We start from the raw sequence: 84,182 nt of genomic DNA, 5'->3' as shown, positions 1-84,182 counted from the left end.
GAGGTGGGGGAATCACCAGATTTTGGGGGGCGGTATTGGGTCGGTATCGCGTCGGTTTTCCGGCGGTGGGGTTTTGGGAGTGAGATGGGATTAATAGGGCGGACGGTGTGTGTGGGACGATTGGGAAGGACGCGTGTCTGATCGGTGCTTGCAGTCTATGCGAATGGCAGCAAGACGCGCTGGGAGCTGGCGTTGCAAAGCTAGGCCCGTGTCCCGACAGCGACCTTTGGTGTAGCCTGCGGTGCAAGCGGGGTAGAAGCCCATCTTGACCGGTGCTGCGTTGTCGATGAATGTCAGCTTTCAGGAAAATTCGGGTTGGGACAATGCGTTCAGAAATTTTTGGGATCAAGTGTTTTGCTGCTGTAGTGATGGCAAGTTGGGCTTGGAGCAGTCCAATGAACGCACAAGGCTTGATAGATGACTTCGGTAACCTTTTTGAACGCTGTCGCCTGTCTGTCGAAACGAATTCGGCATTTGAGAGCGAAGGTCTTCAAAGGCGGCACGTAGCAGAGCGCCATGCACGTGATCGGGGAATGTCTTCAACGCAAGAGGCTTGGATGCTCCCGGCTTCGGAGCTTTACGTTGTGCTGACGAAATGGGTATCTCAAGATGGGACAACCCGGCACCTATGCGATATCAGCCTAGCCGATGAAGAGTACACTCTAAGTGCCGTTGAACAAGCGCTGCTGTTGCGACATTTCCTAGTAACGCAAGTCCAGTTGATCGGTTTTGGAACTCATGAGTTTGACAAGCGGCTTTCTCCCATACCGCCAGTAGTAAATGCTGCCTTCTTGCTGTCAGATAGAAACCCGAATGGGTGCGTAGTAAGTAACAGTTTTGCTTTCTCGCCCGATGGCAGGTTCTTTGCAGCAGGGTCCGGCGAACAAGCGGTCAAACCTTGTGAAGCGGAATAGATATCGCGTTTCCAATATAATCTGCTGAGCCCGAACCGGTCATTTGACCGGAAAGCACAGAGCGGCCGCTCCTTCCGCATCTTACCAGTTCGCGACGCGCGCAGCGAAGGTCGGCTGTCGCAAATTCGCATCGAAAGTCGTGACCGTCCCCGGGCTGAGAGCAGTCAGTTTTCGAAAAGAACCTATGCTCCCTCCCTACCTCTCCACCTGTGCCACGATCCTCAACCCGATCTCTGGGCCGACGAGGTTGGCATAGCCGCTTGCGCCGAAGCTGTGGCGGTTGAGGGTGCCGGTGAGGAGGATTGTGAGGTGGGAGAGGTCCTTGGGGTCGGTCTTGGCTTGGCGGTAGAGGCCGCCGGTGAGGGTGACGGGGTGGGTCACGCCGCGCACGGTCAAGAGGCCGGTGATCTGGGCCTTTTGCAGGGTGCCGGTGATCGCTGTCGAGCGGAAGGTAATGCTGGGATGGCGGGCGGTGTCGAGCAGGTCTGGTCCTTTCATCGCCTCTGTGGCGAAGAAGAAGCCCGCGCGAGTGCCGGTGGCGTCGAGGGTGACGTCGACCCGGCTCGCGCCGAGATTGCCCAGATCAATCCGCATATCCGCCGATGTGATCGGCATTGTGCCACGATTGTTGCCGATGGCGGCGTCATAGGTGAAGCCCACGGTGGAGGTGGCCGTGTCGAGGCGGTAGCGCTCGGGCGCGGCGGCGGCCTGCGTGGCGATGAGGCAGAGGGTGAGGGCGAGGCGTCGGATCATAAGGTAAGATACGCGCGGCGCGGGGCAGTGGATGTCACGTTTGCTTGAGGGCCCATGCGCCGGGGCGGCCAGTGAGGTGCCATTCAGCGGGGGGCGCTGTGCGGGCGCGGCGGCGGGTGAGGTGCCAGCGGTCGGTGCCGGGCGTATGGGCAGGGGCCATGTGCCAGCGGGTTTCCACGCCGGGTGCGCCCCCATCGCTTGGTGTCAGGATCAGACCCAAGGGGCGGTTGTGGCCACGTGCCGCCCCTTCTTCGGCGGCGAGATGCAGGCGGCGCACCGGGGTGAGGGCGGGTGGCTCTGGCAGGTCGGCGACGATGAGCGGGGCCGCGCCGCTGCGCAGCGCCTCTTCCATGCACCACAAGAGATCCTCGCGTCGCTCTGGTGCGACGAAGATCAGGCGCTCTGGCCCGTTCTCGGCCCCGGTGAGGGGGCTGATGCCATCGGGGTTGAGGTGGTCGCGTGCCCATGCGGGGGCAATCCAGAGCACAGGGCCGCGCAGAGCACCGATGAGGAGCATCGCAAAGCTGTGGCGGGCAGGACCGGTGCATTCGTGCAGGCGGGTGAGCGGCAGGTCAAGCGCGCCCAGAAGGCGGAGGGCGGAGCGATGGCTGTCACGGGCGAGAAGTGGAATCGTCATGGAGAGAGAATAGCGTGTTCTCTAAATGTTCTCAATCGGGCTGCGAATAGCATTATACAGATCAGCGTCTGTGTCCCGTGAGGGGGGCAGACGAGAGCTAAGCAAAAGGCTAAGAGTGCTCTAAAGCGCGTCGCGTATGATCAGGTTCTCATCGCCCCGGCTCCCGAACCGGGGCCTTCACGCTGACTTGGCGAGGTCCCGGGTCAGGCCCGGGACGGGTGTGTTTCGATGGAGCGCAACACGCCCTAGTGCAAAATCTCTTCCTCGCGCACGAACATATTGGCCCAGGCGCGTTCGATGAGTTCGGGGGTCATCTGATAGGGGATGCCCTCAAAGTTGCAGATCGAGATCATCTGGTCGATCAGAAAGACCGGCTGATAATTGGCATAGACATTGTCGATCGTGGGGTATTTTTCCTTGATCAGGTAGATCAGTGCGGCTTCGTCGAGCGGCATGCCTTTCTTGCGGGCGACCATGGCGAAAATCTTGAGGAAATCGGATTGGCAGGGGCCGTCGATCTTGATCTTGTAGAAAATCCGGCGCAACGCGGCCTTGTCGAAGATCGAGTTGGGGTGGAAGTTGGTCGAGAAGATCACCAGCGTATCAAACGGAACCTCGAATTTCTCGCCGGATTGCAGGGCGAGAATATCCTTGGCCTCTTCCAAGGGCACGATCCAGCGGTTGACGAGGGCCTGTGGCGGTTCGGCCTGACGGCCAAGGTCGTCGACGATGAAGATGCCGCCGGTGGACTTGAGTTGCAGCGGCGCCTGATAGGTGCGCGCCGTGGGGTTGTAGACGAGATCGAGCATCGACAGGCTGAGTTCGCCGCCGGTGATCACGGTCGGGCGTTCGCAGCGGACATAGCGGGTGTCGAAGGTGCGTTTGCGGCGCAGGCTGCCGGGATCGTCAATCTCGACCTCGGCCTTGGAATGTACGATGGGATCGTAGACGGTGATGACCTGCCCGGAATACTCGATGGCGCGGGGCACGTAAATCTTGTCGCCCATGGCATCGCGGATGCCGTTCGAGATCGAGGATTTGCCGTTGCCGGGCGGGCCATACATCAGGATCGAACGGCCAGCGCTGACGGCGGGGCCAAGGTGATCAAGCAGGGCCTTGGGCAGGATCAGGTGGCCCATGGCATTGGTCAGTTGTTCGCGCGTGACCTGAATATTGCGGATCGACTGGCGTTTGACCTGTTCGCGGTAGACCGAGAGCGGCACCGGCATGGCCCCGAAATATTCCGATTGGCTGAGCGCGTCGAGGGCGCGGGATTTGCCCGCGTCGGTCAGTTGATAGCCCATTTCGCCGCTGGAATTGGCGTTGAGCGTGCCGGTTGCCTCGATCAGCTTTTGCACGCGGGCCATGTCGATCAGCTCTTGCGTGACCGCACGCGGCAAACAGATCGCCTCGGCGATGTCGATGGCGAGATCGAGGTTCTTGCGGAACATGGTCTTGAGCAGGATGTCCCGCATCATCACGACCGGCAACCGCATTTCTTCTAGCCGAGACGGGGGCGGGGGCGGCTGAACGCCGGTGCTGGCCTGCATGTTCATCTGGTCTGCCTGTGCTGGGTCGGACTGCGTTGCCGTCACCGTCGCATCAAAAGGTGCAGAAATTGTGGAGAGTGTCGGGCAGCTCTGGGGCGCTTTGACCCTTTGATTGCGCGCAATCTAGAACCGAAAAAGTCACACAACGTTTTCTGCGAATGCTTTAGGCCCCATAGAGCGCGCCCAAGCCCAGATAGATCGCAAGCGTGCCGCCCAAGGCAAAGCCCATGGGGAACTTTTTGCCCGCGTGCCAGCTCTGCCAGTCAGGGGCAAGGCGGCGCAGGGGGCTATACATGATCGCCCGATGTGTCACAAAAGCCCCGAGCAGGGTGGCGGCAAAGATGAAGGCGAGGGTCGCGGCATCGCCAAGTGCCACAAAAGGGGCGGCCGCAGCGATGAATTTGGCATCCCCCGCGCCCATCAGACGGACAGCGTTCATCGCGATGCCCGCCACCAGCATGACCGCCAGATGCGAGAGCCGCCACGCATAATCCACGAGCGGCAGGGTCATCAGCCCGATCACGAGGAAAATCCCCACCAGCGTCAGAACGGCGGTGTTGGGGATTTTCATCCGGCTCAGATCGCTGAGTGCGACCCAAATGCAGACCGGCAGGACGAAAGGCAGGAACCAGAGGGCCGATTGCGCGGTGATTTCGAGCGACATCGGGTGGTCCTAGCCTGCGACCTTGGTTTCGAGCGCGCGCAGCGAGCGCACGGCATCCTCGAAATGCTGCGGATGGGTTTCGACGGCATCGCGCAAGAGCCCTTCGCCAATCGCGGTATCGCCCTGTTTGATGGCCGACAGGCCAAGCGTATAGAGCAATTGCGCGCGCTCGGTCTGGCTGACCGGAAGCACGGGCAGGGAGTAATTGCGCTGTGCGCCGCGGGCCAGAACGAGGTTGTTCTTGGCGGTGAAGAGTGCCGGGTCTTGGCGCACGGCATCAGTAAAGAGCCGCTCTGCTCCGGGGTAATCGCCGCGCGTCAGCTTGGAATAGCCCCAGTTGTTCATCACGCTGGCGGGTTGGGTCGTGAGGCCAACGGCGATTTCATAGAAACTGTCGGCCTTGGTCCAGTTTTGCTTGCTGTCGGCGACCATTGCCTCGAGCCGGTAGCGTTTGAAGGTTTCATGAGTGGGCGGAATGCTGTCCAGCGCCGTCTTGGCGCGGTCCCATTCGTTGTTGCGGATCAGGGCATCGGCCAGATCGACGCGGTCCTCATCCGTGGCGTCCTTGTGTTCGGTGACGCGGGTCCAGATCGAGACGGCCTCGGTGTTGCGTTTGGCGCGCACGAGAGATTGGCCCAAGCCGCGCAACAGGTCGATACGATCTGGCTTTTCGCCCACGGAGCGCTGGAAATAGGCAACCGCCTCGTTCGGGTCGCTGGCGGTTAGCATCACGTCATTAAGGTTGGTTTCGTCCACGACATTGATGTCTTGGAAAGCGCGGTCTACGTCATTCCCGCTGGACTGCTCACAGGCGGACAGGGCAAACGCCCCTGCCACGCACAGGGAAACAAGAATAGGGTGGCGCATTTGTGCGTCCTTTTACTGCCTCGGCCTCGTCATGGTATCTTGCGGACCAGAAAATCGCCACTGCCCCGCCGTACCAGTTTATAATCTTGCTCTTCCGGTTCACCATAATCGGAATTTTCCGATTTTGCGAGTGCTAAGCGCAAATTGTCGCGGATTGCGTCACTTTCGCCATTGTCGAGGGCGTAGGCGCGGCGCAGCATTTGTTCTGCCTCGGGATACTCGCCCTGTTCGACCAGCACGACCCCGAGGTTGTTCCAGGTTTCGGGGGTGGCGTCGGTCTTTTCGATGGCTTCGCGCAGAAGGCGTTCGGCGGTGCCAAGGCGCCCAAGGGCAAGATTGGCGCTGCCCAAGCCTGCCAGCACATCGGCGGTCAGGCCTTGGGTGACGGCGGCGCGGGTATAGGCCTTGTGCGCAAGTTCGTATTCGCCCGCATCCATCAGGCGATGCCCAACCAGAAGCCCATCTACCGCCTGTCCGCCGGGGGCCACGCCGGGGGCGAAAGGCCCATCATGTTTTGGGGGTGTCAGGCAACCTGCCAGAGCGAGTGTGCCCACCAGAAATACCACCGCCCGCCCTATCATGTCGCTCCGCTCTGTTATTTGCTCATTGCCAGCAGGTCCATGATACCCAGAACTGACGGCCCGACCAGAATGATCAGCAATGGCGGCACTGTAAGCATCATCGTGGCCAATGTCATCTTGGTTGGCAGCTTGTTGGCTTTTTCCTCGGCGCGCATGACGCGTTTGTCACGCATTTCGCCAGCATAGACGCGCAGCGCCTCGCCGATCGAGGTGCCGAAGGTTTGCGACTGAACCAGAACGGTCACAAAGCTGGAAATATCCTGAACGCCGCAGCGTTCGGCCATTTCGCCCAGCACTGACGGCTTGTCGCGGCCAGCCTTGATCTGAAGGGCGACGATTTCGAATTCGTCGGCAAGCGCGGGGTAGGAGGCGCGCATTTCGCTGGCGACGCGGATGATGGATTGGTCCATGGATTGACCGGCCTCGATGCACACGAGCATCATGTCGAGACTGTCCGGGAAGCCGTCCTGAATTTCCTCTTGGCGTTTCTGCTGGCGTTTGGTGACCCAATATTTGGGCATCATGTAGCCGATACCGGCAGGCCCGAGGATATACATCAACGTCTCTTGCGTGCTGGTCTCGGTGCCCGATTTGACCAGGACATAATAGATCACCCCAAGGATCAGCAGGCCAACCCCGAGCGCGAATTGCGCGAAGTGGAAATAGCGCACCGCATCGCGATGCCGATAGCCTGCCTGCATCAGCTTGAGGCGGATCTGGCTGAGTTGCTTGGCATCCTGCGGTTCCAGGAAGGTCGCGTAGCGGTCGAGTTTCTTGTTCTGTACGCCGGCGCGCAGGCTGGTCTTGGTGCCGACCGAAGTGGAACTGCGCTGGTTCTCCTGTTTGAGTTTTTCGAGGGGGTCCTGCTTTTGCCGCAACATCAGGGGGATCGTGAGCAGGATGAGCATCACACCCAGACCACCCACGGCGATCAGAGGGCCAAAGGGACCAAGCGCGCCGGTCAGGACATCGTTGAGAACTGAGAGAATTTGCATGATACGTTCCTCAGACCTTGATGCTTACGAGGGCGCGCATCACGATCAGGTTCAAGACCAGAAAAACGCCGACGACCAGAACAGCGGGGATAAAGAAGGGATGCTCCATCGCCTCGTCGTAGTAATCGGGCTTGAGCAGCTGGATGCCGACCAGCGCGAGCAACGGAAAGGCGGAGAGGAATTTGCCGGACCATTTTGCCTCGGCGGTGATGGCCTTGACCCGGCGGAAAAGGCGAAAACGGGCGCGGATCACCTGGGCCAGACCGGCGAGGATCTCGGCCAGGTTGCCGCCTGATTGCTGCTGAATGGTCACGGCCACGGCGAGAAAGCGCAAATCCTGCATATCGAGCCGTTCCGCCATTTCCTTGAGCGCCTCGCCCATGTCGCGACCATAGGCGGCCTCGTCCGCGATGATGCCGAATTCGGTGGCGAGCGGATCGCCCACCTCGGTGGCGACGATGCCGATGGCCGATGAAAACGGATGGCCGACCCGCAAGGATCGCACCATGAGTTCGATGGCGTCGGGCAATTGTTCCTCGAGCAGCGCCATACGTTTGGATGCTTTCATGCTGATCCAGGTAAAGATGCCGCCCACGCCAATGCCCACAGAGGCAATCGCGCGCACCGGGGCCGCGGTATCCGTGGCGACCGACAGGCCGATGAAGGCCAGAACGCTGAGACCGACCATGAGAAGGATCAGTTGGCGGGGGGTAAAGGCGATGGCGGCCTTTTGGGCCTTATCCGAGAGGATCGCATAGAGCGGGAGCCTGCGCGCCTTGAGATGCTGCTGCATTTCCTTGCGCAGCTTTTCCATCACCTCTTCGCGGTTGCCCGATTTGTCGAGCATTTCGAGCCGCCGGTTGACCCGGTTGTTGAGGCTGATCGAGCGGCCAAAGACGGTGAGATAGATCCCCTCGACCAGAACGAGGACGCCAACGAAGATCAACGCATAGATGATGGGTTCGGCACTGAGGGTCATCTGCGTTACTCCGCTGCGATGGGTTCGTAGATATGGGAGGGCAGATCATAGCCCCAGAGCCGGAAGCGTTCTGAATAGTGTGAGCGCACGCCGGTGGCGGTAAAATGGCCGATGATCTTGTTGTCGGGGGTCAGGCCCACGCGCTGAAAGCGGAAGATTTCCTGCATCGAGATGACATCACCCTCCATGCCGGTGATCTCGGTGATCGAGGTCATCCGGCGCGAGCCGTCCTGAAGGCGGCTGGCCTGCACGATGAGGTTGACGGCGCTGGCGATCTGGCTGCGCACCGCCTTGAGCGGCATTTCGAGCCCAGCCATGGCGACCATGTTTTCCAGACGGCTGATGCCGTCGCGGGGATTGTTGGCGTGGATTGTGGTCATCGACCCGTCATGGCCGGTGTTCATGGCCTGCAACATGTCGATCACCTCTTCACCGCGGGTTTCCCCCACGATGATCCGGTCGGGGCGCATCCGCAGCGCGTTCTTGAGACAGTCGCGGGGGGATACCTCGCCCTTGCCTTCGACGTTGGGCGGGCGGCTTTCCATTCGGCCGACGTGGATCTGTTGCAGTTGCAATTCGGCGGTGTCCTCGATTGTGAGGATGCGTTCATCATTGGCGATGAAAGAGGACAGCGCGTTGAGCGTGGTGGTTTTACCAGAGCCGGTACCGCCGGAGACGATGACGTTGAGGCGGGTGGCGACGGCGGCCTGGAGATAGGCGGCCATTTCCTCGGAAAAGGCCCCGAATTTCACCAGATCGTCGATCCCGAGCTTGTCCTTTTTGAATTTCCGGATGGACACAAGGCTGCCATCCACCGCGACGGGGGGCACCATCGCGTTAAAGCGCGAGCCATCGGCAAGGCGGGCGTCAACATAGGGGTTGGATTCGTCCACGCGCCGACCCACCGCCGACACGATCTTGTCGATGATGCGCAGAAGATGCTTTTCATCCTTGAAGGTGACGTCGCTGAGTTCGAGCTTGCCCGCGCGTTCGATAAAGATCTGATGCGGGCCGTTGACGAGAATGTCGTTGACCGTGTCATCTTTGAGCAGGGTTTCAAGAGGCCCGAGGCCCTTGACCTCGTCATAAAGCTCTTGCGTGAGCTGCATGCGGTCTTCGCGGTTGAGGACGATGCCCTTTTCTTCGAGAATTTCGCCGGCGATAGAGCTGATTTCGCTGCGCAGATCGGATTCTGTGGCCGAGTCGAGTGCGGCGAGATTGAGGTGGTCAAGCATCGCGCGGTGCAATTCGATCTTGATCTCGCTGATCCGATCTTTGCGCTTGCGCTCTTTGTCCACGCCGACGGCCACCGCTGCGACCTTGGGCAAGGGTTTGCGGAAGGACGGTAGGGCTGCGGCATCGACCGGTGCGGTCCGGGGGGCCGGTGCGGGTGTGGTGGAGGCCTTGGGGGCAGCCCGGTCACTGGGCGATTTCTTGTATCGAGAGAACATCTGGTCCTACCTTTGGTTAGGCGGCTTCGGCGTCGCTCTTGCCAAGAGCATGCAAGGAGCTGGCCAATTTGGCGATTTCGCGGCGCAGCGGGTTCTTGGCGGCACTTGAGGCCAGCGGTAGACCGTGATCCGAGCTTTGGCAGACGGCACGCCCGCCATCCGGCAAAAGCAGTTCGATCCGGATTTCGAGGCTTTCGGCCATGCGTTTGACGCGGCTCTTGCCGTTCAAATCAGTGAATTTTGGCGAGCGGTTGAGGCAATAGCGCAGCTTGTCCACGGGCAGATCTTCGGACTGCATGGCCCGTTTGATCCGCAAGGCGTTCTGGGCGGAGCGCATGTCAAGCTCGAGCGTCGCAAAATAGATTTGTGAGGCGTGCAAAACCGCTTCTGTCCACTGGACCAGCGATCCGGGCATGTCGATCACGACGTAATCGAAGTGTTTGCGCGCGAGGCTGAGAAGTTTGTTCACATCCTCGGAAGAAATCATGTCGAGCGGCAGCACATCGGCGGGGGCTGTCAGCACCCAGAGTTTATCCTCAAAGGCGACAAGCGCCTGCCGGAAGATGTCATCATCGAGGGCCTCGGTATCGGACCACATTTCGAATACGACATCGCGGCGCGGAAGATCGAGATATGTCGCGACCGATCCGAACTGCAGGCCGAAATCCAGAAGGCACACGCGCGGCGGGCTGGCTTTTTCGACATTGGCCAGTTCCCATGCGAGATTGACTGCAAGGGTGGTGGCACCGGTCCCGCCTGATAATCCCTGCACCGCAAGGATCACGCCATCGCCAGCGGTTGGATTGGCGAGGGCAGGATGGGTTTGGGCCGCGCTTTGGCTTTGCGGCATGGGCGGGGGCGCGTGGCGCAGCCGGTCGATAGCGGCCTGAAGCTCGCCCTCGGGCAGGGGGTAGGGGACAAATTCATCGGCACCCTGACGCAGCAATTGGTGCAGAGCGGCGGGGCTGACATCCTCGGCGATCAAAATAACCTTGATGCCTTTTTTGCTGGCCAGCGAGATAATCTCACCCAGCATGACGAGATCGTCTTCGTCGGCCTCGTCGATGGCGACGGCCACGAATTCCAAAGTGTTGGCCTCGGGCTGGTTGAAAAAGGCCAGCGCCTCGGCAAAGCCCAAATCGCCCCAGGATTCACCCAAGGCGGCCTCCATATCCTCGATCAGCAGGTCAAAGTTCTGCACGTCGCGGCTGATGGTGCAGGCAACGATCGGGTTGGGATCAGACTGTTTCGCTACACTACTCGTCATTCTCTCGGTCCTGTTCTTGCCGTCGCCCGGCGGTGATCGCCAATACGCGGGCTGGACATGGAAATACGGCCATCCAACCCGGCACCGCATGCGACGGAAACCTTTGGCTAGGATGCAAGATGCGCGGGAATATTGGCGACATTTGGGCCAAAAGATCGTAATTGTGCGGTCTTTAGCGACAAAAAACCCGCCCAAAAGGGGCGGGTTTGAGGTGGTCCGGACAGAGCCGAACAGGGAGAAACCGGTGTTGGCGCGTTATCCGCCAGAGTCGTCGGAGCCAGAGGACGATTCGACATTGAGCAAGGTCGAGCGTGGCACAGCGCTGTTCACGTATTCGCGATAGACGACCTCGGCGTATTTGCCATCCATGATAATCGGATGCGATTGCACAAAGCCCGAGACTTCGGTCACGGTGCGCCGGTTGCGGCGTTCGCGGCCTTGGGTCACGATCAGCGGTTGGGTTTCGCCAAATGATGCCACCGCCTCGAGACGGGCACGGCTTATGCCCTGGCTGGTGAGGAAGGCGACCACTGCCTGCGCGCGGCGCATGCCGAGACTCTTGTTATAGCTGTCGGAGCCAACCGCATCGGTGTGGCCATAGACGCGAAAGCGCACTTCGGGGAATTGACGTATCCACTGGGCCTGTTCGCGCAGGGTATCGCGTGCGCCTGCGTCCAGCTCTGCTGAGTTGAAGGCGAAGTTGACGGTGCTCATCACCTCGCTGGCAAAGCGATTGGCAAGATCGAAGGTATAGCTGCGCTCGCCGGTCATCACGAGGTGGTTGTTCATCACCGCCTCGCCGAAATGGCCATTATCCACATGCGCGCCCGCCTCTCCAAAATAGGATCGGTAGACCGCATCCTGCGAGGTGCAGGCAGTTGCGGCGATCAGCCCGGCGATTGCGAAAACATGTTTCATTGCCCGTTTCCCCCGCTCAATCCATCACATAGCCGTAGGACCCGGTGAAATCCTGCTTGGCAACCTCGCCAACGGGTCCCTTGTCACTCACGCCTCTGGCGACGCGGCCATTGAGGAAGAGATCTTTCTCTGAGGGCAGTTTCACGCGATCCGTGGGCAGGGCCAGTGCCTCGCCCCGGGAGGGTGAGACGAGATGGGCCGATACGATGATCACCAGTTCTGTCTGCGAGCGCTGGTAATCGGCGCTGCGGAAAAGGGCACCGAGAACCGGCACATCGCCCAGCCAAGGCACCTGACCGGCATTGTCGCGGAAATCATCCTGAAGCAGGCCTGCGATGGCAAAGCTTTCACCATCGCGCAGCGCCACAGTGGTTGAGGTGTCGCGGCGGCGGAAGGCAGGGATGGCAAAGCCGTTTGAAACCAAGGAGTTGGCCGTGTCGATGGAAGAAACTGCAGCGGCCATTTCGAGGTTGATAATGCCGTCGTCCACAACGCGCGGCACAAAGTTCAGCTCGACGCCGAAGGGTTTGAATTCGATCGACGTGGTGTCATTGTCCTGAGCCACGGGCACAGGGAATTCGCCACCAGCAAGAAACTTGGCCTCTTGGCCGGAGAGGGCGGTTAGGTTTGGTTCTGCCAAAGTGCGCACAACGCCTTTGGTTTCCAGCGCCTCGAGCAGGATGCCCACCTCGACCGAGCCTACGTCAAAGCCAAAGGCAAAGGCGGCGTTGTTCTCGTTCGTGCCCGGAATAGCCCCGGCAAGAGTGCCCAGCACACCGCCTTGTGTGTTGGTTGTGTTGGTGCCGCCGATCACGCCAACGCTATTGGCCCCGCGTGCGTCGATCGACAGCGAGGATGACAGCGCCTTGGACACGCTGCGTTGCATTTCGGCAAAGCGAACCTTGAGCATGACCTGTTGCTTGCCAGAGACCGACATCAGGTTGGACACGCGTTCAGGCGCATAGCGTTCGGCAAGATCAAGGGCGCGCTGCATGCGCGACGTGCTCGAGACCGTGCCGGAGATGACAATGCCGTCATTCGCGCTGCGAACCTCGATGGGTTCGCCCGGAAGGATCTGTTTCAGGCGTTCCTTGAATTCTTCGATATCGGTGCTGACATGCACGTCGATATTGGTAATGAGCTTGCCCAAGCCATCAAAGAGGCTGAGCGTTGTTCGGCCCGGTGTCTTGCCCAGCACATAGATTGTGCGTTCAGACAGGGTGGAGAAATCAGCAATCGCCGGGTTGGCAATGCTGAGCTCTGCGAAGGGAGAGTCGCTCTCGACCACAACGGCACGGTTCATCGCGACGCTGAGGGCGCTTGAAGTGCCATTGCGCACCACGCGGATGCTTTCCGCTTGTGCAGGTTGCGGCGCATGGCCTGCAACAAGCGCCAGCCCAAGAAGGGCCGCGCAAATATGTCTACGCAATTTCATGTGACCTGCCTTTCCGATCACGCCTCATTTTTCGGGTCTTAGCGCCCGCATTTGATTTACTTTGGGACAGTTCGGAATTTTTTTCAAGAATCAATACAGTTTTGCGTATTTTTCTTAGGAGTGTGTCTAATTTCCTGAACACGAAAAAGGCACCCGTGTGCGGGTGCCTTATCTCGACAATATGCAGCGTGTCAGTTGGTGCAGGGGATCGGGGTTTCGATTACCTCGGCACCCCGCCGGGTGCGGATGGTGCAGGTCTCGGGCAGGGGGGCCTGTTCGATCACCGCTTCGGCGGTGATGCCAAGCAACCTGTGTTGATCCACTTCGATCACCTCGGCCACGGTATCGTCAAGCGCGCCCACAAGCGACAGCGACAGACGCCCGGTCGATTGGGCCTGAGCAAGCGCCGCAACCTGTTGCGGTTTGACGGCGACGGTTACGGTGCGGGCGATGACCGTCTCAGAGGTATCCATGTCGGCCACCTGATCCACGGCAATCAGCTTGACCCCGTTTTCAATAAGTTTGGTCACTTCGCCCATGGAATTGCCTTCGGTGCGCATGTTCCCCGCGCCGACGCTGCCGGTCCAATAGATGTCGATGGTATCGCCGGGCCGAAGAAAGCCCGAAACACCGCTGGTCACATCGACCTTTATGGCAAAGGCGCGCATGCCGCGTTCGAGTTGCGAGGTGATGCCCACCTCGGCACCCGGCTCTGTCACCTTGACGGCCAAGATAGGCTCGTTCATTTCCATCCGCCGCAGGGCGCGGCGCGCGACGGTCTCGCCTTTCGGGAAAAGCTCTTCTGTCGCTTTGAACACGCCTTCGGGCAGGGATGTTTTGGGAAAGGCGGTGAGGCGCACCGCGTCTTTGTCGAGGGCCTCGCCATATTGCAAGGCGCGGGTGGCGACAAAAATGTCAACGGTTTCGATGACGGGGGCGCGTTGCTGACGCTCTGCCTCCAGTTGCCGCTGATATCCGTCGATGTAATTCTTGGCCATGTAGACAGCAAATCCCGCGAGCCCGAGGCCCACGATCAGCACCAATCCGAAAACTGCTCGCATGGGGTTTCCCTTTCATCGCAAGACGTGGTCCGGCATGTAACCGGAGATCAAAGCCTGTGATATCGCGCCATTGTGTCAAAATCAGGGACAAGCGGGGGCGATATAGCGCCATTAAGACGCGCGGGACATGGGTGGGGCAGGCAAGGAAATGGCCACGGATAGAACTTATCCGTGGCCATTTTAATTGAGTGCCCGATCCTGTGTCAGGCTCGGGCGCCTGGATGGTTACTGACCTAGAGTGCCAAGACCGGTCATCGTTGCGTCGGAGAGGTCACCTTCGATTGTGGTGGCCAAGTTGCCGATACCGGTGTTCACGGTCGACACGCCGGCGATGCCGAGACCAACAACTGCTGCGGTCAGCACGACCCAGTCAACCGTTACTGCGCCGTCTTCGTCTTTCGAGAAGTTTTTGAAGAATTTAATCATGGTTTGGTCCCTCCAAAGGATCAGTTGCTTGTGTTGTTACACCCGCTTCGGTTCAGGACCCCCAGTATTTTATGGTCCGTTGCCGTCGTGGTGTGATCCCATATAGCCGGTCAAATCGGGCGGGAATTTGGCGTCACTGGACCAATTTTCGTGCACTCCAAAAATAGTTAGAGAAAAATCTTAAGATACTGAAAGATAACAAAAGAAACTCTGAAAAATTGTTTGAAAAAGGCTTTGAAGCAGGAATTGTGGCGCAAATGTGGGTGGTTCAGGTCATGGTAAGGAACAATGCTGGCGTGAAGCCCGGATATTTGCGATACTGGCGACAATAAATCAGAGGCAGAGCAGCGCCCGCTATGAGATTTTTATACCTTTTGGTGTCTGTTGCGATTCTCGCAGGGGCAGGCCCGCTTGCGGCGCAGGCGCCGCAGCCCTTTGCCGACTTCACTTTTAAGAGGGAAAAGGCGCCCGCACCGGGAACGCGGCGCGGGCCCTTGGTGCAGATTGAGCCTGCGCCGCCCGAACCGCCGCGCGCGGCGGTCGCGAACAAAGAGCCAGAGGCACCCGCCACACCGCGCGGGGCCGCCTATGGCTGGTTCTGGGAGAATGTGCCCGCCGATATCGGCACGGATGGCGCTCTGCGCCTGCGTGCGGCGATGGAGCATCTGGCCAAACCGCCCGCAGGCAAGGGCGTGAGCGCGCCGCGCCTGCAATCGGTGCAAGAGATTGCGCGGGCCGAAGGCGGGCATATTTTGAGCCAGACCATCGGCACGCAGATTTCGCCTGCATTGGTGTTGGCGGTGATCGCGGTTGAATCCTCGGGGCGGACGGCGGCGGTCAGTTCTGCCGGGGCGCAGGGGTTGATGCAGCTTATGCCGGATACAGCACGCCGCTTTGGTGTGACAGATAGCTTGGCACCCGCCGAGAATATTCGCGGCGGGGTGGCCTATCTTGATTGGCTGATGCGCGAGTTCAAAGGCGACGTGGTGCTGGCACTCGCGGGCTATAATGCAGGCGAGAACGCGGTCAAAAAGCATGGCGGTGTCCCGCCCTATACGGAAACCCGCGATTACATTCCCAAGGTTCTGGCCGCCTATGAGGTGGCGCGGGGCCTGTGCAAGACGCAGCCGGAGTTGATCACCGATGCCTGCGCGCTCAATCTTGCCATGAAGTAAGGGCCGGACCCTTGCGGTGCCCGGCCCTTGGATTCTGGGAAACGATCGTCTGGTGACGATGGTTAAGTGATAGGGGTCAATTGACGATGGTCGCCTCGGTTGCGGCGCGCAATTCGTCTTCGGTGACACCTTCGGCCAACTCAACAATCTTCAGACCGCCCTCGACCACATCGAGCACACCCAAGTTCGAGATGATCCGGTTGACCACACCTGTCCCTGTCAGCGGCAGGGTGCAGGATTTGAGCACTTTCGATTCGCCGTGCTTGTTGGTGTGGTCCATGACCACCACCACGCGGCCCACGCCCGCCACAAGATCCATGGCGCCGCCCATCCCCTTGACCAGCTTGCCGGGGATCATCCAGTTGGCGAGATCGCCATTCTCGGCCACTTCCATCGCGCCAAGGATTGCCATGGCAATCTTGCCGCCCCGGATCATGCCAAAGGAGGTGGCGCTGTCGAAATAGCTGGTGTCGGGCAGTTCGGTAATGGTCTGCTTGCCCGCATTGATGAGGTCTGCGTCCTCCGTACCTGCAACGGGGAAGGGCCCCATGCCCAGCATGCCGTTTTCCGATTGCAGCGTGACATGCACGCCCTCGGGAATGAAATTGGGCACCAGCGTGGGAATGCCGATCCCGAGGTTCACATAGGTCCCGTCCTCGAGTTCGAGCGCCGCGCGGGCGGCCATCTGATTGCGATCCCAAGCCATTATGCTGCCCTCACGGTGCGTTGTTCGATACGTTTCTCATGCGTGCCTTGCACCAAGCGGTGAACATAGATGCCCGGCAGGTGGATTTTGTCGGGGTCCAATTCGCCCGGTTGGACGATTTCCTCGACCTCCAGCACGCAGACCTTGCCGCACATGGCGGCAGGCGGGTTGAAGTTGCGCGCCGTCTTGCGGAAGATGGCGTTGCCGGTGGTGTCGGCCTTCCACGCCTTGACGATAGAGAGGTCGGCAAAGATGCCGCGTTCGAGAATATAGGTCTCGCCGTTGAACTCTTTATGTTCCTTGCCCTCGGCCACCTGGGTGCCGACGCCGGTCTTGGTGTAGAAACCCGGAATGCCGCAGCCGCCCGCGCGCATCCGCTCGGCGAGCGTGCCCTGTGGGTTGAATTCCAGCTCAAGCTCGCCGCTCAGATATTGGCGCATGAATTCGGCGTTCTCGCCCACATAAGAGGACATCATTTTGCGCACTTGCCGCGTTTGCAGCAGGATACCGATGCCGAAATCATCCACGCCCGCATTGTTGCTGGCAAAGGTCAGATCCTTGACGCCCGAGTCGCGGATCGCGGCCAAGAGCAATTCGGGAATGCCGCAGAGGCCAAAGCCGCCCGCTGCGATCAGCATGTCATCACGCAAGAGCCCGTCCAGCGCTTCGGCGGCCGAGCCGTAAACCTTGTTCATGTGGAACCTCCTCCAGACAGTGGTTTGCCCCCGTATGCGGCGCAAGCCGGGCACGAGTCAACGCGGCCCGCGTGCCATCGCATCGGAATAGGGATTTCTACGTAGGTGTGGGGGCCGCGCCGGGTTATTTCCCGGCGGCGGCGCGTTTGGCGGGGGCCTTGGCCGCAGCCTTGGTGGTGGTGGCCTTTTTGGGCGCAGCCTTTTTCGCGGCCGGTTTCTTGGCGGTCGTGGCTTTGGCGGCGGTCTTTCGCGCTTTGCCCGGCTTTGTGGCCTTGGCGGCAATCGCGGCGACGGCCATTTCCATGGTCACATCGTCAGGTTCTGTGCCCTTGGGCAGGGTGGCGTTGACCTTGTCCCATTTGATATAGGGGCCGTAGCGCCCTTCGAGGATCTGGATCGGGCCGCCATTCTCGGGGTGTTCGCCCAGATCGCGCAGCGCCTTGGCCGCCGCGCGCCCGCGCCCGCCGGGATTGGCACGTTTGGCGGCCAAGAGTTCGACGGCGCGATTCATGCCGATTTCAAACACGTCGTTGGGGTCTTTGAGATTGGCGTAGACGGGCTTGGCCTCGTCCGGCAGTTGATGCATGAGATAGGGGCCGAAACGCCCGAAATTGGCGGAAATTAACCCGCCCTCGGGGTGTTGGCCCACGTCGCGCGGCAGGCTGAGCAAGGTAAGCGCCTTTTCCAGCGTCATGGCCTCGGCTGTCCAGCCTTTGGGCAGGCTGGCGCGGTCGGGCTTTTTGTTCTCTTCGGTCGCCTCGCCGCGTTGCACATAGGGGCCAAAGCGGCCAGAGCGCAGGGAAATTTCGTTGCCCGCCTCATCTTGACCCAAGATACGGTCGCCATTTTCCCCAGCATCGCCGCCAATCGGGCGGGTGTAGCGGCATTCGGGATAATTGCCGCAGCCGACAAACCCGCCGGAGCGCGAGGTTTTCAGATGCAGCTGACCCGTGCCGCAGAGCGGGCATTGGCGCGGGTCGCTGCCATCCTCACGCGGAGGATAAAGCGTGGGAGAGAGGGCCGCGTCGAGCACATCGAGCACTTCGGTGATGCGCAATTCCGAGGTTTCGGCAATTGCGGCGGAGAAATCGCGCCAGAAGCGGGCGAGGATTTCTTTGTAATCCGCCTCGCCGGCGCTGACGCGATCCAGATCCTCTTCGAGATTGGCGGTGAATTCGTAGCCCACGTATTTGCGGAAGAAGTTGATCAGAAAGATCGTGACAATGCGGCCCTTATCCTCTGGGAAGAGGCGGTTTTGTTCCTTGCGGACATATTCACGGTCCTGAATCGTGGTCAGGACGCTGGCATAGGTCGAGGGGCGGCCGATGCCCAGTTCTTCCATTTTCTTGACCAAGGTCGCCTCGGTGTAGCGGGGCGGCGCTTGGGTAAAGTGTTGCAGGCCAAGAATGGATTCGTTGGGCGAGAGCACGGCGGAGGTTGTTTCGGCCCCATCGCTGGCTCGGGCAAATTCGCTGCGCAGCGACGATTTGGCAAAGGCGGCGGGCTCGCCCTGCATGATCTGGGGCAGGCGGCCATCGTCGTCGTCGCCGGTGGGCACATCATCGCGGCCCTCTTCATAGACCTTTAGAAAGCCCTCGAAGAGCATCACCTGACCGGTGGCGCGCAGGCCGACCTGACCATCATTGCTGCCGATGTCGACGGTGGTGCGCTCCATGCGAGCGGCCTCCATCTGGCAGGCGAGGGTGCGTTTCCAGATGAGATCGTAAAGCTTGCGCTGATCTGCGTCAGAGGTTTTGATATGGCCTGCGTCGCGCGTCATGTCTGTGGGGCGGATACATTCATGCGCCTCTTGGGCGTTCTTGGCCTTGTTTTTGTACATGCGGGGCGATTTCGGCAGATATTCCGGGCCAAACCGATCCTTGATCGCATCGCGCGCGGCCATCACGGCCTCGGGCGCCATGTCGATCCCGTCGGTACGCATATAGGTGATATATCCCGCCTCATAGAGCCGTTGCGCGGCGGACATGCACTGCTTGGCGCCCATGCCGAATTTGCGGCTGGCCTCTTGTTGCAGCGTCGAAGTCATGAAGGGGGCGGAGGGATTGCGGCTGGCCGGTTTCGCTTCGACCGAGGTGACGGTGAGGGCGCGGGAGGTGATGGCCTGCACCGCCATTTCGGCCTGAGTGGCGTTCTCCAGATCGAATTTATCGAGCTTCTTGCCCGCAAGGGAGACCAGCCGCGCCTCATAGTCTTGGCCGCGCGGCGTGGTCAGCAGCGCCTTGACGGACCAGTATTCGCGGGCGGTGAACGCCTCGATTTCCATCTCGCGCTCGACGATGAGGCGCAGGCAGACCGATTGCACACGCCCCGCCGAGCGTGCGCCGGGCAGTTTGCGCCAGAGCACCGGGCTGAGGTTGAAACCCACGAGGTAATCCAGCGCGCGGCGTGCGAGATAAGCCTCGACCAAGGGCGCATCGACCTGACGGGGATTTTTCATCGCCTCGGTGACGGCGGATTTGGTGATGGCGTTGAACACCACGCGGCTAACGGGCGTGTCTTTGTTGATCGCCTTGCGTTTGCGAAGGGTCTCTTCAAGGTGCCAGCTAATGGCCTCGCCTTCGCGGTCGGGGTCGGTGGCGAGGATGAGGGCGTTGTCATCCTTGAGGGCGTCGGCGATGGCCTTGACGTGCTTGCGGCTGTCGGGGCCCACCTCCCAGGTCATGTCAAAGCCGTTCTCGGTATCGACCGATCCATCCTTGGCGGGCAGGTCGCGCACATGGCCATAGCTTGCCAGAACCGTGTAACCGTCGCCCAGATACTTGTTGATCGTCTTGGCTTTGGCGGGCGATTCGACAACGACAACGGGCATGGGCACTCCTTCCGGCTCTGGTCGAGGCTTATGGCGGCGCACCATGTGGGCTGGCAAGGGGAATTGTCAATCTGGCCGCAAGGGTTGCAAGAGCGCGACCTTATGACCCTATGCAGTGTATCGGCTATTGCGCGAGGGCCAGAAGGCCGCCCGGATGCCGTGTGATGCGCCCGTCAAGTTCGAGATCAAGAAGCGCGGGGGCGACCCGGTGGGCCGGGGTGGCCAGATCGCGGATGAGCTGATCCTCGGCCAGAGGAGAGGGCCCGAGACGGTTGAGGATCTGGGCGTGCAGGCCCGCGATGTCGCGGAGTGTGGTCGTGGGGGGCAGGGGCAATTCGGTCTGGGGTGCTGTTGCGATGCTTGCCGCCTGTGGCAGCGCGTCGATCACATCCTCGGCGTTGCGGATCAGGGTGGCCCCGTCGCGGATCAGCATATTGCAGCCGCTGGCGCGGGCATCAATCGGGTGGCCGGGCACGGCCATCACCTCGCGCCCTTGATCGAGCGCGGTGCGGGCGGTGATGAGCGAGCCGGATTTCGCGGCAGCCTCGACCACGACCACCGCCTGCGCCAAGCCGCTGACCAGCCGGTTGCGGCTGGGAAAATGCCGGGCCTGCGGGATAAGGCCGATGGGCTGTTCCGAGAGGCGCAGGCCGGAGGCGAGGATATCGCCCGCGAGTTTGGTATTCTCTGCCGGATAGATGACGTCCACCCCGCCTGCCATGACCGCGATGGTGCCCGCCTCAAGACTGCCCAGATGGGCCGCGGTATCAACGCCACGTGCGAGGCCTGAAACGATCAGATAGCCCCGCGCCGAGAGATCGGCGGCCAGTGATCTGGCCATGCGCGTTCCCAAGGACGAGGCGTTTCGCGCGCCCACAAGGGCGATCATCGGGCGGGCAAGAAGGGCCGCATCGCCCATAACCCAAAGGAGCGGGGGGCAATCGGAGATGTCCTTCAACTGGGTTGGAAAGCCGGGGTCTGCCAAGGTGAGGAGCCGCGCGCCGACTGCGTGGCCTGCGCGCAACTCGGCCTCGGCCACGCCGGGGGGGCAGGGGGTGTAATCGGGCACACCGGCGGCGCGGGCCACCTCGGGCAGGGCGGCAAGCGCCGCCTGAGCGCTGCCATGTTCCGCCAGCAGGCGGTGAAAGGTGGCCGGACCGACCCGGCGAGAGCGCAAGAGGCGAAGCCACGACACCCGGTCATCTTCCGTGGTGGGTGGGAGTGGGGGGTGAGTGGAAGGATGAGTAAGTTTGGGCATCCGTGACCTCGCCTGCTTGCAAGACCATGGATAGCGTGAAGAGGGTTAACGCATGGTAAACCGTGCTTGGGTGAGTCATAGATTTTTGGAAAAAATTACTTAAGTATATGATATTTAATATTGATTATTTTTGGTTTGAGGCTTGGGGCAGGTCGGCAAGGCGTCCGAGGCAGATGGCAGGCAAGGGGCCAAAGGGCGCATGTGTTAAGCGATGGGGCGATGCATTCTGAGAATTAAGAGGTAGAGGCCGCCGCGTTTCAGCGATCCGGCGTCTGCTCTGACTGCCCAACGCTATATTGTGCATCCAACTTTGCGCGGTCTGTGTCGGTCACGGCCCGGTTGCTCACGCTTGTTGCGAAACGTAGGACGTAACCATCCGGGTCCATGATCAAAAACTGACGCCGCGTGTCCATGCAGTCCGTTTTCCAGATGTCGGCTTCGTAGATGGCGATCAATGGCTTCGCGCCGCGAGACAGGACCGTCTCATACAATTTATCGACGTCCGGAACCATGAATTGAAAGTTGACGCCTCGGCCATAGGGGTGATCCATGTGATCTGGTTGCCACGGCACCCAGGTGCCATCCAATTGCCAATGCGCGAGCATGATTTGCGCGCCGTGTAATGTCAGATAGGCGTGGGGGTCGTGCCCTCTTTGTTGGGCGACCTCGAAGCCAAGGATATTGGTGTAAAACTCGAAGGAGACCTCGAAGTCTGAACACCACAACTCGGGCACCAGAGGGTTGATTGCAAATGTCATCCCGTTCTCCGCAGACGCACGCTTGTGTCCAATAGCGTCGTCCCTGACCGCTAGAGGTCAAGTAAAAAGGGGGGACGATACAGGCTGACAATGGCTGTTCATAAGGTGAGGGCGTTTCGCGCCTTGTTCCTCACGCCGCCGACCCCCCTACCGTCAACCCGCCGATCAGCACGGTGGGTTGGCCAACGCCCACGGGCACCCATTGGCCCTGTTTGCCGCAATTTCCCATGCCGGGATCAAGCGTCATGTCATTGCCCAAGCCCCGGATTTGCTGGAGCGCGGTGGCGCCGTCGCCGATGAGGGTGGCCCCTTTGACGGGTGCGCCGATCTTGCCGTCTTTGACGCGGTAGGCCTCGGTGCAGGAAAAGACGAATTTGCCGTTGGTGATATCGACCTGCCCGCCGCCAAAGCCCACGGCATAGATGCCGTCCTTCAACTCGGCCACCAGATCGCCCGGTGTGGCGTCTCCGCCCAGCATATAGGTGTTGGTCATGCGCGGCATGGGCGCGTAGGCATAGCTTTCTCGGCGTCCGTTGCCGGTGGGGGCCACGCCCATCAGGCGGGCATTCTGGCGATCCTGCATATAGCCCACCAGAATGCCATCCTCGATCAGGACATTGCGGGCAGAGGGCGTGCCCTCGTCATCGATGGTGATGCTGCCGCGCCGGTCGGGGAGGGTGCCATCATCCAGAACGGTGACGCCGGGGGACGCGATACGTTGGCCCATGAGACCGGCAAAAGCAGAGGAGCCTTTGCGATTGAAATCGCCTTCAAGCCCGTGGCCGATGGCCTCGTGCAAAAGGATGCCGGGCCAGCCGGGGCCAAGCACAACATCCATGGTGCCTGCGGGTGCCGGTTCGGCACGGAGGTTGACGAGGGCCACGCGCAGCGCCTCTTGGGTCTTGGCCTGCCAGTCGGCGGGATCAAGCAGGCCGTCAAGGCCGACGCGCCCGCCGCCCCCGGCGCTGCCGCTTTCGCGGCGGCCCTCTTGCTCGACGATGATCGAGACATTGACGCGGGTCATGGGGCGAATGTCTTGCAGGTCTTGGCCATCGGGGCGCAGGATCACGACCTCTTGCAGCGAGGCGGCAATCGAGGCTGTGACCTGTACCACGCGGGGATCAAGGTCGCGCGCGAAGGCGTCAATCTCGCGCAGGGTGTCGAGTTTCACCGGGAAACTGGCCCCGGCGATGGGATCGGCATCGGTATAGAGGCGGCGATTCGTAGGCGTGGGCCCGGCTGCCAGGGTGCCCCCGCCTGCGCCGACGGCCAAGCGGGCGGTTTCTACCGCGCGTTTGAGCGCGGCCTCGGTCACTTCGGAGGAATGGGCGTAGCCCGTAACCTCGCCACGCACGGCGCGCAGGCCGAACCCTTCGGAGGCGTCATAGGACGCGGTCTTGACCCGGCCATCGTCGAACATCAGCCCCTCGGCGCGGCGGCGTTCAAAGAAGAGCTCGCCATCGTCGGCCCCATGGGTCGCCTCACGCAGGCGGGACAGGGCGGTGGCACGGTCGAGCAGGGTCTCGAAAGGGCGAAAGGCGGTGTCGGTCATTGGGATTCTCTCTCTGCGGCGCGGTCCGGGGGCGCGTTAATTTGATTTAAATCAAAAAAGCGTCCGTTTGCCGCAATGGTCTTTCTTGTCGTTTCAGGCAGAATATGGTTTTAGACGACACCGAGACAATGGGATTCCGCCGGGCGGCGGGGTGACCTTCGCAAAAAGACATGAACCGCTTTAACCGATCAGGGTGTAAAATGCGACTAACTTCCAGCCTTATGGCGGCCATGACCGCCTTTCTCGCCCTTCCTGCCATGGCTCAAGAAGGGCTTGAGATCGTAGGAAAGCCCGTTGACGGCAAGATGGGCTTTCAGCCGGCGGCAACCGAGCTTGCGCGGGATTTGCAATGGCTGGACGGGATGATCAACGTGATCATCATCGCGATCGTGATCTTTGTGACCGCGTTGCTGGTGATCGTCATGATCCGCTACAACCGCAAGACCAATGCAACACCGGCCAGTTTCACGCATAACTCGCCGATCGAGATTGCCTGGACGATCATTCCCATCGTGATCCTTGTCTTTATCGGGGCCTTCTCTTTGCCGGTGCTGTTCAAGCAGCAGGAAATTCCCGAGGGCGAGATCAACATCAAGGTGACGGGCTATCAGTGGTACTGGGGCTATGAATATACCGACCACGATTTTGCCTTTGACAGCTATATGATCGGCGCCCCGGCGACGGGTGGCGACAACCGCATGACGCCCGAAGTCGAGGCGCAGCTGATCGAGGCCGGTTACAGCAAGGATGAGTTCCTGCTGGCCACCGATACCTCGGTCGTGGTGCCCGTGGGCAAGACCGTTGTCATGACCGTGACCGGCGCAGATGTGATTCACAGCTGGACCATCCCCGCCTTTGGCGTGAAGCAGGATGCGGTGCCGGGGCGTCTGGCGCAGCTTTGGTTCAATGCCGAGAAGGAAGGCGTGTACTTTGGTCAGTGTTCCGAGCTTTGCGGTCAGGCCCATGCCTATATGCCGATCACCGTCAAGGTGGTGAGCGAAGAGGCCTATGCCGAATGGCTGGATGGCGCGATCGAGGAATATGCCGGTACGCCGCGTTCCGTGGATGTGGCGCAGGCCGACTAAAGCAGACCGGGGCGCGCGCAATCTGTCCGCGCCCCAATCATGCCACGTAAGGGGCGCAGCCCTTGCGCCCCTTGGCCGGAGACCGAAATGAGCGATGCGAGCCTGAACACAGCCAGCCCCGTCAGCCGCGCCCAAGAGGGTGAGGCCGGATTTGGCGATTTCTTTGCCCTGCTCAAGCCGCGGGTGATGACGCTGGTGGTGTTTACGGCGCTGGTCGGTCTTTTGGCGGCGCCGGTGGGCGTGCATCCGGTCATCGGTTTTGCGGCGATCCTCTTCATTGCTGTAGGCGGCGGCGCTGCGGGCGCGCTCAATATGTGGTGGGAATCGGATATTGATGCGCTGATGAAGCGCACGCAAAAGCGGCCCATTCCGGCGGGCAAGGTCACGCGGGACGAGGCCTTTGCCTTTGGGATCACACTGGCGGTGATGTCGGTGGTCATGCTGTGGCTGGCGACCAACGCGTTGGCGGCTGGCATCTTGGCCTTTACGATTTTCTTTTACGTGGTCATCTACACCATCGGGCTGAAGCGTTGGACGCCGCAGAATATCGTCATTGGTGGTGCTGCGGGTGCGTTCCCTCCGATGATTGGCTGGGCTGCGGCGACGGGCACGGTGAGCCTTGAATCGGTGCTGATGTTTGCGCTGATTTTCATGTGGACGCCGCCGCATTTCTGGGCGCTGGCACTGTTCATGCGCGGCGATTACGACACGGCGGGCGTGCCGATGCTGACGGTGACGCATGGGCGGCGCGCGACGCGGGTGCATATCCTTGTTTACACGGTGCTCTTGGCGGCGCTGGCGATTGGGGCTGCGTTCACCGGGATCGGCGGGCTGGTGTATCTGGCGGTTGCGGTGGTCTTTAACGCGCTCTTTCTGCGGGACGCGGTTGCGATCTGGCGGCGGGATGAGGATCAGGCGGAGGCCGATAACTACCGCGTCGAAAAGCGGGCGTTCAAGCTGTCGCTCTGGTATCTTTTCGCGCATTTCACGGCCATTCTTGCCGAGGCGGCGCTGGGCGGGTTTGGCTTGGGTGGCTGGTCATGAGCTTTCGCGAGGAACATGAGCTGCACAAGCGCCGGTTTGGCCGCAATCTGGGCCTTGGCCTTGTGCTGGCAGGGTTTGTTGCGCTGGTGTTCGGTATGACGATTGCCAAAGTCTCGGACGATGGATTCGCCGTGCCCAAGATCGAACAGGGGGAGAATTGATGGCGCTTGATCCGAAATTCAAGACCGTGACCCAGACTGTTGGCGTGGTCGTCCTGATGGGCGGGCTCGCTTGGGCGTCGGTGCCGTTCTATGACTGGTTTTGCCGCGTGACTGGCTTTGGCGGGGCGACAGGCGTGTCAGAAGTGGCAAGCGACGATGTTCTGGAGCAAACCGTCAAAGTGCGGTTCGACGCCAGCAAAGAGCGCGATATGCCTTGGGAATTCAAACCCATGGAGCGCCAGATGGAAATTCGCATCGGTGAGACGGGGCTGGCCTTTTACGAGGCCTACAACCCCACTGACCGCGCAGTCGCCGGATCAGCCAGCTATAATGTCACGCCCTATGAGGCGGGTGGCTTTTTCACCAAGATCGACTGTTTCTGTTTTGAACAACAGCTGCTACAGCCGGGTGAGCGGGTTCAGATGCCCGTGACCTTTTACGTCGACCCAGAGATCGTGACCGACCGTGACGCGAAATACGTACATACGATCACGCTGTCCTACACGTTCCACGAAATTGACCTGCCCGAGGAGCAAGCCGCGCTTGAGCAGGGGACCAACAACGATAAAAACCTGAACTGAGCCTTCGACGAGGGATAAGACAAAGATGGCACACGAGAAAAACCACGATTACCACATTCTGCCCCCCTCAATCTGGCCGTTGCTCGGCTCTTTGGCGGGGTTCGTCATGCTCTTTGGGGCGGTCCTGTTCTTTCACGATCATGGGCCTTGGATGCTCTTGGCGGGTCTGGTCGGCGTGCTTTACGTCATGTTCGGCTGGTGGGCCGATGTGGTGAACGAGGGGCAGACCGGCGATCACACCCCGGTCGTGCGGATCGGCCTGCGCTATGGCTTTATCATGTTCATCATGTCCGAAGTGATGTTCTTTGCCGCGTGGTTCTGGAGCTTTTTCAAGCATGCCATGTATCCGATGGGCGAAAACTCTCCGATGGTCGATGGCGTCTGGCCACCTGTCGGGATCGAGACCTTTGATCCTTGGCATCTGCCGCTGATCAACACGCTGATCCTCTTGTGCTCGGGCTGTGCTGCGACATGGGCACACCATGCGCTGGTGCATGAGAACAATCGTCAGGACGTAAAGCGCGGGCTGATGATCGCGATTGCGCTGGGTGCGATCTTTACCGTGTTCCAAGCCTATGAATATAGCCACGCGGCCTTTGGCTTTTCCGGCAATATCTACGGCGCCAACTTCTTTATGGCGACGGGCTTTCACGGGGCGCATGTGGTGATCGGTACGATTTTCCTCTTTGTCTGCCTGATCCGGGTGCAAAAGGGGCATTTCACGCCGCAACAGCACGTGGGCTTTGAAGCGGCCGCTTGGTATTGGCACTTTGTCGATGTGGTCTGGCTGTTCCTGTTCGCCGCGATCTACATCTGGGGCGCGTGACGATCTTTTAAATAAGATCGGTGCCTGCGGCGCGAATATTTGAAGCAAGAAAAAGATGCGGGGGGTTTCCTTTCCCCGCATTTTCCTTTTGAGAGTGAGCCATGCGGAAAAGCGTTCTGATCCCCCTGATCTTTGGCATTGCCGGTGTGGCGGTGCTGATTGGGTTGGGCAAATGGCAGGTCGACCGGCTGGCATGGAAAGAGGGTGTACTGGCGGATATCGCGGCACATATCGCCGCGCCGCCGGTGGGGTTGCCCGACGCCGCAGAGCCAGAGGCAGATCGCTATCTGCCGGTTGAGGTTACGGGGCAGATTGGCGATACGGCGCTGCGGGTGCTGGTCAGTCAAAAGCAGGTGGGCGCGGGATATCGGGTGATTTCCGTTTTGGACACCGGGGCGCGCCGGGTGCTGCTTGACCGGGGGTTCATCAAGGTGAGCGCCGATATTCCGGCTCCACCGGAGGGGATGGTCACGGTTCAGGGCAATCTGCACTGGCCCGACGAGCGGCTGAGTTCCACGCCCGAAAACGATGTGGCGGGCAATATCTGGTTTGCTCGCGACATCGCACAGATGGCTGACGTGCTGGATACAGAGCCGGTTTTGGTGGTGGCGCGCAGGCTGTCGGTGCCGGAGGTGGGCGTGTCGCCCTTGCCGGTAGACACAAGCGGTATTCCCAACGATCACCTGAGTTACGCGATCACATGGTTTTCGCTGGCCGCCATATGGGCCGCGATGAGTGGGGTTTTTATCTGGCGCATGCGGCAGGCAGAGAGAGGCAAGACGTGAAATATATCTCGACACGGGGCTGCGCGCCCACGCTGAGTTTCGAAGAGGCGATGCTGACGGGGTTGGCGCGCGATGGTGGGCTCTATCTGCCCGAGAGCATTCCGGTGATGCGCGCCGAGGATATGCGCGCACTCGAGGGCGTGAGCTATGAGGAGGCGGCGTTTCGAGTGATGCGGCCGTTCATCGGCGATGCCTTTACCGACGAGGAGTTTCGCGGGATCATCGCGCGGGCCTATGCGGGCTTTGGCCATGCGGCGCGGGCGCCGCTCAAGCAATTGGATAGCGGTCATTTCCTGCTGGAGTTGTTCCACGGCCCGACGCTGGCGTTCAAGGATTTCGCCATGCAGCTGATCGGGCAGATGTTCGAGTTCTCGCTCAAGCGCTCTGGCCAACGGGTGAGCATTGTGGGGGCGACCTCCGGCGATACCGGCTCTGCGGCGATTGAGGCGTTTCGGGGTCTGGATGCGGTGGATGTGTTCATCCTCTATCCGCATGGCCGGGTGTCCGAGGTGCAACGGCGGCAGATGACAACGCCGGTTGAGGGCAATGTGCACGCGCTGGCGATTGATGGGCATTTCGACGATGCGCAAGCGCGCGTCAAAGATATGTTCAACGATTTCGAGTTCCGCGACGGCGTGCGTCTGGCGGGTGTGAACAGCATCAACTGGGCGCGGGTTCTGGCGCAGGTGGTGTATTACTTTACCTCGGCTGTCAGTCTTGGTGCGCCGGACCGCAAGGTCAGTTTCACGGTGCCGACGGGGAATTTCGGCGATGTCTTCGCGGGCTATATCGCCAAGCGGATGGGCCTGCCGATTGACCGGCTGGTGGTGGCGACCAATCAGAACGATATTCTGCACCGTTGTCTGAGCACGGGAGAGTATCGCCCCGATGGCGTGGCCCCGTCGATCAGCCCGTCGATGGACATTCAGGTGTCTTCGAATTTCGAGCGCGCGCTCTTCTATGCCTATGGGCAGGATGGGAGCGCCGTGGCGCAGGAGATGGAGGCGTTGAAGGCGGGCGGATTTAGCGTGAGCCAAGGCGCGCTGGAGGCGCTGCGCGAGACCTTCGACAGCGGGCGTTGTAGCGAAGAGGACACCCGCGCCGCTATTCGCGATACATGGGCCGCGAGTGGCGAGTTGCTGTGCCCCCATAGCGCGGTGGGCGTGCATGTGGCCGAGGCAGAGCGGCATGCGGGCGTGCCGATGATCACGCTGGCCACAGCGCATCCTGCGAAATTCCCGGCTGCGGTGGAAGAGGCGAGCGGGATTCACCCCCCCTTGCCCGAGCGTATGGCGGACCTGTATGAGCGGGATGAACGTGTGACGCGGGTTGAGAACGACCTGAGCGCCATTGAAACATTGATCAAGGAACGGATCGCCAATTGAGTGTCCAACTGACCACCCTTCCCAACGGGTTTCGCATCGTCTCGGAACATATGCCCGGCCTGCAATCGGCGGCCATCGGCGTCTGGGTGCTGGCCGGCGCGCGCCATGAAGAGGCCAGCCAGAATGGCATCGCGCATTTTCTGGAGCATATGGCCTTTAAGGGGACCAAGCGGCGTTCGGCCTTGCAGATCGCCGAGGCGATTGAGGATGTGGGCGGCTATATCAACGCCTATACCAGCCGCGAGGTGACGGCCTATTACGTGCGCGTCCTCAAGGAAGATGTGCCGCTGGCTTTGGATGTGGTGTCGGATATTCTGCGTAACCCGGTCTTCGATCCGCGTGAGATCGAGGTTGAACGCGGCGTGATCCTGCAAGAGATCGGTCAGGCGGCGGATACACCGGATGACATCATTTTCGACTGGTTGCAGGAAAAGGCCTATCCCGATCATCCGCTGGGACGCACTATTCTGGGCGCGGAAGAGCGGGTGCGCGGCTTTGACCGGCCCGATCTGGAACGGTTCGTGGATCAATATTACCGGCCCGGTCAGATGGTGCTGTCGGCGGCGGGGGCGGTAGATCACGAGGCACTCGTGCGCATGGCCGAAGGCGTGTTTGGTGACATGATCCCAAGCCATGCGATCGAGCCGCCGGTGGCGCGGTTTGCAGGGGGCGAGACGCGGCATGTCAAGGACCTGGAGCAGGCGCATTTCGCGCTGGCCTTCGAGAGCCCGGATTACGCGCATCCCGATATTTACACCGCGCAAATCTATGCCTCGGCGCTTGGTGGGTCGATGTCGTCGCGGCTGTTTCAAGAGATCCGCGAGCGGCGGGGGCTGTGTTATTCGATCTATGCGCAGGCCGGGGCCTATTCAGATACCGGCATGATGACGATCTATGCAGGCACATCGGGCGAGCAATTGGGTGATCTGGCAGGGATCACCATCGACGAGATGAAGCGTGCCGCCGAAGATATGAGCGCCGCCGAGGTCGAGCGGGCGCGGGCGCAGATGAAGGCCGGATTGCTGATGGGGCTGGAGAGCCCGAGCAACCGGGCCGAACGGCTGGCGCGGATGCTGCAAATCTGGGGACGGGTGCCAACCCTGCCAGAGGTAGTGGAACGCATTGACGCGGTGACGCTTGCGGATGTGCGGCGGCTGGCCGAAAGCACGGTGGCGCAGGCCCCTGCGGCGCTGGCGCTTTATGGTCCGGTGGAACAGGCCCCGACGCTGGCCGCCCTTGATGCGAGGCGCGCTGCCTGATGATGCTTTTGCCGCGCCGCAAGCTCAGGATCGAGACCGAGCGTCTCAGCCTGCGGCAGCCGGTGATCGGCGATTATCGGGACTGGAGCGCGTTGCGGGCGGAGAGTGCGGATTTCCTGACCCCGTGGGAGCCGCTCTGGGCCGTGGATCATCTGGCGCGCAAGGGGTTTTCCAACCGGGTCTGGTGGGCGCAACGCTCGATTTCGAATGGCAGCGCGATGCCGCTTTTTTTGGTGCGGCGCGAGGATCAGGCGTTATTGGGGGCGATCACGCTGGACAATATTCGGCGGGGTCCGGCGCAGGCGGGCACGCTGGGCTATTGGATCGGCCAAGCCTATGCGCGGCAGGGCTATATGCGCGAGGCGATTGCCGGGGTGGTGCACCATGCCTTTGACCGGCTGGACCTAAGCCGAATCGAGGCGGCCTGCCTGCCGGAAAATCAGGCGTCGCGGGCGCTGCTGGAAAAATGCGGCTTCAAATACGAAGGTGTCGCGCAGAGCTATTTGCAGATCAACGGGCGTTGGCGGACGCATGTTCTTTATGCGCAGTTGCGGGCAGACCGGCGCGGGCGCACGGATGTGGGGTGATCCCACGGGTTACTCGCGGAATGCCTTGGCCAGATAATCGGTGAAGGGTTTGACCAGATAAGCCAGCGGTGTGCGGTCGGCGGTGCGGATGAACGCTTCGACCGGCATGCCGGGGATAAGGGTGGTGCCCTCGGGCAAGCGGGCCTGCTCGCCTTCGCTCAGCACGATTTCGGCGCGGTAATAGCTGGCGCGCGTGGCCTCATCCTCGAAGGCATCGGCGGAAATCTGGGTGACGCGCCCAAAAAGTTCTGGCGTGGTGCGTTGATCGAGCGCGGAGAAGCGCAGCGTGACTTCCTGTCCGACAAAGAGTTTATCGACATGGATGCTGTCGACGCGGGCGTTGATCACCAGCGGGCGGTCCTGTGGCACGATGAAGAGCACCGGATCGGCGGGCCGGATGACCGAGCGTTGGGCAAAGACCTGGAGGTTATAGACCACGCCCGAGACCGGCGCGGGGATGTCGAGCCGCCCCATTTGTTCGATCAGGGCGCGGCGTTGTTCGCGCAATTCAAGCTCGCGGAATTGCAGGTCGCGCAGGGTGGTGATCGCCTCTTCGCGCCGGTCTGTGCCCAGTTTGAGAATCGAGATTTCGATTTCGGTGATGCGGCCTTCGGCCTCGGCCTTTTGGGCGGCAAGATCGCCCATGGTGCCGCTGAGCCGCGCCTGTTCGCGTTGCAGCCCGAGCACGCGGGTCGCTTGCGCCAGCCCACGATCCAGCAGCGATTGTTGATCGGTCAGTTCCAGCTCGATCAGTTCAAGCTGGCGGGCAAGGGCCACTTGCTGGGCCTCGATGCCCTCGATCTGGTTGGAAATCTGGCCGCGCCGCTTGTCGAGTTGGTCAATCTCGGCGGCGACGGTCTGGGCGCGGGCCTCGAACAGGGTCTTTTGCCCGGTCATCAGATCGGCGGCGTCGGCGTTCTGCGCTGACAGGTCAATGAGGAGCGGATCGAATTTCAGGGCATCGCGCCCGTCGCGCTCGGCCTCTAGGCGGCCACGGCGAGCCATGAGTTCGGCAAGCTGGTTTTCGATGATCGAGAGTTCGGATTGCAACTCGTTGGGATCAAGCCGGACAAGCACCTGACCGGCGCTGACCTTGTCGCCCTCTTTGATCTCGATGGCGGAAACGACGCCACCGTCGGGGTGTTGGACGACCTGCCGGTTTTGATCCACCTCTATGCGCCCCGGTGCGATGATCGCCCCGGAAATCTGGGTGAAAGCGGCCCATGTCCCAAACCCGCCCACCAGCAGAACAAGGCCGATGAGACCGATGATCAGCGGCTTGCGCGCCGACCATGCGCTATCGTTCGGGGCGCTCATCGCACACCTCCGGGGCCGGTGGACTCGGTGACTTGTTGATGGTTCTGGAGCACATCCTTGAGCACTTTTTCACGCGGGCCAAAGGCGCGCATAACGCCGGCCTCAAGCATCAGCAGCATATCGCATTCCTTGATCGCGGCGGGACGGTGGGCAACCACGATCACGGCCTTGCCTTCGGCCTTGAAGCTGCGGATGGCGAGATTGACCGCTTCGCTGCCTTCGTTGTCGAGATTGGAATTGGGTTCATCCAGCACGAGGATCATGGGATCGCCATACATGGCGCGGGCAAGGCCGATGCGCTGCATCTGCCCGCCCGAGAGCCGCCCTCCGCTGGCGCTGACGCGGGTGTCATAGCCGTTGGGCAGTTTGAGGATCATCTCATGGGCGTCGGCCTTGCGCGCGGCGGCGACGATCTTGGCGGGGTCCGGCTGGGCGGCCAAGCGGGCGATGTTGTCGGCGATGGTGCCGTCAAAGAGCTGCACGCGCTGTGGCAGATAGCCGATCAACTCACCCAGCACATTGGGGGCGTATTGGTCGAGGGTTGCGCCATCGAGGCGGATCTTGCCGCCTGCAGGCCGCCAGACGCCGGTGATGGCGCGGGCGAGGGTGGATTTGCCCGCCCCCGAAGGGCCGATCACGCCCACGGCCTGACCCGGTTCGATCTTGAAGCTGAGTGTTTTGAGCACGGCCTGGCTTTCACCCGGCGGGACCATGGTGAGTTGGCTCACTTCCAGCCGCGCCTTGGGGCGGGGCAGGGGCGTGCGCGGTTGTTCAGGGGGAACAGAGCCGAGGAGTTCCGCCAGGCTTTCCCAGCCTTTGGCGGCGCGTTGCACCAGCGCCCATTGGCCGATGGCCTGCTCGATGGGGGCAAGGGCGCGGCCCATCAGGATCGAGCCTGCGATCATGGCACCGGGCGTCAGTTCTCCGCGCAGCACGAGCCACGCGCCCAGACCCAGCATCGCCGATTGAAGAAGAAGGCGCAGCGCCTTGGTAGAGGTGGTGAAGGTGCCGCCCAGATCAGCGGCCTCGATCGCGGTCGAGAGGGCGCGGCCACGCGCGGCTTGCCAGCGATCAAAGGCCGCGTCGCGCATGCCCATGGCCTGAATCATCTCGGATTCGTTGCGCAATTGTTCGGAAATTGATTCGGCCTGAACGCTTGCGTTATTGGCCTGTCCGGTGGGTTTGCGGGTCACGACCTGATTGATCAGGGTGACAACAACCAAAAGCGCCCCCCCGGCAAGAGCGAGAATGCCAAGCCAAGGGTGAAACACCCAGATCGCGGCCAGAAAGAACGGGGCCCATGGCATGTCGAAAATCGCCAGAAGCACGGGCGATGTCATCAGCCGCTGGATTGATTCCAGATCGCGCAGGCCGGTGGCGGTGTTGGCATCGGGTTGGATGGCCGATTTGCGAATCACCGCGTCGAATACCCGCCGGTCCAAACGCGCCTGAAAGCGCGCGCCGACCCGCCCCATGATGCGGCCACGGGCATAATCGAGCAGACCCATCATCGTATAGAGAAATAAAACCAGCACCGAGAGAGCGATCAGGGTTTCCACCGAGCGGCTGCTGAGGACGCGGTCATAGACCTGCAACATGTAGATTGGGCCGGTCAACATCAGAAGATTGGCGAAAAAGCTGAAGATGCCAACAAACCAGTAGAGACTACGGCTTTCGCGTCGGGCCGCGCGCAATTCTTGGCGGCCCGCTTCCAGTTTCATCTTGTCCAAATCTGTATTCCGTCTTTAGTGTTCAAGTCTTTAAGTGATCCAAAGCAATCCTGTCTTTCCTTACAGGGAATGTCACCATTCTGCCACAGCATTGTGAACATGGGGCGTAGGATGATGGGTTTGTTCGGGCTATAGTTTATGTAAGGCAGAGACTCGTTTAATGACGGATAAACCATTGCAGTTGCCATCTTTCCATATCTCGTCCGGTTCCGCGTTGCGGGTGATCGCCCTTACAGGTGTCGTCGCGCTAAGCGCTTGCGCGCGCCCTGATCCGTCAGAGGCCACGCGCGATGTTTTCGACCCGTATGAGTCGCAAAACCGTGGTGTGCATGAGTTCAACCGAGGGTTTGACCGTTCGCTCGTGCGGCCGGTGGCCAAGGGATATAGTGCGGCCATTCCCGACGATATCGAGACGGTCATCGGGCGGTTCTCGACCAACCTATCGCTGCCGAGTGATATTGTGAACAATGTCTTGCAGCTAAATATGCGTGGGGCGTTTCAGGACACCGCGCGTCTGGTTGTAAACACCACCTTTGGCCTTGGCGGTCTGTTCGATCCGGCCAGCGAAATGGGTATGGCCGCGGGCACCAACACCGACTTCGGCGAAACTTTGCACGTTTGGGGCGCGCGGGAAGGGGCCTATGTAGAACTGCCGGTCTTGGGCCCTTCGACAGAGCGGGATACCTGGGGCATTGCGGTTGATCTTTTCACCAACCCCTTGAGTTACATACTTGAATCGCCGGCTAATCTGGTTGGAACCGGGGCGGGTGTGGCCGCTGGCCTATCCAAGCGCGAGAAGTTCAGCGAGACGATTGACGCCATTCTTTACGAGAGTGCCGACAGCTATGCGCAGTCGCGCTCGATCTTCCTGCAAAACCGACGCTTCAAACTGGGCGGCACGGCTGATAGTGTCTATGACGACCCTTACGGTAGTCTTGAGCCGTCCACACCTTTGGAGGATCCCTATGCTGAGTGACATCACCCGCCGCCATTTCATGACCTCGGGTTTTGCCGTGACCGCGTTGGCTGCCCTGCCCAGCACCGGGTGGGCGCTCGATGATGCGCGCGCGCGGTCGCTGGTGGATGAGGTTGTGGTGAACATCAACCGCGTCATCGCATCGGGTAAGCCGATATCGGGCATGATCGCGGATTTCGAGCGTATTTTCAGCACCTATGCCGATGTGAATATCATTGCGCGGTCTACCCTCGGGGCGGATGCCAACCGGGTATCATCGGCGCAGATGCGTGCCTTTACCGAAGCGTTCCGGGGCTATATCGCGCGGAAATATGGCAAGCGGTTCAATGAATTCGCGGGGGGGCGCATCGAGGTGAACTCGGTCAAGCCGGTGAAATCGTGGCACGAGGTGAAATCCACGGCCTATCTTCGCGGGCAATCGCCGTTCGAGGTAAGTTTCCTCGTGTCAGACCGCTCGGGCAAGGATCTGTTTTTCGATATGATCATCGAGGGCATCAGCCTGCGGCTGAGCGAGCGCACCGAGATTGGCGCGATGCTGGATCGCCGCAATGGCGATGTGAACGCGCTGATTGCGGATCTCAAGCAAGCGGGCTGAGGCGTTTTACATTTTGGTTCGTCGTGAACGGCGCCCTGTTTGGGCGCCGTTTTCAGTTTCCGCCAAAGATGCTGCGCAGGATGTTTTCGATCGGATTGTCGCTGGCCACCGGCGCGCGGCGTTGCTGGTCCTGCGGGGCTGGCGCGGGTGCCGGGGCGGGGCGAGGTTGCGGGCGCAGCATCGGCAGGGGTTTGGGATCAATGCCCTCATGCACGCGCATCATGGTTTCCTGCCAGATTTCAGCCGGAAGACCGCCACCGGTGACGCCGCTGAGCGGGGTGTTGTCGTCGTAGCCCATCCAGACCCCGGCCACATAATCGGCGGTAAAACCCAAAAACCAAGCATCGCGGGCGGCCTGTGTGGTGCCGGTTTTGCCAGCAGCCTCGCGGCCCGGCAGGCGGGCGCGACCGCCGGTGCCACCTTCGATCACCTTGGTCATCATGTAGATGAGTTCCTGCGCGGCACTTTCCTGAATGACGCGCTCGCCGATGCCACCGCCGGTGCCCATCAAGGGCTCGTTCTCGCCCAAGAGCTTCAGTTCGACTAGGCCATAGGGCGTGACAGAGGAGCCGCCGTTGAGAATGCCCGCATAAGCGCCTGTCATTTCCAGAAGCGTGCTTTCAGAGGCCCCAAGCGCCAAGGCCGGGCCTGCGGCCAAATCGCTGTCGATGCCAAAATCGCTGGCCACTTTGCGCACGAGGTCACGCCCGACACTCTCGGAGATTTTGACCGCCGGGATGTTGAGGGATTGCGCGAGCGCCTCGGTCAGCGACACGCGACCTTTGTAGTCGCGGGTGTAGTTTTCCGGGCACCAGCGGCCAGAGCCGGGGATATTGAGGCAGTAGGGTTCGTCCACGACAACTGAATCGTAGCTGTAGCCAAGTTCCACGGCCGTGGCGTAGACGAAGGGCTTGAAGGCTGATCCGGTCTGGCGTTTGGCCTGTGTGGCGCGGTTGAAGGCACCCACCACCTTGGTTTTGCGCCCGCCCACCATGCCACGCACCGCACCATCGGCGGACATGACGACAATCGCGGCCTGCGCCTTGGAACCTTCGCGCACTTTTTCGTCAAAGATATAGGTCAGCGCCTCTTCGGCGGCGGTTTGCACGCGCTGATCCAAAGTGGTGCGGATGATCACGTCTTCGGTGGTGTCGCGGGTGAAAAACTCGGGCCCCGACGCCATGACCCAATCGGCGAAATAGCCGCCTGCCTGCCGTTCGGCGGCCTCGGAGAGTTCGGCAGGGTTGGCGAGGGCCAAGGCCGCCTCTTGATCGCTAAGATAGCCTTGACGGCGCATCAGGCCCACCACGACCGAGGCGCGGTTGCGCGAGCGTTCGAGATTTGCGGTCGGTGCGAGGGTCGAGGGAGCTGTCAAGAGCCCTGCAATCATCGCGCCCTCGGCGGGGTTGAGCGTGGCGGCGGATTTGCCGAAATAGCGTTGGGCTGCGGCCTCGGCCCCATAGGCCCCGCCGCCCAGATAGGCGCGGTTGAGATAGACCGAGAGGATCTGGTTCTTGGTGTATTTTACCTCCATCGCCAGGGCGTAGACCGCCTCGCGGGCTTTGCGCGAGAGCGAGGAGCGGCGACAGTCGGCGATGTACTCGGCCTCACTCTTCCATTCGCTGGCATTATAGGCATTGCCAAAGCAGAGCAGTTTCGCGGTCTGCTGCGTGATGGTCGAGCCGCCGTTGCCCTGCAGCGGGCCGCGCCCCTCGTTCAGGTTGATGCGGATGGCGCTGGCAATACCGATGGGGTCAACGCCGGGATGCAGATAAAATCGGCGGTCCTCGGTGGCGATCACGGCATTCTTGAGATGCGGGCTGACGGTTTCGGCGGTGACGATGCCACCAAACTGATCGCCGCGCCAGGCAAAGACCTCTCCGTCGTGATCCAGCAGGGTGACAGAGCCCTTGGCGCGGCCATCCATCAGGGTCTGGAATTCGGGCAGGCTGGTATAGGTGATGGCCACCATCACGCCCAGGACCACAGTGACCACGGCCGTTACCCGCCAGGTAATCCACCAGAGCACGCCGAATATCCAGCGTAGCAGCCCGCCGACCAACCGCACGACCACGTTATTGGAGCGCGCGCGGGCGCGACGTGGCGTGCTCTTGGCCTTGCGCGCGGGTTTTGGTTTGGACGGCGCCTTGGCGCTGCGCTTGGGGGCCACCAGAGGCGGTTTTTTCGGTCCTGTCGTGCTCATTGCTGCCCTGCTCGGCCTTGTGTGTTTGGGACAGTTTATAATGCGGGATCGCAAAAGTAGAGACCCCGCGCGCGCGGATCGTGATTTCCGATGTGCGTAAAAAATACGCAAATTAATATTTCAGCACAAATTTTAAGCATATGGGGTGAATTTAGGCGGCGGATTCCTGCCTTGACCCTTCCAGACTCTGCCATCTGCGCCTTTTCTGCATGTGCAAACAACGCGCTGAGACACCGCAAACCGAAAGGGGCAGACGTGAAACTCATCATTGCAACGATAAAGCCGTTCAAGCTGGAAGAGGTCCGCGAGGCGCTGACCGACATCGGCGTCCGCGGCATGATGGTGACAGAGATCAAGGGCTTTGGCTCGCAATCCGGCCACACGGAAATCTATCGCGGTGCGGAATACGCCGTGAATTTCGTGCCCAAGATCAAGCTGGAAATCGCGGTTTCTGCCGCGATGGCCGATCAGGTGGTCGAGACCATCACCAAGACCGCCCGCACCGGCAAGATCGGTGACGGCAAGATCTTCGTGCTCGACATCCAGCAAGCCGTGCGCGTGCGCACCGGCGAAACCAACGATGACGCGCTCTGAGCGCGCAGGGGAAAGGATAAACACAATGAATTCCATGCTAAAACTCGGCCTTGCCGCAACGCTGATTGCGCTGCCGCAGATGGGGCTGACCCAAGAGGCGGCGGCTGAGGCCGTGCCCAGCTTTGATGAAATCGGCCCCTATATCATGACGACGCTGCTGTTCTGCATGGCGGGCTTTTTGGTGTTCTTCATGGCGGCGGGTTTTGCCATGCTCGAAGGCGGGCTGGTGCGGTCCAAGAACGTCACGATGCAGATGACCAAGAACATCGTCCTCTATTCCTTTGCAACGATCATGTACTGGCTGGTCGGCTTTAACCTGATGTATCCCGGCGATGGCTGGCTGGTGGCCGGTTGGGTCGGGCCGTTCTTTGCCATGACCGAGCTGGACCCGGTAGGGGTTGCGGCGGCGGATGCGGCGCTTGATTATGCCTCGATCGGTTCTGACTTCTTCTTCCAACTGGTGTTTGTCGCGGCCACAGCGTCGATCGTGTCGGGCGCACTGGCGGAGCGGATCAAGCTTTGGCCTTTCCTTGTGTTTGTCATCGTGCTGACCGGGTTCATGTATCCGATTTCCGGGTCCTGGCAGTGGGGCGGCGGCTGGTTGTCTGAGGCTGGGTTCTCTGACTTTGCTGGCTCGACCGTTGTGCATTCCGTGGGTGGCTGGGCTGCTCTGGCGGGGGCGATCATCCTGGGGCCGCGTCTTGGCAAATATGGCAAAGATGGCAAGGTCACGCCGATGCCGGGTTCGAACCTTGCGCTTGCCACTTTGGGCACATTCATCCTGTGGCTGGGTTGGTTCGGCTTTAACGGTGGTTCGCAATTGGCGATGGGCACCGTGGGCGATGTTTCGGACGTGTCGCGGATCTTTGCCAATACCAATATGGCGGCGGCTGCGGGTTCGATTGCTGCGCTGATCCTGACCCAAGTGCTCTACAAAAAGCCTGACCTGACCATGGTTCTCAACGGCGCATTGGCGGGTCTGGTGTCGATCACCGCAGAGCCGCTTGCACCGAGCCTGTTCGGCGCACTTTGGATCGGGGCTGTCGGCGGTGTGATCGTGGTCTTGGCCGTGCCCATGCTTGACAAGTTCAAGATCGACGATGTGGTTGGTGCCATCCCGGTTCACTTGCTCGCCGGTATCTGGGGCACGCTTGCCGTGGTCTTCTATGGCGAGGCCAGCCTCGGCACGCAGCTTCTGGGGATCTTTGCCTACGGTGCCTTTACCTTTACCGTCAGCATCGTGATCTGGCTGATCATCAAGGGCACCATGGGTCTGCGGGTCGATCAAGAGACCGAGATCAACGGGCTCGACATGGCGGAAATGGGCATGGAAGCCTATCCTGAATTCTCCAAGAGCTGATCCTTCTCCTTCCTGACAGATATTGAGAGAGCTTGCCCGGGCGTTCGCGCCCGGGCTTTTTTTTCTGTGCGGGGTTTGATGCCCTCTCTGGCAGAATCGTGGCGATCTGTGCTAAGTCTAGCGGTATGAATAGCCACAACCCCAAGATACGCGCAGACCGCCCTCAAATTCGTCAGTTGGACGAGGGGGCGATCAATCGCATTGCGGCGGGAGAGGTGGTGGAGCGGCCTGCCTCGGCGGTCAAGGAATTGGTGGAAAACGCGCTTGATGCCGGGGCCACCCGGATTGAAGTGAGCTATGCCGATGGGGGCAAGACGCTGATCCGCGTGAGCGATGATGGCTGTGGCATGACGCCGGATGAGTTGCCACTGGCGCTTGCGCGGCATGCCACGTCCAAGATCGACGGATCGGACCTTTTGAATATTCATTCCTTTGGGTTTCGTGGCGAGGCGTTGCCGTCCTTGGGGGCGGTCGGGCGGCTGACGATTGTGTCGCGTGCGGGTGCAGAGGCGGCAGAGATGACCGTTGCCGGTGGGCAGATGGGGGCGGTCAAACCCGCCGCGTTGAACAGTGGCACGGTGGTGACGCTGCGCGATCTGTTTTACGCCACGCCCGCGCGGCTTAAGTTCATGCGCTCGGACCGGGCAGAGGCGCAGGCGATTGCCGATACGGTCAAGCGGTTGGCGATGGCGGAGCCGTTTGTGGGGTTCACCCTGCGCGATGTGTCTGGCGGGGGCGAAGGGCGGATCGTGTTTCGTGCCGATCCCGAAAGCGGCGATTTGTTTGACGCGCTGCATGGGCGATTGGCGCGGGTTCTGGGGGCGGAGTTCGCCGAAAATGCGCTGAAGATTGATGCCACGCGCGAGGGGCTGCGCCTGACCGGCTATGCCGCGCTGCCCACTTATGCGCGGGGATCAGCCGTGGCGCAGTATCTCTTTGTCAATGGCCGCCCGGTGCGGGACAAGATGCTTTATGGCGCGCTGCGTGCTGCCTATCAGGATGTGCTCAGCCGGGACCGGCACCCGGCCGCGGCGCTGTTTCTGAACTGTGATCCTGTGCTGGTTGATGTGAACGTGCATCCGGCGAAATCCGAGGTGCGGTTTCGCGATCCGGGGCTGGCGCGGGGGCTGATCGTATCGGGGTTGCGGCATGCCTTGGCGGAGGCGGGGCATCGCGCGTCAACCACTGTGGCGGGGGCCACCTTGGGCGCGTTTCGGGCGGAACCGGCGGGGCGCATCTATCAGATGGACCGCCCGTCTCCGCAGGCACGCAGCCTGGCCTATCAGGCACAAGCGCCCGGTTTTGCCGATATGGGCGCGGATTGGAGCGCGCGGGTTGAGAGCGCGCCAGAGCCGGAGGTAGAGGAACAGCCCGCCACGGCGTTGCCGCTTGGGGCCGCGCGGGCGCAGGTGCATGAGAATTACATCATCGCCCAGACCGAGACCGGTATGGTCATTGTCGATCAGCACGCCGCCCATGAGCGTCTGGTGTATGAGCGGCTGAAACGCCAGATGGCCGAGAGCGGGATCGCGGCGCAAGCGCTGCTGATCCCTGAGATTGTCGATCTTTCCGAAGCCGATTGCGTGTTGTTGATGGACCATGCCGAAGAGTTGGCCGGGATGGGGCTGGGGATCGAACCGTTTGGGTCGGGCAGCCTTGCGGTGCGCGAAACCCCAGCCATTCTGGGGCCTGTCAACGCCAAGGCGCTTTTGCGCGATATCTTGGACGAGTTGCAGGATCAGGGCGCAAGCGGCACGTTGAAATTGCGGATCGACGCGATCCTAAGCCGCGTGGCCTGTCATGGCTCGGTCCGGTCAGGTCGCCGGATGAGCGCGGACGAGATGAACGCCCTTTTGCGCGAGATGGAGCGCACGCCGATGTCGGGGCAGTGCAACCACGGGCGGCCGACCTATGTGGAATTGCGGCTATCGGATATTGAACGGCTGTTCGGGCGCACATGATCCAGATTGGCGGTCAGACCTATGCGTTTGACGATCCCGCCGTTCTGGCAGTGGTGATCGGCGCGGCGGTGTTGCTGCTGATCCTTTTGCTGCTCATCCTCGCGCTGCGCGCCGCCAATCGGTCGGCGCGGCTGGCAGAGCCGCTCGCCTATCAGATGGGGCAATTGGGGCAGCGGGTGCAGGGGCTGTCGGATGGGCAGCATCAGCTTGCCGGTGGCCTAAACCATGTGTCCGAGGCGCAGGCGGCGGCGCAATCGCATCTGTTGCAACTGATGGAAAAGCGGTTGGCGCAGGTAAGCCATGCCATGACCGAGAACCTGCAAGGCACCTCGCGGCGCACGGCGCAATCGCTTGGGGAATTGCAGCAGCGCCTGCAAGCCATCGACAAGGCGCAGGACAATATCACCAAGCTGTCGGGTGATGTGCTGTCGTTGCAGGATATCCTGTCAAACAAGCAGACGCGGGGGGCGTTTGGGGAAATCCAGCTCATGGATATTGTCACCAAAGCGCTGCCGTCGGACAGTTACACATTGCAAGCGACGCTGTCGAACGGGCGGCGGGCGGATTGTCTTATTCATCTGCCCAATCCACCGGGGCCAATTTGCATTGACAGTAAATTCCCGTTGGAGGCCTATGAGGCGCTGCGCCGGGCCAAGACAGACGGGGAATTGGCCGAGGCGGCGCGGGGTATGCGCACGGCGGTGCGCAAGCATATCAAGGATATTTCCGAGAAATACATCCTTGAGGGCGAGACCGCCGATGGCGCGCTGATGTTCATGCCCTCTGAGGCGGTCTATGCCGAGTTGCACGCCAATTTCCCCGAGGTGGTGCGCGATGGCTTTGCCGCGCGGGTTTGGATCGTGTCACCCACAACCTGCATGGCCACGCTCAACACCATGCGCGCAATCCTCAAGGATGCGCGAATGCGCGAGCAGGCGGGGGCAATCCGGCGGGAACTAGGCCTTTTGTTCGCGGATGTGGAGCGGTTGGGCGCACGGGTTGAAAACCTGGACCGGCATTTCACTCTGGCGGCCAAGGATGTGGCGGAAATTCGGATTTCGGCGGACAAGGCGGGACGGCGGGCGCGACGGCTGGATAATTTCGATTTCGAGGAACTGGCCCCCGAGACCGATCCGGCCATCGTGCCGCTGGTCAAGGGCAGCTAAGGGGCTTTCGCTCTGGTTCTGCAAGGTGACGTCGCGGCAAACCGTGCTATCTTGCTCAAGACCAAGAGGAGGGCTGCTGATGATCCGACTTGTCTTGTTCGTTTTGATGCTGGCCGCGCCTGCCACCGCGCAGGATCGTAGGCCAAGCCATTGTATTGCGCTTGCCGATGCGACGCCGGGGATGGAATACCTGCACCGGGCCAGTTTTCGCGCACCGCTGCCCGAGTATACCGTGCGGCTGCGCTACATCGCGCATGCGTCCTTTCTCATTCAGGCGGGCGGATACAATGCCGTGACAGATTTCACCGGCTTTATCGGCAGCGCCAATCTGATCCCCGATGTTGTCACGATGAACCACGCGCATGAGACGCATTGGACGGCCTTTCCCGACCCGGCAATTCCGCATGTGCTGCGCGGTTGGGGGGAATATGGCGTGGGGGCCGATCATCACCTTGATCTGGGTGGGCTGGTGGTGCGCAATGTGCCCACCGATATCCGGTCGGGCGGCGGTGTGGAGCAGAATGGCAATTCGATTTTCGTCTTTGAGGCTGAGGGGCTGTGCATCGCCCATCTGGGGCATTTGCATCACGAGCCGTCGGACGATCAATATGCCGCGCTTGGCCGGATGGATGTGGTGATGGCCCCCGTTGATGGCGGGTTTACAATGAATATCGAGAATATGATGAACGTGCTCAGGCGGGTGAAGGCGTCGATCGTGCTGCCGATGCACTGGTTTGGCGATAGCACGCTGGAGCGGTTTCTGGCGGGGATGGAAGGCGAATTTGCAATTTCCCGCCCCGGTGTGAGCGAGATTGAGGTCTCTTTGCGCAGCCTGCCAGACCGGCCCACCATCGTCGTTTTGCGGCCTGCGTGGCTGCGGGATAACGAGTGACGGGCCGGTCGGGCCGCAGCAGACGGTGGCAGGATCTTTTGCTACGCAGTCAGGCGATCAAGATCACTCCTCTGTGGGCGGATTTTGCACCCTGTTGACCACCCAAAAGAAGATACCTGCAAAAACGCCAAGGACACCCCAAGTGATCCCGTTGGCGATGGCAAAGCGCGCGGTTTCGCCAAATGAGACGCCGTCTGAGGACAGATTGATCAGGATGTAGAGGAGCGGAGCTGCAAAAAGGCCGAATCCAGTGCCACCGGCGGCCCCCAGAATGGCCCAAGTCATATAAGAGTTCGTGGTCATGCGCGTTTCCTGTGTCTCGGTTTCGGTTTTCCGCCGTTGGCGGCGTGGTCTAAGTCGACAAACCCGTTCCCGCCGACTCCCGTGAGCGCAAAATGCCTGCACAGGCTGCTGGTTTCATAACGCGCGGGAAGGCCGGGGATTTATCGTGTGTCCTGCCGGTGAAATAAGTCACCGAGACACGATATCAATAATTTAACAGGCACCGGGCCGGTTCAATTTCTACGCATGCGGCGAGAGCTTTGGGTATTCGGCGGCTTTAATGCCAGCCCGCATCAGGCCGGCACGCGCAGCACCCGTGGCACCTTGAATTCGACGTTTTCCTGCGCGGTTTCCACCTGTTCGACGGTCACGTCATAGCGGGCGCGGAAGGCGTCGATGACCTCGTTCACCAGCACTTCGGGGGCAGAGGCCCCGGCGGTGATGCCGATGCTGCGGATACCGCCCAACGCCCGCCAGTCGATGTCGGTGGCGCGTTGCACAAGCTGAGAATAGGCGCAGCCCGCGCGCGCGCCGACCTCGACCAGACGTTTGGAGTTTGACGAATTGGGGGCACCCACGACGAGCATGGCTTCGGCCTTTTCGGCCATGGCCTTGACCGCCTCTTGGCGGTTGGTGGTGGCGTAGCAGATGTCTTCTTTGTGCGGGCCGACAATGGCCGGAAACCGGGCCTGAAGGGCGGCAACCACCTCGGCGGTATCGTCGACCGAAAGGGTGGTTTGGGTGACAAAGGCGAGGCGGTCAGGATCGCGGACGTCGAGCGTGGCCACATCGGCGGGGGTTTCGACCAAGAGCACTTCGCCATCCGGCAATTGCCCCATGGTGCCCACGGTTTCGGGATGGCCCGCGTGGCCGATCATCACGATTTGCAGCCCGTTGTCATGGTGGCGTTCCGCCTCGATATGTACTTTGCTGACCAGCGGGCAGGTGGCATCGACATAGAGCATTTGGCGGGCGGTGGCCTCTGCCGGGACGGATTTGGGCACGCCATGGGCGGAAAAGATCACGGGCCGGTCGGTTGGGCACTCATCCAGTTCTTCGACGAAAACCGCCCCTTTGGCGCGCAGGTCATCGACCACGAATTTATTGTGCACAATCTCGTGGCGCACATAGACCGGCGCCCCCCATTTCGCGAGCGCCATCTCTACGATCTTGATGGCGCGGTCCACACCGGCGCAAAAGCCGCGCGGGGCGGCGAGGTAGAGGGTGAGGGGGGGCTTTGTCATCACGGGTCTCCTGCTTGAGGACAGAGGTAAGGCAGGTGGGCGCTCGCGTAAAGGGCGGGGTGGGAAATAGCGGCGTCGGAGGTGTGGTGGTAGGGAATTACAAGCCGGATCTCTTGTCTATGACTCGCGCGAATAGCACCGAAGGTGCCGCGCGGATCGCTGGGCCGTCTGGCGGCCTAGCGATTTTGAGAGGGCGCGGATCGCTGATGGGTCACACGGATTTTGCTGGCATAAAGTGGCAACCACGACTGTTGCTTCGCTAGTCCCCGGCCAAGCATTCCGCGCGGTCCTGTTCTTGCTGCACGCGACAGTAAAGTCACCGCCCCCTCAGCCCATTGTCTGCGCTGTGATCCAGGCCAACACGATATAGCGCCCGGTTTTGGCAATCGTGACCAGCACGAGAAAGAGCCAGACCGGCGTGCGCAGAACCCCGGCGATCACGGTAAAGGCATCGCCCAGAGGTGCCCAACTGAGCAGCAAGGTCCAGACCCCCCAACGGGCATACCAGCGTTCGGCCCGCGCCATTTGCGCTGCATTGGCGGGAAACCAGCGGCGGTGACGAAACCGCTCGATGCCGCGCCCCATGACATAGTTGACCACGGCCCCCAGCGTGTTGCCGATGCTGGCCACCACGACGAGCGCGGTCAAGGATAGGGTGCCCGCCAGTTGCAGGCCGACAAACACCACTTCGGATTGAAAGGGCAGGATGGTCGCCGCGCCGAATGCAGCCGCGAAAAGCCCGGCCATTTGCGCAAAAACGCCCGGATCACCCATGCTCATGCAGGGGTGATCCGGGCGCTGATGTGGTGCCTAACGGGTAGGTCACTCGGTCTCGGCATAGGCCTCTTGGCGGTCGTTCTGGATGTCGCGCGGCGGTCGGCCGATAACATCCTTGAGATCTGCCAATTCTATGAAATTGTCCGCTTGGCGGCGCAAATCGTCCGAGATCATCGGCGGCTGGCTTCGGATGGTCGAGACCACGGAAACACGCACGCCCTGACGTTGCAGACTTTCGACCAAGGGTCGGAAATCGCCATCGCCGGAGAACAGCACAACATGATCAACACGCGGTGCGAGTTCCATCGCATCCACCGTCAGCTCGATATCCATGTTGCCCTTGACCTTGCGACGGCCTTGGCTGTCAGTGTATTCCTTGGCCGGTTTCGTGACCATGGAATAGCCATTGTAATGCAACCAATCGACCAAAGGGCGGATCGGTGAATACTCGTCATTTTCCAACAGTGCAGTATAGTAAAAAGCGCGCAGCAACTTGCCACGGCGCATGAACTCGGATCTCAGCAACTTGTAGTCGATGTCGAACCCAAGCGCCTTACCGGCGGCATAGAGATTCGATCCGTCTATGAACAAGGCTAAACGCTCGTCCTTGTAAAACATCTTAAATGTCCTTCCGAATGGTCATGTCTTGCCTGGGAGTGTGTGAGTGGTGTGAGTGGTGAAGGCAGGACAGAGTAACAGCGATAATTAGGGGTTTAGAATTCTGCATGCAAGGGCATGTTACGTCAGGATAAGATAGGGGAGCGATGACTTTGGATCAACAATGCTTGATCGCGATGGGTGGAAACTTGCCGTTCGGTGCGTCGCGCCCCGAGGCGACCCTCACCGAGGCCCTTGTGCGATTGCGCGTAGAGGGGGTCGAAATTCTCGGTGTGAGTCGGTTTTTTCGCACACCGGCCTTTCCTGCCGGGGCGGGTCCGGATTTTGTAAATGCGGCGGCGGTGCTGCGTGTTGCGCAAGAGCCAGAGGCGTTGCTTGCGCTTTTGCACCGGGTTGAGGCGGCCTTTGGTCGCAGGCGCGAGACGCGGTGGGGGCAACGGACGCTGGACCTCGACCTGATCGCGGTGGGGGGGCGTGTGCTGCCTGATCTTGCGGGGTTCGAGGCGTGGCAAAGGCTGACGCCCGATGAGCAGCAAAGCCGCGCGCCCGACCAGCTCATCCTGCCGCATCCGCGCCTGCACGAGCGCGCTTTCGTCTTGGTGCCGCTTGCGGATGTCGCCCCCGACTGGGTGCATCCCGTGCTGGGGCGGTCGGTGCAACAGATGCTGAACGACATGCCGCAAGCCGCGCGCGACGAGGTCGAGGCGCTTTGATTCTCTGCTTGTAAATCCCGGTTTGACACCCTAAATACAAGGCTTCTTGAAATCTGCCCTAACCCGTCCCGGAGGTCTGATGGCCCGCGTTACCACAGAAGATTGCGTTGACAAGGTTCCGAACCGTTTTGATCTGGTGATGCTTGCCGCACACCGCGCCCGCGAAATTGCGGCGGGATCGCCTTTGACGGTGGACCGTGACAACGACAAGAACCCCGTTGTGGCACTGCGTGAAATCGCAGAGGAAACGCAGGCGGCGGATGATCTGCGCGAGCGGCTGATCGAGTCGAATCAGACTCAGATCGAAGTCGATGAGCCGGAAGAAGATTCCATGGCCCTGTTGATGGGCGGCGATGTGGACAAGCCTGACACCGACGACATGTCGGAAGAAAAGCTGCTGCGCGCCCTGATGGAAGCACAGGGTCAGGGGTAACTCCGGCCCCTACGGCAAGGCGCGACCCCGATGATCGCCGTTGACGACCTGATCACGCTGGTGCGCCACTATAATCCCCGCACGGACGAGGCATTGATACGCGCGGCCTATGACTTTGGCCGTGCCATGCACGAAGGGCAGTTTCGCCATTCGGGCGAGCCCTATTTTACCCATCCCGTTGCCGTGGCCGCCATCCTGACAGAGCAGCGGCTGGACGATGCGACAATCATCACCGCCCTCTTGCATGACACGATCGAGGATACCAAAGCCTCGTATCAGATCGTGTCAGACAAGTTTGGCCGCGAGGTGGCTGATCTGGTGGATGGCGTCACCAAGTTGACCAATCTGCAACTGTCGAACTCCGAAACCAAGCAGGCCGAGAACTTTCGCAAGCTGTTCATGGCGATGTCCAAGGATTTGCGGGTCATTCTGGTCAAGCTGGCCGACCGTCTGCACAATATGCGCACCATCAAGGCGATGCGCCCTGAGAAACAGGCGCAAAAGGCGCGCGAGACCATGGATATTTATGGTCCGCTGGCGGGGCGCATGGGTATGCAATGGATGCGCGAAGAGCTGGAGGATCTGGCCTTTCGCGTGCTCAACCCCGAGGCACGTGCCAGTATCATCCGCCGCTTTATCACCCTGCAACGCGAGACCGGCGATGTGGTCGAGCGGATCACCGGCGACATGCGGCACGAATTGGACAAGGCGGGCATTGAGGCGGATGTGTTTGGCCGCGCCAAAAAGCCCTATTCGATCTGGCGCAAGATGCAGGAAAAGGAGATGGGGTTTTCGCGGCTGTCGGATATTTACGGCTTTCGCGTGATCACCCGGTCTGAAAATGATTGCTACCGTGCGCTTGGGGCTATTCACCAACGCTGGCGCGCGGTGCCGGGGCGGTTCAAGGATTATATCAGCCAACCAAAATCGAACGGCTATCGGTCGATTCACACCACCGTTTCGGGGCGTGACGGCAAGCGGGTCGAGGTGCAGATCCGCACGCAGGCCATGCATGATGTGGCCGAAACCGGCGTGGCTGCGCATTGGTCCTATCGCGATGGGGTGCGGTCTGAGAATCCCTTTGCCGTCGATCCGGCCAAGTGGATTTCGAGCGTCAGCGAGCAGTTCGACGCCGAGGAGGATCACGAGGATTTTCTCGAAGCGGTCAAGCTCGAGATGTATGCGGACCAAGTGTTCTGCTTTACCCCCAAGGGCGATGTGATCAAACTTCCGCGTGGGGCCACGCCGATTGATTTTGCTTATGCCATTCACACCCGGATTGGTCATGCCTGTGTCGGGGCCAAGGTGGACGGGATGCGCGTGCCGCTCTGGACACGGGTCAAGAATGGCCAATCGGTCGAGGTGATTACCGCCGACGGGCAGACGCCACAGGCGACATGGCTTGATATTGCCACCACCGGCAAGGCCCGCGCCGCCATCCGGCGGGCCCTGCGCGAGTTGGACCGTGATCGCTATATCAAGCTGGGGCGGGAATTGGCGCGTTCGGCGTTCGAGCATGTGGGCAAGAAGGCCACCGACAAAGCCTTGGAGGCTGCGGCGCGCACGTTGCGTCTGCGGGATGCCGATGAGGTGCGCGCGCGGTTGGGCAGTGCCGAGTTGACCGCGCATCAAGTGTTGCATGCCGTTTACCCGGATCTCATGCCTGAGGCGGGCAATGAGGTGACGCGCGACCGCGCGGTGATCGGTCTGGGCGCGGATCAGAGTTTTGAGCGGGCCCGCTGTTGTCAGCCGCTGCCGGGCGAGCGTATCGTGGGCATCACCTATCGCGGGCGGGGCGTGGTGATCCATGCCATCGACTGTGAAACCCTGTCGCAATACGATCAGCAGCCTGACCGTTGGATGGACCTGCATTGGCACACCGGCACGCATCCGGCGGCCTATGATGTGACGCTGGATCTGACCATTGGCAACGATGCCGGGGTTCTGGGGCGGATTTGCACCTTGATCGGCGAGCAGAAGGCCAATATCTCGGACCTGACATTCGTGGACCGGAAACCGGATTTCTATCGTCTTTTGATTGATGTCGAGTTGCGCGATGCCGAGCATTTGCACGGTGTGCTCTCGGCGCTTGATGCGGAAAGCGATGTCGCCGCTGTCGAGCGCTATCGAGATCCGTCCCGCGTGGGGGCGGGCTGACATCAACCCGAGGAGCCGCGCAGGTGGTATTCAGACGTCGTGACAGACGCCCCTGGTGGAAGGTTATTGCTGGGTTTCTCTGGCCCAAGGGCGGGTGGGGGCGTTCAGCTATGTCCGGCATCGCCTGAACCGTTTGCCCGATCCGCCCGACCGCATCGCGCGCGGTATTTTCGCAGGCGTCTTCACGACCTTTACCCCGTTTTATGGTTTTCATTTCATCGTGGCGGCCACGCTGGCGTGGATTTTGCGCGGCAATATTCCGGCGGCCCTGTTGGGCACATTCTTTGGCAATCCGCTCACATATGTGCCCATCGGGGTGGTGTCGCTTCAGACCGGGCACGCGATGCTGGGGCGCAGCACCTTGGCCGAGGATGAGATCAGCCGCTCGCTCGGGGGAAAGTTTCTGGATGCCGGGGATGACCTGAAGAACAACTTTCTGGCAATCTTCATGGATCACAAGGCGGATTGGAGCGGTCTGAAGCTCTTTTATGACGATGTGTTCTTTCCCTATATGATCGGGGGGATTGTGCCGGGGATCGTTACGGCACTTGCGGCCTATTACATCAGCCTGCCGGTGATCACCGCCTATCAGCACCGCCGCAAAGGCGCGCTCAAGGCCAAGTGGGTGGCGATGAAGGAAAAGAAGGCGGCCAAGGAAAAACAGGCGCACAAGGCTGACGAGGCGGGAAAACCGGACTAGGTTACGCCTCGAGTCGCGGATCAATCACGGGAGAAGCCGATGTCGGCAGGAAAGAAGCTACGCCTAGGCGTGAATATCGACCATGTGGCAACGGTGCGGAACGCGCGTGGTGGGGCCTATCCGGATCCCCTGCGCGCGGCGAGGATTGCGCAAGAGGCGGGGGCTGATGGCATCACCGCCCATCTGCGCGAGGATCGGCGGCATATCTCTGATGCGGATATCGACGGGCTGATGGAAGTGCTGACGGTGCCACTCAATTTCGAGATGGCCGCGACCGACGAGATGCAGCGGATTGCCCTGCGCCACAAACCGCATGCCGTCTGCATCGTGCCGGAAAAGCGCGAGGAACGTACCACCGAGGGCGGGCTGGAAGTGGCGCGCGAGGAAAACCGGCTGGCGCATTTCATAGCGCCGCTGCGCGAGGCAGGGTGTCGCGTGTCGATCTTTATCGCCGCTGACAAAAGGCAGATCGAGGCGGCGCATCGCATCGGGGCCGAGGTGATCGAATTGCACACCGGCGCCTATTGCGATGCCCATGCCGAGGGGCATGTCGACGCCCGCGACCGCGAGTTGGAGAGCCTGCGCGAGATGACGGCCTATGCCCATTCTCTGGGGCTAGAGGTGCATGCGGGGCATGGATTGAACTATGAAACGGTAAAGCCGGTCGCGGCCTTTCCCGAGGTGATGGAGCTCAACATCGGGCATTTCCTGATTGGCGAGTCGATCTTTCGCGGATTGGGCCCGGCCATTGCAGAGATGCGTCGGCTGATGGACGAGGCGCGGGGGTGACGGTGCGCGGGGGCGCTCTGTCATGACATTGCGCGCCCTTTTGGCCGTTTTGGCCACGGTTTTGGCATGTCTCGCGCTTTGGCAGCTTGAGGGGCAGCGGCGTGGCGTGGACATCGCGAGCTTCACCGTCTCTGACACGCCGGTGACGCGCTATGCCATGGCCGGTGCGGATGGTCCGGTGGTGGTGGTCGCGCATGGCTTTGCCGGGTCGCGGCAGATGATGCAGGCATATACCCTTGATCTTGCACGGGCGGGATACCGGGTTTGGGCGTTTGATTTCGAGGGGCATGGGCGCAACCGGGTGCCGATGTCGGGCGATGTGAACAGTCTTGACGGCACGACACGGCTTTTGATGGCGCAGACGGGCCGGGTGGTGCGGGCCGCGGTGGCGCAAGAGGCTTGGGCGGGTGAGGTTGCGCTTTTGGGGCATTCCATGGCGACCGATATCATCATCCGCACCGCGCTAGAGGAAGACCGGGTTGGTCCCGTGGTGGCGATATCCGCCTTTTCGCAAGCAGTAACGGAGACCGAGCCGGACACTCTCTTGCTGATCACCGGGGCGTGGGAGGCGGGTTTGCGTGGTTTCGCCCGCGAGGCGGTGGAGATGGTCACGCCCGGCGCGGGGGAGGGCCAGACCGTGCAGGCAGGGGCTGTGACGCGCCGCGCGGTGGTGGCCCCTTTGGCCGAACATGTGGCGGTGCTGCATAGCCGTTTGGGCCGGGCCGAGGCGATTGCATGGCTCGATGCCGCCTATGGGCGCGTGAGCGATGTCGCGGTGCGGGCGACTGGGCCGTGGTTTCTGGCGTTGATGTTCGCGATTGTGGCCCTTGCCGCGCCGCTGGCGCGCCTTTTGCCGCAGCGCGCGCCGCCCGCGCGCAAGGCCATGCGGTCACGGCAATTCGTGTTGGTGGTTCTGGTGCCGGCGCTTTTGGCTCCGCTTTTGGCGGTGCAGGTGGAAACGCGGCTTTTGCCGGTCTTGGTCGCGGATTATCTGGCGTTGCATCTGGCGCTATACGGGGTCTGCCAACTGGCGTTCTTGTGGGTTATGGGGCGACGCCCAGAGGGGCTGCGCCCTGTGGCGGTGCTGGCGCTGCTGGTGTGGGGCTTGGGCGTGTTTGGGTTTGCGCTGGATCGCTATGGTGCAAACTTTTGGCCCACGCCCGAGCGGCTTGCGATCATCATGGCGCTAAGCCTTGGGGCCGTGCCCTTTATGCTGGGGGATGCGGTGCTGGCGCGCGGTGCGCCGCTCTGGCAGAGGCTGGCGTCGCGGGCGGGCTTTATCTTGTCCTTGGCTCTGGCCATTCTACTGGATACGGAGCGGCTGTTTTTTCTGGCGATGATTGCGCCGGTGATCCTGCTCTTTTTCCTGATATACGGGCTGATGGGGCGTTGGGTGGCGGCGCGGGCCGGGGCGACAAGCGTTGGCGTTGCGCTTGGCCTCATCCTTGCTTGGGCGCTTGGCGTCAGTTTTCCGCTGTTTGCACCGGGGGTAACGGGATGATCTTGGGGATTGGCACGGATCTGGCGAATATCGAGCGGATCGCGCGCACGCTGGAGCGGTTTGGCGACAGGTTTCGCAACCGGGTGTTCACCGAGGTGGAACAGGCAAAGGCCGAGCGCCGCGCCGATGTGGCGGGCACCTATGCGAAACGGTGGGCGGCGAAAGAAGCCTGTTCCAAGGCGCTTGGCACGGGGTTGCGCATGGGCATCGCGTGGAAGGATATGGCGGTCACGAACCTGCCCACGGGCCAGCCGGTGATGCAGGTCACGGGCTGGGCCGCGACGCGTCTGGCCGAGATGACGCCACCGGGGCATGAGGCCATCATCCATGTGACCCTGACCGACGATCACCCTTGGGCGCAGGCCTTTGTGGTGATCGAGGCGCGGCCCGTCGCACGGCCTGCTTGACACCTTGGTCCCGGCCCCGCATGTAGCGCCGGAGAGATAGCGGAGGACGCCAAATGGCCGCCACAGGCAAGACATCGAGCTCTATCTGGGAAACTGTGAAAACGGTGTTCTGGGCCCTCGTGATCGCGGGGCTGTTTCGCACGCTCTTTTTTCAGCCGTTCTGGATTCCCTCAGGGTCGATGAAAGATACGTTGCTGATTGGTGATTTTCTCTTTGTGAACAAGATGGCCTATGGCTATTCCTATGCCTCTTGCCCGTCGATCCGGGTGGGCGGGCTGAACATCGACGCGCAAAAGATCTGCGCCTTCATCGACGGTGACAATACCCGCATCTTTGGGTCAGAGCCTGAGCGCGGCGATATCATCGTGTTTCGCCAGCCGACCGATGGCACCGATTTCATCAAGCGGGTTGTCGGCTTGCCGGGGGACCGCATCCAGATGAAAGAGGGCGTGTTGCATATCAACGAGGCTGCCGTCGGGCTGGAACCGGCCGGTGATTTTGTTGAGGAATTCACGCGGCAAGGGCCGCTTGGTATCCGTCCGCGTTGCGAGAATGGCGTGGTGGGCGAAGGGGCGGATTGCCTCAAGTCGCGCCAGATCGAGACGCTGCCCAATGGGCGGTCGCATTCCATCCTGAACATCGGCGACCAGCGGTCTGATAACACGGGCGTCTTTACTGTGCCTGCCGGTCATTATTTCTTTATGGGCGACAACCGCGACAATTCCACTGACTCGCGCTTTCCGCAGGCGGTGGGCGGGGTTGGCTTCGTGCCATTCGAGAACCTGATCGGGCGTGCGAACCGGGTGGTTTTTTCCTCGGCCGGGCGGTCGATGCTGGCGTTCTGGACATGGCGCAGCGACCGTTTCTTCAAGAGGCTTGAGTGAAGCTTTCGGCGGATATCAAGGCGTTTCAGGCGCGGCTAGGGCATGAGTTTACCAATGCCGCGCTGTTGGTGCGGGCGCTGACCCATTCGTCGATGGCGACGCCCAATCGGGATGACAACCAGCGGCTGGAATTTCTGGGCGACCGGGTGTTGGGCCTTGTGATGGCTGAGGCGCTCTTGTCGCAGGATCAAGGGGCCACCGAGGGCCAGCTTGCGCCGCGCTTTAACGCACTGGTGCGCAAAGAGGCCTGCGCCGATGTGGCGCGCGAGATCGACCTTGGCGGAGTTCTCAAGCTGGGCCGTTCCGAGATGCTCTCTGGCGGGCGGCGCAAAGAGGCGCTGTTGGGCGATGCGATGGAGGCGGTGATTGCCGCCGTCTATCTTGATGCCGGGTTTGAAACGGCGCGCGGGGTTGTGCTTCGGCTCTGGGGCGCACGGTTGGGCGCGGTCAAAGAAGACGCGCGCGATGCCAAGACAAGCCTTCAGGAATGGGCGCAGGCGCGTGGATTGCCGCCGCCCGATTATGTTGAACTTGCCCGCAAGGGGCCAGATCACGCGCCGATCTTTACCATTTGCGCGCAGTTGAAAAGCGGCCAGCGTGCCGAGGCGACGGCCGGTTCGAAGCGGCAGGCGGAACAGGCGGCGGCACGCGCGCTTCTGGATCAATTGCAGGCGGAGTGAGCGGGTGCGCGGGCTTGCCTTATTGGCTGTGACGCTGTCCTTGGCGCAGATTGCCAAGGCACAGGAAGCGCCGATAGATGCCTGGACGCTCCGCAAATGCGCGCTTTATGCGCAGGCGACCGAGGATGCCTTGGCCGCGCTTGGCCCAGAGGGGCTAAGCCCGCAATTTCTAGAAGAAAACCGTGCTTTCATCGCCTCGGGCTGTGTTGGGCATGTGCGGATTTGTGCGCAAACGGCGCAGGACTATGCGTTTGCCGATCTTCTGACCATGATGACCATGAACGAGGGCATGGCCAGCACCTTTGTTCCCTTCGGCTGCGACAACTGACGCTCTGCTCTGGTCGCGGGGCGGCAAATCGGCTAGAGCCTGTCAATCACAACAGTCGAGACGCATCCCATGACCACGCGCGCCGGATTTATTGCCCTGATCGGAGAGCCCAATGCGGGCAAATCCACCCTGCTCAACCGCATGGTGGGGGCCAAGGTCAGCATCGTCACACACAAGGTTCAGACCACCCGCGCCCGTATTCGCGGCGTCGCGATGGAGGGGCAGAGCCAGTTGGTATTCGTGGACACGCCCGGCCTGTTCCAGCCGCGCCGCAGGCTGGACCGGGCGATGGTTGCTGCCGCTTGGGGGGGCGCTGCGGATGCCGATGTGGTGATCCTGTTGATCGAGGCGCATCGCGGTGTGACCGAAGGGGTGGAGCGTATCCTTGAAGGGCTGACCGGCATCGCCAAAGGGCGCAAAGTGGCGCTGGCCATCAACAAGATCGACCGGGTGCAAGCACAGGTGCTGCTGGCGCTGACCAAGGACATGAACGAACGCTTTGCCTTTGAAAAGACGTTCTTAATTTCGGCTGAGCGCGGCCATGGAGTAGATGATCTGCGGCAGTGGCTGGCCGGTGAGGTGCCCGAGGGGCCATGGCTTTACCCTGAGGATCAGATCGCTGATCTGCCGATGCGGATGATCGCCGCCGAGATGACGCGCGAAAAGCTGACGCTGCGGCTTCATCAGGAATTGCCCTATCAATTGACCGTCGAAACCGAGAACTGGGAAGAGCGCAAGGATGGCTCTGCCCGGATTGATCAGGTGGTCTATGTGGTGCGCGACGGGCATAAAGGGATCGTTCTGGGCAATAAGGGCGAGACGATCAAGGCCGTCTCGAAAGCCGCGCGCGAGGAGTTGGAAGAGTTTCTTGGCCGTCGTATCCACCTGTTTTTGCAGGTAAAAGTGCGCGAGAACTGGCAAGAGGAATCCGAGCGGTATTCCGAGATGGGCTTGGATTTCAAGGACGGGAACTAGGGGCATGGCCCGGCTGAGCGCGCGGTTTTGGGTAGATGCCTATCTGACGCGGCTCAGGGGGGCGGATATCCCCGCCTTTGTGGTGGCGCATGGCGATGACACGGGGGGGGCTGTTCTGGTCAAGCTCAACACGTTGGATGGAAAAGGTGTTGTTTTTCAACGCTCTATTGATCTGATGAGTGGTGCGCGCGTGTGGATGACCTTGGCCGAGGGCGCAGAGGCCGAGGTGGATGCGGCGATTGCGCGGCAAAGGGGCTATGATCCCGACCTCTGGGTGATCGAGGTGGAGGACCGGGAGGGGCGGCATTTGCTCGATCAGGACGGATTGGGAGGCTGAGGGCCGATGGATTGGCGCGATCAGGGTATTCTTCTGAACCGCCGCCGACATGGGGAAAGCTCTGTAATCATTGAGGTTTTTACGCCAGAGCGGGGGCGGCATGCGGGGGTGGTGCGCGGCGGTGCGTCGCGCAAAATGGCCCCTGTGTTGCAACCGGGCGCGCAACTTGATCTGGAATGGCGCGCGCGGCTAGAGGATCATATCGGCACATTCCGGGTTGAGCCTTTGAAATCAAGGGCTTGGACCATGGGCGACCGGATGGCGCTGGCGGGGTTGAATGCGGTTTGTGCGCTGTTGCTGTTTGTGCTGCCCGAGCGAGAGGCGCATGCGGAGCTATACCGCAAGACATTGATCCTGCTTGATATTCTGGACCAACCCGAGATTTGGACGTTGGCCTATCTCAATTGGGAAATGGCGCTGTTGGAAGAGATGGGCTTTGGTCTTGATCTGCGGCGTTGTGCGGTTTTGGGCGAAAAGGCCAATGATCTCAGTTACATATCGCCAAAAACCGGGCGGGCTGTGTCGCGCGCGGGGGCGGGCGAATGGGCAAACCGGTTGTTGCCGTTGCCGCCCTGCCTGATGGGGCACGGCCCGGCACCGGATGCGGAAATCCTGCAAGGGTTTGAAGTCACAGGACATTTCCTAAAAAACCACTTGGCGCCGCAACTGGGCAATCGGCCCTTGCCCGAGGCACGGGCGCGCTATGTGGCGCGGTTCGCAGCCGAGGTGGCAAAGGGCTGAGCCGCGCGTAAGCTTTGTAAGGTTTGGGCCCAGATTTTGTAAGGTTCCGGGGCCGGTCACATCGCCCCGGCCTCCGAGCCGGGGCCTCCAACCCGCCGTGGCGAGGTCCCGGGTCAAGCCCGGGACGGGTGTGGTCTTGATGGGGCGCAGCACGCCCTAAAGTAGCATCACCCCACGCCGGATGAGATTGAGCCCGGCAATCAGCAGCACCCAGAGCGTGATCTTGCGAAAGGTGGTCTGATCGAACCGGTCCTGAAGGCGAAAGCCGATCCAGATGCCGAGGAGCGCTGGGACGACCATCGCCGCCGAGAGCGGCAGGGTTTCGGCGCGCAACACGCCCGAGCCGATATGTGCGCCAAGCAGCACCAGCGCGCCCAGACCGTAGATCACGCCCTGCACGCGCATCTGTTCGGTTTTCTCGGTGCCGCGCGCGATCAGCATGGCGACGGTGGGCGGGCCCCAGATGCCGGAGAGGCCGCCAAAAAGACCGGCGAGCGCCCCCATGCCCGCCTCGCCCTTGATCCCCGGTTCCGGGGGCAGGCGCAAACCGCGTCCCAGCAGGGTCGAGGCGGCGTAGAGTGTGATCAACGGGCCGATAAAGAGCAGCATCACCGAGGGCGGCAGCACCGGCACCAGTTGCGCCGCGCAAACCATGACCAGACCGCCCGCAATGAGGAACACCCGGAAATGCGCAATCGAGGCGATGGCGGCGCGCGTGCCTTGGCGCAGAGCCTGCCAGAGGTTTGTGGCCAATGTTGGCAATATCAGCCCGGCCAGTGCCAATTCGGGGGGCATCATCGTGCTGAGCCCTGCGATCATTACCGTGGGCATGGCAAAGCCCACCACGCCCTTGACCATGCCCGCGCAGAGCGCCACGGTAAAGGCCATGGCCCAACCCCAAAGCGGATTCCAGAGTGGGCTTATGTCGAAAAATGCGTCCATTTCGCCTCTTATCATGGCGTTTGGGCGGCTGACCATGGCGATAGCGCTGCGCTGCAAAAAATCAACGCGCAATTTTAGATCAAAACCCTGCGACAAAAAGCATAATAGTTGCGCTGCACCTGCATAATGGATAAAAGGCACGAGATTAGGAAAAGGATGCGATTCATGGCACATGACGGACAGGATCTGGCGATGGCACAACCGATCATTCTGGGCGATTTGCTGGCCCTGACCGGCGTGGCGCTGGCGCCCGCCGAGGCGCTGTTAGAGCGGGCCACGGGCGCTGTTCGCGCGCTGGTGACGGTGGATGGCCGGGTTTCGGGGGCTGCGATTGAGGCCAATCAGACCGCGGCGCATGGGTTGGCGTGGCTTGCGACCTATGTCGAGGCGCTGCGCCAGATGCAGCTTTGGGCGGTGCGGCTGGACGAAAAGGGCGAGTTTGGCGAGGTCGAGCAACTGATCCTGCAAATCGCCTTTGGCGAATATCTGAGCCAGATCGCAGGCGGCATCCAGATGAATCAGGGCGAAATGGTGCGCCTTCAGGATCTGGGCCTTGGCCCGGATGATGCGCATCTGTTGATGGACCCCGCCGCCACGATGCTGATGCAGGCGGGCAATACCCAAGTGGCGCGCAGCCGGTTGGTCGAGCTGATGCAAGAGCGGTCGGCAGAGATCACGGTGGGGCGCAGTGGCCTTGAGGAAGAGCTGGAGATGATCCGCGCGCAATTCCGGCGGTTCTCGGTCGAGAAAGTCGAGCCGCATGCGCATGAGTGGCACCTCAAGGATGAGCTTATCCCGATGGAGATCATCGAGGAACTGGCGGAAATGGGTGTGTTTGGCCTGACCATTCCCGAGGAATTCGGTGGTTTCGGCCTGAGCAAGGCGTCGATGGTGGTGGTTTCGGAAGAGTTGAGCCGGGGCTATATCGGGGTTGGGTCCCTTGGCACCCGGTCTGAGATTGCTGCCGAATTGATCCTTTGTGGCGGCACGGAGGAGCAAAAGGCCCATTGGCTGCCAAAGCTCGCCAGTGCCGAAATCCTGCCGACGGCCGTGTTCACGGAACCCAACACCGGATCGGATCTGGGCAGTCTGCGCACCCGTGCTGTCAAGGATGAGAATGGCGATTGGAAGGTGACGGGCAACAAGACCTGGATCACCCACGCCGCGCGCACCCATGTGATGACGCTGCTGGCGCGCACCGTGCCCGACACCACCGATCACCGGGGGCTGTCGATGTTTCTGGCCGAGAAAACCCCCGGCACCGATGAGGCCCCGTTCCCGACACCCGGCATGACCGGCGGTGAGATCGAGGTTTTGGGCTATCGCGGCATGAAGGAATACGAACTGGGATTCGATAATTTCCATGTGAAGGGCGAGAACCTGCTGGGCGGCGAAGAGGGCAAGGGATTCAAGCAGTTGATGGAGACGTTTGAATCTGCGCGCATTCAGACTGCCGCCCGCGCCGTAGGTGTGGCGCAATCGGCGCTGGATGTGGCGATGAAATACGCGCAGGACCGCAAGCAGTTTGGCCGCGCGCTGATCGAGTTTCCGCGTGTGTCGGGCAAGCTTGCGATGATGGCGGTCGAGATCATGGTGGCGCGGCAACTGACCTATTTCTCGGCGTGGGAAAAGGATCACGGGCGGCGGTGCGATCTTGAGGCGGGGATGGCTAAACTGTTGGGTGCGCGCGTGGCCTGGGCCGCCGCCGACAACGGGTTGCAGATCCATGGCGGCAATGGCTTTGCGCTGGAATACACGATCAGCCGGATTCTCTGTGATGCGCGTATTCTCAATATCTTTGAGGGCGCGGCAGAGATTCAGGCGCAGGTGATCGCGCGGCGGTTGTTGGGGTGAGAATAAGCCGGGGTTCGCGTGAGTGAGCCCCGGCCCTGTCAATCCGGCTGAAAGATGGCACCCGCGCGCAGGGCCTTGAGCGTGCGCCAGAGCAGGCCCGCGATGATCACGCAGAGGGCCGCCAAGAGGGCGAGGCCGATCAGCCGATGCGCGGCAGAGCCGCTTTCACGTGCATAGGTGAAACTGGCGATGGTCACGCCTGCCATGGGAAAGCTGAGCGCCCAGAAGGCCAAGGAGAATTGCAATTTCAAGAGCTTGGGCAATTGTACCGCGACGATGAGCGTAAAAAGATAGGCGCAATTGAGCAGCACATGGGCAAAGGGATCGACGCCGCCCACCAGTTCCACCCAAGCAAGAAACCCGACCGAAGGCGGGGCGATCAGGATCACCAGCGAGGGTTGCAGGCGTTCGGGCAGGGGATCGTGAAAGATCAGCCGGTTCATCACCAGTGTCAGCAGGACGATCCAGAAGACGAGACCGACGCTGGTGAAGAACCAGCTTATTTCCGGGTAGCCAAGGGGCACGCCCGCGATTGCCACGATCACATTGCCCACCGCCGGGATGAACCATGCCGGTGAGAGGTGCCCGTGTTGGAACGCGCGCGCGCTGATCCAGCCACTGACCACGGCGAGGGTCAGGATCAGCTGCATCGGCACGGCGATGAGCCATAGCACATGCGCAATGCCCGGCGCGGGGGCGAGCATGACGATGGACATCAGCACCAATGCGATGGAAATTGCCGGAAAGAAGGCAAGTTTCACGGGGTGACTCCATTCGGCGACGACCGCTGCGGGGTGGCGGATCGCCTTGGCGAGATAGCCAAGCGTCACGGCGGCAAAGACCGCCATGGTCAACCCATGCGCCGCCCATGACAGTGCGTGGGTGAGGCCGAGGGCCTCTTCGCCCGCGCGAAGCGCGAGGGTAAAGCCGCAAAGCCCCATGACGATGGTAAAAAGCGTCACGGGCACATATTGCAGGCGGCCTTGGGCCGGGTTTGTCATCGGGTTTACTCTGCGGCGGTGATGGTAAGGGTGAGCGGGGCCAGACCGTCAATCTCGCCCAAGAGCACATTACCGGGCAGCACGGGGCCAACGCCCGCTGGCGTGCCGGTATAGATCAGGTCTCCGGGGGCGAGATGATAAAAGCGCGACAGATGGGCGATGATTTCGGGCACGGACCAGATCATATCGGCCAGCGTCGCCTCTTGTGTGATGCGCCCGTCCACGGAGAGGCGAATGGTTTGCTCCGCGATGTCGCCAAACTCGGCCTTTGGGGTGATTGGGGCGATGATCGAGGCGTTTTCGAAATCCTTGCCGATGTCCCAGGGGCGGCGCTTTTCCTTGGCCACGCCTTGCAGGTCGCGGCGGGTGAGGTCGATGCCGCAGGCATAGCCATAGACGGCGTTCATCGCCTCGGCTGCGCTGACGCGAAAGGCGGAGGCGCTGAGCGCCACGACGAATTCCATCTCGTGATGGCAATCCGAGGTTTCGAGCGGATAGGGGATGCTGGACCCGCTGAGGCAGAGGGTTTGGGGCGCCTTGTTAAAGTAGAACGGCGCTTCGCGGTCCACCTCATTGCCCATTTCGAGTGCGTGGGCGGCATAGTTGCGCCCGACGCAGAAGATGCGCTGCACCGGATAGCCCTGATCCGTGCCGGTGATCGGCACCAGAGGGGGGCTGGGCAGGGTGAAGAGCGGTTGGGTCATCGGGGCCTCCGGCGCAAGCGATTGAATTCGCGCCCGTTATGCGCCCCGATTCGACGGTTGTCAAAGCAGGCCTCAGGCGACACGGGCCCCTTGCGACCAGACACCGCGCAGCGCCGGCGCGCCGCTGCGCAGGCGAAAGCGGATGAGGTCGGCGCGGGCGTTTACCGCCAGTTGGCCGCGATCCGAGAGGCCCACGGCGCGGGCGGGATTGGCGGTGACGGTGGCAAGGCCGCGCGCCATATCGCCCCACCGCGCGCCCAGTTGCACAGCCCCCAAAAGCAGCGCGGAGGGCACGTAATCGGACGAGAGGATATCGAGAAAGCCCAGATCGGCCAATTCCCCCGCCGCGACATTGCCAGAGTGTGATCCGCCCCGGATGAGGTTGGGCGCGCCCATGATGACCGCGATATCATGGGCGTGGCAGGTGCGTGCGGCCTCGACCGTGGTGGGAAACTCGGCCAGCCGGATGCCGTAGCCGCCGGACACGGCCACCTGTTCGGCGGTGGTGTCGTCATGGCTGGCCAGCACCGCGCCATAGCGGGCGGCATGGGCCACGGCGGCGGCCTCGTGGCGGTCGCCATGCGCGGCGCGCAGCGCCTTGAGCTGGGCCACGTGTTCGGCGAATTCCGCATCCGTGAGGGCGTGTTTGCCCTTCATGTATTCTTCGAGTTTTGTCAGGTCGCGGAATTGGCGCTGCCCCGGCGTATGGTCCATCAGGCTGACGATGCCGACGCGGTCCGATGGGCCGAATTGTTCCATCTCTTCTTCCAGTGTTTCGGAACAGACCTCGGCGCGCAGATGCAGGAAATGGCTGATCTTGAGCGCTTCCTCGGCGCGCAGACTGAGGAGTTCGTTGGCGAGACCGCGCGCGTATTTGCTGTAGCGCCCGACGCCGGTGGGGATCGACCCCACGCGCATTGCGTCAAAGACGGTGGTGATGCCGACGCTGGCCAGTTCCGCGTCATGGGCGAGGATGGCGGCGTGATGCGGCCAATCCACCTTGGGGCGGGGTTGGATATGCCGCTCCAGATTATCGGTGTGCAGCTCGATCAGGCCGGGGGCAAGGTAATCGCCTTCGCAATCCACCGCACCGGGTGGCAGGGCTGTGCCGCTGTCGAGAGCGGTGATTTTACCGCCCTTGATCTGCAGCGCGCCGGGGATCACCTCGTTTGGCAGAATGAGGAGGGCATTGGCGAGAATGATGTCTTCTGTCATTTGGATGTCACGCTTTCTTGGCACGTCACGGTAACCCGACGAGAGACCTCATGGATTTTCACCGCTACGCGATTTATGTCACGCCCCCCGAGGGGGAATTTGCCGCCTTTGGTGCGGCGTGGTTGGGATGGGATAGCGCGCAGGGTTGTGCCGTGGCGCATCCCGAGGTGCCGGGGTTGCCCGCGCCCGTGGCCGAGATCACCGAGACCCCGCGCAAATACGGGCTGCATGCCACGATCAAGCCGCCCTTTGCCTTGGCCGAGGGGGAGGGAGAGGCGGGGCTGGTTGCGGCCTTTGAGCAGTTTTGCGCAGGCGAGGCGGCGGTCACGCTGGAGGGGGTGCAGATCGCGGGTTTGGGACGGTTTCTGGCGCTGGTGCCGGTGGGGGATCAGAGCGCCTTGAACGGGTTGGCGGCGCGCGCCGTGGCGGCGTTCGAACCGTGGCGCGCCCCCTTGACCGAGGCGCAATTGGCGCGGCGGCGGGCAGGGGGCCTGACGCCTGCGCAAGACGCGCTGTTGCTGCGCTGGGGCTATCCCTATGTGATGGAGGAGTTCCGGTTTCATATCACCCTGACCGGCAAGCGGCCCAAGGCGGAATTGGCACCGATCAAGGCCGCGCTGGAGGCGCGTTTGGGGCCGCTGGTGCCGCAGCCCTATGTCATCGACGCGCTGTCGCTGATGGGCGAGGATGAGGCGGGGCGGTTTCACCTGCTGCACCATCAGACCCTCACCGCGTAAACCGCCTTGAGCGCGGCCTTGGTCAGGCGGGGCAGGGCTGCGTCCGTGTCGAGTGTGATGACTGGGCCCACGCCCTCGGGCAGGGCCATATCCGCGCCGGTCAGGCGTTCGCGAATATCCTGCGGGGTTTCACGCCCGCGCGCCACAAGGCGGGATGCCAGCACCTGAGGCGTGGCGGTCAGGTGCAGGATGACAAAGGGCTGAAACCGCGCCTGCGCCTGTGCCAGAACGCCCCGTGAGAGATTGACCAAGAGGTCGCGCCCCGCCGCGAGATCAAGGCAGATGCCCACCGGCACCCCGTAGCGCAGGCCGTGCGCGCGCCAATGCAGGGCAAAGCCGCCCTCTTTGAGGCGGGCGTCGAATTCGGTGTCGCTGACCGCCTCATGGCCTTCGCCCTCGGGGTCTGGGGGGCGGGTGATGACGCGGCGGGCACGGCGCAGGCCCGGATGCTCTACGATCATGGCGCGCATCAGTGTGTCCTTGCCCACGCCCGACGGGCCGACCACGGCGATGAGGCGGCCAGGTGTCATGCGGCGCGCGCAGGGGTGAAGGCGGTCACATCCACCTCGCGGTCGCAGACACGGGCGCGCGCGGCCTCGTCGTGGAAGATGCCGATGATCGCCGCGCCGCGCGCCTTGGCCTCTTCGATGAGGGTCAGCACCACCTCGCGGTTGGTGGCGTCAAGGCTGGCGGTGGGTTCATCCAGCAGCAGGGCGGGAAAGGCATGCGCAAAACCGCGCGCGATGTTGACGCGCTGTTGCTCGCCGCCCGAGAATGTCGTGGGGCTGAGTGACCAGAGCCGTTCGGGGATGTTGAGGCGGTCAAGCAGCGCCTCGGCGCGGGCGCGGGCCGCATCGGGCGCGCTGCCAAGGATCAAGAGCGGTTCGGCCACCACATCGCGGGTCGGCACACGGGGCACGACGCGCAAGAACTGGCTGACATAGCCCAGCGTATGACGGCGCAACTGGATGATCTCGCGCGGTTCGGCGCGGGCGACATCGGTGTCGCCGACCATGATCCGCCCCGCATTGGCGCGGTAATTGCCATAGATCATCCGCATAAGCGTAGATTTGCCCGCGCCCGAAGAGCCGGTCAGCGCCACGCACTCACCGGCGGCAACGCTGAGATGCGCGCCTGCCATCACGGGGATCACCGCGCCGCCCTGATTATGCAGGGTGAAGCTTTTGCTCAGGCTGTCGATCTCGATCATTGCGGGTCTCCCATGTTCATAACCAGCCGCGGCGGCGGAAAATCCAGAGCGGCACCAGTGCCGATAGCGCCATGAGCCCGAGCGCCATCGGATAGCCGAAGGGCCAGGACAGTTCTGGCATCACCTCGAAATTCATGCCGTAGATCGAGGCCACCAGCGTGGGCGGCAGAAAGGCCACCGCCGCCACCGAGAAAATCTTGATGATGGCGTTCTGTTCGATGGTGATGAGGCCAAGGGCCGCATCCAGCATGAAGGCGGTTTTCTGTTGCAGATAGCCTGCCTGTTCGGTGATCGTGCGCACGTCGCGATATTGCGATTTGAGCGCGCCGCGCAGGGGTTTGGCCCCGCGCCGGGTGTCGATCACCGGCACGACAAAGCCCAAAAGCCGCTCCAGTGTCATCAGGCTCTCGCGGATTTGCATGACGCGCCCGTCAGCTTGGCCGATGTCGCGGAGCGCGGTGCGATAGGCCGAGGTATTAAGGGGTTTGTCGCCAAAGATGCGTTTGGAGAGCGCGTCGATGTCGCGGCCAGCCTGTTCGATGATATCGGCAAGCCGGTCGATGATTTCCTCGATCAGCCCGATCAGCACCGCCTCGACCGTGGCGCAGCCATGCGAGGATTTCCCCGCCTTGTCGGGATAGGTGGTAAAGGGGCGCGGGGCGTGGTGGCGCAGTGTCACCAGCCGGTCGGCCATGAGCACGAAAGACACCGGGCCGACGATGGTTTCGCCCGCGTCGTTGCGCGCGGGCAAGAGGGCGGTCATCACTGGCACGCCCTCTTCGAGATAGAGGCGGGAGGATTGTTCGATTTCGTCCTGATCCTCGCGGCTGGGCAGGGCGATGCCAAGACGCCCCGACATTTGCGCCAATTCCTGCGGGTCGGGGCTGAGCATGTCGATCCAGAGGACGGGGGCATCGCCAAGGTCTGGCACTTGATGCAACCCGGTCTCGTGCTTGGCGTAATAGGTGATCATGCTCTGCTCCTGCCCATGGCGTCAGACCTGCAATACGCTGGAAACAAGCAGTTGCGTATAGCCGTGTTGCGGATCATCCAGCACTTGATCGGTCAGCCCGTCTTCGACCACAAAGCCATCTTTCATCACCATCAACCGGTCGGCGAGCAATCGCACCACCGCCAGATCATGGGTGACGATAATGGCCGAGAGACCCATTTCGCGCACCAGCCCGCGCAAAAGATCAAGAAGCCGCGCCTGAACGCTGACATCAAGCCCGCCGGTGGGTTCATCCATGAACACCAAGCGCGGGCCGGTCACGAGGTTGCGGGCGATTTGCAGGCGTTGCTGCATGCCCCCCGAGAACGCCTGTGGCTTGTCATCCACCCGGTCGGCGGCAATCTCGACCCGGCCCAGCCAGTCAATCGCCTGATCGCGGATATCCCCGTAATGCCGTGCGCCCACGGCCATCAGCCGTTCGCCGACATTGCCGCCCGCCGAGACCCCCATGCGCAGCCCGTCGCGGGCGTGCTGATGGACAAAGGCCCAATCGGTGCGCATCAGCATCCGCCGTTCGGGTTCGGACATATGCAGCGTGTCGCGGGGGCCGTGGCCGTGCGTGTCAAAGATCACCTCGCCCCGGTCGGGGGGCAGATGCCCGGCAAGGCAACTGAGCAGCGTCGATTTGCCTGATCCGCTCTCGCCCACGATGCCCATCACCTCGCCGGGGTAAAGATCAAAGCTGACACCGTCACAGCCGCGCCGTGGCCCGTAGAATTTGGCAAGATCGCGCACTTGCAAAAGGGGGGTCATACCGTGGCCTCCTCATAGGGGGCACCCTGCGCCCCGATGTGGCCGCCTGCGCGGCGCGCGCGGCAATAATCGGTGTCGGAGCAGACAAACATGCGCCCGCCCGCGTCATTCATGATGACCTCGTCCAGATAGCTGTGGGATGCGCCGCAGAGGTCGCAATCGTGATTGGCCTTGGTGGCCTCGAACGGGTGATCTTCGAAATCGAGACTGACAACCTTTGTATAGGGCGGCAGAGCATAGATACGCTGTTCGCGCCCCGCGCCGAAAAGCTGGATCGCGGCCATGTTCAGCTTCGGGTTATCGAATTTGGGGATCGGCGAAGGGTCCATGACATAGCGCCCCTCGACCTTGACCGGATAGGCATAGGCGGTGGCGATGGCCCCATGCTGGCTGATGTCCTCATAGAGTTTCACATGCATGAGGCCATATTCCTCGAGCGCGTGCATCTTGCGAGTTTCCACCTCGGAGGGTTCGAGAAAGCGCAGCGGTTCAGGGATCGGCACTTGGTAGACAAGGATCTGATCCTCGGTCAGCGGTTCCTCGGGAATGCGGTGGCGGGTCTGGATGAGGCTGGCGCGGGCGGTCTCCTCAGTGGTGGCGACCTGCGCGGTTTTCTCAAAGAACTTGCGGATCGAGACGGCGTTGGTCGTGTCATCCGCGCCCTGATCGATCACCTTGAACGTGTCATCCGGCGTGAGGCAGGCGGCAGAGACCTGCACCCCGCCCGTGCCCCAGCCATAGGGCATCGGCATTTCGCGGCTGGCAAAGGGCACCTGATAGCCGGGGATCGCCAGCGCCTTGAGAATGGCGCGGCGGATCATGCGCTTGGTCTGCTCATCGAGATAGGCAAAGTTGTAATCGCTCATAATAGCCCCCTGTCGCAAAGGTCGGCGCGCAGGCCCTCGGGCCCGGTAAAGTGATGCGCCTGCCAGCCTGCGGCGCGGGCGCCGGTGACATTGCTGGCGGTGTCGTCGATGAAATAACACGCCTCGGGCGCGGCATCGGCGCGGGTGCAGAGGAGCTCGAAAATCTCGCGGTCGGGTTTGACCATGCGCTCGTGCCCCGACACGACGATGCCCTCGAAAAGCGTGTTCAGGTCGGGATGCAGGCGCTGCGCCTGCGGCCATGTGTCGGCCGAAAAATTCGTAAGCGCCCAGAGGCGGTGGCCGCTATCCTTGAGCGCGGCGGCGATGTCCCATGACCCTTGGATGCGGTTTTGGATGGTCAGGCCGAAGCGATCGAAATAGCCGTCCATGAGATCGGCATAGTGTGGCCAGTGGGCGGCAATCGCTGCCACCGCCTCGGGCCTGCTCCGGCCCCGGTCCTGCTCATAGTTCCAGTCGTAGAATCGAACCTCGGCCAGCAGCGCATCAATCTCGGCGTCGCTGCCGATGGCATGACGAAAGGCCGCCTGCGGGTCCCAGCGCAAGAGGACATTGCCGATGTCAAAGACAATGAGGGTCATGGGCGGGCCTGCTTCTTTATGGCAAAAATACTCATTCCGCCGCCTCCCGATGCGCCGCGCCCTCGGCCTCGCGGCGGAGTTTGCGCACCAGTTCCAGTTCGGACTGGAAATCGACGTAATGCGGCAGCTTGATATGCTCGAGAAAGCCGGTGGCCTGAATGTTGTCGGCATGCATGAGGACGAATTCCTCGTCCTGCGCGGGTGCGCCTTGATCCTCTTCGCCCAATTCTTTCCAACGCAGCGCCCGGTCCACCAGTGCCATGGCGATGGCCTTGCGCTCGGTCTGGCCAAAGACCAGCCCATAGCCGCGCGTGAATTGCGGGGGCTCGGTTTTGGAGCCTTTGAACTGGTTGACGGTTTCGCATTCGGTGAGGGTGATCTCGCCCAGCTCAATCGCAAAGCCCAGTTCGGGGATATCCATTTCCACGGCGACAGCGCCGATGCGCAACTCGCCCACAAAGGCGTGGTTGCGGGCATAGCCGCGCTGGGTGGAATAGGCGAGCGAGAGGATAAACCCCTCATCGCCGCGCGTCAGCGCCTGAAGCCGCAGCGCACGGTCTGCGGGCAGTTGCATCGGTTCGCGGGTGAGGTCGGGGGGCGTGGTATCGCTCGGGTGTTCTTGCTGGATCAGCCCCTCGCGGTCGAGATAGCCCATGATATGCGGCGTGGGGCCGGGGGTGGGCGTGGCTGTGGGCGCTTGCGGCGTCTCGCCCTCTGCCGCGAGTTTGAAATCCAGCAAGCGGTGGGTGTAGTCAAAGGTTGGCCCCAGAACCTGCCCGCCCGGCGCGTCCTTGAACGTGGCCGAAATGCGCCGATCACAGCGCATGGCGGCGGTATTCACCGGATGCGACGCGCCAAAGCGGGGCAGGGTGGTGCGATAGGCGCGGATGAGAAAGATCGCCTCGATCAGATCGCCGCGCGCCTGTTTGATAGCGAGCGCGGCAAGGTCGGGATCATAGAGCGAGCCCTCGGCCATGACGCGGTTGACAGCAAGGCTGAGCTGTTCGCGGATCTGCGCCACGCTGAGCTCGGCCACGGATGTATCGCCGCGCCGCTCTTCGGCCAGCCAAGCATGGGCGTTGTCGATGGCGCGTTCGCCGCCTTTGACTGCGACATACATCTATTGGCCCTCCACACGGGTTGAGCGCGGCAGCGCCGCGAGGTCATGACCAGAGGTGAAGAGAAAATCGAGCCCCAGCGGAAACTGTGCGGCGTTGCGCTGAAATGCGGCAATGTCGGGCAGCGAGAGCGCGGCGGTGGTTGCAATCCCCGGCCCGGTCAGGCGTGCGCCGGTGTGCGTGAGCTGCGCCATCTCGACGATCAGGGTGGTTGCGCGGTCGGGGTATTCGACCGTGCCGATGGGATAATCGGCCAGCGGTAGAAGGGCAGACCAAGGCCCGAGCGCGAACATGGCGCGGGGGCGGTCCACCAGCGGTGCGCCGGTGTGAAAGGTGATCCAGTCGCGCACCATTGGGGTATCAACCGCCCCCGCCAGATAGAGTGGCGTTTCAGGGTCACAGAGCGTCAAGAGCACCGCGCCCGCCGCGGGCGATAGGGGCGGTGGCGGCTCTGCGCCCATGATCTGCTCAATGGTGCCGGGACGGGCCATGGCGCGCATCACCGCGCGAAAGGCCAGGGCGGCCTCGGTGGGGGCTGCGGCAAAGCCGCCGGTCAGGGCTTCGGTCTGCATCAATCCTCTCCGCGCACAAGGGTGAAGAAATCGACCTTGGTCGCTGCGGCGCGGGCGGCGCGGGCGCTGCGGCGGGTGGTCTCGGCCTCTGCCAAAGGGGCCAGAACGCGGTCGCGGATCAGCGCGGCCTCGGCCCCCTGCATCAGCGCGTCAATCAGCGCGGCCTGCGTGGCGTGGCGCTTGTCGCGGCCCTGCACATAGCCGTGGCCAACGCGGCCATCGCCCAGTTGCAAGGCGCAGCGGGTGACGGTCATTTCACCAAGGTTGAAGGCGGCCCCCGTGGCCCCGGCGCGGCCCCGCACCATGACGCCGCCCACCTCGGGCGCACGCAGATAGGCGTAATCAGGGGATAGCCCCGTGTCAGACAAGAGCCTGTGCACATCCTCGGCGGGGGTGCGCGCCAAAAGACCCATCCAGCCCTTGCGCTCGGTTTCTTTGCTCATGTGGACACCTTGTGAAGTTGTCGGTATTACTATACAACTAGACAAATCTATACGCCAAACCCGCCTCCCTAGCAAGCCAGTCCACAATGAAACTTATGTGACATGCCCCGAGAAAAACCCGATGCCCTCTGGCGGGCGATCCACGACAGTCTGAGCCGTGACATCGCGGCAGGGCGCTATGGCCCCGGTGACAAGCTGCCGACCGAGGCGGTTCTGGCCACGCGGTTTGGCGTCAATCGCCATACGGTGCGGCGGGCGCTCGCGGTCTTGGCCGAGGCGGGGGTGATCTTTGCCCGGCGCGGGGCCGGGGCGTTCGTGGCGCATCGCCCGACCGAGTATCCGATCGGTCGGCGGGTGCGGTTTCACCAGAATTTGCAAGCGGCCGGGCGGTTGCCAACCAAAGAGATCTTGGCGCTTGAGACCCGCAGCGCCGATGCCGCCGAGGCCGAGGCGCTCAGGCTTGCGCCCGGGGCCATGGTGCATGTTTGTGACGGGCTGTCGCTGGCCGATGGCGTGCCGGTGGCGGTGTTTCGCAGCAGCTTTCCGGCGGCGCGGTTTCCCGGCCTGCCCGAGGCGCTGCGGCGGCTCAGATCGGTGACGGCGGCGCTGGCAGAGCAAGGGGTTGCGGATTTCACCCGCGCCTCGACGCGGCTCACTGCGAAACTGGCCAGCCCGATGCAGGCGGTGCATCTGCATCTCAGCCCGGGTGCGCCGATCCTGCGCACGATTGCGGTCAATGTCGATCCCGAGGGGCAGCCTATCGAATATGGCCGCACATGGTTTGCCGGGGACCGGATCACGCTGACCCTGGCGGATGCTTGAACACTTGCCCCGATGTCACGGCACTGTCACATCGCGGGCCTATCAGCGACGTATAGATCAGCTGCCTTTTTCATCCATGATTTCAGCATCTCAAGGGCGGCCCGTTGTGGCCGCCTTTTTCTTGCGGTCAGCCGCCGTGCTTTTCAAGAAAGGCCTCGGCGCTCAGGCTGCGAAAATCATCTAGGTTCTCCCGCAGGCGGGCGTGATCCCACTCCCACCACGCCAGTGCCATCATGCGGTCGGCCAGAGCGGGGGCAAGGCGCGGGCGCAGCGGCTTGGCGGGCACGCCTGCGACGATCATATAGGGGGCTACGTCATGCGTCACCACAGCCCCGGCGGCGATAACCGCCCCGTGGCCCACGGTGATCTCGGGCTTGACCTGCGCATTGTGACCGATCCAGGTGTCATGGCCAATCCGCGCCAGCCGCGCGCGGCGTTTGTCGAACCAAAGCGCATCGTCGGGCGCATCCTCCCAATAGCTGGCAGAGCGATAGAGAAAGTGGTGCAGGCTGGCGCGGTCGAGCGGATGATCCGTGGCCCCCACGCGCACAAAGCTGGCGATATTGGCGAATTTGCCGATCTCTGTATTGGCGAGATCGCAGGATCGGTCGCAATAGGAATAATCCCCCATCGCCACATGCGCGAGGCGGCTGCCGCGCCCGACCTCGGTATAGATGCCGAATTCGCAATCGGTGATGTCGCAGTCCGGGTGGATCAGGGCCTTGTCGGCCTGCAATCGGGGCATCGCGCGCTCCATAAGGGTTTCGGGCCTCCGGCGGGAGTATTTGGTCCAAAAAGAAAAGCGAAGGCTGCTTCTTTATGGTTCAAATACTCACAGTCCGCCCTCTCAGTGCCCAGCGTCGTCCGAGGTGATAAGTTTGCGGCGCAACCAGCCTGAGAGAGTGTCCATCAGCATCACCATGATCAGAATGAGAATGATGTAATAGCTGACCTCTTCCCAGTCCTTTTGCGTGATCATGGCCTGTGTGAGCAAGAGGCCGATCCCACCGCCGGTGATGGCCCCGATGATGGTGGCGCTGCGGGTGTTGGATTCGAGGTAATAGAGCAGTTGGCTGAGCAGGACGGGTGTGATCTGGGGGATCACGCCAAAGCGATAGCGTTGCAGCGGTTTGGCCCCTGTGGATTGGACGCCTTCGATTTGGTTCTTGTCGACGTTTTCCAGCGCCTCGGAAAAGAGTTTGCCAAAGGTGCCTGTATCCGTGAGCAGAATGGCCAGCGCGCCGGTCATCGGGCCGGGGCCAAAGGCGCGGGCGAGCACCAGCGTCCAGATCAGCGCATCGACCCCGCGCAAGAGATCAAAGACGCGCCGCACCGCCGCACGCACCGCGAGATAGGGCGAGAAGTTGCGCGCCGCCGCAAAGGCCAGCGGCAGCGCCACGAGGCCTGCCCCCATGGTGCCGAGAAAGGCCATAAGAATGGTTTCGAAAATGGCCCAGAGCACATCCTTGTGCTGCCACATGCGGTTGTTCCAGACGTCGGATACCATCGCCGCAAGGTTGCTTTTGTCCGCGACCACCCGTTCGCCCGAGACGGCAAGGCGAGCCAATTCACCAAAGCTTTTGCCATAGAACGGGCTGTCGAGGGTGAACCAGAAGAGTTCCCAGCCGAAGTGATAGCGCATCACCTCGGTGCGCGCCCGTGTCAGGGTCACGCGACCGGCCTCGGTGGTGATGTCCACCCGCGCGTCGCTGGCGCTGATCCAGTCGGGGATGGTGTCTGTGGGCAGGGTGAGTTTGACACCCTCGCGGCGCGTGACCTCGGCTGTGATCAGCCCATAGCCCGGCACATCATAGCGCAGCGTGTTGCCGTCAATCAGCACCTCTTGACCGTGTTTCAGGGATACGAGCGTGCGTTCCGGGCTTTGGATATCGACCCAATCGGGGCTGCGCCCTTCGGGCCATGTGCCCTTGTTCTCGCCCTCGACCGCGATGCTGAGTGCGCCCGACCGGTTGTCGCGGGTGACATGGGTTTTGTAGCTATAGCTATCGGCGACAAGGATGCGGGCATTGTCGAGCCGCGCACGGTCGGCCAGCCCCATGATGTTGAAGGCAAAAAAGATATAGGTGAAATAGGCAAGGATCACCGCCGGGACGGCAAAGGCCAACCGCCGTTTGCGGCGAAAGAGGGTGGCGGCGTCAAAGTGGGGCGGGGTGATGTCGGTCATCATGCTCATGGTCTTAGCCCTCGCCGATCAGCTTGTTGCGGTAATGGCTGGAGAGTTGGTCAAAAAGCACGATTGTGCCGAACAAGAGCAGAAAGATCGCGGCCACCTCATCGTAACGCCCTTGGCCCCAGCTAAAGGCGTTTTTCAGGTCGTATCCGATGCCGCCAGAGCCAACAAAGCCCAAGATGGCGGAGGCGCGGATGTTGATCTCGAAGCGCAGGAGCGCGTAGCTGAGGTAATTGGGGGCCACCTGCGGGATCACGCCCAGCCACATCCGTTGACCCCATGTCGCCCCCACCGATTGCAGCCCTTCGACGGGTTTGAGGCTGGCGTTTTCATTGACCTCGGAAAAGAGCTTGCCGAGCGCGCCCATGGTGTGAATGGCGATGGCGATCATCGCAGGCACCGGGCCGCCGCCGAGGATGAATATCAGCACGAGGGCGATGACAATCTCGGGCACAGCGCGCAGGATATCCATGATCCGGCGAAAGAGACCGATGAGGCGGGGCCATTTTGCCAGCCCGCGCGTCGCCAAAAGCGAGATCATCACCGCCCCAAGCGCGCCCAGAAGCGTAGAGGCTGCGGCGATGTTGACGGTTTCCAGCAGCGAGGGCAGGAATTTGGCCATCAGCCCCGGCAGGTTGGCGATTTTCTGGCCCGCCTCGGATAGCACTTCGCCGGGAAACTGAAAGATATTGCCGATCCCGTCCCAAAAGCCGCCCGCGTTGCGCGCATCCGCCACGCGAAAGCCCGAGACCATGAGGGCGATGAAGACGACCAGCATCACCATGCCGTAGAGGCGTTTGCGGCGGGTCATATCCATATAGGCGTCTTGCACGGATTTCACCCGTGCGGCGCCCGGTTCTGTGGCTTGGCCTGCTGTCAGATCGGTCATGTTTATCCCCCGTCATGCGAAACCGGGCCTGCGGCGATGCAGGCCCGGTTCTGTGTCAGCGCTTGGGCCTTAGTTCGAGGCCTTGCGCGCCTCGATGATCGAGAGATAGGCGTCGTGGTTGATCGGCTGGAAGCCGAGCGCCTCGCCGGCCATGAAGTTATAGGCACAATCGGCGTCCATATAGGGGAGCGAGGCGGTCAGGGTGGTGATGTCCAGCTTGACGCGCTCGGGCAGGGATTTGCGAAGCACGATGGGGCCTTCGGGGATGGGCTTGGATTTCCAGATTTCGACGATCTGGTTCATGTCGACAAGGCCCGCATCCGCCGCCTTGCGCAGCGCGCCGGAATTATAGCCGTCTTCCCATGCGCCCATGCCATCGGCCCAGGTGACGCCCGCGTCGACATCGCCATTGGCGACGGCAACGATGGTCTGCTCGTGGCCGCCCACGAACTTGACCTCACCAAAGTAGTCGCCCGAGTCCATGCTGGCCCCGATTTCGACGGGGATCTCGATCGAGGGGATCAGGTAGCCGCTGGTCGAGTTGGGATCACCAAAGGCAAAGACTTTGCCCTTCATGTCGTCGAGCGAGGCGATGTTGCGGTCTTTGCGCGCAAAGCCGATGGCATAATAGCCATAGGATTTGTCGAGGTTGGTCTTGACCATGACCGGCTCGACCGCCTCTGGGTCGGTCAGATAGGCCTTGGCATAGGCGGAGGCCCCAAGCCATGCCATGTCGAGCGTGCCGCCAAGCAGGCCCTGAATCACACCGTCATAATCGGCGGGGGTAAAGAGCTTGACCGGCACGCCGAGCAGGTCTTCGGCCTTGGCGCGGTAGCATTCGTTTGACGACATGCGGTCTTGGGCGTTTTCACCGCCCAGAATGCCGATGCGGAATTCGGTGATCTGGTCTTGGGCCAGCGCGGGGCTGACCAGAGCGGTGGTGGCGACGATGGCAGCAAAGAGGTTCTTCATGGGTTTTTCTCCGGTTGGATTGCGGCCCGCCACCCCCGGCGGGCCTTGGGTGGTTCGCGGGTCGTCAGACCGCCGCCTCGGCCGCGCGCAGGGCGCGGGCGGTGCTGCGGTCGAGCGTTTCAATCGAGGTCGATGTGCTGGCTTCGGAAAACGAGGCATCGGCACCGTAGATGTCGCGCGCAACGCCGGTGGTCAGTTGTTCGGGCGTGCCGTCGAACACGACGCGGCCATGCAGCATGCCGATCACCCGGTCGCAGTAGCGCCGCGCGGTATCGAGCGTGTGCAGGTTGGCGATGACCGTGCGCCCGTCCTCTTCGTGAATGCGGCGCAGGTCGTCCATCACGAGCTGCGCGTTCATCGGATCAAGGCTGGCAATCGGTTCATCCGCGAGCACGATCTTAGGGTCCTGCATCAGGGCGCGCGCAATCGCCACGCGCTGCTGTTGCCCGCCCGAGAGCGCCTCGGCGCGTTTGGGGGCATGGTCGGCGATGCCAAGCCGGTCAAGGATTTCGATGGCGCGGTGAATATCGGCATCGGGGTAGAGGTTGAACATGGTGGCCAGCGTCGAGCGGCGGTTGAGCGTGCCATGCAGCACGTTCGAGACCACATCCATACGCGGCACAAGGTTGAACTGTTGAAAGATCATGGCGCAGTCCGAATGCCACGCGCGTTTGTCGGCACCTTTGAGGGCTGTCACGTCGCGGCCCTCGAACAGGATTTGCCCCGATGTGGCATCGGTAAGCCGGTTGATCATGCGCAGCAGCGTGGATTTGCCAGCCCCCGAGCGACCGATGATGCCGATCATCGCCGGTCTGTCGACGGTGAAGGACACCCTGTCCACGGCGGTGTTCTGGCCAAAAGTTCTGGTCAGGTTCTCGATGCTGAGCACGGCCGATGCCTCCTTGGGTTGGGCCACCACGTAACGGCGGTTCTCAAAGAGTTTGCGACAGACGCGTAAAACTTTTGCGACAGGGGGCTGACTGGGCCAAAGGCGTGGCCCGCGACAGTGCCGCCTCTTGCAGTGCAAGGTCGGGCTGCGTATGGCAGGGGCATGACTGCGTTGCGCCGCCCCCGACTGACCCGCGATGACTGGCTTTTGGCCGGGTTCGAGGCGCTGTGCGAAGTGGGCCCGGCGGCGCTGGGCGCAGAGCCTTTGGCGCGGCGGCTGGGGGCAACGAAAGGGTCGTTTTACTGGCATTTTGCGGATGTTCCGGCCTATTCTGCTGCGCTTTTGGCGCTGTGGGAAGAGGACGCCGCACAGGGGCTTGAGGTAGCATCGCAGGCCGCCACCGAGGCGGCGCGGTTGCGCGGGTGTGCGCAGGCCATGGCTGCCACGGCTGAGGCCGATAGCCTGACACGGCGCGCCGAATCAGCGATCCGGGCTTGGGCCGGGACCGATCCTATCGCCGCAGAGGCGGTGGCGCGGGTGGATACGGCACGGCTGGCGCGGTTGCATCGGCTGCTTTCGGCCTGTGACATCGGCAATCTGGAAATGGCGCGCATCGTTTACGCGGCGGCGATCGGGATGCAGGCGATGCGTGATCCGGCGCGGGATCAGGCGGCCCCGGCGATTGGCTCGCTGGTCGATCTCATTCTTGCGCTGAGGTAGGGCCGATGCGGCTGGCTTTGGCGGTTATGGCGCTGTCGGCGTTGGGCGCTTGCAAGGATGAGACGGTGACCGGCTATGGCGGGGCCGATCAGATCTGGCATCTTGAAAGCATTGACGGCGCGGCGTTTGGCGCGCGCGCAACGCTGGAGTTTCCGGCAAAGGGGGCATTGGCGGGCGCGGGGCCGTGCAACACCTATTCCGGCAGGCAGACCGTGCCCTATCCGTGGTTTTCCGCCGAAAGCGTTGTGACAACCAAGCGCGCCTGTCCGGAGTTAGCGGCAGAGGCGCTCTATCTGGCGGCGCTGCGCGAGATGAGTTTGGTCGAGGTACTGGGCCCTGTTTTGATTCTGTCCAATGACGCGGGCCGCGAGATGGTGTTTCGCGCGGGGGAGTAGGGACACGCGGCGGCGCTCCGCGCCGCGCTCAGATCAGCGCGCGTTCGCGGCTGATCATGGCGGCATGGGCGCGGTTGCGGGCGTTCAGCTTTTTGCAGATCGAGCGCATGTGCATCTTGATCGTGACCTCATTGGTGCCCATGTCGCGCGCGATTTCCTTGTTGGTCAGGCCATCGGCGGCAAGGCGCAGCACGAAAAGTTCCTTTTCCGTCAGGTCATGTTCTGGCCCGGCCTTGTCGAGGCCCGGCGTGCCGGCATCCATCGGTACAAAGACCTGCCCCGAATTGATCAGTTGCAGCACACTGTTGAGTGATTGCAGCGGCATCGTTTTAGGGATCAGCCCCTTGCAGCCCAATTCCAGCGCGCTGTGCAGGAAATGCCGATCCACCATGCCGGTAAAAAGCACGACCTTGGCGGGGGCGGATTTCTCGATCACGCTTTTGACGCTGGCAAGCCCGACCATACCCGGCATTTTAAGATCGAGCAGGACGATATCGACATCTGTATGCTCGGACAGCAGGCTGAGGATGCCATCATAGGAATCGGTGGTGATCGCCACATTGCCGGGCTGCGCGTTGAGCATGTTGCCCACGGCTTCGGCGAGAAGGTTGTGATCGTCTGCAAGTAAAATTTTCATAGACATTGCCTGGGTTGTCCTGCGCTGTAATTCAATCGCGGCGTGGCGACGCGAGCCCAGCTCTGTGCATCGTGAACTATCCCCATCTGTTAGACATTCCGGGGCGAAGTTCAATAGTTTCGGTGCAGGTTGGGGAAATCTGTCGTCAAGTGTTGCGATTTGTCTTGGGAAGGGGGCGAAATCCTGTGGTGACTGCCCTCTATCGGCGGTCAAGCCGCCGGGCGATGGGATGGCGTGCTGCGCCTAAAAAGCAGGCGGCGGCACAAAGCAGCAGCAGCGCGGCCTTGGGCTGAGGGGCCTCTAGGGCGGTGCCCAGAGACCAGAGACCCACGCCAATGAAGCAAAGGGTCGAGATCATTTCTCCGGTGGAGCGGGGGCGCTCGGTCATTGATTTCTCCATCTGAGGGGGCGGCCAAATTCGTCAAGGGTCAGGTCGGGGGGCAGGTCGACATCGGGCATGGGGGCGGGTTGCCCCTGTTCCAGACGCCACACATGCGCAAGGATCACAGCCACGGCGGCAAAGAGCACATCGGGAATTTCCCGGCCAATAGCCCCTGTAAAGTAAAGGGCGCGCGCCAGTGGCGGCACTTGCAATGTAGTGACACCCGCGCGGCGGCCCCGGCGGATCACAGCCTGCGCCATTGGTCCCTTGCCCATGGCAAGGATGCGCGGTGCGGTATCGGTGCCCGGCTCGTAACGCAGGGCGATGGCGAAATGAGTGGGGTTGGTGATGATGGCGGTGGCCATCGGTACATCGGCCAATGCCTTGCGCTCTGACGCGCGGCGCGAGGCCTGCATCTGGCGGCGGCGCATCGCACCTTTTTGCTCGGGCGAGCCTTCGGATTCCTTGGATTCGTCCTTGATGTCCTGCCGCGACATGCGCATGGATTTTGTGTTGGAGTGGATTTGCCAGCCAAGATCAAGTGCTGCGATCACCACAAGGCCAAGCAGCAGCCCGCCCAGCACCCGCAGCATCGCCGTGCCAAAGAGCACCATCGCATCGCCGGGTGCCAGAGCCGAAGAGCTGCCAAGCGCAGGCAAAAGCGGGTAGAGCATCAGCACACCCGCCGCAAGCAAGAGCGTGACCTTGAGCACCGCCTTGAGCAGATCGACCAGCGCCTTCATCGACACCATCCGCCCCAGCCCGGTCATGGGGTTCATTTTCTCGGGTTTGAAGCCCAACGCCTTGGGCGCGAAATTGAGGCCACCCATGGCCGATTGCGCCATGAGCACAGCCGCCAGCAGCGGCAGGCCCAGTCCGGGGCCAGCGGCCAGCATCCAGAGCATCATATCGCGCGTGTGCCCAATCATCATCGCGTCGAGCGATTGCGCCCCGTCGATCACCAGCCCTGTTGCCCAAAGCCCGGCCAGACCCGGCAGCGCCCATTGTCCGGCGCTGAGGATAAGCGCGCCCATGCCCAGCGTGACCAGCACGAAGACCTCGGTAGAGGTTGTGATCCGCCCCTCTTCGCGCGCCTCTTGGCGGCGTTTCTGGGTTGGCTCTTCGGTTTTTTCCTGTCCGTCGTCTGCGTCAGCCATTGGGTAATCCGTTCAACATCTCCATCAGATGCTGCAAGGCCTGTGCCACCCGTTCCGACAGGGCGGGGCCAAGGCTGGTGACGGTGAGAAAAAGCAAGACCAGCGTGGCGGTCATCGTCAGCGGAAAGCCAAAGGCAAAAAGATTGAGCGAGGGGGCAGAGCGGGTGATCACCCCGATCACGAGGTTCAGCAGCAATAGCACCGAGACGACGGGCATCATCAACTGAGCCGCGTTGCGAAACATCGCTGTGGTCGCCTCCATGCTTGCGTCGATCAGCACCGTGCCCGCGATGGGCGTGCCGATGGGAATAAGGCGATAGCTGTCGAGCATCAGGCGGATGGCGGCAAGATGGCCGTCCTCGGTCACGAAAATGGCCAAGAGGAACAGCATGAAAAACTGGCCAATGACCGGCGATTGCGAGCCGCTGGTGGGATCGACCTGCGCCGCAAGGCCCAGGCCGGCGGTATTGGCGATGCGGTCGCCGGCCATGACGGCAGCGGCAAAGAGGATTTGCAGCACCATCCCTGCCGACAGCCCGATCGCCAGTTCACGCAGGGCGATAACCACGCTTGAGAGGCTGGAGAGCGCTTCGGGTTCGGGGATCGGAACCTGACCCATCAGTGGCACCGTCAGGCAGACCGAAATGATGATCCGCACCGGCAACGAGATGAACCGCGCCGCAAAGAGCGGGGCCGAAAGGACAAAGGCACCGATGCGCAGCATGGCGAACAGAAATTGCAGCGCGAGCCCCGTCAACTGCGTGAGTTCCAGACCCGGCAAGCCGGTGGCAGAGGGGGCGAATTCGGGCAGCATCCTAGTGCATCGTCGCGATGGCGTCGAAGACGTGGGTGAAATAATCGGTCATCGTGCTGAGCATGAAGCCCGACATGAGCGCCATGGTCACGATCACGATGGCCATTTTCGGCACAAAGCTGAGTGTTGCCTCGTTGATCGAGGTGGCTGCCTGAAGGATGCCGATCACAAGGCCCACGGCGAGCGCCACCAGCAGGACCGGACCTGCTGTCAGCAGGATATTCCAGTAGGCCATGCGCAAATGTTCGATATTGGCGTCGAAATCCATGGCTCAGAGCGCTCCTTGAAAGCTGGAGGCAAGCGAGCCCATGGTCAGGGCCCAGCCATCGACCAGTACGAACAACAGCAGTTTGAAGGGCAGTGACACGATCATCGGCGAGAGCATCATCATGCCGAGTGCCATCAGGATCGAGGCGATCACCATGTCGATCACCAGAAAGGGCAGGAACAGCAGAAAGCCGATCTGGAACGCGGTCTTGAGTTCCGAAGTGATATAGGCGGGCAAGAGCACGGCCACCGGCACTTCGGCGTCGCTGGCATAGGGGGCATCGCCCGCCAGTTCCGCGAACATCAAAAGGTCGTTCTGCCGGGTATTGGCCAGCATGAAGCCTGACAGCTTGTCCCAGGCCAGCCGCACCGCCACATCCGGGGCCATCTGCCCATCGAGATAGGGGCTGAGCGCGGTGTCATACACCTCTGTCAGCACTGGCTGCATCACGAAGAACGACAAAAAAAGCGCGATGGCGATGAGCACCTGATTGGGAGGTGTCTGCATCGTGCCCATGGCTTGCCGCAGGATCGACAGCACGATGATGATGCGGGTAAAGGCGGTCATGCCCAGCACCAGCGACGGCAGCACCGTGAGCGCCGTCATCAGCGCCAGAATTTGCAGTGAGAGCGAATAGGTCGTGCCGTTTTCGTCCGAGAGGGTGATTGCGGGCAGGCCCTGTTGCGCCAGAACCGGCGCAGGCAGCAGAAGGGCAAGGATCAGAAGCGGAAGAAGGCGGCTCATGCTGTGGCTCCCTCGGTCTGGGTCAAGAGGGTTAGGGCGGTGCCCGAGCGGCGGCCCATCACCACCAGCACGGTTTGTCCTTCGGCCTTGAGCAAGAGCGCGCGGCTGTCGCCGCCCAGATTGAGCGTCTCGGTCAGTTCCAGTTTGCGACCGTTTGCCAGACGGGCGGCGAGCGGTGCGCGTTTATGGCGGATCACGGCCCAGACCAGCACGAGCACGCCCAGAAAGCCCGCAATGGTCAGGATGCGGTCAGGGGTCAAGACATCCACGGGGGTATTCTCCTGCAAAGGTTGATCAAGGGTCAGTTGATCAACCCGTGCAGGTTTCGTGCCACGCAAAGGGGTAGGGTGTCAGACGGTTTCGATCCGTTGCCGGGGATCGACGATATCGCCAAAGCGGATGCCGAATTTCTCGCCCACCACGACCACCTCGCCCTTGGCGATGGGGGTGCCGTTGACCAGAATGTCGAGCGGGTCGCCCGCCATGCGGTCGAGTTCCACCACCGAGCCTTCGTTGAGGCGCAAGAGGTCTTGCAGTGTGATTTGGGTATTGCCCACCTCAACGGTCATGCTGACACGGACATTGGCCAAAAGGCCAAGGTCCACGTTGGTCAGGCTGGTGTCGGGCTGGTCGGTCGGGGGGGTCGCATCATTGGTCATGGCGGGGTCCTTGGGGTCAGGGTTCGATACGGCGGGTAAGCGAGAGCGCGGCGCGGCCATTCTGCGCGCCCGGTTCGGCGTCAAAGAGCGGTGTGCCTTCGACCAGCAATTGCGGGCGCAGCGTCAGATCAACCGGCACGACGCGACCGGGGCGCAGCCCGGTCAGGGCGCTGATGGGCACATTGGGTTCGGCCAGACGCGCCGTGACATTGAGCGGCACAGCCATCACCGCCTCGCGCAGGCGGCTGCGCCAGCGCAGGTCATCGGCCACTTGATCCGACTGCATCCGCGAGCGCAGGCGCGCGGCAATGGGCTTGAGCGCCTGAAGCGGGTAAATAAGATCCAACGTGGCCGGATCGGCCTCGGGCAGCTGGATGATGAAAGAGCAGCAGACCACCTTTTCTTCGCTTTCGACAAAGGTGGCGAATTGCAGATTGTCCTCATGCACCGGATTGGCGAAATCGAGCGGGATCAGATCGCGCCACGCGGCCTCGAGCGCGCGGTAGATGCCCTTGGTCACGATTTCGATCACCCGCGTCTCGCTAGCGGTAAACTCGGCGCGGCCACCCGGCAGATAGGCGATATTGCCGCCGTAATAGGCATTGGTCAGCAAGGATACGAAATTGGGCGGCAGCATGATCAACTGATTGCTGCGCAGCGCATCGACGCGGGCGGTGGTCAGGCTGACAAAATTCTCCAACTCGTCGCAGTAATGCGAAAAGCTTTTGACCTCGGGTGGAAAGGCAGAGATGCGCGGGTGCATCCGCAGGAACGGCAGGAACACGGGCCGCGCCAGACGACAAAAGCGTTCGTTGACCATGCGCAACCCGTGGTAATCGCCCATGATCGACAGGTTGTCAGAGCCGAATTTGTAGCGCTTGACGCTTTCGGTGCCGTGGGTCTGCTCTTTCTCCATGTCGAGCAGGCCGTCGACAAGGGCTGCGACCTCGTTCGAGCTAAGTTTGTGGGTGGCGCTGGTGGTGTTGCGGGCCATGGGGCGACCTATTGCAGGACAAAGGAGGGAAAGAAGACGCCCTCGATGCCGCCGAACCCTTCGAGGGCTTCGAGGCGGGCGTTGATCGCAGTCTTGAGCGCCTCTGCCAGCGCCTCGCGTCCGGCGGTGCCTTCGACATCCTCTTCGGCAAAGCCCGAGATCACCGCCAACATATCCGAGCGCAGGGCCATGGCGTGGGTTTCGATATGCGCGATGACGCTCTCGTCATATTGGGTCGAAACGCCAACACCGATCTGGAGAAACCGGCGCGAGCCCTTGAGATTGGTGGTCAGCGGATCGGGAAACTCGTGATAGCGGGTCTCGAAGACGGGGGCCTCGGGCATCTCTTTGGGGATACGCTTGGGGCCAGCTTCGGCCTCGCCCGCGGCCTCGGCGGCGGCGGTTTCCAATTCGAGCAGGCGCAACACCTCTTGCGACGGTGACAGCGCCCCGCCAGACAGGTAGAAACCCGCCCCAAAGCCGCCGCCGCCCAGAAGGAGCGCCATCAAAAGCCAGACAAGCATCTTCTTGAGAAAGCCACCCTTGGGGCGGGCATCGAGATTGGGGAGTGCGGCATCGGCCATGGGAAACCTCAGGCGATCAGGTCAATGGAAGAGCGCGCAGGCGCGCGCGGGGAAAGCGGGTGTGAGGAGCTGTCATCGTGAGCGGTGGCATCCTGCGACAGGCCCGGTTCGGTGCCGGGCTGGCCATTGCCACGCGGGTTGGCATCGCCGCCCGTGGTGCCAAAGCCCGCCGCGCCGCCTGAGCCGCCCGTCGTAGTGGTGGATTGGCTGCCCATCTCGAGCCCGGCGCGGGCCATGGCCTCGGCCAGACGCGGCTGGGCCTCGGCCATGGCGCGGGCGGCTTCGGGGGTTTCGGTCACGATATGCACATGGGTCACACCGTCCTGAGTTTCCAGCCGGATTTGCAGCGGGCCAAGACGCTCGGGGGTGAGCGTGAGGGTCAGAGTGTCGATATCTGCGCTGATGCCCTGCTGAATGTCCTGCACCATCTGTTCGGGCCAGTTGGGGGCCGCAAGATCAAGGGTTTGGGGCAGCGGGGCGCTGGTCAGGGGGGC

At 61.8% G+C, this 84,182-nt stretch carries 91 protein-coding genes and 1 pseudogene; 36 read left to right on the top strand and 56 right to left on the bottom strand.

Annotated elements, in window-relative coordinates:
- Positions 1-323 precede the first annotated feature (323 nt).
- Positions 324-914, top strand: a complete 591-nt coding sequence (locus GC127_RS04495) for a hypothetical protein (protein ID WP_151976715.1) — start codon at positions 324-326, stop codon at positions 912-914.
- Positions 915-1,109: 195 nt separating this feature from the next.
- On the opposite strand, the gene GC127_RS04490 is transcribed toward GC127_RS04495, so the two are convergent.
- From GC127_RS04490 to GC127_RS04425, 14 genes are all read right to left on the bottom strand, one after another.
- Entirely contained in the window at positions 1,110-1,667 is a 558-nt protein-coding gene (locus GC127_RS04490) for a YceI family protein (RefSeq protein ID WP_008279136.1), read from the bottom strand.
- A gap of 34 nt (positions 1,668-1,701) precedes the next feature.
- Complete coding sequence (locus GC127_RS04485) at positions 1,702-2,304, bottom strand: ImuA family protein (protein WP_151976713.1); 603 nt, start codon at positions 2,302-2,304, stop codon at positions 1,702-1,704.
- A gap of 245 nt (positions 2,305-2,549) precedes the next feature.
- The gene (locus GC127_RS04480) at positions 2,550-3,860 is read right to left on the bottom strand and encodes an ATPase (protein ID WP_008279134.1); all 1,311 of its coding nucleotides are present in this window, start codon (positions 3,858-3,860) and stop codon (positions 2,550-2,552) included.
- Positions 3,861-4,017: 157 nt separating this feature from the next.
- Positions 4,018-4,518, bottom strand: coding sequence for a prepilin peptidase (locus GC127_RS04475; RefSeq protein WP_151976711.1), 501 nt, complete (start codon positions 4,516-4,518; stop codon positions 4,018-4,020).
- 9 nt (positions 4,519-4,527) lie between these two features.
- Positions 4,528-5,385 carry a lipopolysaccharide assembly protein LapB gene (locus GC127_RS04470; RefSeq protein WP_081506843.1) on the bottom strand — a complete coding sequence of 286 codons (858 nt, stop codon included), beginning with the start codon at positions 5,383-5,385 and terminating at the stop codon, positions 4,528-4,530.
- Positions 5,386-5,414: 29 nt separating this feature from the next.
- Entirely contained in the window at positions 5,415-5,966 is a 552-nt protein-coding gene (locus GC127_RS04465) for a tetratricopeptide repeat protein (protein ID WP_008279131.1), read from the bottom strand.
- A 14-nt stretch (positions 5,967-5,980) separates the two neighbouring features.
- Positions 5,981-6,961 carry a type II secretion system F family protein gene (locus tag GC127_RS04460; RefSeq protein WP_008279130.1) on the bottom strand — a complete coding sequence of 327 codons (981 nt, stop codon included), beginning with the start codon at positions 6,959-6,961 and terminating at the stop codon, positions 5,981-5,983.
- A 10-nt stretch (positions 6,962-6,971) separates the two neighbouring features.
- Entirely contained in the window at positions 6,972-7,940 is a 969-nt protein-coding gene (locus tag GC127_RS04455) for a type II secretion system F family protein (protein ID WP_008279129.1), read from the bottom strand.
- Between the two features lie 5 nt (positions 7,941-7,945).
- A complete protein-coding gene (locus GC127_RS04450; RefSeq protein WP_151976709.1) occupies positions 7,946-9,391 on the bottom strand; it encodes a CpaF family protein in 1,446 nt (481 codons plus the stop codon).
- A gap of 16 nt (positions 9,392-9,407) precedes the next feature.
- Positions 9,408-10,658, bottom strand: coding sequence for an AAA family ATPase (locus tag GC127_RS04445; RefSeq protein ID WP_008279126.1), 1,251 nt, complete (start codon positions 10,656-10,658; stop codon positions 9,408-9,410).
- Between the two features lie 255 nt (positions 10,659-10,913).
- Positions 10,914-11,576 carry an OmpA family protein gene (locus tag GC127_RS04440; protein ID WP_008279125.1) on the bottom strand — a complete coding sequence of 221 codons (663 nt, stop codon included), beginning with the start codon at positions 11,574-11,576 and terminating at the stop codon, positions 10,914-10,916.
- A gap of 16 nt (positions 11,577-11,592) precedes the next feature.
- Positions 11,593-13,011 (bottom strand): type II and III secretion system protein family protein, encoded by a 1,419-nt coding sequence (locus GC127_RS04435; RefSeq protein ID WP_008279124.1) that lies wholly within the window; start codon positions 13,009-13,011, stop codon positions 11,593-11,595.
- A gap of 191 nt (positions 13,012-13,202) precedes the next feature.
- Positions 13,203-14,072, bottom strand: coding sequence for a Flp pilus assembly protein CpaB (gene cpaB, locus GC127_RS04430; protein ID WP_008279123.1), 870 nt, complete (start codon positions 14,070-14,072; stop codon positions 13,203-13,205).
- A 225-nt stretch (positions 14,073-14,297) separates the two neighbouring features.
- Positions 14,298-14,498, bottom strand: a complete 201-nt coding sequence (locus tag GC127_RS04425) for a Flp family type IVb pilin (protein WP_151976707.1) — start codon at positions 14,496-14,498, stop codon at positions 14,298-14,300.
- Positions 14,499-14,854: 356 nt separating this feature from the next.
- Here GC127_RS04425 and GC127_RS04420 point away from each other — a divergent pair, with 356 nt between their 5' ends.
- A complete protein-coding gene (locus tag GC127_RS04420) occupies positions 14,855-15,673 on the top strand; it encodes a lytic transglycosylase domain-containing protein (RefSeq protein ID WP_081506842.1) in 819 nt (272 codons plus the stop codon).
- Between the two features lie 76 nt (positions 15,674-15,749).
- Here GC127_RS04420 and GC127_RS04415 read toward each other — a convergent pair whose 3' ends face one another.
- From GC127_RS04415 to tldD, 6 genes are all read right to left on the bottom strand, one after another.
- Complete coding sequence (locus GC127_RS04415) at positions 15,750-16,379, bottom strand: 3-oxoacid CoA-transferase subunit B (RefSeq protein ID WP_008279119.1); 630 nt, start codon at positions 16,377-16,379, stop codon at positions 15,750-15,752.
- Positions 16,379-17,074 (bottom strand): CoA transferase subunit A, encoded by a 696-nt coding sequence (locus tag GC127_RS04410; protein ID WP_008279118.1) that lies wholly within the window; start codon positions 17,072-17,074, stop codon positions 16,379-16,381. Before GC127_RS04410 ends, GC127_RS04415 begins: the two co-directional genes overlap by 1 nt.
- Positions 17,075-17,198: 124 nt before the next feature.
- Positions 17,199-19,904, bottom strand: coding sequence for a type I DNA topoisomerase (topA, locus tag GC127_RS04405; protein ID WP_151976705.1), 2,706 nt, complete (start codon positions 19,902-19,904; stop codon positions 17,199-17,201).
- A 124-nt stretch (positions 19,905-20,028) separates the two neighbouring features.
- The gene (dprA, locus tag GC127_RS04400; RefSeq protein ID WP_199861192.1) at positions 20,029-21,162 is read right to left on the bottom strand and encodes a DNA-processing protein DprA; all 1,134 of its coding nucleotides are present in this window, start codon (positions 21,160-21,162) and stop codon (positions 20,029-20,031) included.
- 257 nt (positions 21,163-21,419) lie between these two features.
- Positions 21,420-21,920, bottom strand: coding sequence for a VOC family protein (locus GC127_RS04395; protein WP_151976701.1), 501 nt, complete (start codon positions 21,918-21,920; stop codon positions 21,420-21,422).
- A gap of 130 nt (positions 21,921-22,050) precedes the next feature.
- Positions 22,051-23,472 carry a metalloprotease TldD gene (gene tldD / locus GC127_RS04390; protein ID WP_151976699.1) on the bottom strand — a complete coding sequence of 474 codons (1,422 nt, stop codon included), beginning with the start codon at positions 23,470-23,472 and terminating at the stop codon, positions 22,051-22,053.
- Positions 23,473-23,672: 200 nt separating this feature from the next.
- Here tldD and coxB point away from each other — a divergent pair, with 200 nt between their 5' ends.
- The 9 genes from coxB (at position 23,673) to GC127_RS04350 (ending at position 31,185) form a co-directional block, all read left to right on the top strand.
- Positions 23,673-24,557: a cytochrome c oxidase subunit II gene (coxB, locus tag GC127_RS04385; protein ID WP_037296651.1), complete on the top strand. Its 885-nt coding sequence runs from the start codon at positions 23,673-23,675 to the stop codon at positions 24,555-24,557.
- Positions 24,558-24,644: 87 nt separating this feature from the next.
- The gene (cyoE, locus tag GC127_RS04380; RefSeq protein WP_151976697.1) at positions 24,645-25,601 is read left to right on the top strand and encodes a heme o synthase; all 957 of its coding nucleotides are present in this window, start codon (positions 24,645-24,647) and stop codon (positions 25,599-25,601) included.
- The gene (locus tag GC127_RS22745; protein ID WP_008279111.1) at positions 25,598-25,762 is read left to right on the top strand and encodes a hypothetical protein; all 165 of its coding nucleotides are present in this window, start codon (positions 25,598-25,600) and stop codon (positions 25,760-25,762) included. The genes cyoE and GC127_RS22745 overlap by 4 nt, the downstream gene beginning before the upstream one ends.
- A complete protein-coding gene (locus GC127_RS04375) occupies positions 25,762-26,343 on the top strand; it encodes a cytochrome c oxidase assembly protein (RefSeq protein WP_151976695.1) in 582 nt (193 codons plus the stop codon). The genes GC127_RS22745 and GC127_RS04375 overlap by 1 nt, the downstream gene beginning before the upstream one ends.
- A gap of 25 nt (positions 26,344-26,368) precedes the next feature.
- On the top strand, positions 26,369-27,169 hold the full coding sequence (locus GC127_RS04370; protein WP_008279109.1) for a cytochrome c oxidase subunit 3: 801 nt from the start codon (positions 26,369-26,371) through the stop codon (positions 27,167-27,169).
- Positions 27,170-27,270: 101 nt separating this feature from the next.
- Positions 27,271-27,954 carry an SURF1 family protein gene (locus GC127_RS04365; protein ID WP_151976693.1) on the top strand — a complete coding sequence of 228 codons (684 nt, stop codon included), beginning with the start codon at positions 27,271-27,273 and terminating at the stop codon, positions 27,952-27,954.
- Positions 27,951-29,339, top strand: a complete 1,389-nt coding sequence (gene thrC / locus GC127_RS04360; RefSeq protein ID WP_151976691.1) for a threonine synthase — start codon at positions 27,951-27,953, stop codon at positions 29,337-29,339. Before GC127_RS04365 ends, thrC begins: the two co-directional genes overlap by 4 nt.
- Entirely contained in the window at positions 29,336-30,598 is a 1,263-nt protein-coding gene (locus GC127_RS04355) for a pitrilysin family protein (protein ID WP_037296648.1), read from the top strand. The genes thrC and GC127_RS04355 overlap by 4 nt, the downstream gene beginning before the upstream one ends.
- A gap of 2 nt (positions 30,599-30,600) precedes the next feature.
- Positions 30,601-31,185 carry a GNAT family N-acetyltransferase gene (locus tag GC127_RS04350; RefSeq protein ID WP_199861313.1) on the top strand — a complete coding sequence of 195 codons (585 nt, stop codon included), beginning with the start codon at positions 30,601-30,603 and terminating at the stop codon, positions 31,183-31,185.
- Between the two features lie 9 nt (positions 31,186-31,194).
- On the opposite strand, the gene GC127_RS04345 is transcribed toward GC127_RS04350, so the two are convergent.
- Positions 31,195-32,502: an HlyD family type I secretion periplasmic adaptor subunit gene (locus GC127_RS04345; protein ID WP_008279104.1), complete on the bottom strand. Its 1,308-nt coding sequence runs from the start codon at positions 32,500-32,502 to the stop codon at positions 31,195-31,197.
- Positions 32,499-34,223: a type I secretion system permease/ATPase gene (locus GC127_RS04340; protein WP_151979638.1), complete on the bottom strand. Its 1,725-nt coding sequence runs from the start codon at positions 34,221-34,223 to the stop codon at positions 32,499-32,501. The genes GC127_RS04345 and GC127_RS04340 overlap by 4 nt, the downstream gene beginning before the upstream one ends.
- A 169-nt stretch (positions 34,224-34,392) precedes the next feature.
- Here GC127_RS04340 and GC127_RS04335 point away from each other — a divergent pair, with 169 nt between their 5' ends.
- Positions 34,393-35,208: a VacJ family lipoprotein gene (locus GC127_RS04335; protein WP_081506833.1), complete on the top strand. Its 816-nt coding sequence runs from the start codon at positions 34,393-34,395 to the stop codon at positions 35,206-35,208.
- Positions 35,198-35,803: a phospholipid-binding protein MlaC gene (locus GC127_RS04330; protein WP_008279101.1), complete on the top strand. Its 606-nt coding sequence runs from the start codon at positions 35,198-35,200 to the stop codon at positions 35,801-35,803. The genes GC127_RS04335 and GC127_RS04330 overlap by 11 nt, the downstream gene beginning before the upstream one ends.
- A gap of 52 nt (positions 35,804-35,855) precedes the next feature.
- Here GC127_RS04330 and GC127_RS04325 read toward each other — a convergent pair whose 3' ends face one another.
- Complete coding sequence (locus GC127_RS04325; protein ID WP_151976687.1) at positions 35,856-38,006, bottom strand: transglycosylase domain-containing protein; 2,151 nt, start codon at positions 38,004-38,006, stop codon at positions 35,856-35,858.
- 255 nt (positions 38,007-38,261) lie between these two features.
- Here GC127_RS04325 and GC127_RS04320 point away from each other — a divergent pair, with 255 nt between their 5' ends.
- From GC127_RS04320 to GC127_RS04300, 5 genes are all read left to right on the top strand, one after another.
- The gene (locus GC127_RS04320) at positions 38,262-38,600 is read left to right on the top strand and encodes a P-II family nitrogen regulator (RefSeq protein ID WP_008279099.1); all 339 of its coding nucleotides are present in this window, start codon (positions 38,262-38,264) and stop codon (positions 38,598-38,600) included.
- Between the two features lie 25 nt (positions 38,601-38,625).
- A complete protein-coding gene (locus tag GC127_RS04315) occupies positions 38,626-39,960 on the top strand; it encodes an ammonium transporter (RefSeq protein ID WP_081506830.1) in 1,335 nt (444 codons plus the stop codon).
- A 125-nt stretch (positions 39,961-40,085) separates the two neighbouring features.
- Entirely contained in the window at positions 40,086-41,921 is a 1,836-nt protein-coding gene (gene mutL, locus GC127_RS04310) for a DNA mismatch repair endonuclease MutL (RefSeq protein ID WP_151976685.1), read from the top strand.
- The gene (locus GC127_RS04305) at positions 41,918-43,087 is read left to right on the top strand and encodes a DNA recombination protein RmuC (protein ID WP_151976683.1); all 1,170 of its coding nucleotides are present in this window, start codon (positions 41,918-41,920) and stop codon (positions 43,085-43,087) included. Before mutL ends, GC127_RS04305 begins: the two co-directional genes overlap by 4 nt.
- Positions 43,088-43,166: 79 nt before the next feature.
- Positions 43,167-43,979 carry an MBL fold metallo-hydrolase gene (locus GC127_RS04300; RefSeq protein ID WP_081506827.1) on the top strand — a complete coding sequence of 271 codons (813 nt, stop codon included), beginning with the start codon at positions 43,167-43,169 and terminating at the stop codon, positions 43,977-43,979.
- Between the two features lie 63 nt (positions 43,980-44,042).
- On the opposite strand, the gene GC127_RS04295 is transcribed toward GC127_RS04300, so the two are convergent.
- The 4 genes from GC127_RS04295 to GC127_RS04280 form a co-directional block, all read right to left on the bottom strand.
- The gene (locus GC127_RS04295) at positions 44,043-44,282 is read right to left on the bottom strand and encodes a hypothetical protein (RefSeq protein ID WP_151976681.1); all 240 of its coding nucleotides are present in this window, start codon (positions 44,280-44,282) and stop codon (positions 44,043-44,045) included.
- A 272-nt stretch (positions 44,283-44,554) separates the two neighbouring features.
- On the bottom strand, positions 44,555-45,505 hold the full coding sequence (ispH, locus tag GC127_RS04290; protein WP_151976679.1) for a 4-hydroxy-3-methylbut-2-enyl diphosphate reductase: 951 nt from the start codon (positions 45,503-45,505) through the stop codon (positions 44,555-44,557).
- A gap of 327 nt (positions 45,506-45,832) precedes the next feature.
- Positions 45,833-46,285, bottom strand: coding sequence for a YqaA family protein (locus tag GC127_RS04285; protein ID WP_008279092.1), 453 nt, complete (start codon positions 46,283-46,285; stop codon positions 45,833-45,835).
- A 42-nt stretch (positions 46,286-46,327) separates the two neighbouring features.
- Positions 46,328-46,900, bottom strand: a complete 573-nt coding sequence (locus GC127_RS04280; RefSeq protein ID WP_008279091.1) for an NYN domain-containing protein — start codon at positions 46,898-46,900, stop codon at positions 46,328-46,330.
- Positions 46,901-47,046: 146 nt separating this feature from the next.
- Here GC127_RS04280 and folK point away from each other — a divergent pair, with 146 nt between their 5' ends.
- The 13 genes and pseudogenes from folK (at position 47,047) to recO (ending at position 57,545) form a co-directional block, all read left to right on the top strand.
- Entirely contained in the window at positions 47,047-47,613 is a 567-nt protein-coding gene (gene folK, locus GC127_RS04275) for a 2-amino-4-hydroxy-6-hydroxymethyldihydropteridine diphosphokinase (protein ID WP_151976677.1), read from the top strand.
- 79 nt (positions 47,614-47,692) lie between these two features.
- Positions 47,693-48,046, top strand: coding sequence for a DNA-directed RNA polymerase subunit omega (gene rpoZ / locus GC127_RS04270; protein WP_081506823.1), 354 nt, complete (start codon positions 47,693-47,695; stop codon positions 48,044-48,046).
- A 30-nt stretch (positions 48,047-48,076) separates the two neighbouring features.
- Entirely contained in the window at positions 48,077-50,203 is a 2,127-nt protein-coding gene (locus GC127_RS04265; protein WP_008279088.1) for a bifunctional (p)ppGpp synthetase/guanosine-3',5'-bis(diphosphate) 3'-pyrophosphohydrolase, read from the top strand.
- 23 nt (positions 50,204-50,226) lie between these two features.
- A pseudogene (locus tag GC127_RS04260) lies at positions 50,227-50,903 on the top strand (DUF2062 domain-containing protein).
- Between the two features lie 39 nt (positions 50,904-50,942).
- Positions 50,943-51,692 (top strand): pyridoxine 5'-phosphate synthase, encoded by a 750-nt coding sequence (locus GC127_RS04255; RefSeq protein WP_008279086.1) that lies wholly within the window; start codon positions 50,943-50,945, stop codon positions 51,690-51,692.
- 22 nt (positions 51,693-51,714) lie between these two features.
- On the top strand, positions 51,715-53,193 hold the full coding sequence (locus GC127_RS04250) for an alpha/beta hydrolase (protein ID WP_151976675.1): 1,479 nt from the start codon (positions 51,715-51,717) through the stop codon (positions 53,191-53,193).
- Positions 53,190-53,600, top strand: a complete 411-nt coding sequence (gene acpS, locus GC127_RS04245) for a holo-ACP synthase (RefSeq protein ID WP_008279084.1) — start codon at positions 53,190-53,192, stop codon at positions 53,598-53,600. The genes GC127_RS04250 and acpS overlap by 4 nt, the downstream gene beginning before the upstream one ends.
- Before the next feature lie 53 nt (positions 53,601-53,653).
- Entirely contained in the window at positions 53,654-54,484 is an 831-nt protein-coding gene (gene lepB / locus GC127_RS04240) for a signal peptidase I (RefSeq protein WP_008279083.1), read from the top strand.
- Positions 54,481-55,164 carry a ribonuclease III gene (rnc, locus tag GC127_RS04235; protein WP_008279082.1) on the top strand — a complete coding sequence of 228 codons (684 nt, stop codon included), beginning with the start codon at positions 54,481-54,483 and terminating at the stop codon, positions 55,162-55,164. Before lepB ends, rnc begins: the two co-directional genes overlap by 4 nt.
- 4 nt (positions 55,165-55,168) lie before the next feature.
- On the top strand, positions 55,169-55,492 hold the full coding sequence (locus GC127_RS04230; RefSeq protein ID WP_151976673.1) for a hypothetical protein: 324 nt from the start codon (positions 55,169-55,171) through the stop codon (positions 55,490-55,492).
- Positions 55,493-55,561: 69 nt separating this feature from the next.
- The gene (gene era, locus GC127_RS04225; protein ID WP_008279080.1) at positions 55,562-56,467 is read left to right on the top strand and encodes a GTPase Era; all 906 of its coding nucleotides are present in this window, start codon (positions 55,562-55,564) and stop codon (positions 56,465-56,467) included.
- Positions 56,468-56,471: 4 nt separating this feature from the next.
- The gene (locus tag GC127_RS04220) at positions 56,472-56,804 is read left to right on the top strand and encodes a DUF1491 family protein (protein WP_008279079.1); all 333 of its coding nucleotides are present in this window, start codon (positions 56,472-56,474) and stop codon (positions 56,802-56,804) included.
- 6 nt (positions 56,805-56,810) lie between these two features.
- Positions 56,811-57,545 carry a DNA repair protein RecO gene (recO, locus tag GC127_RS04215; protein ID WP_151976671.1) on the top strand — a complete coding sequence of 245 codons (735 nt, stop codon included), beginning with the start codon at positions 56,811-56,813 and terminating at the stop codon, positions 57,543-57,545.
- Between the two features lie 156 nt (positions 57,546-57,701).
- Here the strand turns inward: recO and GC127_RS04210 are convergent, their stop codons facing one another.
- The gene (locus tag GC127_RS04210; RefSeq protein ID WP_151976669.1) at positions 57,702-58,487 is read right to left on the bottom strand and encodes a sulfite exporter TauE/SafE family protein; all 786 of its coding nucleotides are present in this window, start codon (positions 58,485-58,487) and stop codon (positions 57,702-57,704) included.
- Between the two features lie 165 nt (positions 58,488-58,652).
- Here GC127_RS04210 and GC127_RS04205 point away from each other — a divergent pair, with 165 nt between their 5' ends.
- Complete coding sequence (locus GC127_RS04205; RefSeq protein ID WP_199861191.1) at positions 58,653-60,341, top strand: acyl-CoA dehydrogenase family protein; 1,689 nt, start codon at positions 58,653-58,655, stop codon at positions 60,339-60,341.
- Between the two features lie 38 nt (positions 60,342-60,379).
- On the opposite strand, the gene GC127_RS04200 is transcribed toward GC127_RS04205, so the two are convergent.
- The 3 genes from GC127_RS04200 to GC127_RS04190 form a co-directional block, all read right to left on the bottom strand.
- On the bottom strand, positions 60,380-61,342 hold the full coding sequence (locus tag GC127_RS04200) for an SLAC1 anion channel family protein (protein WP_008279075.1): 963 nt from the start codon (positions 61,340-61,342) through the stop codon (positions 60,380-60,382).
- 5 nt (positions 61,343-61,347) lie between these two features.
- Positions 61,348-62,046: a fumarylacetoacetate hydrolase family protein gene (locus tag GC127_RS04195; RefSeq protein WP_151976665.1), complete on the bottom strand. Its 699-nt coding sequence runs from the start codon at positions 62,044-62,046 to the stop codon at positions 61,348-61,350.
- A 72-nt stretch (positions 62,047-62,118) separates the two neighbouring features.
- Positions 62,119-63,261: an alpha-D-ribose 1-methylphosphonate 5-triphosphate diphosphatase gene (locus GC127_RS04190; protein ID WP_151976663.1), complete on the bottom strand. Its 1,143-nt coding sequence runs from the start codon at positions 63,259-63,261 to the stop codon at positions 62,119-62,121.
- Positions 63,262-63,311: 50 nt separating this feature from the next.
- On the opposite strand from GC127_RS04190, the gene GC127_RS04185 reads away from it, so the two are divergent.
- Positions 63,312-63,998, top strand: coding sequence for a DUF1045 domain-containing protein (locus GC127_RS04185; protein WP_151976661.1), 687 nt, complete (start codon positions 63,312-63,314; stop codon positions 63,996-63,998).
- On the opposite strand, the gene phnN is transcribed toward GC127_RS04185, so the two are convergent.
- From phnN to phnG, 9 genes are read right to left on the bottom strand one after another with little or no spacing between them, the layout of a single operon-like run.
- Positions 63,980-64,528 carry a phosphonate metabolism protein/1,5-bisphosphokinase (PRPP-forming) PhnN gene (gene phnN / locus GC127_RS04180; protein ID WP_151976659.1) on the bottom strand — a complete coding sequence of 183 codons (549 nt, stop codon included), beginning with the start codon at positions 64,526-64,528 and terminating at the stop codon, positions 63,980-63,982. The genes GC127_RS04185 and phnN overlap by 19 nt on opposite strands.
- A complete protein-coding gene (phnL, locus tag GC127_RS04175) occupies positions 64,525-65,208 on the bottom strand; it encodes a phosphonate C-P lyase system protein PhnL (RefSeq protein ID WP_151976657.1) in 684 nt (227 codons plus the stop codon). The genes phnN and phnL overlap by 4 nt, the downstream gene beginning before the upstream one ends.
- Before the next feature lie 16 nt (positions 65,209-65,224).
- Complete coding sequence (locus tag GC127_RS04170) at positions 65,225-66,181, bottom strand: magnesium transporter CorA family protein (protein ID WP_151976655.1); 957 nt, start codon at positions 66,179-66,181, stop codon at positions 65,225-65,227.
- 21 nt (positions 66,182-66,202) lie between these two features.
- A complete protein-coding gene (gene phnK, locus GC127_RS04165; RefSeq protein WP_008279067.1) occupies positions 66,203-66,973 on the bottom strand; it encodes a phosphonate C-P lyase system protein PhnK in 771 nt (256 codons plus the stop codon).
- The gene (locus GC127_RS04160) at positions 66,970-67,839 is read right to left on the bottom strand and encodes an alpha-D-ribose 1-methylphosphonate 5-phosphate C-P-lyase PhnJ (RefSeq protein WP_151976653.1); all 870 of its coding nucleotides are present in this window, start codon (positions 67,837-67,839) and stop codon (positions 66,970-66,972) included. Before GC127_RS04160 ends, phnK begins: the two co-directional genes overlap by 4 nt.
- Entirely contained in the window at positions 67,836-68,438 is a 603-nt protein-coding gene (locus tag GC127_RS04155; RefSeq protein WP_151976651.1) for an HAD family phosphatase, read from the bottom strand. Before GC127_RS04155 ends, GC127_RS04160 begins: the two co-directional genes overlap by 4 nt.
- A 31-nt stretch (positions 68,439-68,469) precedes the next feature.
- Positions 68,470-69,558: a carbon-phosphorus lyase complex subunit PhnI gene (locus GC127_RS04150; RefSeq protein WP_151976649.1), complete on the bottom strand. Its 1,089-nt coding sequence runs from the start codon at positions 69,556-69,558 to the stop codon at positions 68,470-68,472.
- A complete protein-coding gene (phnH, locus tag GC127_RS04145) occupies positions 69,559-70,128 on the bottom strand; it encodes a phosphonate C-P lyase system protein PhnH (protein WP_151976647.1) in 570 nt (189 codons plus the stop codon). It abuts the gene before it with no gap.
- Complete coding sequence (phnG, locus tag GC127_RS04140; protein ID WP_151976645.1) at positions 70,128-70,571, bottom strand: phosphonate C-P lyase system protein PhnG; 444 nt, start codon at positions 70,569-70,571, stop codon at positions 70,128-70,130. The genes phnH and phnG overlap by 1 nt, the downstream gene beginning before the upstream one ends.
- 102 nt (positions 70,572-70,673) lie before the next feature.
- Between phnG and phnF the strand changes: the two genes are divergently transcribed.
- A complete protein-coding gene (gene phnF, locus GC127_RS04135) occupies positions 70,674-71,393 on the top strand; it encodes a phosphonate metabolism transcriptional regulator PhnF (protein WP_008279061.1) in 720 nt (239 codons plus the stop codon).
- 127 nt (positions 71,394-71,520) lie between these two features.
- Here the strand turns inward: phnF and GC127_RS04130 are convergent, their stop codons facing one another.
- The 5 genes from GC127_RS04130 to phnC all read right to left on the bottom strand — a co-directional run bounded on the left by GC127_RS04130 (position 71,521) and on the right by phnC (position 76,334).
- Entirely contained in the window at positions 71,521-72,138 is a 618-nt protein-coding gene (locus GC127_RS04130) for a chloramphenicol acetyltransferase (protein ID WP_254699995.1), read from the bottom strand.
- Positions 72,139-72,240: 102 nt separating this feature from the next.
- The gene (phnE, locus tag GC127_RS04125; RefSeq protein ID WP_081506805.1) at positions 72,241-73,587 is read right to left on the bottom strand and encodes a phosphonate ABC transporter, permease protein PhnE; all 1,347 of its coding nucleotides are present in this window, start codon (positions 73,585-73,587) and stop codon (positions 72,241-72,243) included.
- A gap of 4 nt (positions 73,588-73,591) precedes the next feature.
- Positions 73,592-74,473, bottom strand: a complete 882-nt coding sequence (gene phnE, locus GC127_RS04120) for a phosphonate ABC transporter, permease protein PhnE (protein ID WP_081506804.1) — start codon at positions 74,471-74,473, stop codon at positions 73,592-73,594.
- Between the two features lie 69 nt (positions 74,474-74,542).
- A complete protein-coding gene (phnD, locus tag GC127_RS04115; RefSeq protein WP_037296633.1) occupies positions 74,543-75,445 on the bottom strand; it encodes a phosphonate ABC transporter substrate-binding protein in 903 nt (300 codons plus the stop codon).
- Between the two features lie 64 nt (positions 75,446-75,509).
- A complete protein-coding gene (gene phnC, locus GC127_RS04110) occupies positions 75,510-76,334 on the bottom strand; it encodes a phosphonate ABC transporter ATP-binding protein (protein ID WP_151976641.1) in 825 nt (274 codons plus the stop codon).
- A gap of 162 nt (positions 76,335-76,496) precedes the next feature.
- On the opposite strand from phnC, the gene GC127_RS04105 reads away from it, so the two are divergent.
- Both GC127_RS04105 and GC127_RS04100 read left to right on the top strand, forming a co-directional pair.
- On the top strand, positions 76,497-77,054 hold the full coding sequence (locus GC127_RS04105) for a TetR/AcrR family transcriptional regulator (RefSeq protein ID WP_254699994.1): 558 nt from the start codon (positions 76,497-76,499) through the stop codon (positions 77,052-77,054).
- A gap of 5 nt (positions 77,055-77,059) precedes the next feature.
- A complete protein-coding gene (locus GC127_RS04100) occupies positions 77,060-77,449 on the top strand; it encodes an META domain-containing protein (protein WP_008279054.1) in 390 nt (129 codons plus the stop codon).
- A 28-nt stretch (positions 77,450-77,477) separates the two neighbouring features.
- Here GC127_RS04100 and GC127_RS04095 read toward each other — a convergent pair whose 3' ends face one another.
- The 11 genes from GC127_RS04095 to GC127_RS04045 form a co-directional block, all read right to left on the bottom strand.
- Positions 77,478-78,086, bottom strand: a complete 609-nt coding sequence (locus GC127_RS04095; protein ID WP_008279053.1) for a response regulator transcription factor — start codon at positions 78,084-78,086, stop codon at positions 77,478-77,480.
- Between the two features lie 199 nt (positions 78,087-78,285).
- On the bottom strand, positions 78,286-78,474 hold the full coding sequence (locus GC127_RS04090; protein ID WP_008279052.1) for a hypothetical protein: 189 nt from the start codon (positions 78,472-78,474) through the stop codon (positions 78,286-78,288).
- The gene (locus GC127_RS04085) at positions 78,471-79,625 is read right to left on the bottom strand and encodes a flagellar biosynthesis protein FlhB (RefSeq protein ID WP_008279051.1); all 1,155 of its coding nucleotides are present in this window, start codon (positions 79,623-79,625) and stop codon (positions 78,471-78,473) included. The genes GC127_RS04090 and GC127_RS04085 overlap by 4 nt, the downstream gene beginning before the upstream one ends.
- Positions 79,618-80,439, bottom strand: coding sequence for a flagellar biosynthetic protein FliR (gene fliR / locus GC127_RS04080; protein ID WP_081506799.1), 822 nt, complete (start codon positions 80,437-80,439; stop codon positions 79,618-79,620). Before fliR ends, GC127_RS04085 begins: the two co-directional genes overlap by 8 nt.
- 1 nt (position 80,440) lies before the next feature.
- Positions 80,441-80,707, bottom strand: a complete 267-nt coding sequence (fliQ, locus tag GC127_RS04075; RefSeq protein ID WP_008279049.1) for a flagellar biosynthesis protein FliQ — start codon at positions 80,705-80,707, stop codon at positions 80,441-80,443.
- A gap of 3 nt (positions 80,708-80,710) precedes the next feature.
- Positions 80,711-81,451: a flagellar type III secretion system pore protein FliP gene (gene fliP, locus GC127_RS04070; RefSeq protein WP_008279048.1), complete on the bottom strand. Its 741-nt coding sequence runs from the start codon at positions 81,449-81,451 to the stop codon at positions 80,711-80,713.
- Positions 81,448-81,720 (bottom strand): flagellar assembly protein FliO, encoded by a 273-nt coding sequence (locus GC127_RS04065; RefSeq protein ID WP_151976637.1) that lies wholly within the window; start codon positions 81,718-81,720, stop codon positions 81,448-81,450. The genes fliP and GC127_RS04065 overlap by 4 nt, the downstream gene beginning before the upstream one ends.
- 81 nt (positions 81,721-81,801) lie before the next feature.
- Complete coding sequence (fliN, locus tag GC127_RS04060) at positions 81,802-82,110, bottom strand: flagellar motor switch protein FliN (RefSeq protein WP_008279046.1); 309 nt, start codon at positions 82,108-82,110, stop codon at positions 81,802-81,804.
- Positions 82,111-82,126: 16 nt separating this feature from the next.
- Complete coding sequence (fliM, locus tag GC127_RS04055; protein ID WP_008279045.1) at positions 82,127-83,104, bottom strand: flagellar motor switch protein FliM; 978 nt, start codon at positions 83,102-83,104, stop codon at positions 82,127-82,129.
- A gap of 8 nt (positions 83,105-83,112) precedes the next feature.
- Positions 83,113-83,688 (bottom strand): flagellar basal body-associated protein FliL, encoded by a 576-nt coding sequence (gene fliL, locus GC127_RS04050; RefSeq protein WP_081506796.1) that lies wholly within the window; start codon positions 83,686-83,688, stop codon positions 83,113-83,115.
- An 8-nt stretch (positions 83,689-83,696) separates the two neighbouring features.
- Positions 83,697-84,182: flagellar hook-length control protein FliK (locus GC127_RS04045; protein ID WP_199861951.1), on the bottom strand; the 486-nt coding region annotated here is incomplete at its 5' end.

Origin of the sequence: Roseovarius sp. EC-HK134, assembly GCF_902498815.1 — a bacterium.
GTDB lineage: Bacteria > Pseudomonadota > Alphaproteobacteria > Rhodobacterales > Rhodobacteraceae > Roseovarius > Roseovarius mucosus_A.
This window is presented reverse-complemented; position numbering and strand designations above follow the sequence as displayed.

Excerpts from the sequence above, each read along its gene's own strand:
- GC127_RS04495 (WP_151976715.1), top strand. The coding sequence starts at position 324 with ATGCGTTCAGAAATTTTTGGGATCAAGTGTTTTGCTGCTGTAGTGATG.
- GC127_RS04490 (WP_008279136.1), bottom strand. The coding sequence starts at position 1,667 with ATGATCCGACGCCTCGCCCTCACCCTCTGCCTCATCGCCACGCAGGCC.
- GC127_RS04485 (WP_151976713.1), bottom strand. The coding sequence starts at position 2,304 with ATGACGATTCCACTTCTCGCCCGTGACAGCCATCGCTCCGCCCTCCGC.
- GC127_RS04480 (WP_008279134.1), bottom strand. The coding sequence starts at position 3,860 with ATGAACATGCAGGCCAGCACCGGCGTTCAGCCGCCCCCGCCCCCGTCT.
- GC127_RS04475 (WP_151976711.1), bottom strand. The coding sequence starts at position 4,518 with ATGTCGCTCGAAATCACCGCGCAATCGGCCCTCTGGTTCCTGCCTTTC.
- GC127_RS04470 (WP_081506843.1), bottom strand. The coding sequence starts at position 5,385 with ATGCGCCACCCTATTCTTGTTTCCCTGTGCGTGGCAGGGGCGTTTGCC.
- GC127_RS04465 (WP_008279131.1), bottom strand. The coding sequence starts at position 5,966 with ATGATAGGGCGGGCGGTGGTATTTCTGGTGGGCACACTCGCTCTGGCA.
- GC127_RS04460 (WP_008279130.1), bottom strand. The coding sequence starts at position 6,961 with ATGCAAATTCTCTCAGTTCTCAACGATGTCCTGACCGGCGCGCTTGGT.
- GC127_RS04455 (WP_008279129.1), bottom strand. The coding sequence starts at position 7,940 with ATGACCCTCAGTGCCGAACCCATCATCTATGCGTTGATCTTCGTTGGC.
- GC127_RS04450 (WP_151976709.1), bottom strand. The coding sequence starts at position 9,391 with ATGTTCTCTCGATACAAGAAATCGCCCAGTGACCGGGCTGCCCCCAAG.
- GC127_RS04445 (WP_008279126.1), bottom strand. The coding sequence starts at position 10,658 with ATGACGAGTAGTGTAGCGAAACAGTCTGATCCCAACCCGATCGTTGCC.
- GC127_RS04440 (WP_008279125.1), bottom strand. The coding sequence starts at position 11,576 with ATGAAACATGTTTTCGCAATCGCCGGGCTGATCGCCGCAACTGCCTGC.
- GC127_RS04435 (WP_008279124.1), bottom strand. The coding sequence starts at position 13,011 with ATGAAATTGCGTAGACATATTTGCGCGGCCCTTCTTGGGCTGGCGCTT.
- cpaB (WP_008279123.1), bottom strand. The coding sequence starts at position 14,072 with ATGCGAGCAGTTTTCGGATTGGTGCTGATCGTGGGCCTCGGGCTCGCG.
- GC127_RS04425 (WP_151976707.1), bottom strand. The coding sequence starts at position 14,498 with ATGATTAAATTCTTCAAAAACTTCTCGAAAGACGAAGACGGCGCAGTA.
- GC127_RS04420 (WP_081506842.1), top strand. The coding sequence starts at position 14,855 with ATGAGATTTTTATACCTTTTGGTGTCTGTTGCGATTCTCGCAGGGGCA.
- GC127_RS04415 (WP_008279119.1), bottom strand. The coding sequence starts at position 16,379 with ATGGCTTGGGATCGCAATCAGATGGCCGCCCGCGCGGCGCTCGAACTC.
- GC127_RS04410 (WP_008279118.1), bottom strand. The coding sequence starts at position 17,074 with ATGAACAAGGTTTACGGCTCGGCCGCCGAAGCGCTGGACGGGCTCTTG.
- topA (WP_151976705.1), bottom strand. The coding sequence starts at position 19,904 with ATGCCCGTTGTCGTTGTCGAATCGCCCGCCAAAGCCAAGACGATCAAC.
- dprA (WP_199861192.1), bottom strand. The coding sequence starts at position 21,162 with ATGCCCAAACTTACTCATCCTTCCACTCACCCCCCACTCCCACCCACC.
- GC127_RS04395 (WP_151976701.1), bottom strand. The coding sequence starts at position 21,920 with ATGACATTTGCAATCAACCCTCTGGTGCCCGAGTTGTGGTGTTCAGAC.
- tldD (WP_151976699.1), bottom strand. The coding sequence starts at position 23,472 with ATGACCGACACCGCCTTTCGCCCTTTCGAGACCCTGCTCGACCGTGCC.
- coxB (WP_037296651.1), top strand. The coding sequence starts at position 23,673 with ATGCGACTAACTTCCAGCCTTATGGCGGCCATGACCGCCTTTCTCGCC.
- cyoE (WP_151976697.1), top strand. The coding sequence starts at position 24,645 with ATGAGCGATGCGAGCCTGAACACAGCCAGCCCCGTCAGCCGCGCCCAA.
- GC127_RS22745 (WP_008279111.1), top strand. The coding sequence starts at position 25,598 with ATGAGCTTTCGCGAGGAACATGAGCTGCACAAGCGCCGGTTTGGCCGC.
- GC127_RS04375 (WP_151976695.1), top strand. The coding sequence starts at position 25,762 with ATGGCGCTTGATCCGAAATTCAAGACCGTGACCCAGACTGTTGGCGTG.
- GC127_RS04370 (WP_008279109.1), top strand. The coding sequence starts at position 26,369 with ATGGCACACGAGAAAAACCACGATTACCACATTCTGCCCCCCTCAATC.
- GC127_RS04365 (WP_151976693.1), top strand. The coding sequence starts at position 27,271 with ATGCGGAAAAGCGTTCTGATCCCCCTGATCTTTGGCATTGCCGGTGTG.
- GC127_RS04350 (WP_199861313.1), top strand. The coding sequence starts at position 30,601 with ATGCTTTTGCCGCGCCGCAAGCTCAGGATCGAGACCGAGCGTCTCAGC.
- GC127_RS04345 (WP_008279104.1), bottom strand. The coding sequence starts at position 32,502 with ATGAGCGCCCCGAACGATAGCGCATGGTCGGCGCGCAAGCCGCTGATC.
- GC127_RS04340 (WP_151979638.1), bottom strand. The coding sequence starts at position 34,223 with ATGAAACTGGAAGCGGGCCGCCAAGAATTGCGCGCGGCCCGACGCGAA.
- GC127_RS04335 (WP_081506833.1), top strand. The coding sequence starts at position 34,393 with ATGACGGATAAACCATTGCAGTTGCCATCTTTCCATATCTCGTCCGGT.
- GC127_RS04330 (WP_008279101.1), top strand. The coding sequence starts at position 35,198 with ATGCTGAGTGACATCACCCGCCGCCATTTCATGACCTCGGGTTTTGCC.
- GC127_RS04325 (WP_151976687.1), bottom strand. The coding sequence starts at position 38,006 with ATGAGCACGACAGGACCGAAAAAACCGCCTCTGGTGGCCCCCAAGCGC.
- GC127_RS04315 (WP_081506830.1), top strand. The coding sequence starts at position 38,626 with ATGAATTCCATGCTAAAACTCGGCCTTGCCGCAACGCTGATTGCGCTG.
- mutL (WP_151976685.1), top strand. The coding sequence starts at position 40,086 with ATGAATAGCCACAACCCCAAGATACGCGCAGACCGCCCTCAAATTCGT.
- GC127_RS04305 (WP_151976683.1), top strand. The coding sequence starts at position 41,918 with ATGATCCAGATTGGCGGTCAGACCTATGCGTTTGACGATCCCGCCGTT.
- GC127_RS04300 (WP_081506827.1), top strand. The coding sequence starts at position 43,167 with ATGATCCGACTTGTCTTGTTCGTTTTGATGCTGGCCGCGCCTGCCACC.
- GC127_RS04295 (WP_151976681.1), bottom strand. The coding sequence starts at position 44,282 with ATGACCACGAACTCTTATATGACTTGGGCCATTCTGGGGGCCGCCGGT.
- ispH (WP_151976679.1), bottom strand. The coding sequence starts at position 45,505 with ATGACAAAGCCCCCCCTCACCCTCTACCTCGCCGCCCCGCGCGGCTTT.
- GC127_RS04285 (WP_008279092.1), bottom strand. The coding sequence starts at position 46,285 with ATGAGCATGGGTGATCCGGGCGTTTTTGCGCAAATGGCCGGGCTTTTC.
- GC127_RS04280 (WP_008279091.1), bottom strand. The coding sequence starts at position 46,900 with ATGTTTTACAAGGACGAGCGTTTAGCCTTGTTCATAGACGGATCGAAT.
- folK (WP_151976677.1), top strand. The coding sequence starts at position 47,047 with ATGACTTTGGATCAACAATGCTTGATCGCGATGGGTGGAAACTTGCCG.
- rpoZ (WP_081506823.1), top strand. The coding sequence starts at position 47,693 with ATGGCCCGCGTTACCACAGAAGATTGCGTTGACAAGGTTCCGAACCGT.
- GC127_RS04265 (WP_008279088.1), top strand. The coding sequence starts at position 48,077 with ATGATCGCCGTTGACGACCTGATCACGCTGGTGCGCCACTATAATCCC.
- GC127_RS04255 (WP_008279086.1), top strand. The coding sequence starts at position 50,943 with ATGTCGGCAGGAAAGAAGCTACGCCTAGGCGTGAATATCGACCATGTG.
- GC127_RS04250 (WP_151976675.1), top strand. The coding sequence starts at position 51,715 with ATGACATTGCGCGCCCTTTTGGCCGTTTTGGCCACGGTTTTGGCATGT.
- acpS (WP_008279084.1), top strand. The coding sequence starts at position 53,190 with ATGATCTTGGGGATTGGCACGGATCTGGCGAATATCGAGCGGATCGCG.
- lepB (WP_008279083.1), top strand. The coding sequence starts at position 53,654 with ATGGCCGCCACAGGCAAGACATCGAGCTCTATCTGGGAAACTGTGAAA.
- era (WP_008279080.1), top strand. The coding sequence starts at position 55,562 with ATGACCACGCGCGCCGGATTTATTGCCCTGATCGGAGAGCCCAATGCG.
- GC127_RS04220 (WP_008279079.1), top strand. The coding sequence starts at position 56,472 with ATGGCCCGGCTGAGCGCGCGGTTTTGGGTAGATGCCTATCTGACGCGG.
- recO (WP_151976671.1), top strand. The coding sequence starts at position 56,811 with ATGGATTGGCGCGATCAGGGTATTCTTCTGAACCGCCGCCGACATGGG.
- GC127_RS04210 (WP_151976669.1), bottom strand. The coding sequence starts at position 58,487 with ATGGACGCATTTTTCGACATAAGCCCACTCTGGAATCCGCTTTGGGGT.
- GC127_RS04205 (WP_199861191.1), top strand. The coding sequence starts at position 58,653 with ATGGCACATGACGGACAGGATCTGGCGATGGCACAACCGATCATTCTG.
- GC127_RS04200 (WP_008279075.1), bottom strand. The coding sequence starts at position 61,342 with ATGACAAACCCGGCCCAAGGCCGCCTGCAATATGTGCCCGTGACGCTT.
- GC127_RS04195 (WP_151976665.1), bottom strand. The coding sequence starts at position 62,046 with ATGACCCAACCGCTCTTCACCCTGCCCAGCCCCCCTCTGGTGCCGATC.
- GC127_RS04190 (WP_151976663.1), bottom strand. The coding sequence starts at position 63,261 with ATGACAGAAGACATCATTCTCGCCAATGCCCTCCTCATTCTGCCAAAC.
- GC127_RS04185 (WP_151976661.1), top strand. The coding sequence starts at position 63,312 with ATGGATTTTCACCGCTACGCGATTTATGTCACGCCCCCCGAGGGGGAA.
- phnN (WP_151976659.1), bottom strand. The coding sequence starts at position 64,528 with ATGACACCTGGCCGCCTCATCGCCGTGGTCGGCCCGTCGGGCGTGGGC.
- phnL (WP_151976657.1), bottom strand. The coding sequence starts at position 65,208 with ATGATCGAGATCGACAGCCTGAGCAAAAGCTTCACCCTGCATAATCAG.
- GC127_RS04170 (WP_151976655.1), bottom strand. The coding sequence starts at position 66,181 with ATGATCACCTATTACGCCAAGCACGAGACCGGGTTGCATCAAGTGCCA.
- phnK (WP_008279067.1), bottom strand. The coding sequence starts at position 66,973 with ATGACCCCCCTTTTGCAAGTGCGCGATCTTGCCAAATTCTACGGGCCA.
- GC127_RS04160 (WP_151976653.1), bottom strand. The coding sequence starts at position 67,839 with ATGAGCGATTACAACTTTGCCTATCTCGATGAGCAGACCAAGCGCATG.
- GC127_RS04155 (WP_151976651.1), bottom strand. The coding sequence starts at position 68,438 with ATGACCCTCATTGTCTTTGACATCGGCAATGTCCTCTTGCGCTGGGAC.
- GC127_RS04150 (WP_151976649.1), bottom strand. The coding sequence starts at position 69,558 with ATGTATGTCGCAGTCAAAGGCGGCGAACGCGCCATCGACAACGCCCAT.
- phnH (WP_151976647.1), bottom strand. The coding sequence starts at position 70,128 with ATGCAGACCGAAGCCCTGACCGGCGGCTTTGCCGCAGCCCCCACCGAG.
- phnG (WP_151976645.1), bottom strand. The coding sequence starts at position 70,571 with ATGAGCAAAGAAACCGAGCGCAAGGGCTGGATGGGTCTTTTGGCGCGC.
- phnF (WP_008279061.1), top strand. The coding sequence starts at position 70,674 with ATGCCCCGAGAAAAACCCGATGCCCTCTGGCGGGCGATCCACGACAGT.
- GC127_RS04130 (WP_254699995.1), bottom strand. The coding sequence starts at position 72,138 with ATGCCCCGATTGCAGGCCGACAAGGCCCTGATCCACCCGGACTGCGAC.
- phnE (WP_081506805.1), bottom strand. The coding sequence starts at position 73,587 with ATGAGCATGATGACCGACATCACCCCGCCCCACTTTGACGCCGCCACC.
- phnE (WP_081506804.1), bottom strand. The coding sequence starts at position 74,473 with ATGACCGATCTGACAGCAGGCCAAGCCACAGAACCGGGCGCCGCACGG.
- phnD (WP_037296633.1), bottom strand. The coding sequence starts at position 75,445 with ATGAAGAACCTCTTTGCTGCCATCGTCGCCACCACCGCTCTGGTCAGC.
- GC127_RS04105 (WP_254699994.1), top strand. The coding sequence starts at position 76,497 with ATGACTGCGTTGCGCCGCCCCCGACTGACCCGCGATGACTGGCTTTTG.
- GC127_RS04100 (WP_008279054.1), top strand. The coding sequence starts at position 77,060 with ATGCGGCTGGCTTTGGCGGTTATGGCGCTGTCGGCGTTGGGCGCTTGC.
- GC127_RS04095 (WP_008279053.1), bottom strand. The coding sequence starts at position 78,086 with ATGAAAATTTTACTTGCAGACGATCACAACCTTCTCGCCGAAGCCGTG.
- GC127_RS04090 (WP_008279052.1), bottom strand. The coding sequence starts at position 78,474 with ATGACCGAGCGCCCCCGCTCCACCGGAGAAATGATCTCGACCCTTTGC.
- GC127_RS04085 (WP_008279051.1), bottom strand. The coding sequence starts at position 79,625 with ATGGCTGACGCAGACGACGGACAGGAAAAAACCGAAGAGCCAACCCAG.
- fliR (WP_081506799.1), bottom strand. The coding sequence starts at position 80,439 with ATGCTGCCCGAATTCGCCCCCTCTGCCACCGGCTTGCCGGGTCTGGAA.
- fliQ (WP_008279049.1), bottom strand. The coding sequence starts at position 80,707 with ATGGATTTCGACGCCAATATCGAACATTTGCGCATGGCCTACTGGAAT.
- fliP (WP_008279048.1), bottom strand. The coding sequence starts at position 81,451 with ATGAGCCGCCTTCTTCCGCTTCTGATCCTTGCCCTTCTGCTGCCTGCG.
- fliN (WP_008279046.1), bottom strand. The coding sequence starts at position 82,110 with ATGACCAATGATGCGACCCCCCCGACCGACCAGCCCGACACCAGCCTG.
- fliM (WP_008279045.1), bottom strand. The coding sequence starts at position 83,104 with ATGGCCCGCAACACCACCAGCGCCACCCACAAACTTAGCTCGAACGAG.
- fliL (WP_081506796.1), bottom strand. The coding sequence starts at position 83,688 with ATGGCCGATGCCGCACTCCCCAATCTCGATGCCCGCCCCAAGGGTGGC.